Consider the following 115,343-nt stretch of genomic DNA (forward strand, 5'->3'; position numbering starts at 1 on the left):
ACACAGTAGTTAAGCTCGTAAACGCCGAAAGTACTTGGCTGGAAGCGGCCCGGAAGGATAGGAAGTTGCTGATTAATTAAAAGAAAAGGTCATACCCGAATGGGTATGACCTTTTTCTTTTATTGACGAGCTACTCCGTATCTCGTCAGGCTGCTTCCAGCCAACTTACCAGGATGTGACAATAATGGAAAAGCACAATAGTGGCCAGGGATAAATAGCGAACATGCTTTAAAGGAACGGAGTGACGCATAAAGCATTGTGAGTCTTTTAGCTCATGGCGTAAGATTTCGCGTAGCGAAATCCACAGCCACTGAGCAGGAAGTTGCTGACAGACAACACTTCCTAGCCTTCACGAGATACAAAGTATCTCGTTAGGGCTGCTTCCAGCCAACTCAGTAGAAGTAGAGTAGTCTGTTTATAGTAGAATAAGCGGCTCCGGTAAATAGCGAACACGATTTAAAGGACTGTAAGGACGCATAAATCGTAGTGAGTCTTTTAGTTCGGCTCGTAAGATTCTTCGCAGAAGAATCCTCAGAGACCGAACAGGAAAACTTCTATGGACTCAGGGGCTTCGAAGCGACGCGCGAATACCAACAAAAAAAGACACACCCACAGGTGTGTCTTTCTTCATATCCAATTCTAAAACCCAAGTTCCTCATTAATTATAATAACTTCCATGGTGCTCATGTTCCGCATTTTCTTGTAATAGATAGTCAACGCATTGCAAATACGATCTTGGGAAGCGCAGTTATAGCATTTATCTTCCTTAATTACGCATGGTGTTTTTGAATCTTTTTTGTTTTTCTTCGCATTGAGTGGAGCAGCAACGTTTCGTGCCCGATGTATAGCAGAAGCTAAATCAGGGGTTATTTTATTGATGCCCAAGACAAAGAATACTTCGTCTGAACCGAATAGGGAACAGGCCACGCGGTTACCGGTGCCGTCAATGTTCACCAATTCACCGGTCTGGCTTAGGGCATTGACGGATGTTAAAAATACATCATGCTGCATGGTGCGAAGGGCGGTATCACGGAAGTTTTCACCAGGTAAAGGTTGGTTTATGTCGGTAACTTTAGGATTATTTTTCTTAAGAACTTCATACATATTAAGAGCTAAAAGTGTTCTTGAGTCACCTAAAGCTACAGTTTTACCTGTAATACGAGATGACAGGTAATCGACTGCTTCCTGTGAAGTTTCAAAATAATGAACTACGAAGTTATTAAATTCAAGATTTTTCTTGGTTAAAGCAATATCAATAGGCGCCGAACTTGGTTCAGGCGCTGTGCATGCCTTAATAGTTTCAGCTGAATTAGACATGTACGACTCCTTATAAAACTAATCAGAATTTAATACAAAATACTCATTTGAAATAATACATGATATTAGTGATTAGAACTAGTATTATTTAGCGGCTAATTTTACAGCACCGCGGAGCATTACTTCCATACCGATTGGAAGTGCATTAATATCTACGCGGAAGCAGCCGTGGTGGATAGGGTGAACAAAGCCTTTTTCTTCGTTACGCATGCCCAGGAAGAAGAAGCAGCCCGGTACAACGCGTAAGTAGCGGGAGAAGTCTTCTGCGCCCATCAATGGTTCAATCGTAGGCAGTGCATTAGCACCGAATTCCGTTTCAATGATTTCTCGAATTGTTTTGGCAACTTCTGCATTATTGATTGTAGCATCGTAGCCGTAAACGTAGTTTACTTCAGCAGTAGCACGATGGGTAGCGGCAATACTCTTAATAATTTCTTCAATTCGTTTCGCTGCATAGGAACGGGCATGTTCGCTGAAGCTGCGCACGGAGCCACCTAATTCTGCAGTGCCCGGAATTACGTTAACAGCACTGGAACCGGCGTGGAATTGAGTAACGCTGACTACGAGCTGATCTAATGGATCGATTTCGCGAGAAACGATGTGTTGCAGATTAGCAACAACTTCAGCACCGATAGCTACAGGATCCACTGCTAAATGTGGTTGAGATGCATGTCCACCACTACCTTGGATTTTAGCCGTAAAGCGGTCGGATGCAGCCATCATAGCACCGTCGCGAACACCGATTTGACCGGTAGGAATGGTTGGCATAACGTGTTGTCCTAAAATATAATCAACACCTTCTAAAGCGCTACCCTTGATGTATTCAATAGCACCGCCAGGGAATTCTTCTTCGCCAGGTTGGAAGAGTAGGCGATAGGTACCTTGCAACTGATCTTGGTATTTGCTAAGAATCGCAGCCACACCAAGTAACATTACTGTGTGAGCATCATGACCACAACCATGCATGAATCCTTCTTTTTTGGAAGCAAATTCAAAATCTCCTAATTCTTGCATGCGAAGACAGTCAATATCTGCGCGAAGAGCAATCGTATTGCCCGGTTGAGCGCCTTTAATTTCGGCAATTAAACCGGTTGGTGTAATCTGAGAAATTGTATAGCCGCCCATTTCGGTAAGTCGAGCTTTAATAAACTCTGTAGTTTCAAATTCCTGGAACGAAGGTTCAGGATATTGGTGCAAATGTTGGTACCATTCTACAACTTGAGGAAATTCTGTTTGGATAGCATCTTTTATGTTGAACATAGTTGGGCCTCCCTGCGATGTAAAATAAAGAACGACCGATAAAATACGGCAAATACAGAGTATTTCTATACTCTGTACTAAAAATCTCATTTATGCAAATAAAACATTTGCAAATTATGAGAATACAGGTATAATTTAATTATTCATAATTATACTTTCTATAGTCTTATTATATGAAAAATAAAATTTATTGCAAGAAGGAATTTAATAGGGTACATATAAATTAGGTCAATTTTAGACAATTTGTAAGAGAATATAGCTTAGATAGGAGATTTTATCGAAGTATCTTTTATTTATTGGTATATGCAATTATATGTTACAAATTATGATGAAATTTCCTAATAATTTTAAAATTTGCTTTCTCATGAATAAGAAAGTATTTTTTTGTATATATTTTTATTCTATAGAATGATATGATATGAATAAGAACGTTATGTGACAATATTGAGAAAATATCTTTGGTGGAGATAGACATTGTTACATGTAGTAGAGAGTTTTGGAAAGTAAAGGGTATTTAGAAAGGAGAGATTGGTATGACCAGTAAAATGATGGCGGATATGCTGTTTGCCTTAGGCGTCCTAAGTATGTTCCTGCTGCTGGGCACTTTTATTCGTGCGAAAGTTAGGGTATTGCAACAAACATTTATACCGGCCTCGGTCATTGGGGGATTTATTTTATTAATATTCGGCCCGGTAGGTTTAAACTGGATTCCATTGCCTGCTGATTGGATTAAGTTCTATTCACTCATTCCCGGCATTTTAATTGTACCTGTAGTAGCATCGGTACCGTTGGGACTTAAAATTACGTCGAGTGGTAAAACATTAAAGAACGTTATGCCATTAGCTTTAATCGGCAGTGCCATCGGGATGCTTCAATTTACATTAGGTTTCGTTACACAAGTTTTATTTGACGGATCTTACGATTTCTATCCTACATTCGGTTGGGAATTGGGCCTTGGCTATGTAGGCGGTCACGGAACGGCCGGCTTATTGGGGAATATGTTACAGGGCATGAACTTGCCGTTCTGGCATGTAGCCCAAGGTGTAGCGATCACAACAGCTACTTTCGGCTTAGTAGGCGGCATTATTCTCGGTATGATTTTAATTAACATCGCCGCTCGTCGTGGACAAACCAGTATTTTGAAAAAACCTGGTGATATTCCTGAAAGCTTTAAAGTAGGGTACATTAAAGACGTTTCCAAACAACCTTCCATGGGTCGTGAAACAACTATGTCATCGTCTATCGATGCTTACGCATTCCATTGTGCCATCATCTTTGGCGTATGCGCCGTATCTTATTGGTTGTTAGCGGTTATTAAAGGCGCTAAAGTTCCTGTTCTTAAAGATATTTCCATCTGGGCTTACTGCATCATCGTTATGTTTATCGTTTGGTGGGCCATTTTAAAATTAAAAATCGACTACTTAGTTGACGGTAAAGTAAAAAGTAAAATTTCCGGTTCCTTAACAGAGTTTGCCGTAGTAGCTGCTATCGGCAGTATGCCTATTAAAGCGGTAATGACTTACTTCGTGCCAATCTTGTTCATGTGTTTATTAGGCTACGTACTGACAATCGGCTTCTTATGGTTTACATGTAAAGCCTGGTTAAAAGACTACTGGTTCGAACACATGATTGCTACCATGGGTATGTCTACCGGCGTATTCCTAACAGGGATTCTCTTGCTTCGTATCTGTGATCCGGACTTCGAAAGCCCTGTATTGGCGAACTACTCATTGTCATATACTCTGACAAGTGTAGCGTACTTCGCAATCTTGAATGTATTCCTAAGCACATTGCTTTACAGCGGCATACAAAACGCAATCTGGCTCTCCTTGGGTTTGGGTGTTGCAGAAACAATAGCTGCGTTTGTTATTAGCCGTCTATTAATGGGTAAAGTACATAATGCATAAAGAGTAAGATCTAAAAAGTCTAAGATTTCTAAAAGAGTAAAATCTACGAAGCAGTTACCCTATAATGTTTAAAGAATTACAAATTACAAATGTAAAGGCGAAGTATAACTCGCTTCAACAAAAGCCGGCTTCCTATAGGGGAGTCGGCTTTTCCTGTTCATTGATCTTATAAGTGTCTAATGTTACTATGTAAAAAAGAACGTAAAAATTTCTCCATTTGTAAAATAAAGGTTTGACAAATGAAAGTATATTTGTTAATATATTCTAGTATCAAGTCTGACTTGTTTCGATACATAGGGGTATAGCTCAATTGGTAGAGTAGCGGTCTCCAAAACCGTTGGTTGTGGGTTCAAGTCCTACTGCCCCTGCCATTATATAGAACAGCGACCGTTTCGGTCGCTCATTCTATGTAAAATGTGAGTAAAATTGCACTTGCAATGCACTAAAGATTATGGTAATATAATTGAGTGCTTACGATGACTCAGTAGCTCAGCTGGATAGAGCGTTTGACTACGAATCAAAAGGTCGGGAGTTCGAATCTCTCCTGGGTCACCATTTTATCACATACCATTTAACTTAATATCTTAATATGACTCAGTAGCTCAGCTGGATAGAGCGTTTGACTACGAATCAAAAGGTCGGGAGTTCGAATCTCTCCTGGGTCACCAAGCTAAAGCCGCACGATGTGCGGCTTTTATTTTTACCTCCATGAGGACTAATTTTTAAATGGCAACTATATTTCTAAAATGGCTCTAATATAATACATATATATAAGGGTAAAAACTTTGTCATTAAACAAATGTATTTTTAGTATGCACAATTAATAGTTTTTTTTAGAAAACAAAGGTGATATAATAATTTACGTTAAGTTTTTTATAGAAGTCTATTTATAACTCAGGATTAATAAGTAGGTGTATAAAAGACTTGATACTAAATTAAATTGGCTTATTATCTTTGTTATATATTTAATAATAGCTTATAATAGAGAGTATACTGTACGAGGGTATATACAAAGTATATATATTGAATTTATAGTAAATAGCCCTCTTAGTGTTTTAGCTTGTATTATTCGATGTTGTTGGGTGTATGGTGAACTATGAGACAATTTAAAATTAGAATAGAAAGAAGAGGGGTATTATGACTAGGTGGTTTAAAGCGTTTATTCGATCCGCATCGGCAGGCGGTGTGCTGCTCTTATTGGCAGCTGCATTCGGGGTGTTTATGGCAAACTCGCCGGAGGCACAACAATATTTTGATTTCCTGAAAATGCCTTTAGGCCCGTTGTCCGTAGAACTTTGGGTTAATGATGTATTGATGGTAATCTTCTTCTTGGGGGTAGGCCTGGAAGTTAAGCATGAAATGATTGATGGCGAGCTTAACACGAATGCAAAGCGATTCTTACCAAGTATCGGTGCTTTGTTCGGCGTGTTGGGGCCGGCTATTATTTTCACACTGTTTAACTTACATGAACCGACTCATTTGAGAGGATGGGCAATTCCTACAGCAACTGATATTGCCTTCGCCATAGGGATTGTATCATTGATTGGACCTCGCGTTCCAATTGCGTTGAAAGTATTTATGACAACATTGGCGGTTGTAGATGACTTAATAGCAGTTATTATTATTGCCGCTGTATATACAGAAAGTTTGCAGTTTATGTATATGGGGATTGCATTACTCTTTATCATAGTATTGGTTATTATGAATAAGAAAAATGTTATCAATCCATTCCCTTACATAATTCTTGGTATCGGTTTATGGTTCTGTATCTTCCAGTCCGGCTTGCACGCCACATTGGCAGGTGTTATCTTGGCTATGACCATTCCTTACAAAGTAATGCGTAACGGCCATGAAATTACACCGGTTAACAACTGGATCATCGCATTACACAATTGGATTATATTCCTGATTATTCCAATTTTCGGTTTTGTTAATGCGGGCGTTTCCTTTGCACATATCACATTGGCAGACTTTTCGAACCCGATTGTATTGGGCGTAACATTAGGCCTGTTCTTCGGTAAACAAATCGGTATTTTCGGTATCATGTTCCTTTTGGTAAAAATGAAAGTGGTACCTATGCCAACACATGCTTCCTGGGCGCATGTATACGGCATAGCACTTTGTTGTGGTATCGGTTTCACCATGAGCTTATTCGTAAATATGCTTGCATTCCCTGCAGGTCATGAACAGGAAATGGCTAAAGTGGGTATCTTCCTTGGATCCATCATTTCCGGTATTCTCGGTTATATCGTTCTTCGTTACTTTACAGAAGACGTATCAGCGATTGAACACGAGTAATCAGCAAATTAAATGCTTCCTACTGACGATTTTGTCAAGTAGGAAGCATTTTTTTGTGTGGAAAAGTTTTTGTAATGCCGGTTGTGTATTTACAAGAGATTTTTGTTAAAAGTTGTTGCATGCAAAATTCAAGGATGTAGCAGGAATCGCGGTGTATGAGGGAGTTTTGCTGTTTTCTTCCTAAACTTTAACAAAATTTTAAATAACTTTCTATAGATTTTCTTCAGTTTTACACAAGTGGGAAATAGGGTGCATTTTTTTGATAAAAGTGGTGAATCGAGCTGCTAAAAGTAGCGTATTTTTGACAAACATCCCAAAATGCTGTAAAATAATAATGCATTTAGATATGAGGTGGAAATATTGAGAAAGCTTAGAATCCTAACGGTTCTCTTTACACTTCTCATAGCGTGTACTTCAGTAGTATGGGCTGATGTGGGGCGTGGTGATCGTGGCAGTGAAGTTCAATATGTCCAGCGTATGTTGGTAACGCAAGGGTATTTAGTGGACAAGGCTGACGGTGTTTTCGGCAATAATACGGAATATGCAGTGCGTATTTTCCAAAAGCAGAAGAATCTTCCTATTACAGGGAAGGTGGACAGTAAAACACTAAGCGCAATCAAAGAGAATAATAAACACTTTGAAGTATCGCAACCATCACAAGCTGCTTCGCAGCAATCCCGTGATGTGTCGCAACAGTCGCGTAACGTAAGAAGTAAGGTAGAAGTATCCCGCTTCGGCGATCGCGGTCGTACCGTTTCTGATTTGCAGGTTCGTCTTGCAAGCAGCGGTTTTTCTCCAGGTTCAGTTGACGGTATTTTCGGTCAGGGCACAGCGGATGCATTAAAACGTTTCCAACAGGCTAACGGATTGACACCGACAGGAGAAGCAGACCAGAAGACCATGAATTTACTCGCTAAAGAGCGAGGAATCCCTACAGAGTACAAGAAAGCAATCTCCATGAATGCCAGCGCTTACTCGGCAGATGATCCGGGCAATTCGGCGTATACGGCACGAGGTAATTTACTAAAACGAGGCTACGTATCGGTAGACCCGGACGTAATACCGCTTGGGACTGCCGTGTATGTAGAGGGCTACGGCTATGCTGTGGCGGATGATATCGGTGGAGCCATCGTAGGCAACCGTATCGATCTGGCGATGGACTCACATGGTGAGGCTATCAATTATGGTCGACAAACAGTTATGGTATACATTTTAAATTAAATATTAGTTTTAGAGTTATAATAAGAGTATTTTTTATACATTGGTTAACATCTAAAATGCAGCAAAAAACCTTTGGCTTTGTCAGAGGTTTTTTTGTACCTCTTTTGAATGTGAACGTTTAAAAAAAATCCATCGGAACGTTGGCATTTTTACTCTTAAGGTGTGTATTTAATTCACTTTTTGTGGTATTCTAAAAGAGTAGAGGTAATGTTGTCCGTGATGGCAACGCTATTTTTTTGTATGAGGAGGGTTACTTTGGAAAAGGTGCGGCGAGTTGAGCGCATGGTAGCGCTGACTAAACTGTTAGTAGATTCTCCACAGGAACTAATTTCCTTGCGCTATTTTTGTGATTTTTTTAATATTGCTAAATCAACTTTAAGTGAAGATATTACCTGTGTAAAGGATTCACTGCAGCGTTTTTCTTTGGGCACCGTTGAAACTGTGGCCGGTGTGGCCGGCGGTGTTCGTTTTATTCCGTATCGCAAAGGCGAGCGGGCCTTAGCCGTATTAAAAGATGTACAAAGTCGCTTACAAGAAGCGGATCGTGTAATTGCGGGCGGTTTTTTATATATGTCCGACATTTTATATGATTGGCATATTACAAGTCGTCTGGGTGAAATATTTATGACTCGTTTTGCCGAGCGTAACCCTGATTATATTATGACCGTAGAAACAAAAGGGATTCCCTTGGCGGTCATGGTGGCACGAGCTTTTAACAAGCCCCTTGTCATCGCACGGCGCGACAGTAAGGTAACGGAAGGTTCGTCTATCAGCATCAACTATGTAACCGGTTCATCCCGGCGTATTCAGACCATGTCGCTCACCAAACGGGCGATTCCGCCGAAGGCAAGAGTCCTTCTGATTGATGACTTTATGAAAGCGGGCGGAACGGCTCATGGCATGAAGGAGCTTGTTCAGGAAATGGGCGGCGTTGTAGTCGGTACAGGTGTACTGGTGGCAACGGCCTTGCCAAATCCGAAAGTCGTAGATGATTATGAGGCTTTATTACGACTTAACAAGGTAGATGAACAAACGCGAAGTATCGATATAGAGCCTATTTATTTTATGCCTGATGAGGAGACAAAATAGCATGAAACCAATTACATCATTAATATTAGCTGCCGGCAAAGGCACACGTATGAAGTCCAAGTTGCCTAAGGTATTGCACAAAGTAGGCGGCAAACCGATGGTGGAGCGCGTGTTGAACACAGTTAAAGAACTGGGCACAGAGCGCAATGTAGTTATCGTCGGATTCGGCGGAGAAGCTGTGAGAGAGTATTTAGGGGATACAGCTGAATTTGTAACTCAGGCTGAACAGAACGGTACGGGTCATGCAGTTAAGCAGGCTAAACCTTTATTGGGTTCTTATGAAGGAACCATCTTGTTGCTTTGCGGCGACACACCATTAGTTACTAAAGAATCTTTAGAATCTTTGGTACAGGAACATGAAGCAACCGGAGCGGCGGCTACTGTATTGACCGCACATTTAGACAATCCGACAGGATACGGCCGCATTATTCGCGATGAAGCAAGCGGCAAAGTGCTTCGCATTGTAGAACAGAAAGACGGATCTCCTGAAGAGTTGGCTGTTCAGGAAATTAACACCGGTATGTACGCTTTTGACAGCCAAAAACTTTGGCCTTGTTTAGAAGAATTATCTGACGATAATGCGCAAGGCGAATTGTATATTACTGATGTGGTAAGTATTTTAGTAAATAAAGGGGAACGTGTGAGCGCCTCCATGTTGGCTCACATGGAAGAATCCTTGGGCGTTAACTCCCGCGCGCAGTTGGCTGAAGCGGAACGAATTTTACGTGAACGTACTAACAGACATTGGATGGACCAGGGTGTAACCATCATTGATCCGGCGAATACGTACATCGGAACCGATGTAACGATCGGCAGTGATACGGTTATTTATCCGGGCACTATCCTGGAAGGTAAGACTGTAATCGGCGAAGCCTGTGAAATCGGACCGCACACACGTTTTACCAATGTAATTGTAGGCGATGGCAACTATATCCATTTCACCTATGCACATGATTGCGAAGTGAAAAACAACACGGATATTGGACCATACGTACACTTACGTCCGAATACAGTAATCGGTGATCGCGTTCACATCGGCAACTTTGTGGAAGTGAAAAACAGTAATGTTGGGGAAGGTACTAAATTCCCTCATTTATCCTATATTGGCGACAGCGATGTAGGATCCGGTGTAAATATCGGCTGTGGTACAATTACAGTAAACTATGACGGTAAATTGAAACACCGTACAATTATTGAAGACGATGCGTTTGTAGGTTGCAACAGCAACTTGGTGGCTCCGGTAACCATCGGCAAGGGAAGCTATGTAGGCGCCGGATCCACGATTACGAAACCTGTACCGCCTAAATCTTTAGCGGTAGGCCGTGCCCGTCAAATCGTAAAAGAAAATTGGGTAACGGAAGACACATTTAAGAAAAAGAGCAAATAACAGATTCAAAAAAGAACTAATTATAGATTTAACAAAAAGAACCAATTACCGGTTTAAGAAAAAACATGAAATAGAATCAAGTTGCAAATGGGCGAGACGCTCAAGAAAAACATCTGTCTTTTCAGTAAATATAATAAGTAACAGGTTCGAAAAAAGAATAAATAATATGTAAAAAATATTTGACAAAAATTTTGCATAACACATGAGGAATAGTATACAATAGGTATTGATGAAGTTTGCCAAGAGCAACAGTATTAATTGACAAAAGCAAAAGGGGTATCGAGACATGGCATTTGAAGATGGTAAGAAACTTAAAATTTTCACAGGGAATGCAAATCCTGAACTGGCGAAGGAAATCTGTGATTACTTAGGCTTACCTTTAGGCGAAGCGTTTGTAGGTCGCTTTAATAATGGCGAAGTACAGATTATGATTGATGAAAGTGTACGTGGTAAGGATGTATTTATTGTGCAGCCTACCAGTTATCCCGTTAATGACAATCTGGTTGAATTGTTAGTTATGGCCGATGCATTGAAACGTGCGTCCGCCCGTCACATTACAGCAGTGGTTCCTTACTACGGCTATGCCCGTCAGGACCGCAAAACTCGTGGTCGTGAACCTATTACAGCTAAATTAGTGGCAGATTTAATGCAGACTGCCGGTATTACCCGCTTGGTAACTATCGACTTGCATGCCGGACAGATTCAAGGTTTCTTCAACGTACCTGTGGATCATTTATTTGGTGCGTCCATTATCGCCAAATACATCAATGAAAAGAAAATGGAAGATTTAATCGTAGTATCCCCTGACTTGGGCGGTGTTACACGTGCTCGTGATTTGGCTGACCGCATCGGTGCACCAATCGCGATTATTGAAAAGAAACGTCCTCAACCGGGCGTTGCAAAAGTTATGAACTTAATCGGTAATGTAGAAGGCAAAAACTGTATCATCATCGACGATATCGTTGATACAGCAGGATCTCTTGTAGAAGGTGCGAAAGCCCTTAAAGAATTTGGTGCTAAATCCGTTATGGCCTGTGTAACACATGCTGTATTGACTGACCCTGCTTGCGAACGCATTGCTAATTCCAATATTGAAGAATTGATTATTACCAACACAATCAGCTTACCGGAAGAACATAAATTACCTAATATTACATCGCTTTCCGTAGCGCCTTTATTAGGTGAAGCTATCATGCGTATTTTCCATGAAGTGTCGGTAAGTAACTTGTTCGACAAATAATCATTCCTAGTAGGATGAAACATTGAAAATAGTAGTAGGCCTCGGTAATCCGGGGAAAGAATATGAAACAACAAAACATAATATAGGATTTATGGTCATCGATGCCATTGCCGCCAAAGAAGCCCATACACCATGGAAAGAAGATTTTAACGCACTAATTTCCACGATTCAGGTGGATGGCGAGAAGGTGTTGCTCGTAAAGCCGCAAACCTTTATGAACAACAGCGGTGAGTCTGTAGGACCGCTTATGCGTTACTACAAGGTGGCGCCGCAGGATGTGTACTGCATTTATGACGACATGGACTTACCGGTCGGCAAACTGCGTATTCGTCCAAATGGCAGTGCGGGCGGGCATAATGGGATTAAATCCCTCATTGCTCACATAGGCACACATGAGTTCCCTCATTTCCGCTTCGGCATCGGCCGTCCGTTGCCACAGTGGACTGTCATCGATCATGTGCTGGCTCCATTCCCGAAAGAACAGATGGATAAAGTGGAAACCGGCATTAAAGATATGGTGAAAGCAGTTCTTGGCACATTGGAAGTAGGCATTGACCGCGGTATGAATCTGTATAATCCGAAACGCAGACCCAGATAGGGTTTAGTGTAATAAAAAAGTGGTTTCAGCCATGCTGGAACCACTTTAATTTTTGAACTGAACTCAAACTGAAAATAATTAATAAAAAGAGTTGACCAAATCGAAATTAATTGATATAATAACTCTATTATCCGTAATAGATTGTTAGAGTTAATTTTGAGGAGGATGAACTTATAGCCCGAATGTCATAATCTGAACAAGTGTCTCTACAATCGAAAAGGGTATGTGGTAATAACCCAACCACTTTTTGGCAGTAGGTTTGACCCAACCACTGTAGTTTATAAAATTACAAGGAGGTTCGATTATGAACAAGATTAAAAGTTTATCGAACCGCTTATCGGTGCTGGGATATAGTGGTTTCGAGATTTCTCACATTATTAATTATGCCGCTGGCGGCAAACAATTGACAACATTAAGTAACAATCAGTTACGTCATGTTATCAGTCAAATGGAAAAATATGTAACACTAGGCATGCAATATGCAGCTGCATACAGCAAGTAATAGTGCATAACTTTAGGAGACTATACGGAGTATAGTCTCCTTTTTTATATATACTTTTCAGCGGGGAGGCAAGTATGTTCGTAAGAACCAATAATAAACAACGAAAAACACGGACACTTTCAGACAGGCGTCCGCCGGTACAGCGGATGGGCATGTCGGTGAAGTGCATGATTTTCCATGAAGGTGACGTGCTTTTACTACAAAAAAAAGATAGAGAAGGCCTGAGACCTTGGGAATTTCCCGGCGGTGGTTTAGAATTTGGCGAAGACTTACATGATGCGGCCTTGCGGGAAGTGAAGGAAGAAACAGGCCTTGCCGTGGAGCTGTTAGATGTGGCCGGCTTATGGTCCTATCGCCGCAGCAAGTTGCAGTTTTTGACCGGCGTTATTTTTATTGCCAAAGCAACAGATCGCAATGTAGTGCTCTCTAATGAACACACCGACTTTGCGTGGGTAAATCCGGCCGATTTCCATAAATATCTGTTGCAGGATTCCTTGCGCAAAGCATTGGATCGCATTCAGGAATCCAGTAGCCGCGGTCAAGAATTGCGCCATTATTTTGTTGACAATTATCGAGGTCACAAAGAATAGATTATCCTATAAAAGAAAAGATTTCTCCATAATAGATTTGCCTATAAAAGGCCAAAAAAGAGTAGATCGCTTCTATGATAGCTTTTCCTAAAGTATAATAAATATCTGGCATAGGTATGGTAAAATAATAGAGTAATATACTTATGATACAGCGTAATATACAGTTAGGAACAAAGTCTTAATTGAGTATTGCAAGTGAAAAGCGTTATTAGGGATATGTAAGTGAAATACTTAATTAGAAGTAGGTAAAATACACGAATGAGGAGTTAAATAATGGGCACATTGATTATTATTGAAGGCGGCGACGGCAGCGGCAAAGCGACGCAGACGAAGGCTTTAAAAGAGCGATTGGAGCAGGAAGGCTATAAAGTTAAGACTGTAAGTTTTCCCAATTACGACAGTCCGGCAGCCATGCCTGTAAAAATGTATCTGGCCGGTGATTTCGGCAAGAAACCGTCCGATGTAAATCCCTATGTAGCCAGTACATTATATGCGGTGGATCGCTTTGCATCTTATCGCACTGATTGGGAAGAGTTTTACAAGGATGGCGGCATTATATTGGCAGACCGGTATACTACATCCAATATGATTCATCAGATGGTAAAGTATGATGATCCGCAGGAACGCCGCGATTTTCTGGCGTGGCTTGATGATTTTGAGTTCAATAAGTTCGGTCTCCCTCGTCCCGATGCGGTATGTTTGCTGGATATGCCACTGGCTACGAGCGAGGCGCTCATGAAGGGTCGTCAGCATAAAACCGGCGGTGCCACAGGCGATATTCACGAAGGAAATCACGAGTATTTAGTGCGTGTTCACCAGGCCTATGATGAACTGGTGAAAACCTATGACTGGCATCGCATTGACTGCGTAAATGAAGCCGGTCAAATTCGCACAATTGAAGCGATTCACGAAGATGTATATAAGGCAATTGAACCCCTAATCAACGCGGTGGATTAGTTGTATTTTTATAGTATTGCGGTATATAATATTTAGTATGTTATATACTGCTTTTATTTTATATTCTCCGTTCATATGTAGCGTGAGAATTATATATAGAGTGCTTTATTTTTACAGTGTGAATATGTTATATTCCGCTTTTATTTTACAGTAGGAGAGGCGCATGTCGTATTTTGATCAAGTCATAGGACAAGAAGAGATTATCGCTCATGTAAGTGATTTGGTAAGTCGGCAAACATTGCCTCACAGTCTGTTATTTTACGGTGAAGCAGGGCTCGGCAAATTACAGGTAGCCATCGGCTTAGCCTCTTTATTAATAGGACGACCGGTCTTTTCGTTTGACAATGGTAAGTCGTATTTGGAAAAAATACGGCAGGCCCGCGTTATGGAAGGGGAATCGGAAAAGTCCAGTGAAGCACAGGGACTGCCCATTTATATCGACAAGGGAGACGCATTCTGGCTGCGGCCGATGAAGTCTACGTTGCGCGTGGAACAGTGGTATGAGCTGTTGGGGCAGTACTTAACGAAAGTCAGTGATAACAATCGAGTGGTTATTGTAGAAGATTTTCAAACCGCCAACGCGGTCATGGCCAATGCCATGTTGAAAACCATCGAAGAACCGCCTCGTAATACATATTTTATTATCATTACCAATCAGATTGCCAATGTATTGCCCACTATATTGTCGCGCTGCATGACAGTGTCCTTCGGCCCGGTCAGTGATGAAACCATCGTTGCCGGACTGGCTAAAGAAGGCATTACGGGAGATTTACGGATGGCCTTAGGGGCCGGACAGGGAAATCCCGGATTGGTGCGTCAATTTGCGGGACAGGCCAGTTTGCCCATGTTGGCATTAGCCATGGACCTATTGGAACTCTTGCCGGAGCCGTTCTTTTTTACGAAGGGCTCACTGGCAACGGAATCCTTGGATCGGGAGGCTTTAAAAGAGCTTATGGGCTGGATCCGTTTGTTGAGCCGTGATATGATGGCGTTGCGTTTCGGCGCCGGTAATGATGTATTGCAATGCCTGATGTATAAAGACAGGATGTTGCAGATTTTACCTAAGTGGAGTGCCCGCGCCCTGTTAAAGGTTCAGAGCGAAACGCTCAGCGCGGAAGAGGCACTTCGTTCATATATAAAAGGAAGTTTAGTAATGGATGGTGTTTTACTTACACTGAGACAGACCATAAAGGAGGATAACCAGTGACGACCATAGTAGGTATTCGTTTTAAAAAAGCTGGTAAAATATATTATTTTGCCCCCGGCGGCGCCACCTTGGCATTAGGTGACGGCGTTATCGTAGAGACGGCGCGAGGCCTTGAATACGGCGACGTGGTAATTGCACCGCGTCAGGTGGAAGACGAGACAGTGGTACAGCCGCTTAAGAGCGTCATCCGCAAAGCAACACCGAAAGATTATAAACAGGTGGAGAAGAATAAGCAGCGCGAAGAACGTGCTTTCGACATTTGTTTGGAAAAGATTGCCAATCGCAAGTTGCCTATGAAGCTCATCAATGTAGAATATACATTTGATATGAATAAAATCATTTTCTTCTTCACTGCAGACGGTCGAATCGACTTCCGTGATTTGGTAAAAGATTTGGCTACTGTATTCCGCACGCGTATTGAATTGCGCCAGGTCGGTGTCCGCGATGAAGCGAAGATTATTAACAGTATCGGCGCCTGTGGGCGTCCGCTTTGCTGCGCCACATTCTTAGGTGATTTTACGCCTGTGTCTATTCGCATGGCGAAGGATCAGAACTTGAGCTTGAACCCTACGAAGATTTCCGGCGTGTGCGGCCGACTCATGTGCTGCTTGAACTATGAAAACGACTTATACGCTAAGGGCGGCGACTTATATGTGCAGAAGGAAAAACCTGTTCATGTAGTGGTAGAGCCTCCAGGAATCGGCCGTGAGGTCGTTACTGATGAAGGTCTTGGCAAAGTCCTTAAAATTAACCGCAACAAGAAAATGGTAAAAGTACAGCTCGACGAAGGTCGTACCATTGACTTGCCATGGTCCGAAATCGTGTTACCTGATGAGGAATAATATGGACGAGCCGAAGCAGCAGGCGGAGCGCTCGGAGTCGTCCTTTTCAGGAACAAATGTGAGCGAGCTAAATAATGGGTCGGAGCGCTCCGAATATCCTGTTAAGGAAGCTCATATAAGTGAGGCGAAGCAGCATCCTTTGGAGCGTCTGGACGACCTCATTATTGGAGGCATGAAGCTGTGGCAGCGCATCGATCAGTTCCGTTTCTCCATAGATGCCATTATCCTGAGTCATTTCGTGACGATCAAGCAGGGATGGCAGTATGGCGATTTGGGAACCGGCACAGGGGTAATCCCCCTGGTGCTGTCCGGCCTTGGAGCGCAGCATATTACGGGCTTTGAGATTAACCCTGTAACGGCTGACTTGGCAAAGCGTAATGTGGTGCTGAATCAGAAGCAGGAGTCGATTTCAATAGTAGAAGGAGACTACTGCAAGTTGCCTATGGCGGAGTACAATGGCCGTTTTGACGGACTGGCGGTTAACCCGCCTTATTTTGAATCCAACACGGGGGCAGTGCCTGTTTCCGAAGGAATTCAGGTAGCGCTCCATGAGGCCCATACGACCATTGAGGATGTGTGTGCCGCGGCGTCTCAATTATTAAAATTTCGCGGCCGTTTGTGGATGATATATCGGGCGGAGCGCCTGGCTGATGCCCTGCAGGCATTGCGCGCTCGACAGCTGGAGCCGAAGCGGGTTCGCTTTGTGCACTCCATGCCGGGAAAAGCGGCGAAGCTGGTTCTCATAGAAGCAGTAAAGGGTGGCCGCAGCGGCATGAATGTGGAAGCTCCTTTATATATTTACGAAGGACCTGGCCAATACAGCGAGGAGGTACTGACTTGGTATGGAAAATAAAATAGGAACCCTGTATCTGGTGCCTACGCCTATTGGTAATTTGGAAGATATTACATACCGTGCGGTGCGGATTCTGCAGGAAGTGGATGTAATTGCCGCGGAAGATACGCGCCATACAGGAGTGTTGTTAAAACATCTGGATGTGCATACGACCTTGACGTCGTATCACGAGCATAATAAGGCGGTGAAAGGGCCGCAGCTCATCGAAGATTTGCTGGCAGGCAAGGACATTGCCGTTGTAAGTGATGCGGGCATGCCCGCCATTTCCGATCCGGGCGCCGATCTGGTGGAACTGGCTTTGGCGGAACACATTACAGTGGTACCGTTGCCGGGACCGAATGCGGCGCTAACAGCCCTCATTGCTTCCGGATTGAATACGCGGGAGTTTTCTTTTATTGGTTTTTTACCGAAGAAAACGGCCAATCAGAAAGAGCTGCTTCAGCGCATACAGCGCTACGAAGGAACGCTCATTTTTTATGAGGCGCCCCATCGATTGGAAGCGACGTTGAAGACGTTATACACGAACCTGGGGAATCGGCCGTTGGTGTTGGCCCGTGAACTGACCAAGAAGTTTGAAGAGTTTACGCGCACCACATTGGCGGATGCCATAACCGATTATGAGCAGATTACGGAACGTGGTGAATTTGTATTGCTCGTGGGCGGGTATGAGCCGGTGGGCAGTGACGGTAGCAGAGAATCCATCGATGACACCGGACAGACGGAATCGGACACGGTGAAAAGCATTCACAGTGCGGAACTCTTAGACCGCAGTACACTGACTGATGAAGACTATGTCTTGTTTGCCAAAGAGTTGATGGATACAGGTTTAACAAAGAAAGATGCAACCCGTGAAGTTGCCAAAAGACTGGGCATTTCACGGCGATTAGTATATAATGCAGTAGAAGAATACTTCCAGAAGGAGGATGTATAATGACAGATACGCATGCAACATCAAAGAAAACTTATTATATTACGACCCCGATTTACTACCCAAGTGCAAAACTCCATATTGGACATACTTACTGTACATCGGTGGCCGATACGATTGCACGTTTTAAACGCCGTGCCGGCTATGACGTGCGCTTTTTGACAGGTTCCGACGAACATGGTCAAAAGATTCAGCGCGTAGCCGAAGAAATGGGAATTACGCCATTAGAATACACGACAAATATTGTAAACGGCTTTAAAAAACTTTGGGAAATGATGAATATTTCCAATGACGACTTCATCCGTACAACGGAAGAACGTCATGAAAAAGTAGTTCAAGATTTATTCCAGAAAGCCTATGACAAAGGGGATATTTATCTTGGCAAATACACAGGCTGGTACTGTATTCCGGATGAAACATTCTGGACTGAGCAGAAGTTGGGACCTAACCACACTTGCCCTGACTGCGGTCGTCCTGTACAGAAAGTAGAAGAAGACGCTTACTTCTTCAAAATGAACAAATACGCCGATCAATGGCTTAAGTTTATTGAAGAAAACCCTGATTTCATTCAGCCGGAATCCCGCCGCAATGAAATGATTCAATTCGTAAAACAGGGCTTGGAGGATCTTTGCGTATCCCGTACAAGCTTCGACTGGGGCATTCATGTACCATTCGATCCGAAACATGTAGTATACGTATGGTTTGACGCTTTGGTAAACTATATCAGCGCCTTAGGACCTCTCGATGATGACAAGAGCCTATATGAACGTTTCTGGCCGGCCGATCTTCATTTGGTAGGCAAGGAAATCGTTCGTTTCCATACCATTATTTGGCCAATCATGCTCATGAGCCTCGGTTTGCCATTGCCTAAGAAAGTATTCGGTCACGGCTGGCTTATCGTTGACGGTACTAAGATGAGTAAATCTTTGGGCAATGTAATCGATCCGATTCCATTGATTGAAACATACGGTTCCGATGCACTTCGCTACTATTTATTGAGCGAAATTCACTTGGGCAACGACGGCAACTTCACATTGCCTAACTTTGTGCAACGTGTAAATTCCGATTTGTCCAACGACCTGGGAAATCTTCTTAATCGCACCGTAGCGATGATTGAGAAATACCATGGGGGTGTTATCACTAAGACTGCTTCAGAAGGCCCTTACGATACAGATTTGGTGGCTTTAGCGGAACAAACAGTGAAGGATTATGAGTCCTACATGGAATCCTATGAACTGAACAAAGCGTTGAAAGCTGTATGGCAGCTTATTAGCCGTACAAACAAATACATCGATGAAACTATGCCTTGGATTTTGGCTAAGAAACAGAACGAAGGGGACGAAGCCCGTCTTCATGCTGTAATGTATCATTTGGCGGAAGCACTTCGCATCATCGCTATTTTAGTTGATCCTGTAATTCCTACAGGGGCTCCTAAAATCTGGGAGCAATTGGGTCTCACCGGTTTCACAGAAGCTAAATTAGATGATGTAAGAACTTGGGGTGGTTTACCTGACGGCACAAAAGTGGTGAAGGGCGATCCTATCTATCCTCGTTTTGAAATGCCTGAAATGGTAGAAACACCTGTACAGGAGCCTAAGAAAGAAGATAAGGGCAGCCTTCAGACTGCTTCTGATGCCACCGAAGCTGCGGCACAAGCTGATGGCGATGTGGCACAGGAAATTCCTCCAATTAAAGAAAATATTGAATACGATGATTTCGCCCGTCTTGACTTACGTGTGGCGGAAGTCGTATCTTGTGAGAAAGTTAAAAAATCCAAGAAGCTCCTCAAATTTGTGTTGAATGTGGGCGTGGAAGAACGTATCGTAGTGAGCGGCATTTCCCAATACTACGAACCGGAAGATATGATTGGCAAAAAAGTTATCTATTTAGCTAATTTGGCACCTAAGAAAATCATGGGCATTGAATCGAACGGCATGATTTTATCCGCTTCCGACTTTGCAGATCATTTGGAAGTTACTCAGATTAAGTCATTAATTCCTGGAAGTCTGGTGAAATAAGATGCGTTTATTTGATACTCACGCGCATATTAATGACGGTCGTTTCGATAATGACCGCACGCAGATGCTGGTTTTATGTTTTGAAGCGGGCGTAGAATACATTATGTGTCCCGCTGTTGACCGTGAGACAGCTGAGTCGGCTATTGCATTAGCCGCTCAATATGATCAGGTGTACGCCGCAGTAGGCGTGCATCCTCATGAGTCGAAAGACGTAACCGCCGACGATTATGATTATTTCAAGGATCAGGCTCTTCATAATGATAAAGTAAAAGCTATCGGTGAAATCGGACTGGACTATTACTATGACTTTTCCGATAAAGAAACACAGATGAAAGAGTTTATTTATCAGCTTGAACTGGCTCGCGAAGTGAATTTGCCGATTATTATCCATGACCGTGATGCACACGGCGACATTATGGATACGTTAAAAACACATGGCAAAGGGAACTTCGGCATTTTCCACTGTTACTCAGGCAGCTGGGAGATGGCCAAAGAGTGCATTAAAATGGGGTACTATATTTCCTTCGCCGGCCCAGTAGTTTTTCCTAATTCTACGCGGTTGAAAGAAGTGGCGAAAGAGGTTCCGTTAGATCGAATTTTAATCGAAACTGATTCTCCATATTTGACTCCGCCTCCATTCCGAGGCCGTCGAAATGACCCAAGTAAAACACAATTTGTGGCGCAGGAAATTGCACAATTAAAGGGTATGGATGTGGATGAATTCGCAGCCATTGCACTTGAAAACGGTAAGCGTATATTTAATATTAAGTAGAATTTTAAAATTAATATTGTGATTCAATTAACACCGTAACGGTGCAGTTTTACAAACAATTTTACAAATACTTTACAATTAATTACTGAAAATTTACTGTACAAAGCTCTCTTACTTTAATATAAAAGTAAGAGAGCTTTTTCTTGAAATAATAGACTACTTTATGTAAGATTAAAGTATATATTATTGAAGTGGAAAGGATGAAAACATGAAACGTGTTTCATTTATAGATTTAGGTTCAAACTCGGTACGGTTTGTTATTACTGAGATTAAAGATAGCGGCAGCTATCAACTGATTTACCAACAGAAAGAAAGTATTCGCCTTAGCGAAAATATGTGGGAGAACAATATGCTTACGCCGGAAGCAATGGATCGGGCGATTGTAACATTAAAAGCATTTTCCCATATGGCGGAGGCCATGGACAGTGATGAAATCATTGCCGTGGCAACGGCGGCAGTTCGTTTGGCCAATAACGGCAACGAATTTATTGATTTGGTAAAAGCGCAGACCGGCATCGATCTTGTATGTATAGACGGGCTGGAGGAAGCGCGATTAGGGTTTTTAGGGGTAGTTAATACAATCGGTTTAGATGATTTCATCCTCTTCGACCTGGGTGGTGCCAGCGTGGAAGTGACACTTGTAAATAATCGTGCCATTGTGGAATCTGTAAGCTTGCCAATGGGTGCGTTAACGTTGACAGGCGAGCATCAGAAAGGCAAAGAAATTACTGAAAAAGAGCTTAAGGGAATGCTCGATACAATTCAGAAACATTTAAAATCGCAAAAATGGCTTAAAAATCAGAAACTGCCTTTAATCGGTATTGGCGGTACAGCTCGTAACCTGGCAAAAATAGACCAACGATCTCATAATTATCCGGTTACGAAGTTGCACAATTATGAATTATCCTTTGAGCGATTAGAAGCGATTTATGAGTCGGTTTGTTCGAAGAGCTTGGCACAGCGCCGTAAGATTAACGGTCTGTCTCAGGAACGTGCGGACATCATCGTAGCCGGTACGGCCGTTATCCGGGAGCTCATGCTCTACACGGATTCACAGATTATGATTGTCAGCGGCTGCGGTTTGCGCGACGGTTTATTCTACAAGTATTATGGTGAACATTATTTAAACCCAAGCGGTATTATCGACGATATTTTAACTCATTCGGCGGAAAATATTCTGCTCGGTATGAATAAAATAGATTTAATTCACTCTAAATATATTGCTAAATTTAGTAATGTATTATTCGAACAATGGGCTAAAGAGTACGAATGGCCGGAACGCATGAAGGCTTTGTTAAGTGTAACAGCGCTTCTTCATGATATAGGCAAAGTCGTTAACTATTACAGCCATGTTCGACACAGTGCCTATATTATTGCCAACAGTAATTTATATGGATTGTCGCATCGTGAACAGGCCATATGTGCTGTTATTGCTTCCTATTCACATGGAATCAATACGAAATACATGAGAAACTCGCCGTATATTCGCCTCATTACAGAAGAAGATAAGCCGATTATTAATCAGGTGTCCCTTCTTTTGGCTTTGGCGGAAGCCATTGACGAAAGTCATGAGCAGTCTGCCGTATCAGTAAATACAGAGTTTACCGCCGAAGATATTATTGTGAATGTGTGGACTAAAGCCAATCACAATATGTCCATGGCGGATGTGATGATCAGTAAACTAAGCAAACAATGTAAGAAAGATTTTAACAAGAACTTAATCGTAAAGTGGCATGAATCCCTATAAGGAGGGCATTGTATGGTTAAAAGGAATCCGCACTTATTTGGTATTATCCATTTAGGTGCCAGTAGTATGAGTATTACCATTGTTGAGTACAGTTCGATTGATAAGGTTAAAGTTATTGAATATGCCTCAAAGGACGTGCCTTACGGTGAAGAAGTGTTTCACAGTAAACGTCTGTCCTTTAAAACAATTGAAGAAATCTGTCGCTTGCTGAAAGGCTATAAACGACTGATGGAAGAATATGGTGTAACAGAGTACAAAGCGTACGCCACCGCCATAGTCAGAGAGGCGGAAAACCGTCTGAGCATCTTGGATCAGATTTACATCCAAACCGGCTTCGAAGTAGAAGTTGTAGATATGCCTAAGGAAATTTATTACAAATACTTTGGTCTTTACTATCGCATGATGAGACAAGGTCTTACTGATACGGAAGATGCCGCTTTATTCCTGGATATTACATCCGGTGGTGTGGGTGTTACCGTATGGAAAGGCGGGGCCCTGTTGTTCCAGGAAAATGTGCATTTAGGTACATTGCGCGTTATGGAGTCCTTTAATCGTAATCAGCGTTCTTCCTTATCCTTCCCTGATGCGGTAGGTGAGTATCTGCACAGTATGCTCTCGCCGGTACAGGAAGAAGTAAGCCGCTTCAATGTTAAATATATTGTGTTGTCCGGTGATGAAGCCCGTGAAATTGCAGGCCTTATGGGCTTTGTGGCCAATGACAAGGAAACATTGTCATTGCTGCCTCAGCAATTTGAGTCTTTCATTGAAAGCTTCCACGGCATTTCCGCTACGAAGCTGGTAAACCGCTACGGGCTGGAAGAATTCCGCGCCAATATTATTATGCCGACTATGGTATTGTATAAAGAACTTCTCAAAATGGTTCAGCCGCAATGTATGCTCATCAGCGGCTCCAGCTTTGTGGAAGGGGTAATTTTATACTATGGTTCTGAACAGGCACCGAATAACTACTTCTACATGATGCGCGAACAGAATATGCAGTTGGCCCGCGCCATTGCACGCAGCTACGAAGTGGATGAGCGTCACGCACGAGAAGTGGAGCGCTTTTCCCTTCAATTGTGCGACACCTTGGTAGAGCATGGCATTACGGACCGTATGACATTCATGATGCGCATTGCCGCCATTTTGGCAGAAGTAGGTAAATTCGTAAGTCTTAGAAATCACAGTGAACATGCGTACCATATTATTATGGGCACTGATTTGTTCGGCCTGTCCGATCGCGAAAAAGAAGTGGTGGCCAATGTAGTGTTCTACCATTATAAAGGCACTCCTAGCAATGATGATGAAAACTTCCGCAAGTTGAACAGTTATCAGAAAATCTATGTTATGAAACTGGTTGCTATTCTTCGCTTGGCCCGTGCCCTTGATGTAAGTCATAAGGGCAAAATTAGCCGCATAGCTCTGAAACATAAAGAGAAAGAGCTGGTAATTGAGGCTTATACAGATCAAGACATATCGTTGGAACGCTGGACCTTCGAACGTGAAAGAGAATATTTCAGCGAAATTTTCGGTTTAGAAGTTAATCTTAAAGTAGGAGGTAAATAAAGCATGTTTCAAGACCCAACTTATTATTTTAACCGGGAACTTTCTTGGTTAAAGTTTGATCAGCGTGTATTGAAAGAAGCTGTGGATACGACCAATCCGTTATTGGAACGTTTGCGCTTCCTGGCTATTACAAGCTCAAACTTGGACGAATTTTTCATGATTCGTGTAGCCGGACTTCGCCATCAGGAAGAAAACGGAATTATTAAGTATGACGCGGCACACATGGATGCAACAGAGCAGTTGAAAGAAATTAATGAATCCTCCAAACGTCTTGTGCGTGTGCAATATACGTATTTACACCATGTATTGCAACAGTTGGAAAAAGAAAACTTATGCTTTGTTAAGCCGTCCGATTTATCTGACTCCCAGCTCGACTGGCTGCGTCAATATTTTGAACAGGTTGTATATCCGGTAGTAACACCGCTCGCTGTGGACTCGGGCCATCCGTTCCCGTTCTTGGCGAATAAAACAATGAATACAGTAGTACAAATTAAGCGTTCTGAAGCGGCTCTTAAGCGCTCCGAAGAAAACGGAGAAGTGGAAGTTGACGAAGATATGGGCAATAAAATTGCCATTCTTCCTATTCCATCTGTACTTAACCGCATCGTGGAAGTGCCGACTGAAACAGAAAAACGCTATTTCATCTACTTGGAAGATATTATTACATACTACTGCGAAGCGTTCTTCGTAGGGTATGAAATCTTGAAGAGCATGACATTCCGTGTAACTCGCGATGCTGACTTGGAAATTGATGAAGAAGAAGCACAAGACTTGTTATTGGAAATGGAAGAATCTCTTCGCCGTCGTCGCCGCGGTGCGGCTGTTCGCCTTGAAGTAGTAGGCGAAGGGGACGACGAACTGCTTAACTTCATTCTTGTAAGTTTGCAGTTAAAACCGGTGGACGCATTTAAAGTAAATGGTCCGCTCGACTTATGTATGTACTTCGGATTCTGCGATATTCCGGGCTATGACCACTTGCGCTACAGTCCATTCGAACCTTGCGAACCGGCTGATTTGGTAGGTCATGAAGACGAAAGCATTTTCGACATCATTCGTCGTCAGGATATTTTCGTACATCATCCGTTTGAAACATTTAAAACTGTAGAAGATTTCGTAGCACAGGCTGCGAATGATCCTAAAGTGTTGGCTATTAAACAGACACTCTATCGCGTAAGCGGTAACTCGCCGATTATCTCCTCCCTTGTAAAAGCGGCCGATAACGGCAAACAGGTTACAGTACTCATGGAAGTTAAAGCTCGTTTCGATGAAGCCAATAACATCCTCATGGCTCGCCGTTTGGAAAAAGCGGGCTGTCACGTAATCTACGGTTTGAAAGGTCTTAAAACACACTCCAAGATTACCATGGTTGTACGCCGCGAAGATGATGCTATCCGCCGTTATGTTCACTTGGCAACAGGTAACTATAATGGTAAAACAGCACGTCTTTACACTGACTGCGGTATCTTTACCTGCAATGATCAGTACGGCGAAGATGCGTCCGCATTCTTCAACTTAATTTCCGGGTACTCTGATCCACCAATTTGGAATAAATTTATCGTAGCGCCACTCAATTTGCGCGAAAAGATTATTGCTCACATTGACGAAGAAATCGAATGTGCAAAACGCGGTGAAGACGCTTACATCATTGCAAAGATGAACTCCTTATTGGACCAATACGTAGTAGCTAAGCTCTACGAAGCATCCTCTCAAGGCGTTAAGATCGACTTAATCGTTCGCGGTATTTGTACCTTACGCCCGGGCATTCCAGGTGTAAGCGAAACGATTCAGGTTCGCTCCATTGTAGGTCGTTTCTTGGAACATCATCGTCTGTTCTACTTCCGTCATGGCGGTAAAGACGAAGTATTCTTGTCCAGTGCGGACTGGATGCCTCGTAACTTGAACGAACGCGTGGAATTGATGATTCCAATCGAAGAAAAACGTCATAAGGAACGCATCATCAACATTCTGAACCTGTACTTGGCAGATAATCAGAAAGCTCACATTATGAATACAGACGGTACGTACCGTAAGGTTGTATCCCGTGATAACAAGGTATCCGCTCAGTCCGCCTTGATGAAAGAGGCAAAACAGGCCAGCGATAAACCGAAACCTACTGTAATTGAGCGCATGGAGCCGATGTATAAGAACTAATGAAGCTGTAAGGCTGCATATAGGCAATACCATAAAGCGTATTACCTTATATGGCAGTACCGACTAAGCTCATTTCAGTATAAAAGCTTAAAAAATCGGTTTAAAAGCCAATAAAAATAATATAAAATTCAAAATACTCTCTTTGAAAGTCCTGTAATTTGTCGTTACAGGACCGTAAAAGAGGGTATTTTTTATGCCTTTATAATACACGATTCGTTTAAAAATGAACGGCGGAATACTGCGAATATGAAAGAATAATAAAAGGGGGATTATTGAGGGCAAAGTTGTCTCTTTTAAATTTATCAAAAATATTGATGTCAGATTGCAATTAATTTTAAATGAGAGTTGCTATCAAATACTTATTTAAGGGAAACGGAGGAAATTAGAGGTAGTGAAAACGCCCTCATAGCCTTACTTTTTAGAAGCCTTAAAAAATAGGCTAATTATTACCAAAAGGAATAATACAATAAAACGCCGTATTCAGAAAAAATTTTAAAACTTTGAGTTTGCTTCGAAATGTACATATACAGTGGACACAGCGAAAAGGATTAGCAAATCATGAATAAATGAAGAATGCGTTAAATACTATACTCTTGCTATTACACAGACTGTTTGTTTGACGTAATATATCCCTATGTGGTAGAATGGCAAAGCAGGAGGGATTAGATGACAAAATATCTAGGAATTCAGAAGAGTAATATTATGACTCTTGCAAAGCGTCATGTATTTCTAATTCTGATACTCTTAGCAGTCGTGTTTGTCACTGTTTCCGGTTTTGCATGGAACGAGAAAACCGTTACCATTCATGCGGACGGTCAAACGCAGATTGTTAAGACACACCTCAACTCAGCGGAGGGAATTTTACGCGATGCCAAGATTTCGCTCAATCCTAAAGATGCTGTATTATTAAGTACGGCAGCTTTACAGAATGGCACAGAATTAACTGTAGTCAGAGCATTTCCTGTAAAAGTAACTGTTGACGGCAAAGCGCAGACAGTCATGACTGTGCAGACAACAGCCCAAGGCTTAGCTGATGAGTTGGGATATAAGGCACCTAATTATGTACCATTAGAGGATGGTAAGACGCATCTGACTTCAGGTAGCGCGATTACCATTGCTCGTGTAACAAGTCGTTCTGTAAAAAAATATGAACAACCGATTGAAATTCAGGTTATTCGAGAACGCGACGACACTATGAGACAAGGCGACGAAGTAGTTGCTCAACAAGGTAGTGCCGGCGTTGCAGCAGTAGAAGAAGAAATTTTCTATCAAGATGGAAAAGAAATAAAACGACAAATCATCAATCAGAATGCAATTAAACAGATGGTACCGACTATTATTAAGGTAGGAACTCGAGAAGCAGTTGTTGAAACATCTCGAGGCGCTGTGCGTTATCGCGAGGTGCTTACTATGGAAGCGAGCGCGTACATCGCTACCGACGGTGATGGTCGAGGCATCACTGCTACAGGCATGGTAGCAAGACGTGGTGTAGTGGCCGTTGACCCTAATGTGATTCCTTTAGGAACACGCCTTTACATTCCCGGATACGGCATGGCCGTAGCGGCGGATACAGGCGGCGCGATTTTAGGTAACCGCATTGACCTCGTAATGGATTCCTATGGGGAGGCCATGGAGTTTGGTCGACAGTCCATTGAAGTATACGTACTTCAATAGTTACTAACACTATGTATAGGCTGATGAAAGTCTAAGCATAGTTACATGGCATATGAATGTCCGTAAGGGCTTTCATAATACAGTAACTGAGCAGTTAAAAACTTATTAAGATAAAGGAGCGGTAAGCCGATTGTGGTTTACCGCTCCTTTATTATTTGGTAGAATAGTAGAGATGAAAATGAGAAAGGATAAGGCCATGTTAAAAGAAGTATTAGTAGTGGAAGGTAAGTCTGATGTACAGCAGATTGCGAAAGCCATAGAAGCCGACTGCATTATGACGGAAGGTTTTACATTGCGAAAAGCCGTGATTAAGCAGATTCAGTATGCTTATGAGAAACGAGGAATCATCATTTTGACAGATCCCGATACGGCCGGTGAACGCATTAGACGTTTTTTAAGTAAAAAATTCCCAAACGCCCAACATGCCTTTATTCCTCGTGAGGAAGCGACGGCCAATAATGACATCGGTGTGGAACAGGCCTCGAAAGAAGCCATTTTAAAGGCATTGTCGAAGGTTCACACACAGACGATGGAGTCGTCCGAAGAATTTACCATGCAGGATTTAATCAGATATGGATTGACCGGACGGCCTAACAGCGTAGTCCGTCGTAATGCGTTAGGTGCCGCTCTCGGCATAGGCTATGGAAACGGAAAACAGTTTTTGTATCGTTTAAATCATTATGGAATCAGCCGTGAAGACTTTGAATCACAGGCGGAACAATTAGATAAGGAGTAAATCATTGAGTATGTTAGAATCTGTAATCGCCAGTCCTGAGGTTGTACATTATATATGTAAACGATTCGGGATCCACATGAGTAAAAAGTTGGGGCAGAACTTTTTAATTTCCCGTCATGTGGTGGATGATATTATTAAAACGGCCGAATTGCTGCCGGGCGAACCGGTCTTGGAAATCGGCCCGGGCATCGGTACACTTACGCAGGGTCTTGCGCAGAGCAAAGCGGACGTAACGGCCGTAGAATTGGACCGCCGCTTATTGGAAGTATTGGATACGACCTTGGCGGACTATAAGAATGTAAAGATTATTCACGGAGATATTTTAAAAGTAAATATTCCGGAAATTATGAACCACAAACCGTTTAAAGTGGTAGCAAACTTGCCATACTATATTACGACGCCAATCATCATGTCCTTGTTGGAAATGAAATTACCGATTGAGCGCCTCGTTGTGATGGTACAAAAAGAAGTGGCTGAGCGCATGGTGGCACAGCCGGGCACAAAAGCCTATGGGGCGTTGTCTGCAGCGGTTCAGTACTATACGGAGCCATCCATCGCTTTTGACGTATTGCCTAAGTCATTCTTGCCGGCTCCTGAGGTAACCAGCTCCGTTGTATGCTGTAAACTTCGCAAAGAGCCGCCTGTAAAAGTTGACGAGGAAGCGATTTTGTTCCGCGTTATTAAAGCCGCCTTTGCACAACGCCGTAAAACCTTCAGCAATACTATGAAGACGACCGGTCTCAGCAAAGAACAGATCGATGCGATTTTACAGGAAGCGCAGATCGAAGGCAATCGCCGGGGTGAAACGTTTACCTTGGATGAATTCGCCGCCATTGCCAATGCGTGGAGCCGATTATATCGTCAGTCTGCAGACGCGTAAGTAGTGAAAGAAAATAAATATATGGGCAAATTATTTCTGATTGACTTGATTTGCAGTTGATATATAATAAGATTATTATATTAAAAGAAGTACACCAAGGTTGGTTGTTACATATTCAGGTGAAGTTGGTATCTTATGAAACAGCGTAGATTTCTTAAGGGAATTTTAGCCGCATTAGGCGTGTTAGTTGTATGTATTGGGATTTATTTGTTTGGGTGCTGGAGCACGGCCGGTGTTTATTCTGTGCGCGGCGTACCTATATTAAATTATCATCAAGTAAATGATGTGAACCTTTCGCCGTTGACGATGCGCACGTGGGATTTTGAAGCGCAAATGCAGTATTTGGCGGACAACGGATACCATACAATTACGATGGATCAGCTGAATGACTTTTTAGAAAAAGGGACAGCTTTGCCGGATAAGCCGGTGCTTATTACCTTCGATGACGGGTATGAAGATAATTATACAAATGCGTTGCCGATTTTAAAGAAATTCGGCATGAAAGCTACGGTGTTTATGATTGCCGACTCAATCGGACAGCCGCGCTTCATGAATGAAGAACAGCTTCGCGAGATGGAAGCGTCCGGTATTACCATCGAATCGCACACCTATTCGCATAAGGATTTGCGTACCTTGTCTGATGCAGACGTAAAACGTGAATTGACTTTGTCTAAATCAATTTTAGAAACAGCATTGCATCATCCTATTAAGTACATCGCCTTTCCACAGGGATTCAGCGATAAACGCATCGAAGCGTTTACCCGTGAAGCAGGGTATCAGTTGGCCGTAACGGTAGAGGCGGGGAATGCGAAACGCAGTGAGGACCGCTACAACATTCCGCGTGTTGCTATCTTTGAAGGCATGAACTCATATACTAGCTTTACGTGGAGACTTCACTACATCGAACTTATCGACGCCACCTGGGAATTACGAGACTCCTTGCGAGATCATGGATTTACGTATTTAGCCGAACATGTGCCGCTGTTTTAAGGTGAATCTGAGGTCTGACGTTATGAGACCGTTCAGCTTATAAAAGAGACTGTCTATTTTATAAATAGAACGTATTTGGCATCATCAATAAAGAACTGAATACTTTATAAAAATAAAACCTATAAGTAATAAAAAAGAGTTCAATCTCCTGTGAGATTGAACTCTTTTCTTATATGTAAGCTTTACCACTGTGGTCTATGCAAGCCTTAGTTTAGTATCTGTGGTCTATGTAAGCTTTAGTGCCGAATGCTTATATGGGTCTATTCATTATCCAAATGGTCATTTAAAGACGGAGTTTTCAAGAATGTTACGTCAGGGTTGCGTTCTTCGACCCAGCCCATTTGCCATTCGTTGCTGATTAAGATAACGGTGCGGTCGCGGTTGTCTTTTACGACCATGGCGTTGTCGAGACCTTTTAAGGTTTTAATATCCACATTGCCTTTGATCCAGCGGGCCACGCTGTATGGCAGGGAATCGGTTACCGGTTCTACGCCATATTCATTGCGGAGACGATATTGAAGCACTTCAAATTGAAGCATACCTACAGCACCTACAATGAAGGAATCCAGTGAATGCGGCTGTTCGAAGATTTGAACTGCCCCTTCTTGTGCCAACTGTGTCATGCCTTTTTGGAACTGCTTGCGTTTCATCGTATCTTTTGGACTTACGCGGGCAAAGAATTCAGGCGGGAACACAGGGAAGTCACTGAATGTGAGCTTATGGTTCGGTGCGCACAATGTGTCGCCAACGCCCATAGTCCCGGCATCGAATACACCGATAATGTCGCCCGGATAAGCTTCATCAATGATAGTACGTTCTGTAGCCAGGAACTGTTGCGGCTGTGCCAGACGAATCTGCTTGCCGGACTGACGATGCAATACGGACATGCCTTTTTCGAACTTGCCGGAACAAATACGCATGAACACGATGCGGTCATGATGGTTTGGATTCATGTTGGCCTGAATTTTGAATACGAAGGCGGAGAAGTCTTCGCCGGTCGCTTCTACAGTTTCTTCCAAGGCCTGACGAGGAGCAGGGGATGGAGCTAAATCGAGGAATTTTTCCAAGAACGGTTTAACGCCGAAGTTTGTCATGGCGGAACCGAAGAACATTGGTGTCAATTCGCCACTGCGCACTTTTTCGAAATCAAAGGCGTCGCCGGCCACATCGAGAAGCTCAATGTCATCGATTAGAGACTGATGAACTTCTTCACCCAAGAGTTCTCGGAATGCAGGATCATCTACGGACTCCTTAGTGGAAGCCAATTTCTTCTGACCGTGAGTTTCGTCTTTAGCGAACAAGTCTACTGTATGAGTAGCTCGGTCATAAATGCCCTGATACTCGCCGTTAATCCCTACAGGCCAGTTCATAGGCACTGCACGGATACCCAAGGAGTTTTCAATTTCTTCCATCAAGTCGAACGGATTGCGTCCGAAGTGGTCAATTTTGTTGACGAAGGTAAAAATAGGAATACCGCGTTCTTTACAAACAGCGAAGAGTTTCTTTGTCTGCGCTTCCACGCCTTTCGCCACGTCAATCAGCATGACAGCGCTGTCGGCCGCCATAAGTGTACGGTACGTATCTTCAGAGAAGTCCTGATGGCCCGGTGTATCCAAAATGTTTACACGGCAACCGTCATAGTCGAACTGAAGCACGGAACTTGTTACGGAAATACCACGTTGTTTTTCAATTTCCATCCAGTCGGACACGGCGTATTTCTGTGTTTTACGAGATTTTACAGAACCGGCCAAATGAATAGCACCTCCGTATAGGAGGAGTTTTTCTGTTAATGTTGTTTTACCCGCATCCGGGTGAGATATAATGGCAAACGTACGACGACGTTTTACTTCTTCCAGAAAAGTCATGTTGTCACCTCGAAAATAATAAATATCTATCCTTAAAATTATATACTACTGAGCCCTGTTTTGTCATTAAGAGATGTTTGTGTACTGTTCGTATCTTGTTGAGATTTGATGTATTGCGGTTACGTTTACGGCCGATTTATTGTATAATAGATAAGATATGAAGGAGGGCCTATGAGATTATTTATTGCGGAAAAACCGAGTATGGGGCGGGAAATAAGTAAATATTTACCGGAGCAGCAGCGTGTGCAGCGTCGGGACGGCTATATCATACAAGGTGATGATGTGGTAACATGGGCCTTCGGGCATGTGCTGGAACAGGCGGAGCCCGGTGATTACGATCCGAAGTATAAGCGCTGGAACGCGGCGGATTTGCCGATTGTGCCGGAAGAGTGGAAGCTCTTGATTACGAAGAGCAGCGAAAAGCAGTTTCACACGATTAAAGACTTAATCGAAAAGGCCGATGTAATCGTAAACGCCGGTGACCCGGACAGGGAAGGGCAATTGCTCATTGATGAAATATTGCTCTATGTAAATAATGAAAAGCCGGTACAGCGTATTCTGTTGAATGCGTTGGATGAAAAGTCCATTCGTCAGGCTTTGGGTGATTTGCGGGATAATAAGGATTTTTATAACTTGCAGCAATCGGCCTTGGCTAGAGCGCGGGCGGACTGGCTCATCGGTATGAACTTATCCCGAGCTTATACGTTGGCGCAGCGTCGTCGCGGCAATAAAGTAACATTTCCTATTGGCCGTGTAAAGACGCCGACGTTGGCGCTGGTCGTACGGCGTGAGCGTGAGCTGGAAAACTTTGTGCCTGTAGATTACTATACCCTTAAAGTGTTATACGTTCATCCGAACGGAACTTTCTGGGCGACCTGGCAGCCACAGGATGACCAGATCGGTCTTGACCCGGAAGGACGTCTCTTAAAACGCGAAGTGGCGGAAGAATTGGCTAAGCGCTTAATGGATAGCAAGACTGGCATTATTGAAAAGCGGGAAAAGAATAAGAAGAAGGAAGCGCAACGTTTGCCTTTATCCTTATCCGCCTTGCAGGTAGCGGCGGGGAAAGCGTACGGCTATGATCCGCAGCAGGTACTCGATACGGCACAGAAGCTATACGAGAAAAAACTGACTACTTATCCGCGTTCGGACTGCGATTATTTACCACAGAATCAATATGCGGACCGCACGGCGATTATAAAGAACTTGAGTGCGAACAGCGGTAAAATCGGCGAGTGGGCATCGAAGGCGGACTTGAGCATTAAGTCGCGCGCATGGAATGACAAGAAGATTACGGCTCACCATGCCATTATTCCGACGACGGTGCCATGCAATATGGAAACGTTGCCGCAGATGGAACGGAATATTTACTTCTTGATCGCCCAGTCCTATATTGCGCAGTTCTATAAGGAACACGAGTATGAACAGACGAAGCTCACTGTATTGCAGGAAGAGGAGCGTTTTGTGGCTCATGGCCGCGTTGTTATCGAGCCGGGCTGGAAGGTGTTATTCCAAAAGGCGAAGAAAACAGCCGGTAGTGGAGATGACGACAGTAATGACAGTTCGGACGATGACAATATGGACTGGGGCTCTGACGGAGCCGATGAAGCAGGCGGTACTGGTGACGGAAACGGTGATGGTTCCGGCTCTATAGGGGCCTCTAAAAAGCAGAGCACTCGTAAGTCGCAACCAATCGAAGATTCCGGTGAATTACCGGCCGTGAAGAAGGGCGACACAGTTACAGTAGATAATATCGCCATTGACGCGAAGCAGACGAAGCCGCCAAGTCGTTTTACAGCAGCTACGCTCTTACAGGCTATGAAGGAAATTCATAAGTATGTGAAAAACGAAGACTTGAAAAAGCAGTTGAAAGCGGTATCCGGTATCGGTACGGAAGCGACGCGCGCCACCATCATTGATGAGCTGATTAATCGCAAGTTTATGTCTGTTAAGGGGAAGAAAAAAGTTATCCAACCGACAGACTTAGGGTATTTGCTGGTAGATGCGCTGCCGGAAGAAATGCTTTATCCTGATGAAACGGCCGTGTGGGAAGAGCGGCTGGCAGCCATGAGTGAAGGGGAAGGTACGCTGGATAATTTCTTAAGTGATCAGGTGGACTTCTTGCGACGACTCATTCAGAAAGCAAACACCGGAGATATGTGGGGCAATCATGACGGCATCGATACGGACGGATTTAACATAGCCAGTACAGTTCGCGTCGTAAAAGGCCGCACAGGCGCGCAAGGGGGAGATGGTGAAGTCGGATATGCCAATGGACCAAGAAATGCGCCTGTACCTGATGCGGACGCTCCGGATTGTCCAAAGTGCGGCAAAGGAAAACTTATGAAGCGCAAAGGAAAATTTGGCGAATTCTATGGATGCTCCCAATTTCCAACATGCCGTTATACCCGTCCTGTAGGCGGTGATACAGGCTCTATGGGAAATGGCCCGATGGGTGCTACTCAATCTGATGAACAGTTGACGCAATCCATTTCAAAGGCTATGGAATCGGCTAAGACGCAAGATGCGCTTACATACCAATGTCCGCGCTGTGGCGGTCATTTGGTAAACGTCATGTCCGGCAACCGCTCCGTATGGCGTTGCAGCAAATTCCCGCAATGTCGAACAACCGTTGCTGATGTGAACGGAAAACCGAGCATTTATAAATAGGTGTAAAAGTGGCAGACAGTAAATAGACGTAGAGAATAACATCCAATAAATAGACATAGAGAATAGCAGACAGTAAATAGACTGTAGCTCTGTAAGCCATTTATAATAAATAAACATAAAAAGCACATGTTGTATTTTTGATGGAAAGTACAACATGTGCTTTTTATTTATATGTGCTTTTTATGTAATCGTGATTAGTCAGTCAGGAATAACCAAGATTACTTAGAACCGGGAATAATCGAGATTATTTCGAACGGGAACGACGTACGCGTGTGTTCGCGCCTTTGTGTCCGGTTGCTTTGTGGCGTTTTGCCTTGGTTGCCTGATAGTTGGAAGTGATTTTCGGCTTGCTGCGACTTACTTCCTTCTTAGGTGCCTGAGCTTTGCCCTTCGTTTTAACCTGGCCGTCAGCGGTGTATTTTGTTAATGTCGCTTCGATAGCGCGTTCGATGCGGCGAAGCCAGCTTTCTTCAGCCGGTGTGGCAAAGGTAATGGCAATACCGCTTGTGCCGGCACGACCGGTACGGCCGATGCGGTGGATGTAGTAATCCACATCATGTGGCACATCGTAGTTGTATACATGACTGATCCCTTCAATATCGATACCGCGTGCCGCAATGTCGGTGGCAACCAAGATTTGCGTACGGGCACGGGCGAAGTCTTTTAGAATCTGTGTACGGCGGCCCTGTGTCAAGTCACCGTGAAGTTCGCCGATGTTGAAGCCTGCCGCAGTAAGTTCATAGGAGAGGCGGATAGCCCCTTCTTTTTTATTACAGAATACAATCGCCAAGTATGGATTATCTTCTTGTAACTGCTTAATCAGGCGCGGCAGTTTTTGCTCTTCCGATACCATGAGAACGCGTTGTTCGATTGTATCGAGCGTTACGTTTTCCCCTTTAACCGTTACAGACATAGGCTTATGCATGTACGCTTTGGCAAGACTGCGGATGCGGTCCGGCATGGTGGCGGAGAAGAGAAGCAACTGGCGATTCGGGTTCGTGTGTTCAATTAAGGATTCCACATCCGGTAAAAATCCCATGTGTAACATTTGATCCGCTTCGTCTAACACTACGCGGCGCACATTTTCAAGCTGCAAGGATTCGCGATGTACGTGATCTAAGAGACGACCCGGTGTACCTAAGATAACATGGGGTCTGCGACCGAGCTGTTGGAGCTGACCTTCAATGGTGCGGCCGCCGATGAGCGGGAGAATATCAACACCCAAGGTTTCGCCCAATTCTTTGGCCGTATCGGCAATCTGGCGAACCAGTTCACGAGTCGGTGCAATGATAAGAGCCTGTTCCTGGAATACTTCCACGTTGATGCGCTGTAAAATCGGCAATAAGAAGGCTAATGTTTTACCGGTACCGGTTTGTGCTTTGGCAATTAAGTCCACACCTTTGAATGCCGGCGGGATTGCCTGTTCCTGAATTGGCGTAGGCTCCTTAATGCCCTGCTTGGCTAGCAAGTCGATAAGCTCTTCGGAAACGCCCAAAGTTTTAAATGATTTCATATATTAATATCCTTTCCTGTGAGAGTTATTATAGATGTATTTATATTTATCTATATTATTATATCATAGAATACGCCAACATATGGCGTGGGCGGTGTAATAATCGAATAAATGTGTTGAAATTTCTTCGCGCTAACATAAGGCAATGGGTGCGCTAAATAATAAAGTAATTTAATTGTAGTGTTTAATATCAAGTCGGAACAAGGAAGAAAAACGAGTGAACTGGAAGAGAACAGGGCTTTTTATACAGTAAAATCGGCGAAATCACACAAAGTTATATATCGTTTGCGAAATATGCATATTGAAAATTAATTGAAAATGACTATATGTTATGCTTGATTTTGATAAACAGAAGAGCTTTTTCTGCATATGAGAGAAAAGAAATTTAATCTCAAATGAAAATGAAAATATCATTGAAGCCTCTATGGTGGTAATGATAACAAGATTATCAGTAGAGCCTAAGTGATAATGAAAATTCAGGGTTTTCGATGTACTATCAAATAGGCCTAAATGAAAGTGGTTATTGAATTTGTCAGCCCATATGTTATAATCAGACTGTAATTATTTATCATTATCATTACGTGGAAAATAGAGATGGTTTAGGGAGACCGGGAGGCCTATTTTCGACGAAAACCACAAGGAGGTGTAGGAATGGTAAAACAGTTGGCACAACTTAAGCCGGGCGAAGCAGGTGTAATTACCAATTTACGCGGTACCGGGAATATTAAACACCGTCTTATTGACATGGGATTGGTGCCGGGAACGATGGTACGAGTAATGAAATTTGCTCCGCTGGGAGATCCCATAGAAATTAAAGTGAAGAACTTTGATTTAGCTTTGCGTGTCAGTGAAGCAGAAACAATTGACGTAGAAACAAAGCAGGAGGTTTAGAATGAGTGACCAGAACGCCACGACCATTCGCATTGCCTTAGCAGGGAATCCGAACTGTGGTAAGACAACCATTTTTAATAACATTACAGGTTCAAAACAACACGTCGGTAACTATCCGGGTGTAACCGTTGAGAAAAAAGAAGGGGAATGCTCCTTTGACGGCAGCGATTTATTATTTATCGACTTGCCTGGTACATATAGTTTAACAGCACGCTCCTTAGACGAATTGGTAGCACGTAATACGATTATCAATGATGAGCCTGATGTAATTGTTAACGTATTAGATGCTTCTAATTTGGAACGTAACCTTTACTTGGCGGCGCAGCTGTTAGAGTTGGAACGTCCTTTAGTGTTGGCACTCAACATGAGTGACGTAGCCGAAGAAATGGGCATCGACATTGATGTTCGCAAATTGAGCGAATTAACAGGTGCCAGCATTGTTAAGACCGTAGGCCGCAACAATGTAGGGACTCGTGAATTATTACAGGCCGTTGTGGATGTAACCAAAGAAGAAACCGTTACATTGGCCACTGTTGATTACGGCGAAGTATTGGAACCGGCTATTGAAGCATTAGTAGCCGCTATTGAAGAAGCAGGTACTATTACCTATCCGCTTCGCTGGGTAGCCATCAAATTGTTGGAAAACGATCCGGACGTAATTAAGAAAGTAAACGCTTTCGAAAATACACAAAACGTACTTAAGATTGCTGAACGTCTTCGCAACGAATTGAGTGACAAAGTAGATTTAGAAATTATTTTCCAAGAGTATCGTCATCGTTTCGCTGTTCAGACTTTCAATGAATCCTTACGCAGTACGCCAAGAGAAATCGAAACAAAATCCGATCGTTTAGATAAAATCTTGACTCACCGCGTGCTGGGCTTGCCAATCTTCATGCTCATTATGTGGCTCTTATTTAACTTCGTAAACGAGTTGGGCGCATATCCTCAGGGCTGGATTGAAGACGGCTTCACGGCTCTCGGCGAATGGGCCACTACGGTAATTCCGGACGGCCAGTTGCAATCGCTCGTAGTTGACGGCATCATCGCCGGTGTGGGCGCGGTTATGAGTTTCGTACCGCTCATCGTATTCCTCTTCCTGGGCATTGCGTTCCTCGAAGATACCGGTTACATGGCCCGTGCGGCGTTCGTAATGGACCGTATCATGCGCGCCTGCGGCTTGCATGGTAAATCCTTCATTCCGTTGCTCATCGGTTACGGTTGTAGTATTCCGGCCATCATGGGTGCCCGTATTTTGGACAACCGTCGTGACCGTATGATTACGATTTTAGTATCCCAGTTTATGACATGTAGTGCCCGTTTGCCGGTATATACATTGTTCATCGGTGCGTTCTTCCCGGTAGGGCAGCGCGGTACCGTATTATTCGCCATTTACTTTGCCGGTATCGTATTGGCAGTACTTATGGCAAAAGTATTTCGCAAGTTCTTGTTCCCTGGCGAATCCGAACCATTTGTTATGGAATTACCTCCATACCATATGCCTACATTGAAGAGCGTATTGCTTCACATGTGGGAACGCGCCATCTTGTACTTAAAGAAAGCGGGTACATTCATTTTAGCCGCATCTGTAATTATCTGGTTCCTTGCATCCTATCCACAAGAAGTTCCTTATTCTCAGGACTTCGATGCAGCTCGTGAAACTGTAACGCAAACATATGATGCACAGGCAGATGCAATTTTAACACAGGCCGGCTTAGTAACTGACGAACAGAAACAGCCTGTAATGGATATGGTTGATAAAATGACTGCTATCCAGGAAGAACAGGATGCAGCGGCTGCTGAAGAAGAAACTGACGAAGAAGCACCTGCAGAAGATACTAAAGCAGATGCAACAGCTACCGCTGATGCAACGGCAGCTAATCAGCCATTGGAAATTCCAGAATACTTCAAAGATCTTCAAGCCAGCGATGCCAATGTTTTCCCTGTTGCATGGTCCGTATACCAGAACAACTTGGAAAAAGACGAAAAGATTGGCGCATTGGATGAAGAAGAAGCTGCTGAAAAAATCCAAGGTTCCTATGCAGCTATGATCGGTCGTACAATTGAACCAATTATGCGTCCGTTAGGCTTTGACTGGAAGATGAGCGTATCGCTTATTACAGCCTTAGCCGCAAAAGAAGTAATGGTAAGTACATTGGGTACTATTTATGCCGTTACTGCTGACGAAGACAATGAACAACCACTTCAGGAATACTTACGTCAGGATAAATCATTCACTCCGTTAGTAGCGGTTGGCTTAATGATGTTTGTTCTTATTTATCCACCATGCTTTGCAGCCATGGCCGTATTCAAACGCGAGTCCGGCGGCTGGGCTTGGTTAGGCTTCTTCATTCTTTACTCCTGTGCATTGGCATGGGTAGCGGCCTTCCTCGTTTACAATGTGGGTCATTTATTGGGCTTCCAGTAAAAGCAAGGCATAGCAACGCTTTTTAGCAAAAATAAGCTTGTTATTTAAAGTCGGGAGCATGAGATATACATGTGATTTTAATTTATGAGACTTATAATGTGATAAAAGTAAAGAAACAATAAATGAAGTTAGTAAAAATTTTACAAACAAAAACCGTCTAACTAATAGTGATAATAAATTATTCAATTACCTAGTTTTAAATGAGAATTAACGACTGATAATTGAATGAGAATTAAGTGAATGTCTAGTTCTTGTAAATTTTATGTCAAATTCTTATTGATAAAAGGAAAAGGATAGTGTATGATAATGGAGAACCTAATAGTTTATCTCATCGGATTAATTGCTGTATTGTTTGTTGCACGGAAAGCGTATAAAACGATGACCGGTAAAGGTGGTTGCAATTGTGGCTGCTCCGGTAAGGGCGGTAAAAAGACTATAAATTCTGCTGACGGCGGCTGTGGCTGCTGCAGCGGCAATGTATCTTCCGAAAACAGATAATATCTGTTACTGAGATATGGCAGAAGTAGCCAAGGTTCACCAGGGTTGGACCTTGGCTATTTTTATAAATGCATTACGATGTACTATTTTATTCATTCCCGGGAAAGGTGGAGTTATTATGTTTAACATCGACAAAAACAAAGTAAAACACGCTAATTTATTCGCAGCCGGTTTGGCACTTGGCACAGTAGGCCTTAAAGTGTTAACCAGCAAAGACGCTAAGAAAGTGTACGCTAATGTAGTAGCTGCAGGCATCCGTGCTAAAGACAGCATTATGCAGACAGCTGAAAAAGTACAGGCTTCCAGCGGAAGCATTTTAGCTGATGCACAGGAAATCAACGAAAAACGTCGTCAGGATGAAGCATTGTTTGAAGAAGAAGAAAGTGATGAAAAATAATGTTGAAGTTTTCGGTTAGTCAACGATTATCGAAACGACTTCACCTGACAGTAAGCGGCCGACTCTTTGATGACGCCGAAGCTGTATTTTTAGAAGAAACGCTCATGAAGAATCCGGCTATTATCAGTGCCAAGTTCTTCACGCGCTCCCGTGATTTGATTATCAACCATGACGGCGATGAAACGGCTGTGCGCGATGCCGTATTGGCTCTTAGAGAGCTGGATTTTTCAGCGGCGCCTGCATTGACGGAATATTCTCCGCGCTTAGTAAATCGTAAATATCGTGAGTCCATGATCGGACAAACGTTACTATATGTGGGCAAGCGCATTTTCTTGCCTATGCCGATTCGAGTAGCCTGGAACGCAGTCAATGCGGTGAAGTTCGTTAAACAGGCCATTACTATGCTGTGGCACCGCAAGTTGACCGTCGAAGTATTGGACGGTGTGGCCATTACAGTATCCATGTTGCGCGGCGATTTCTCGACAGCCGGCGCTATCATGTATCTGTTGGGAATCGGCGAAACTCTGGAAGAATGGACCCTTCGCAAATCTGTACTGAATTTGGCAGAGAGTATGTCTCTCAATGTGGATAAAGTATGGGTAAAGGTTGACGGTGTGGAAGTAAGTCGCCCTGTAGCCGAAGTGGCGGAAGGTGATCTTGTAGTACTTCGTCAAGGCGAAGTAGTGCCATTGGACGGGATTGTTACGGATGGTGTAGTGCTTATCAACCAAAGCTCCATGACAGGCGAACCGGAACCGGTGCGCCGCGATGAAGGAACCTTTGTGTATGCCGGCACCGTTGTGGAAGAAGGCTCCTGTACTATTCAAGTTAAGGGCAATTCCAAATCATCCCGTTACGAACAGATTGTAACCCTTATTGAAGAGTCGGAACAGATGAAATCCGGTATGGAACAGAAGGCGTTCCATATGGCGGACAAACTGGTGCCTATCAGCTTTGCCGGTACAGCATTGACCTATTTGCTGACCCGCAACACAATGATGGCCTTGTCCTTCCTCATGGTGGATTTCTCCTGTGCCTTGAAGTTGAGTATTCCGTTAGCCGTATTATCCGCTATGGAAGAAGCGTCCAAGCGCGGCATTACGGTTAAGGGCGGTAAGTTCATGGAACAAATCGCCGCTGCGGATATGATTGTATTCGATAAGACCGGTACACTTACAAAAGCGGAACCGGTGTTTGAACAGATTATTACCTTTGAAGGCAATGATCCGGACGATATGCTTATGCTGGCAGCTTGCCTTGAAGAACATTTCCCTCATTCCATGGCCCGTGCCGTTGTGAATGCGGCGGAAGAGCACAACTTGCCACATAAGGAAAAACATTCGTCCAAGTTGGAATACATCGTGGCACACGGCATTGCCTCCAAAGTGGGCAATCGCAAATGCCGCATCGGCAGTGCTCATTTTATCTTTGATGATGAAAAGACAGTTATCCCTCCTGATGAAATGGATAAGTTCAACAGCTTGCCCGATTCGTCATCCCATTTATACTTAGCTATCAGCGGCCGTTTGGCGGCGGTGCTTTGTATTAAAGATCCGGTGCGTGATGAAGCGAAACAGGTAATTGAAGAGCTTCATCAGTTAGGCATTAAGAAAGTGGTTATGATGACCGGCGACAGCAAGCGCAATGCGGAACGGGTAGCCCGAGAAATCGGCATTGACGAAGTGCATGCGGAAGTATTGCCGGGCGATAAAGCCGCTTATATTAAACAGGCGAAGAGCGAAGGCTATACAGTTATGATGATCGGCGACGGCATCAATGATTCGCCGGCCTTATCGGAAGCGCATGTAGGTGTGGCCATGAACGAAGGCGCACCGATTGCGCAGAAGATTGCCAATGTAACTGTATCCTCCGATGACTTGATGAGTATTGTGGATATGCGTAAAATTGCAATGCAGCTCATGGACCGCATTCAATTTAACTACAACTCCATTGTAGGTGTAAATGGTGCCTTGGTAGGTCTTGGTTTATTCCAGGTATTGACGCCAAGCACAACTGCATGGTTCCACAATTTATTCACCTTGGCTATCGGTCTACGCAGCATGACACCATTGTTGCCGGCCAAGTCTGATGCAGATACAATTGTGCCTGCATTAACTGGAGCGGCAGTGCAACCGGTGGCTTAAACGGCTAATTGCTTGGCTCTTGCAAAACTGATTGCTAATATGTGTAATCATGTAATGCTTGGACAAGCAATTGCTTAATTGCAGAAAAGACAATAGCCGGAACGTGCTTAGCTTTTCAAGAGGTCGTGGCGGTCTCCTTCTAGGAGACCGCTTTTTTGTTGAGTTTTAAGCGGACCTATAGTAGAATAAAACTACTGAAATGAAATACTAGGAGGTTAAAACATGAAAGTCCTTGCTGATATCATGCGGCGAACTTTATACATGGGGTTCTTTATCATATTAATACCCTTGGGGGCATATACAATTCATAACGGTTCCAGTGCCACAGTAGCATTGGTAAGTTATTTGTTTTTATCCATTGTGATTCCCCTCTTATATCTGTCTTCCAGCCGGAGCGGATTCGGACCGAAAGAGTTGCGCATCGGCCGCATATTGTATATAGTGAGCTGGGGCTCCATCCAGGTCCTGACTTATAATTCGTTTTTTATGGGTGATTTTTCATTTTTATGGAATTTACCTACCGTAGGTCGCGACGTAGCCTTTATCCTTGCCATGTATGTGCAGGTTGTACTTTCGTTGACTTTAGCATATGTGTTGACTCGTATCCTTAGAAAGGGGCAATGAATTGAATAATTTTGTTAGAATGACTCTCTTGGGAGCGCTTGTAGTAGTTCCTATTTCCATGATTATATTGGCCATGGGCGGTATGTTGGCCGGGATTCCCGCATTTATCGCATTGGCACTCTTTGCACCATTTTGGCTTCGCCGTCAAGATAAATTGCGTCAGTTTGCGGACTATCCGTGGCGCGGCGGATTATATTTCTACAGTCTCATCGGCTGGGTAATCTTCTTCTACATGGGCGAACGCGTAGCGCCGCTTCAACTGGAAGGGCAGACTATGGGCGGGCTCCTCATGATATGGTTGTTCATTTTCTTCTTCGGATACATCGGCGTATCGCTAACGGCGTACATTTTAACGTTGTTCTTCGCTCGTCCTCGTTTTAACCGCTGGATCGATGAAACCTTGGACATTGCAGTATACGCGTTGCCGATTCCAATGCTCTTGGTGGGCGACATCCTGTTCATGAACCTGCAGGGGGTTCAATTGAGCCGTGAGTCTCAGGTTATGATCTTCGATATGATGAATCTTCTCATATTGCTCACCGTAGTTTGGACCATGGGCTCCATTTCCATTTACTTATTCCCACGCAATGAAGTACGCAAAGCGTTCCGCTTACTGCGTATCCTGGTTACCGCCTTTGTATGGCTCGCTATTAACGGTCATATCTTCGGTGGCGGCTGGCTGCCTGACTTTGTAGTGAACCTTGTTGATGTAGTGTTCCCTGCATTCCGCGGCAATCCAATCGTGTACATTACACCGGGCCTCATTGAGTTTGTCATCTTGGGCATTTCTGTCGGTGTAGGTATGTGGGCTGAAAGCTTCTTGATTCGTTTGCAGAATCGCTACAAAACGAAGGAAGAACATGTAAAAGAAGTAGTGGAAAACGCTATGAAGTCTTCTGTTCTTGAAAAAGAAGCACAGGAGAAGGCTGTTAAAGAAGCGCGTGCAGCTAGAAAACAGGCTAAGAAGAACAACAAGGGAAAAGGCCCTAAATAGATGCTGTAAGCGTATACTACTTGACAGCATGTTTGTAATATTTTAATATAATAGATGGTTTATTTGACTATAAGAATCTATATCAAGTGATTAGTAGTTTTATGATACGAACAGTGGTGTTTGGATTAAGTAAGATTGCATTCTGCGATTAGATGCGTCTGTATCAACCGGAGTAACGGCTTAATAGAAGCGGCTCAACTGAACAGAACGATATAGGACAATGGGCCATCTATTTTTTTATTCGACTTATATCCTGACAGGAGTAAGAACGGAGGAGCAGAACATGACAAAAGAACAAATGACGAAACCATCCCCTTATGGTCGTCGCCGTTTTAATGCACGTCAATTAACAGTTATCGGATTGTTGGCGGCAGTGACGATTATCTTGGGCGTATCCGGCTTCGGTCTTATACGTATACCGCCAATTAACTTTACGATTTTACATATTCCTACTTTAATCGGTGCGCTCGTAGAAGGACCGCGCGTGGGTATGTTTATCGGTCTTATTTTCGGCGGTTACAGCTTAGTGCAGAACTTAATGGCGCCGAATATTATGTCATTTGCCTTTATAAACCCGATTGTATCCATCTTACCGCGCATGCTCATCGGACCGATTGCGTACTACATCTTCAAAGCAATTCCGCTGAAGAGTTCCGTAGTTCGTATCATCATTTCCCTGTTTGTGACTACCTTGTTACATACCATAATGGTAATGGGTCTGATTTACCTTATCTATGCGGAACCATACGCTGCGGCAACAGGTAAGCCGATGGATCAAGTGCTCAATATTATTCTAGGCGTTGCTATTTTCCATGGCTCTTTGGAAGCGGCCGGTGCCGTACTTATCGGTACACCAATTGTAGTGGCGTTACGGGCTAAATTAAACAAATAATATTTGTCTTTAAGGCAATTAAGTTACATATTGAAACAGTATAAAATTTTATAATTAACCACTGTAAGTATATAGCCCTGACGTCATGTCAGGGCTTTTTAATATGATGTGAGCATATGTGGACATATGAATACATATAAATATAAATAAGGCTCTGTGTTTAACGAGTAAAAAGTTTACTGCCCATATATATGGTTTGTTGAATTCTTATTTGTTGAATTCTTATAAGAGAAACGTTTTATATTTCTATAAAAGCAAAAGTTTGCAAAATAATAATCGTTTAATAGATGTGTTTATGTTTGAAGAAAGTGAGTGTGTTTTATGAATTTTAAAAAGTTAAAACAAGGTCTTCTTTTCGGCCTGTTAGCAGTAGGTGTATTGGTCTTGGCCGGTTGTGGTACCAACGGTGGTGCCGGAGACAGCAATAAATTGCAGGTTGTGGCCACGGTGTATCCTGCGTATGATGTAGCGAAAGTGGTAGGCGGCGACAAGGTGGACGTGAAAGTGTTGGTACCACCGGGAGCGGAGCCCCATGACTGGGAGCCTACGGCAGGCGATTTGAAGAGTATTGGGAAAGCTAAAGTATTCATTTATAACGGCGCCGGTTTGGAACCAACCGAAAAACTATTGACGCCGGACATTTTAAAAGATGCAAAACCGTTAGAGCTGGCTAAAGTGGTTGACCTTCGCTATGTAGATGAAGTGGAAGAGCACGATCATCACGGTCACAGCACGCCGCAGTCCGGCCATGATGGCAAAGACGGGGATGAACACCACATGGCGGATCCGCATATTTGGCTCAATCTGATGAATGTAGCTAAAGAAGTAGACGCTGTAGTGGCAGCATTCAGCGAAGCAGATCCGGCAAATAAAGAATATTATGAAGCGAACGGCAAAGCCTACAAGGAAAAATTGGAAGCCCTCGATGCGTCCTATAAAGCCTTTGCAGACTCATTGAGCAACAAAAATCTTGTAGTTACTCATGAAGCATTCGGCTACCTGGCAGACCGTTACGGATTCAAGCAATTGGGTATTATGGGTATTTCTCCGGATGCGGAACCGACACCTGAAAAAATGGCACAGATCGTAAGCTTCATTCGAAACAATCAGGTGAAGGCCATTTTCAGCGAAGAATTGGTAAATCAGAAACTGGCTAATGCTATCAGCAAGGAAACAGGCGTTGCCATTTACAAATTAAATCCTGTGGAAGGGTTAACGGAAGAACAGCTTAAAGCAGGGGATACGTACTTAACAATTATGCAACAAAACTTAGACGTATTGAAAAAAGCGCTACAATAAACCGCGCCCTTTTGACTTGCCCAAATCATGCCACATATGATAAAATAACGTTAATCACGTAGGATGGTAAAGGAGGTTGAATTACATGTCTAAACGTATTCGTACTATCAATACTGAATCTTTACAGAAAACAGCTAAAACCGGTGGCTGTGGCGAATGTCAAACATCTTGCCAATCTGCATGCAAAACAAGCTGCACAGTTGGTAACCAGGTTTGCAAACAGAAATAATCCGGACCAAATAAGTCCGACGCTCTGTCGTCGGGCTTTTTTGTTTTTATAACAACATTGCTGAGTTAATGATTCTTTGCAGCGTATTGCTGAACTTATTATGCTTTGTGGCGTATTACTGACCTAATTATAATTATGTTTCGTGGAGTATTACCGAGTTAATTATGCTTCGTAGTCGCTTTAACAATCTGTGTAAGATGGAAAAAGTATACTCAGGTTATATACTTAATTAAATAGGCGTTAAAACCGGCTAAAGATGTCTATGTATAGGACTTTTTTATACGTAGAATAAATATGGTAAATCGTTTTACAGATTTTATATAAAGTTATATAAATCATGCAGGATTAATACTGTCCGTTTTTAATATTTGTGTAGTATAATCTAAATAGAGTTGAAAATATATGGAGGTACCATGTTAGAATTAAAACCAATGATTCATAAATTTAAGCTAAAAGATAAGTACTTTTGTCTTGATGTAAATAGCGGCATCATCCACGTGATTGATGAATTTACCGATAAAGTGTTGGATATTTACGACGGTTCCAACCGCGATGAAGTACACCGCGCATTTGACGGTGTAGAAACCAAGGAAGAAATCGACGAACTTCTCGATGAGTTGGATCAACTCATTAAAGACGAAATGCTCTACGCACCTATGTCGGAAGATTTCAAGTTGGTGGCTGCAGAAAAACCGATTGTTAAAGCGTTGTGCTTAAACATTGCCCACGACTGTAACTTGGCTTGTAAATACTGCTTTGCCAGCCAGGGCGATTACGGCGGAGTGAAACGGGAGCTCATGAGCTTCGACGTGGCGAAACGTGCCGTAGACTTCCTCATTTCCATGAGCGGCCCTCGTCAGCACTTGGAAATCGACTTCTTCGGCGGCGAACCTCTCATGAACTGGGACGTAGTTAAACAGACAATCGAATACGCTGAAAAAGTAGGGGCGGAGCACAATAAAATCTTTAAAATGACGATGACCACCAATGGTGTGCTTTTAACGCAGGAAAAGATTGACTACTTAAACGAACATAAATTGAGCATGGTCTTGTCCATTGACGGCCGTGAAGAAGTGCATAACCACATGCGTCCAAGTGCAGGCGGTACTGATACATATAAAACAGTAGCGAAGAACCTTGTGAACGCGGTAAAACAGCGTAACGGCTTGGAATACTACGCACGTGGTACATATACACATAATAACTTGGACTTTACGAAAGACGTAATTGCCATGTCCGATTTGGGCTTTGAGCACCTTTCCATGGAACCTGTAGTAGGTAAGGAAGGGGATTATGTATTACGTGAAGAAGATTTACCGGCTTTGATGAAAGAATATGAAAAGCTGGCTGATTTATACTTGGAACGCCAAAAAGAAGGTTGGGGCGAGAAGTTCAACTTCTTCCACTTCCGCATGGACTTGTACCGTGGACCTTGTATGGCGAAACGTTTGCGCGGTTGTGGTGCCGGTCATGAATACATGGCTATCGTACCGAACGGCGATATTTATCCATGTCATCAGTTCGTAGGTCGTGACGGTTATGTGCTGGGCAATGTATTCGAAGGCCTTAAAAACTTCGACATTCCTAGAGAATTCCGCAATACACATGTATTCACGAAACCTACCTGTGCAGCTTGCTGGGCTAAATTCTTCTGCTCCGGCGGTTGTCATGCAAACAATGAAACATTTAGCGGCACAATTCACGAACCATATGCATTGGGCTGTGAACTACAGAAGAAACGAATTGAATGCGCTATTATGATTCAGGCTGAATTGGATGAATTACGTGAGCAAGGTGTAGTACCAAAAGAAGATCCTGCATTCCAAGAGCGAAAACAACATAACTGGATGTAATAGAATACGGAATTTTGTAATCCATGTAAACTTGTAGAAAGGATTATGTATGGAGAGACAAGGTATACGTTTTACGGGAATTGTTCAAGGTGTGGGATTCCGGCCCCTCGTGGCGATTATCGCCCGCGAACTGGAACTGACGGGCTGGGTGCTCAATGACAGCGAAGGGGTGTACCTGGAAATCCAGGGCGAACCTGAGCAGCTTGAGCAATTTGTACCACTCCTTGAATCGTGTAAAGGACCTAACTGTCGCATTGATTCGACGGATGTAAAAACAGTTGATCTTGTAGAAGATGAGACGGAGTTTATCATCAAACCTTCCAAGGAAGGGGAAACACCGGCCACCTTTATCGGAGCTGACACAGCACCCTGCGACGCCTGTGTAAAAGAACTTTTAAATCCGGAGAATCGCCGTTACAACTATAGTTTTATTAACTGTACACATTGCGGACCTCGCTATACCATCGTAGAGCGGGTTCCTTATGATAGAAAATATACGTCCATGAAGACGTTCCCTATGTGCGACGATTGCGCGACCGAATATGAGTCGGAAGAAAATCGCCGTTACCATGCGGAACCGAACGCATGTCCGGTTTGCGGCCCTCAATACCGTTTAGTTACATCTGACGGTAAGGCCGTTCCGGAGCTGACCGGTCATGAAGAAGAAAGTGATGCCGTATTTGAAGAAGCCCGCAACTATATTAAGGCAGGTAAAATCCTGGCTATTAAAGGGGTGGGTGGCTATCACTTGGCCTGCGACGCGACCAATGAAGAGGCTGTCATGCAACTTCGCAAGCGCAAACCGCGCCCTCGTAAACCGCTGGCGGTCATGGTTGACTCCTTAGAGACCGCGCAGAAAATCGGCGTGTTTACAGAGGCAACGATTGCGGAGATTACATCACCGGCAAGGCCTATCGTGTTGGTGCCGCAGCGCCGCGAAGCGCCGTTGGCCTGGGATGCGGTAGCGCCGGACAATCACTACATCGGTATCATGCTTCCTTATGCACCGGTACATTATGTATTGCTCCCTGAAGGGGCTGTATGGGTAATGACCAGCGGCAACCGCAGCGGTGAGCCGGTAATTTACCAGGAAGAGCGGGCCTTTGAAGAACTTGAGTCGGTAGTGGATGCATTTTTAATTCACAATCGTCCTATTGTAGCCTCCTTGGAGGACTCTGTCGTACAGTTTATTGATGATACACCTCATTTTATCCGCCGCAGTCGCGGGTATGTGCCAACATCATTTCATGTACAGTTGCCGAATAAAGGCAATTTATCCTTGTTGGCCATGGGGAGCGATTTAAAAAGCTCTTTTGCGTTGAATCGCAAAGAAGATATCATTATGGGGCCTCATATCGGTGATTTGGCCAATGCGGCTATGAATGAGTCTCTTCGACATAATATTGACCGCTTTACCAACTTATTTGGTATTACTCCGGTAGCAGTAGTGGCGGACTATCATCCTAACTATTATTCCTCGCAATATGGTAGGGAATACGCAAATGCGCATAATCTTCCGTATTTAGAGGTGCAGCACCATCATGCACATATAGCTACGGTCATGGCAGAACAGAATGTAGATGAACCTGTCCTCGGCGTTTGCTTTGACGGTACCGGGTACGGTACGGACGGCACAATTTGGGGCGGTGAGTTCCTGCTTTGTCAGGGCGCTAATTTCAAACGATTGGCTCATATGTCATCTGTACCGCTTCCGGGCGGTGAAGCGGCGGTTCGTGAACCGTGGCGACAAGCCCTTTGGTACTTGCGCTATTTATACAATGATTCCATCCCTGAAGTTATGGACTCCTGGATGGCCGGATTGCCACCGCAGTGGCAACTGTTAGATCAGATTATTCGGGAGCATGTAGAGATTTATAAAGGACAAGATGTAGTGGATAACATTCCTATGGAAGGTCCGATTCGCATACAGGCGCCGAAGAAAAAGTTAGATACAAACTCTATTAAAGGGGTATCCATGGTAAAAGCCAGCAGCGGCGGTCGTCTGTTTGATACAGTTGGTTCCTTGCTGGGCCTCGGCTATACCCATTCCTTTGACGGTCAGGTGGCCATGGGATTGGAACAGCTCTCCTATGGTGAACGCGGTAATTTACTGGACTTTACCTTTGATGGAAGACATCTTGATTTTTCACCATTGGTTAATGATATTGTTACAAAATTAGGACAAGGCACTTCTAAAAAGCAGTTGGCCGCTTCGTTCCATCGCACAGTTGCCTACGGCATCAGTGAAGTGATTGACTATATTTGTGAAACCTATGGTATTAAAAAAGTAATTCTAAGTGGCGGTGTGTTCCAAAATCGCCAGTTGGTAGAAAATATTTTACGTATGACTCAAATACCGACAATTATAAGACCGCGCAATGTGTCCGCCAATGACAGCGGATTGGCGCTCGGTCAGTTGTGGCTGGGTCATCAAAAACTGGGAGGTATGTAGTATGTGTTTAGCAGTGCCTGCACAGTTGGTGGCAGTGAACGATTTTATCGGAACTATTGAACTTACCGGTGTAACGCGTGATGTAAATCTTATGCTTGTGCCGGAAGCAAAAGTGGGAGACTATGTACTCGTACACGCAGGTTGTGCCGTACAGGTCGTTGATGAAGAGGAAGCTAAGGCTACCATGGAAGCGTTTAAGGAGCTGGAAGAACTTGAACAAGATTACTTTAGAGGAAAAATCGCGGATCGCTAAAGAACTGCTTGCTGATATTAATGAATTACATACACCGGGAGAAACCGTGCGCCTCATGGAAGTGTGCGGTACTCATACGGTAGCTATTTTTCGTGAGGGACTTCGCCAGGTCTTGCCGGAAGGCATTGAACTGGTAAGCGGTCCTGGCTGTCCTGTGTGCGTGACAGACCAGATTTATATGGATAAAGCCTTGGCCTATGCCGCCATGGATAATGTGATTGTGGCCACCTTCGGCGATATGCTGAAAGTGCCCGGTACAAACAGCAATCTGTGGGAAGCTAAAGGACAGGGTGCTCATATTCATATTATTTACAGCCCGCTGGAAATTATTGAACTGGGCAAAGCCAATCCGGATAAGCAGATCGTATTTTTGGCTATCGGCTTTGAAACGACCATTGCTGTCATTGCAGCCGCTGTAAAAGCAGTGTCTATGAGCGGTGTGAAGAACGTGTTCTTCCTTGTATCTCATAAGTTGGTACCGCCTGCACTTCGCGTGTTGGCGAACCGTGAAGTAGGACGTTTGGATGGATTCATTTTACCGGGCCACGTTAGCGTAATTATTGGTGAAGAACCGTATCGCTTCTTGGCTACGGAATGTCATATGCCATCCTGTATCGCCGGCTTTGACGGCCTAGAAATCCTGGCCGCTGTGCGCAATATTTTAGAACAACGCAAAACAGGAAACTATTACGTAGGTAATCAGTACAAGTCTGTAGTGGCTAAGAAGGGGAATCCGGTAGCGCAAAAGCTTATGGAAGAACTTTACGAAGTGATCGACGATACATGGCGCGGCATCGGCACCATTCCGGGATCCGGGCTTCGCTTGAAAGACAAGTACGCCTTGTTTGATGCGGAACAGGTGATTCCGTTAGACTCTATTGAAAGCGGCGGTGCACCTAAAGGCTGCCAATGCGGCCGCGTGCTTCAAGGACTGATTCGCCCTGATGAATGCGCCTTATTCGGCAATCTCTGCACACCGGACCACGCTGTGGGCGCGTGCATGGTGTCCGTGGAGGGCAGTTGCTCCGCATGGTACAAATACGGCCATGCCAGCGGTGGACAAACCTGGGAAGAGTAAGCTGTGAACGGTTGTTGTTACAATTAAGCTACGAAAAGCTATTAATTTAATCAAGCTAAGAGCAGCTATTAATTTAATTGCGCTAAGAGCAGCTATTAATTTAATTGAGCTTCGGATGATTATTATTCTAAGCTAGTTTTATGTAAGCGGTACATACTTTGAAATAGTACATATCCTGAAAATGAGGAGTCCGTAATGGAAGAAACAATACGTTTAGTACATGGTAATGGGGGTCGTTTCAGTCACGAGTTGATGGAACGATACATTATGCCCCATTTTAAAAATGACACATTGGCTAAGTTACACGACGGTGCGCAATTCGCCGTACCTGCCGGGCGCATGGCCTTTACCACAGATTCGTATGTAGTAACGCCAAAGTTCTTTCCGGGAGGAAATATCGGTAAGCTTGCTGTGTGCGGTACAGTCAACGATTTAGCTATGAACGGTGCTAAACCATTGTATCTGAGCTGCGGCCTTATTTTAGAAGAAGGCTTATCCTTAAATACGCTTAATACCGTATTGGCAACTATGGGGGCTATGGCGAAGGAAGCAGGCGTAACCATCGTAACCGGTGACACGAAGGTCGTGGAGAAAGGGGCCGTTGACGGACTCTACATTAATACGGCCGGCGTGGGCATCATTCCTGAAGGCGTTACTATCGATACGGCGCGTGTTAAGCCCGGCATGAAAATTATTCTGTCCGGATCCTTGGGCGACCATGCTATTGCCGTAATGGGCAGTCGTTACCAACTGGCCTTACCGGAATCCATTAAAACGGACTGTGCGCCACTAAATCATATGGTATCCGCCGTATTGGATGAGGTGGGCGATAAAGTGGCTGTTATGCGCGACCCGACACGTGGCGGTTTGGCGACCACATTGTATGAAATTGCCGAACAGGCGCAAGTAGGTATGCGCGTAGACGAAGTTACCTTACCAATTCACGAAGAAGTAAAATCCGTATGCAGTATCTTAGGCTACGATCCATTGTACTTGGCTAACGAAGGCAAAGCCGTGTTCATCGTAGCTGCGGAAGCTGCTGATAAAGTATTGGAAATCCTTAAAAAATTCGACCAAGGCCGAGAAGCAGCGTGCATCGGTGAAGTCCTTTCTACCAACGTAGGCAAAGTTGGACTTAAGACAGCCGTGGGCGGCGTACGACTCTTGGATCAGCTGGGTGAGGACCAAGTGCCTCGGATTTGTTAATAAAATAGTGTTAAGAAAAAGCTCCTGAATAAGGAGCTTTTTTTTATTAAAAATTTTTGTACTTATTTTTTGCAAGGTCATAGACATATGTTTATGACCTTTATTTTTTAACTCAAAAATATTTAACATTTTGTGTGAATTTTATAAAATCATACGTTTTTGATAGAAAATAGGTTATTTGCCTTGAAAAAATCACTGTAAAAATAAACATGAAATTAGTATGAAGAAAATTTTGTACAATTTAAAGAGTATTCGTATCGTGGAATTAAAAGGAATGAGAAACTCCAAAAAAAACATTAAAAAAAGTGATAACCTGTGAAATAACTATATTTTGAAAGCAGTTAATAAAATGCAAAGTTTAAAAAGTTGATATTGGATTGGAGAAAAATCCTCTTTGAGCATTATAAATGATGATTTTATCATGAAGCCTGCTTGAGAGTGTTTTATTAGGGGATAAAATAAAATTTATTTTAAATGATTACTAAAAATCAAAGTGACGTATAATGATGATTAATTAAATCTATGAATTTATCATGAAGTACAACTACATATTATGAAAGTAGTTGATAAAGTTGACTTAAGTAATTGAAAGGTCTAGTATTAATAATGATGAATGCATGAAGTGTTTATCAAAAAATAAGAAAAAGGTCTAATAAAGTTAAAATCATATCAAGGGAGGACTGATGGATTTCTTGTATATGTTTTTCCATAGTTTTTAAAAGCAAGTATGAGTGGAAGATTAATTTCTTAACGGTGTTATTTAATGGAGTTCAGTTAGTAATTTATACTAAACTACACGAATTTAGTATTGGTAAGGTAAAAAGGAGTCATTAATATGAAAGTATCAAAACAAATGAAACTAGCAACAAAATTGACATTGGCAGCATTAGTAGGTGCTACATCTCTAAGCATGTATACCGCAGATGCATCCGGCTTGACAGGATCCTATGTAGGGATTGGTAAAGCACCTGAGTCTAAAAATGTTGTCGATAAAGGGTCAGAAGTTACGTCTACAGAAACAAAAATCATTGATTATCGTCAAACTTATAATTCGGCTAGCAAAAGTAATATGTCGAGAACGCCAAAAAATAATAATGCTAACGGCGAAGGCGTAGACGGTGTTTCCTCCGGTAATGATATTGATGGTGCCGGTACAGGTAATACAGCTATCGGCTTTGGTACGTATGCAGCTCGTGGCTATAGTACTGCCATTGGTACCTATGCCAGTGCGATTACTAACTCTACAGCCGTAGGTGCCGGTTCTTATGCGGCCAGCAAGAGTGTTTCCTTTGGCCAAAACGCCTATGCCAATACAAATGGGCTTTCCATTGGCCTTGGTGCTCGTTCCTCTCAAGGTCTAGCTATCGGGCAAGGTGCTACGGCAGGATTGTTCTATAAATATTTACAAAATGATGGTGTACAAAATTACAGTGTGATTAATGATAGTATGGCCATAGGCAATAATGCTACGGCAATTGGTGGTATCGCTATTGGGAAGAATGCAAAAACTAACAGCTTATATGGTGTAGCATTAGGCCAAAGTTCTTCTGTTGCATATAGCGGTACAGCATTAGGTACTAATGCTAAGGTTTATGTTTCTCAGGGGGTTGCTTTAGGACCTAATTCCGTATCAAATCGGTACTCTAATACGATTGGCTATGTGCCATTTGCTGATGATGGTGGCAGTTATGTGCCAAAAGATATCTCCGGATTGGCAACAGCTATTGGAGCCAGTGACAGCTTGAAGGCTTTTAATACTAAATATGCTAATCAAATTACTGAATATAATACGCTAAATCAAAATCTTGCTGCGGCTCAAGCAAAGTATGCTGAACAAGATGAAATCTTAAGAACTACAAAAGGCAGTACTGATGCGACCGAACAGGCCAAATATACGCAAGCGTTAACAGACAAAGAAACTTTCTACGCTGAAGCTGTTGCGGCAACTAAAGCATTAAATGAATGGGTTGCTCAAAATCAAGTTTTTGCGACAGATTTAGGAAATCAAAAAACTGAACTCGGTACTATTAAATCCACCGCGGGTGCAGTTAGTGTGGGCTCCACTGAATATGATGGTGATGGTCGAGTAAGCTATGTTCTAACTCGTCAAATTACCAACGTCGCAGCCGGTACTGAAGATACCGATGCAGTCAACGTTGCTCAGTTGAAACGTGTAGCAAATGCTACTATTTCTGATATTACTGTAGGTGCTGACAAAGCAAGAACAGCTGATGGTTTGGCTATCACCAGCGACGCTGATCAGAGCCGTATTGATATCGTAGGTGTTAATACTAATATCACAACTGCAGTTGATGCAGACAATCGTTTGATTCAGGTTGGTTTAAGTAACAATTTGGATTTATCTTCCACAGGCAGTATTACTTTTGGTACCAATGGCACAACATTAAATAACAGTGGCTTAACGATTGCAGCACCTGCAGATGGCTCCACTTCAGCTATCTCTATTCAAGCCGGCAATGTAGATATGGGTGGCAACGTAGTTAAAAATGTCGGCAACGGCAGTGTTGTTGAAGGTTCTACTGATGCTGTTAACGGTGGTCAGTTATATGACGTTCAAAAACAAATTACTGATATTACCGGTGAAAACGGTAGCTTGTCTCAAAAAGCCAATACCAACTTGGATAACCTTACTGAAGCAGGTACAAAGGTAATTACCGATGCTGCTAAAGGTGCTGTTACCGTTAAGAGTGGTGATGACTTCATCAAAGTTGGCTTAAATGATGAACAAAAAGCTAATGGTGTTAACCAATATGATGTATCCTTAGATAAAGATGCGTTACGTGATGCATTAGGCACAGGTACTAATACAGCAGGTGATAAGAATCTCATTACCGGTGATACTTTGAACCAGGCAATTAATTCAGTTGTAACCGGCCAAGCCAGTGACGGTCATATTAAAGATGTAGCTCAGAAATCTGTTAAAGTTGTTGACGGTGTTAACACTACTGTTGCAGAAGGTACAGACGGAGATGCTAAAACATATGCGGTAAATGTTTCCGATGAAGCTATTAAAAACGCTGTTAAACCTGAATTGGATCAGAAAGCAAATATTGATGGCTCTAACTTAAGTACTGAAAATATCAATAACTGGAAAAATACATTAGGTGTTACGAATGTAGACCAAAGTGTTACTGAAGTTACTAACCGTGTAGATTCTTTGGAAACTAATGTATCCAACTTAAATGATAGTGTAAGCAACTTAAACGGCCGCGTAAACAGTTTGAATGATCGTGTAGATAAAGTGGGTGCCGGCGCTGCTGCATTGGCAGGTTTACATCCATTGGAATTCAATCCACAAGATAAATTCTCTGCTGCAGCTTCTTTAGGTAGCTACAAAGGCGATTCCGCTGCCGCTATCGGTGCGTTCTATCGTCCAAACGCTGATACTATGTTCAGCGTAGCCAGCACACTTGGTGATGAAACCATGTTTAACGTAGGTGTATCCTTGAAATTCGGTCAAAAAGGCGATGCTATTTACAGAAACGCTACGGCTGTTGATGTAAGCGGTCTACAAAACGAAGTATCCAACCTTAAAGCTCAAAATAAAGGATTGGCTGATACAGTAGCTCAACAGCAATCTGAATTAGAACAACAACGTGCATTAATTCAGCAGTTGATGGCTAAAGTAGGCATGTAATAATTAGATATTAATAACTAAAAGTTAGTAATTAAATATCAACTCTAACATATTAATATTTAAACGAAAAGCACTTACCAATTTGGTAAGTGCTTTTTTGATTTTGAAGAATGAGTTCGTATTTTAAATTATAGGCGAGTAAAATCACTCTTTGTTGTTTTAGGGTAAAATATTGTCCAAAAATCTATAGTCATTGCTAATAAAGTCATGAATTTGAAAAGAATACTTCATTAATTAGAATTTTTGATTTCAAAATGCTTTATGAAAATACGATTAAATCAATACTCTTTTTGTCATTTATTGAAATAAAAGATAATAGTTATAAAAATATTGCATAATTACAAAAGCGTATGATATTATTTACAAGTAAGATGAAAAAATGATGTAATTCTATAAACTGTACTCATGTATAAAAAATAGTGAATTATATAATTAGCTTCTATAAAATTGTGTACTATTGATTAAATAAAATATAATTTTTCTTGTATAAAAGCATAAAATAATAATGTTTTAGCACTAATTTTCTATAAAATATTCATAAATTTAATCTGATAAAAGTACAAGTATATATTCAAGTTGAATTTAAGAAGTATAAAAATAATAATCTATTAATTAATAAATGAACTGAGTTATTTCTGAAATAAATATGAGGGGTTGTTGTCTTATTTGTTTTGTTCGTTGATTAATATGAGTGCGTCTGCATTACATTACATGTTTTCAGATGTGTTATGAGGTTAAGTGAGAGGATGTAAAAACGATGAAACAAAAAAGACAATTAGCGTTGGCAGTATCTTTGGCGTTATTAGGTGGTACGTCTTTAGTAAATCAGACAGCGGCTGCTGATGTAGCGACGCCTTCAAAAACGAATGAACTTCAGGCCGGCAACTATGTATATGTTACTAATAATATCAATATAGGTACTACTGGTGATGGATCGTCCGGTTCTGTTGATAATGCTAAACAAACTTATACGGTAAAAGTAGGTTATACAGAGGAGAATCCTGCTACAACTGATTCGTTGGCTATAAACGTACCAGATGATGACAATAAAGTTACCGGCGCTATGGCTACCGGTTATGGAGCAACGGCTAGCGGTTTATTGGCCAATGCAAATGGCGTTAAATCCTTCGCCTATGGTAATGCATCATTGGCATTAGGTACAGAAGCTCAAAGTTACAGTTCAAGCTCTATTGCTATCGGTACTGATGCACATGCCGGTAAAACCGCCGGTAGCGATTCCAGTAGTGGAGATGCTGCTATTGCCATTGGTTTGGGTTCTCGTGCTAACGAAAATTTAAGTATTGCCCTCGGCGGTAATGCACAATCCGAATCCATTTCCAGTACCGCTATCGGTGCTTTTGCACGTACCTATGGTATATCTTCGATTGCCTTAGGGGCGGCTGCCGAAGCACATGACATCAGTGATATTGCTATTGGTACCGGAAGTTATGTTGACAGTAGCCAAGGTCTTAAAATGTCTACGGGAAGTATGGCTATTGGTTATTTGGCAAAAACTACAGGTGGCCAGTCTGTAGCAGTGGGGAGTCAATCGTATGCTACAGGGGACTTAGCGGTAGCATTAGGTACCAATACCAGGGCTTCTAATGTTGGGGCTGTCGCAATTGGTGGAGCTGCAATTAGTACGAGTGCATGGGGCACTAACTCAGTTGGTCTTGGTAGTGGTGCTGGTGCTCGTGGCGATTATTCTACCGCTGTTGGCAGCACCGCATTGGGGATTGGTTATCAGAGTGTGGCCACAGGCTTTTCGGCAAAAGCTGTCGGTAACGGTGTAGCCATCGGTAGCAAAGCTCTCGTGGGAAGTACACGCAATAGCAATGCAGCGGCTATTGGCGGTATTGCCTTGGGCAGTGACTCTTTGGCACTTACATCGTATGGCGTTAAGGGGTATGATCCGCTAGCTAATGCACAAGTAGAAAATATGAGTGACGTCCTTTCCGGTGATACGTTAACTGACTATACAGACAATAAAGCAGCAGTCGACGACGCTAGAGCAGACCTTGAAGCGGCTGAAAAAGCTTATAAGAGTAATTATAGTACTTTTACCGATAAGGTTAAGAAAGTAGAAGCGGATACAACATTGTCCGATACCGAAAGAATAGCGGAACTTACTAAGTTATATAATGAAAGAGCCGATCTTGCAAAGAAATATAATGATGCATATACTGACTTGTTTATTGACGAAGATAATGATACGGAAGGTGTTTATACTTATCATGTAGCCGCCGGCACATGGGAAGCGACTGGTAGTGCCTTATCCATCGGTAACAGCGACCTCGGCCTTACCCGTCAAATTACCGGCGTAGCGGCAGGTACAGAGGACACAGATGCAGTTAACGTAGCGCAATTGAAACGTAGTCGTGTAACCCTGGTAGAAGGAAATAATGTTACACTTGAAAATGCCACTACCGACTCTTCAACAGGTATGGTATATAAAGTCAATGCACTTCGTACCGATGTAGCTGTAGATAATACGTTGAAATTGACTAAAGATACAAGTACTACAGCAACTAATGGAGTAACTACTTATACCGTTGGCTTAAGTGAAACTTTAACTAATACTATCAATAATGCAGCCGATAAAGGATTAACTAATATTTCTACAGACGGTAAAAATGTGGTTAAAAACTTAGCCAAAGAAGCTGTGGCTGTAACAGGAGCTAATGATTATGTTACAGTGGATCCGGATACGACATCTGATGTAAATAAAACTACTTACAAAGTAGGTCTTAACTTAGATAATCTTAAAGCCGGTTTAGCGGCCGGAGATAATGGGTTAGCTACAAAGGCTGACGTAACAGGTCTTAGTGAAACTGTACAAAATCAGATTAAGAGTTTAACAGATAATCAGCTGAAAGAGTCAGACGTAAAAGAGATTGCCAAAGACTCCATCCAAGTTGTAAATGGTGTAAATACAACGGTTACAGAAGGTGTTGGTGAGAATGGTGCTAAAACCTTTGCAGTTAATGTATCTGACGATACAATCAAAGGTGTAGTTCAACCGGAGCTTGATAAGAAGTTAAATGCAGACGGTTCTAATTTGAATGATACATTGGTAACTAAGCTAAAAGATCAATTGGGCGTGAACGATGCACAACAAGGTCTTAAAGATGTAAATAGCCGCATTGATGCAACCAACACCTTGGCTACTGAAGCACATGATCGTATTACTGAGACCAATAACCGTGTAGCTGATGTTGATACTAAAGTTAAGACCATTGATGGCAAAGTAACAACTATCGAAGGTAATGTAAGCAACTTAACTACGAATGTAAACAATATTTCCGCTAATGTAAGTACGTTGAATACGAATGTAGACACGCTTACTACCAATGTAAACACGTTGACCACAGATTTAGGAAATCTTACAAACGATGTGAATACACTTTCTGAAAACGTAGGTGCAATCGCAAGTGATGTGTCTTCTATCAACAACCGTGTTGGTAAGCTTGATCAACGTCTCGACAAGGTAGGGGCCTCTGCAGCGGCGTTGGCGGCGTTACATCCGCTTCAATTTGATGAGGAAGATAAGTTCACAGTATCTGCCGGTGTAGGTAATTACAAAGGCGAGCAGGCTATGGCTCTCGGTGCCTTCTTCCAGGCAAACGAAGACACCTTATTCAGTGTTGGTGGTACATTAGGTGACGAAAACATGGTAAACCTTGGCGTATCCTTACGTTTCGGTTCCAAAGGTGAAGGACAGCGTCCAAGCGGTCCGAAAGCCGTTCGTGCTCTTACTAATGAAGTGGAAAGCTTACAGGCTAAAAACGCAACACTTGAAAACACTGTAGCGAGCCAGCAGGATCGCTTAGCACAGCAGGAAGCTGAATTGGCGGCACAGCGTCAACTCATTGAGCAGTTAGTGGCTAAAGTGGGCCTATAATTCGATTTATAGTAAGCATTTTTAACACAAATATAAATAATATATAAACTTATTAGGTTTATGCCTATCTAAGTCTATAATGATAAAACCTTCTATGGTACAATATAGTGTACTGTAGAAGGTTTTTCTATAAGTTAATTAAACGCCAAGTGCGTAAATATAAGTTATATAGGATTATAGATTGTATAGATGTTATCTAGATAAGGATATATTAAACAATGAAAGCAGAAACTAAAGTTCGTGTGGCTGTAGGTATAATTACAGTCATTCTCTTAGCAAGTTTGGAATTTTTGAAGCCCGGCTTTTACAAGGAAATGTTTGAGCTCATCGGCACCGGCGATGTGCACCATATAGCAGCGGTGTTACAAAGTTACGGTCCTTGGGCGATTGTTATCAGCTTCGTGTTGGATGTAATCATTAACATTGCCGGCTTTTTACCGTCCATATTTTTCTCTACTGCCAACGGTCTGATCTTTGGCCTTGTACCGGGGATTATTATTTCCTGGTTAGCGGAAACCGTTGGTGTAATTATCAGCTTCTTGATTATGCGATATTTGCTCCGTGATACGGCGGCGAAGTTAATCGAGAAGAATAAGTTTCTTTTAAAAGTTGACGATTTCAGCAGCAAGAACGGCTTGGCTGTAATGCTTTTCGCCAGAACGATTCCCTATTTCCCGTCCGGGATTATTACCGCATTAGGCGCCATCAGCCGCATCAGCTTGCGTGACTATGCCATTGCCAATTTAATCGGTAAATTCCCGTCTACGGCCTTGGAAGTAGTGGTGGGCCATGATGCGGTAATGCTTCATCAGCATTTGGATCGACTTACTATCGTGGTGGTAGTGGCTACCATTGTATACGGCATTGCCTGGTACGTGTACAAGCAGTATATGAAAAAGCGCGAAGCTAAAAAAGCGGAAACGAATGTAGAAGAATAAACATATAACAGAATAAAAATTTAAAAGAACAGAAATATAAAAGAATAAGAATAGAAATATAAAAGAATATTAATGTAGAAGAATAGAATAGTGTTAAAGTTAAATGACTTATATTAGTATTCATCAAAGTTGCAGCAGTCACTTTGAAAGGCTAATATAAGTCTTTTTATTATATGAATTATTGCAGGAATCATATATAATAGGATTCATATAAGAAATACAGATGTACATATATAGCGGTATAACATATAGACGTATAAACAAATAAACGTATAAACAAAGAAACGTATAAATGAATAGACGTACATATAGAAATATATGTTTAGAAGTATGTGTACAGAAGTATGTGTATAGAAGTAAAAGAAGTGTAGGCGGCAATGGTACCCAATGTAAACAACAATTGGCACTCAATGTTTGGAACAAATGGCATTCAATGTAAGGGACAACTAGCCAAATAATTAATGTATTGGGAATCAATGCCGAAAGTAGAAAGGAAGATGTTTATGAAGTTCACGTATTCGTTACCGGAGAAGGCTATGTTGAAAGGGCCGAATTTTATCCGCGAGGTGTTTGAGCGCGGCGCGTCGATTCCGGGATTTATCAGTTTCGGTATCGGGAATCCCGCATCAGAAGCCATTCCTGTGGAAGCGATTCAAGAGGCTTTTGACCATGTGGTTCACAATAACCCGATTGAAATATTGCAATACGGCCCTATGACGGGGGATGCCCGCTTGCGTGAGCAGACTATAGAGCGTTTAACGACAGTGCGAAATATGCCTAGAGAAGGGCAGCAGTTATTGCTCTCCATCGGTGCGGGCCAGGATTTAGGACTTGTACCGCGTACGCTTTGCAATCCGGGCGACGAAGTTTACATGGATACGTATACCTTTACCAGTGCTATCGGCGCTGTGCGTAATATTGGCGCCGTTCCTGTAGCGGTAGGCGGGGATGAGTTCGGTATGAGCCCTGATGCGCTTCGTGAAGCGATTAAGAAGAGTCATGGCAAAGGTCGTTACATTTATTTGATTCCGAACTTCCAAAATCCAACAGGCCTTACAATGCCGTTAGAACGCCGTAAGGAAATTTACGAAGTGGCCTCTCAATATGGCCTCTTCATTTTCGAAGACGATCCGTATGGTGAAATCCGCTTTACTGAATCAGCTGTGCCGACATTTAAGTCTTTTGATACGGAAGACCGCGTTATCTACGCCGGTTCCTATTCGAAAACGCTATCCGCCGGTTTGCGTGTAGGCTATTTATACGGACCGGAACAGGTGATTGAAGCCATTCAACGTTTGAAAAACAGCTCGGACGGCCAGATGCCGCTCGTAACACAGCGCGTCATTTCCTATTTGTTGGAACACATCGACTACAATGCTCAAATCCGGAACGTATCCCGCATTTACAAAAACAAAGCGGATATTATGCTCGACACTTTCAGAGCGCATGGCAGCAAAGAGGTTTCGTTTATTGAACCTACGGGCGGTATGTTTATATGGATGACCATGCCTGATTTTGTAGATTGCGACGCCTTCTTCGAGCGCTGCATGGAACATAAAGTAGGGATTGTAAAAGGTGCAGCCTTTGCTACGGATGTGAGCCTTGTGTGTCAGTCCTTCCGATTGAGCTTTACATTCCCATCGGTGGAACAGATTAAAGAGGGCATGGAAATTGTAGGACGGCTATCAAAAGAGATAATTGGCAGATAGTGTAATATTTATTAAATTGGCATATTAATCAACAGATGGTTGCGATTATAGACAAAATGCATAGAAAAAACGAACGGAGTATACACTATTTGCATGATAGGCGCTTTTCGTTGAAATATATATGGTAATATGCTACACTGACCATAAGTATGACGGACTTTTTAATAGAATAGTGAGCCATACTTATAAATATATTTAACGTGTTTCTTTACGAGTAATACTTATATAAGTAATACTACTTGAAAGTAGGTGTAATTATGGGTTGTGGCAGTTCAGGTGGCTGCAGTGGTTGCAGTTCCGCATCTTCTTGCGGCGGAGCACAACAGGCGCCTCAAGATTTAACGGCGCAATTAAACGAGTTCAGCAGTGTTAAACACGTAATCGGCGTAGTGAGCGGCAAAGGCGGCGTAGGCAAGTCTTTGGTAACCAGCTTAATGGCGATTACAATGGCTCGTCGTGGTTTTAAAGTAGGTATTTTAGACGGTGATATTACAGGCCCATCCATTCCGAAAGTATTCGGCATTGACGGCAAAGCCGTAGCTGATGAATTGGGGATGCATCCAATTACGTCTGAAGGCGGCGTAGATGTAATGTCTGTAAACTTATTATTGGAAAACGCATCTGACCCTGTGTTATGGCGTGGTCCAATCGTAGGCAACGTAGTTAAACAATTTTATACAGATGTAATTTGGAAGGATATTGACTATTTATTCGTCGATATGCCGCCGGGAACAGGCGACGTGGCCATTACAGTATTCCAGTCGCTTCCACTTGACGGTATCATCGTTGTAACTTCGCCGCAGGACTTGGTATCCATGATCGTTGAAAAGGCTGTGAAAATGGCTGAATTAATGCAGATCCCGGTTATCGGCGTGGTAGAGAACTTCTCCTATTTCCACTGTCCTGATAATGGCAAGGATTATAAGATCTTTGGCGATAGTCATATTGATGAAGTGCTCAAGAAATATAACTTATTGTTGTTAGGACGTCTTCCAATCGATCCTAAAGTGGCAGAACTTTGCGACGCAGGGAAGTTGGAGCAAATTGAAAAGACGAACCTGGAATCGGTTGAGCTGCCTCAATAGTATGTACTTCATACATGAGTAGAATTCACTTAAAAATTCAAAGTTGAATTCAAAAGACTGCTAATCTTTTTGGGTTGAAAAGATTAACAGTCTTTTGTTTTTATAATGAGGGGATATCATTTATTTAAACAAAGTTGTTGAGAAAAGGTGGGCATGGTATGAAGAAGTATATGTCATGGATTATTCCGATTCTGGTCGGCGTAATCATATGGTTTGTGCCAATTCCTGAAGGTTTGAAACCACAAGCTTGGCACTTGTTTGCAATATTTGCAGGCACAATTTTGGGATTTATTTTACAGCCTTTACCAATCGGTGCTGTATCAATTATCAGTATTGTAGTGGCATCCGTAACGCAAACTCTTAAAATCAGTGAAGGCCTTGCAGGCTTCGGTAACTCATCCATCTGGTTAATCGTTGCGGCATTCTTATTCTCTCGTGGATTTATTAAAACCGGATTAGGTAAACGTATTGCTTACACATTAATCAAAGCCGTAGGCAGTAACTCGTTGAAACTTTCCTATGCGCTCGTAATCAGTGACTTGATCTTAGCACCTGCTACGCCATCCAATACGGCGCGTGCAGGCGGGGTTATTTTCCCGATTACCCGTTCCCTTGCGTCCGCATTCGGTTCGGAACCGGGTCCTACATCCCGTAAAATCGGTGCATTCCTGATTCAGTCCATTTATCAGGGCAATACGATTACGTCCGCCATGTTCATGACGTCCATGGCCGGTAATACATTGATTGCGTCCCTCATTGCGCAGTCTTTCAGTGTTACCTTGACTTGGGGAGAATGGGCGATTGCATCCATCGTTCCGGGCCTCGTAGCATTAGCAGTAATGCCGCTCATCCTGTACAAAATCTTCCCTCCTGAACTGAAAGATACTCGCGATGTACAGTCTCAAGTAGCAGGAGAGTTGAAAGAGTTGGGACCAATGAGCTTTGCTGAAAAAGTTATGCTCGGCGTATTCATTCTTTCCCTCGTATTGTGGGCTACCGGTCAAATAACAAAGCTGGATGCAACTACCGTTGCGTTACTCGGTGTAGCCATTCTGCTTGTGACCCGCGTTTTAGTTTGGTCCGATGTGACTGAAGAAAAAGGCGGCTGGGATACATTGATCTGGATGGGCACCATGATTGCCTTGGCAGGCCAGCTTAATAAATTGGGATTCATTAAATGGTTTGCCGGTATTGTTGGCGCTGAAATGGTCGGCGTTAATTGGATTATGGCCTTTGCGCTATTAATTCTGATTTATATGTACTCACATTACATCTTTGCGAGTCTTACCGTACATATTACAGCTATGTACGTAGCTTTCGTAGCCGTAGCGATTGGAGCCGGTACGCCTCCAATGCTCGCTATGCTGGCATTCGCTTTCTTCTCAAACTTATGTATGAGCTTGACTCACTACGCAGCCGGTCCTTCGCCAATCTGCTTCAACGCAGGGTATATGTCTCAAAATACCTGGTGGCGCCTGGGCTTTTTTGCTTTGTGTTTATTAGTGATGGTCAAGGTATAATCTGAATTTAATAAAGGTATAATCTGTGTTTACTAAGTGTGCAGTGTATAGTCTGTCATTAATACATGCGTTCAGTTTGTATTTTTATAATGCACAATTTATGTTTTCCTAGCATATGTGATATAATTAACTATATATTGTCAAATTCAAGAGGTGAATTATGAACACAGTAGCAAAATTATTAGACTACATTGATAAAAGTACATCCCCATATCATACAGTATTGACATCGGCTCAGATTTTAAAAGAAGCCGGTTTCAAAGAATTGAACCTTGGTGACGAGTGGCAACTCACACCGGGGGATTATTATGTTAAGGTGTATGACTCCACATTGATGGCATTTCACATCGGTGCCGACATGCGTGAATCCCTTCACGTGGCATCGGCACATACGGACTTCCCGGCACTTCGCGTAAAACCGAATCCGCTCTTGGAGCGCAAGGGGTATGGCCGTTTAAATGTGGAATCCTATGGCGGCCTTATTTTAAATACTTGGCTTGATCGTCCGTTATCTATGGCCGGTGCAGTTGTATGCCGCACGAAAGACTCTTATGAGCCTACTGTGCATTATATTGACGTACAGCGTCCATTGTTGACGATTCCAAACTTGGCGATTCATATGAACCGCCAGATTAATGACGGGGTGGCATTGAATAAACAAAATCACATGCTCCCATTATTTATGATGTCCGGCCAGTTACCTGGCGACTCCACGCCGCTGGAAGAAGAATGGCTTACATTCCTCAGCGAAGAAGTGCCTTGTAATGCAGACGACATCATTTCTTACGAATTGACGATTTATCCGGTAGAAGGTGGCACCACTTTCGGCCGCAACGATGAATTCATCAGTTCGTCCCGTCTTGATAATTTAACGTCCTGCATGGCTTGCTTGGAAGGTATTAAAGCGGCGAAACAGGTGAATGTACCGGGTCTTCGCATGATTGCCTTATTCGATAATGAAGAAGTGGGCAGCCGTACGAAACAGGGCGGTGCTTCCATGGTGTTACCACAAGTTCTGGAACGCATTTATATGAGCCAGGGCTTTACAAAAGAAATGATGTACGCCGATATGGGCCGCGGATTTATGATTTCATCCGACGTGGCACATGCGTACCATCCAAACTATCCTGAAAAGAATGACATCACCAACATTCCTGTACTTAACAGCGGTGTAGTGTTGAAAATTGCTTCCAGCCAGTCTTATGCAGGCGATGCGAAAGCCATCGGCGTAGTGTCTACGATTTGCGAAGAAGCAAACATTCCTTATCAGGTGTACGTAAATCGTTCCGATATTCCGGGCGGTTCCACCGTAGGTTCCATTTCGTCCGCCATTTTGCCAATGCGCACCATGGACGTAGGCGTACCTTTATTGGCTATGCACTCCGCCCGTGAAACGATGGGAGCTCAGGATCAGGAAGCGTTGGAAAATCTGATGAAGGAGTTTTTAGGCTAAATATATGTTAACTACGTATACATCGTTTCTATCGGACGTTTTAACAACGCCGTTAGGGCAAACTGTATTAGTGGGTGCCCTGTTTCTGGCGGGCATCGGTACATCCCTTGTGCCGGAAACGGTAGCCACTATTTTGCCGCGCTTAGTCGGTCATGTATATAAGCGTATGTACTACGCCATCGGGATGGTAGCATCCGTTATCGGCGTAGGGGTGATAGGGTCCTGGATTCTGGGACCCTATACCATTGGCCGCTGGTCATATATAATTTGGAGCCTGCTCCTCATTATTATGTCCTTGCAGTCATTGGAACTGGTGGCATTTATCCATCCGGTTCCATTTTCAAGCCGCGAAGATCGTCGTTTGGCGCGCAAAGCCACTACGTGGCAGCGTTCGCTGTACATCGTGTGGCGCGGTATTAAGAGCGGCCTCAGTTGGCGCTATGACAGATTGCCTATTTACATCTGGCTCGTAGCTACCATTGCTGTAGCCGGTTGGAAATTGGCGTCTTTTTTGATTATATCCTTTATAGTAGGGTACTTGATTCCGGTCTTTTGGCTGACCGGTCGATTAGAGCGCTTAGGTCGTGTGGTAATACAGCCTAATTATCGCGTTCGGGTGCTGTGGTTTAAACGCATCATGGGCGTAGTTATGATTTTAGAAGCATTGTATTTTTTCGGACTGTTTCAGATGTATTAATGAAACGCAAAATGCTTGCAATATATGTATTGTGTATACATAAAAGAAATAGGTTGTATTCATAATTGAATACTTCTACAATATTAAGTATATCAATATTGAATATTGAGGGAGGAACACTGATGAAAGAAATTAAATCTGTATTGGTTGCGAATCGTGGCGAGATTGCAATTCGCGTATTCCGTGCATGTAATGAAATGGGAATTCGTACAGTAGCTATTTACTCTAAGGAAGATTCTCTATCGCTCCATCGCAATCAGGCGGATGAAGCATATTTAGTCGGCCGCGGTAAAAAACCGGTTGATGCGTATTTAGATATTGAAGACATTATTCGCATTGCACATGAACATGATGTAGATGCCATTCATCCCGGCTACGGCTTTTTAGCTGAAAATGCTAAATTTGCTAAACGCTGTGAAGAAGAAGGCATTATTTTTATTGGCCCGCGTCTTGAACATTTGGAAATGTTCGGGGATAAAGTAAATGCCCGTATTCAGGCTAAACTGGCCGATATTCCAATGATTCCGGGCAGTGACGGACCTTTAAACAGCTTTGAAGAATTGGAAGAATTCGCGAAAACTCACGGCTTCCCATTGATGATTAAAGCCGTAAACGGTGGTGGTGGCCGCGGTATGCGTGCAGTTGACTCCATGGCAGATCTTCGCGAAGCTTACGATCGCGCTAAATCCGAAGCGAAAATGGCATTCGGCGATGATGATGTATATGTAGAAAAACTCATCGTTGAACCTAAACATATTGAAGTACAGATCATCGGTGACGAACACGGCAACGTAGTTCACTTGTACGAACGCGACTGTTCCGTACAACGTCGTCATCAGAAAGTAGTTGAAGTGGCACCTGCTTATGCAGTTCCTGTTGAAACTCGCGAACGCATCTGTGAAGCAGCTGTTAAGCTTATGAAAAACGTCAACTACGTTGGCGCCGGTACTGTTGAGTTCCTCGTAACAGAAGACGGCAATTTCTACTTCATCGAAGTTAACCCTCGTATTCAGGTAGAACATACAATCACAGAATTAATTACAGGTATCGATATTGTACACACACAGATCCGCGTAGCGGAAGGATACGAATTGTTCGACCCTGTAGTAGGCATGCCTCAGCAGAAAGACATTCACTGCACAGGCCTTGCGATTCAGTGCCGTATTACAACAGAAGATCCAAGCAACAACTTTATGCCTGACACCGGTAAGTTGATGGCGTATCGTTCCAGCGGCGGTTTCGGTATCCGTCTCGACGGCGGTAACGCATTCACCGGCTCCGTTATCACACCATACTACGACTCCTTGCTTGTAAAAGCATCCTCCTGGGCATTGACTCCGGAAGAATCCATTCGTAAAATGGTGCGCTGCTTGCGTGAATTCCGTATTCGCGGCGTAAAAACCAACATTCACTTCTTGATCAACGTAATGGAAAACGAAACATTTATCTCCGGTAAATGTAATGTTAACTTCATTGACGAACATCCTGAATTATTCGTATTTAAACAAGTTCGCGACCGCGGTACAAAAATGATGCGTTACATTGCTAACGTAACTGTAAACGGCTATCAGAATTTGGGCGCTCAGGAAATTCCTGATTTTGAACCAATCAAAATGCCTCCAATGCTTGCAGGTGAACCACCGGCAGGTACCAAACAGAAATTTGATGAGTTAGGACCTGAAGGCTTCAGCAAATGGCTCATGGGTGAACAGAAAGTTTACTTCACTGATACAACTTGGCGTGATGCTCACCAGTCCTTATTCGCTACACGTCTTCGTACAGCCGACATGGCTCGTGTAGCCGGCGAAGCGGCTCGCGGTGTGCCTAACTTATTCTCCTTGGAATGTTGGGGCGGCGCTACTTTTGACGTAGCGTATCGTTTCCTTCACGAAGATCCATGGGAACGCTTGCGCATGTTCCGTAAAGAAGTGCCTAACGTACTTCTTCAAATGTTATTGCGCGGTGCCAATGCAGTAGGTTATACAAGTTATCCTGACAATGTTGTTCGTAAATTCATCGAATTGTCCGCTAAAAACGGCGTGGATGTATTCCGCGTATTCGACAGCTTGAACAGCTTGGATAACATGCATGTGGCTATCGACGAAGTTCGAAACCAGAACAAACTGGCAGAAGTGGCACTTTGCTATACCGGTGATATTTTAGATGCAAGCCGCACTAAATATAACTTGGAGTATTATGTAAAAATGGCGAAGGAACTGGAAAATGCCGGTGCCAACATTATCGCTATTAAAGATATGGCCGGTCTTTTGAAACCACAGGCTGCTTACAACTTAGTATCCGCATTAAAAGATGCGGTTCAAGTGCCAATCCACTTACATACTCATGAAGGGGCAGGCAATGCGATCTACACTTACGGCCGTGCTATCGACGCCGGCGTTGACGTAGTCGACGTAGCGTACTCCGCATTTGCAAACGGCACAAGTCAGCCAAGCATGAACAGCTTGTACTATGGTTTAACAGGCCATGAACGTCAGCCTGAACTTGATGCAGATTACATGGAACGCATGAGCGAATACTTTGCGTCCATCCGTCCTTACTACAAAGGCGTGGACAAAGCAAGCTCCTATCCTAATACTGACGTATATCAACACGAAATGCCGGGCGGCCAGTACTCCAACTTGCAACAGCAGGCGAAGAGCGTAGGCCTTGGCGAACGTTGGGACGAAATTAAAAAAGTATACCATCAGGTTAATATGATGTTCGGCGATATCATTAAAGTAACGCCATCCTCTAAAGTAGTTGGGGATATGACACTTTACATGGTACAGAACGACTTAACCGAAGCTGATATTTACGAAAAAGGCGATACATTGGACTTCCCTCAATCTGTAGTGGAATTCTTCCAAGGCTACTTGGGCGAACCATACCAGGGATTCCCTGAAGAACTTCAGAAAATCATCTTGAAAGGCAAGAAACCATTGGCCGGTCGTCCTGGCAAATTCCTCGATGACGTTGATTTCGAAGAAGTTCGTAAACACTTGGTAGAAATGGGCTCTTCTGCAACAGATGAAGATGTAATCGCATACTGCTTGTATCCAAAAGTATTCAGCGACTACGTGGAATTCCTCGGCGATTATGCAGACGTTTCCAGTTTAGATACACCAAACTTCTTCTTCGGCATGAAGCGCGGTACTTCCATTCACGTTAACATTGAAAAAGGTAAAATGCTTATTATTAAACTCATTCACATCAGTGAAGTGGATGAAGACGGTAACCGTACAGTAAGCTTCGAATTCAATGGTCAGCCACGTGACATTAAGATTCGCGACAAACATGTGAAGACTACCGGTGTTGTTCGTCATAAAGCAGACAAATCACAACCTGGTGAAGTGGGCGCAACCTTGTCCGGCTCCGTTGTTAAGATCTTAGTAAACAAAGGCCAGCTCGTAACTAAGGGTGAACCACTCATCGTTACCGAAGCCATGAAAATGGAAACAACTATTACAGCTTCCGTTGACGGCTTAGTTGCTGAAATCTACGTTCGTGAAGGCAGCCGCATCGAAAGTGGCGATTGCCTCATCAAACTCGAAGAAGGCAAAGCAAGCTAATAGGATCTATCTAATTGGCTCTAGGCTTAAATACAAGATAAGCTATATAAAAAGAGGCTCAGTCAATCGACTGAGTCCTTTTTGCGTTTAAATTTGAAGTTTTATGTTTTGTTCTATAGCCCTGTGGTCTACTATATAACCTGTAGTTTGGCCTATAACTCTATGGCTTATCCTATAACTCTGTGGTTTACCCTATAACTTTAAGTCTTATTCTATAACGTTATGTCGAAGCCCATGACACTGTGTTTTTTATATATATTATATGGGGGCTACATTAAATAAGTGAGCTATATTATTAAGGAATAAATTTCAGGGCAGTGAAAATTCTATCCCACGGTTTATGGTAAATGGCATATAAATAGGGGCCCAGGAAACGCTTCATCAGTTCATTGTATTCCGGTTCTTTTACATCGCCGCCACTGGCCAGCATATCATATACCACATTGGATTCGTGAACGGTGTAGTGCATCGGCACATAGCCGTTGCGCTCATAAAAGCGACTGCGAATTATGCGCTCATCGTATTTTTCGGCCGCCGGGTTTAACTCTTCCATATATAAACATAGACGGTGGTGCGGGTACAACTCTCTAACTTTCTTTAAAAACTCACTACCGTAACCTTTGCCTTGATGATGTTCCGGAACGGCCATGAACATAATGCAAATAATATCTTTGTATGGAATTAGGTAAGCGAAGCCGATGAAGTCAGATATGGTGTCATCAAATTCAGTTTTATCAAATTTATGGTCATCAAGTTTAGCGTCATTAAGTTTTGTGTCATTAAGTTCATCGCCATCACGGTTAGAGGGGGCTTGCTTATTGTTGAAGAAGGCAATCATTTGTGCGTAGCCGGTTAATGCCCGATAGGACAACAGAAACCAGGGGAGTTGCTCTAGCGTGGGAAACGATGAACGATAGAGCGCTTTTATGTCATAATAAGTTGAATCTTTAGAAATGATAGGTTTATATGTTAACATGCAGTTCTCCTTGATGAGTTCTCCTTGATGAGGTATGAGTCTGTGTGATTTTACTATTATAACATCAATTATGTAGAAGGTGTTATATCTTTAATTACATAGCAAGAGTCACATCGTTAATTATACGGTAAGTGTTATAGCCGTTTTCAGTGCAGCTTCCGGGATTGTATGATATGATATAGTATGATGTAAACATAAATAGAAATATAAGTATATGAAAAGGAGTTAATCTTATGAAAGAATCTGTGCCTGTCGCAAAGGGCCAAATGTACGATGTGCGTATTAACGGACTTGGAAACAGCGGTGAAGGGGTAGGACGTTACGAAGGTTTTACGGTGTTCGTTCCCTTTGCTTTGCCTGATGAGCTTGTGAAGGTTCAAATCGACCTGGTTAAAAAGAAGTACGCCGTTGGTAACGTTGTTGAAATCTTAGAGCCTTCCAAGCATCGTAAAGAGGCGGAATGTCCTGTATACGGTACCTGTGGGGGATGCCAGCTTCAACATGTTACCTATGAAGAACAACTCAATTTGAAAACGCAAAAAGTGCGGGATATTATGGAGCGCATCGGCAAATGTGATCCGAATGTGGTGTTGCCGGCGTTGGGGCCTAAAACACCTTGGCATTACCGTAATAAAATGCAGATTCCGGTTGGTGGAAAGACGGGTCAGGCGGAATTGGGTTTCTTCGCTATGGGATCTCATTCCATCGTGCCGTCTACAAACTGTAAAATTCAGGATGACGGTAATAATAAAATTGCCGACGTGTGTGAGCGCTTAATAAACGAATCCGGATTAGAGCCATATAACGAAATTACCGGTGAAGGTGAGATTCGTCATATTGTAGGGCGTATCGGGAAGAGCGGCTGGATGGTTATTGTCGTGTCTACTAAGGATATATTAGCTAATGCAGACCATTGGATTGAAACGATTCGTCGTGAAATTCCTGAAGTAACCAGCATTGTGTTAAATCATAATCCGAAAAAAACGAATGTTATCATGGGGCGTGATTGCAAACTCCTTTGGGGCGAGGAAACAATAACCGATATGATCGATGAATTGAACTTCCGTTTATCGCCACATTCTTTCTTCCAGGTAAATCCGGAACAGACTTCAGTTTTATATAAGAAAGCGTTGGAATTTGCCGAACTGACAGGTAATGAAACGGTAATCGATGCGTACTGCGGTACGGGGACCATTTCGCTGTTCTTGGCTAAACAGGCAAAACATGTTATCGGTATTGAAATTGTAGAACCGGCTATTGTAGATGCGAAGGCCAATGCGGAGCGAAACGGTATTACCAATACGCGATTCATTGCGGCTGATGCGGCAGAGGAAATGCCTCGTCTTTTAAAAGAAGGCGTAAAGGCTGACGTAATCGTGTTCGATCCAATCCGTGCAGGCTGTAAAGAAAGCGTTTTAAAAGCGGCAGCGGCTATGAAACCGAAACATATGGTGTACGTTAGCTGCAACCCTGCATCTATGGCAAGAGACATCGTTGTACTTCGTGATTTGGGGTATGAAGTAGAGACCGTGCAGCCTGTGGATATGTTCCCGCAAACAAGTCACGTTGAGGCCGTTTCAAAACTTATGAGATTAGAGTAAATGAGATGGGGAGTATTTTATGGCAATAAACGTATTTGGTGACACAGTAATTCAATGTTGTAATTGTAATAAAACCTATTCTATTGGCATAAGTTCATTTGAAAAAGAGAGCTATGTCTATAAAGAGGGAACAGAGGATGGTATGGGGGCTGAAATTTCTCATGAATTTTATAGTTGTTATGTCTGTGATAAGTGTCAAAATGAAATGGAAGTGTTGATTAGAGCTTTTGAATACCCTGTGGATGTTTTATCTTATTTTGATTCTAAATCGAGTGATTGTGTAATCTTAAAAGAACCAGAAATTTTAATTGATTATTATAATGAATCATTTACCGACTATGATTTAGGTAAAATCTATCAAGATATAGATAAAGTTAATACTATAATAAATCGAGTATTAAGGGATAAAAATGAACTGTATACATTGACTCCAAGAGAGTTTGAAGAATTGGTTGCGGAGATTTTTAGACAGCAAGGCCATATTGTAGAATTAACTCCAAAGACAAGAGATGGGGGGTATGATATGATGGCTACAAAAACTATTGGAGGCATTTCATACGCATCATTAATTGAGTGTAAAAGATATAACCCTGAAAATCCTGTTGGTGTTCACTTGGTGAGGAGTTTAAGGGGGGTTCTAGCAGATAAAAACGTTAATAAAGGTATTTTGGTTATCACGTCAAGATTTACAAAGGATGCTATAAAGTTTGCTGAAAATCAAGCGTATTTAATATCATTGATAGATGGTGAGGCACTATATAATATGATACTAGCACAAAATGCAGTCATGCCTTTCGATCTAATGATTAAGCAGTTTAATTAAAGGTTATAATTTGTGTCTTATATCTATTGGGCGAAAATTAATATTAATGATTACTATTATAAAAAAGCCATGCAGTTTATTCGTAACTGCATGGCTTTTAATAGTATAGCGTGGATAATTTATCTTTATCTTTTTGGAATTTGAGCCTCTGTTACTCCCGGAAGTCCTGCCATTAAAAGCAAGAGTAGTAGGTCTCTTTGTGGGCCCAGCCATGCTTCTGTAGGGTCAAACCATTCAGAGGTAGTGTGGACGCCGCCTTCGTTGCCGCCGCGGCCAAGGCTGAGTGCAGGGATTCCCATAGAAATAGGAATGTTAGCGTCTGTGCTTGTTTCATCGCGTAATTCCGGTTCGATGGATAAGGCTCGGCAAGCAGTTTCAGCTAACTGTACAATTAAGCAGTCATCGGCCTGTGTGCCGGCAGGGCGGGAGCCTACTTGAACAATATCTGCACGCACATTCAGGTCAGACTCATTAGTTGTGTTACGCAGATTTTCAGCTTCAATGGCCTCATGAATAGCATGTTTCGCCTCACTTTCTAAACGTGCCAGTTCAGTGGGGCTGTCGGAGCGAATATCCAATAGAAAACTTGCTTTGGCTGCCACGGTGTTGATAGAAGTACCGCCGGAAATGACACCTACATTAAATGTGGTTTTTGGACTGTCAGGCACTGTAAAATCAGCTATTTTAGCAATGGCTCGGCCCATGGCATGGATGGCGCTGGGGCGACCAAAGTCGGCAAAGCTGTGGCCTCCTGGACCGTGGAATGTTACTTCATAGCGAGTACTTCCTGTGGCGCGATGCACAATACCTCCCAGTGTCGGCGTATCCAAAGAGATAAAAGCCGCAATGTTATTGGGTTGACGGAAAATATGTTTCACACCACGCAGGTCTCCGAGACCTTCTTCGCCGGAATTAGCGCAGAATACAATATCTCCTTCGAAGGTCAGTCCGGAAGCTTTAATAGCGCGGATTATGGTGAGAAGATCGGCGAGGCCGTGCGTATCATCATTGATACCCGGCGCATACCATATACTATTTTCCTCACGTGGTGTGAGTGGTGTATCCATGGGAAATACTGTATCTGTATGTGCGGCAATCATAATTTTAGGGCCGTTACCCACACCGCGCAGTGTACCCATGGCATTATCTTCTTTGTCTATATGCACATTTTCAAGACCCAGAGCTTCGAATTTATCTCTCATAGCTTTCGCTTTTTCCTGTTCCTGATTGGAGAATGCCGGAATTTGTACCAGTTCCAATAGTTCGGTCAGCATGTTTTCGTGATCGTCTTGAAGAAATTTAAGCGCTTTTTGGACACGATCATCCTGCATTAGTTTGTTTATGATTTCTTTCATATAATGAATTCACTCCATTTCCTGTAGGACTGTAGAAGTATTAACGATGTGGAGCCGGTTTTACTTCCGGTGGAATAGGGCACACATATTCCTTCCCTTGCATGCGTTCTTTGAATTCATCACGAATCTCTTTAACCAGTTCCGGTTCTTGCATGAGACGAACAGCGGCCAGAGCCATAGTTTTACCGGATAGGAGCAATCCTTTATGAGCCAGTGGGGACTTACCTTGGGCCACTTGTTGCCATGAGTGATTAGGCGTGTTATTTGCATAGCAAGTGGTGAGAACCTGTACGACCGGAGTATTCCAGCTTACGTCGCCCATATCGGTGCTGGCGGAAATCGGTTTTTCCGTAGGGGTGTATGGATAAATTGTATCCATGATGAGCTTGCCTTCGATGAGTTTGCCAAGTTCACGGGCTTTATCGGGATCGTAAATCATATCCAGGATATCTTGGCTGTAGGTGCGGTCACTACCGACTAAGGAGTCCTTAATTTTCTGCGCATAAGCTAAATCTTCTTCGGTGATAGGTTCCGGTCCGAATTCCATCATGCAATCGTGGGCCAATTTTTCTAAATGGCGGTTAGGAATAATATTGGAGCTGCCGCGGTCAAATACAATTTCCAGTTCTGTTTCTGTCATGAGAGCGGCCCCTTGTGCAATTTTTACAATACGCTTGTAAATATCGTTAGCCTGTGGCAGTTGTGGTGTACGAATCTGATATAGGACAGCTGCTTCGGCCTGAACTACGTTTGGAGAAGAGCCGCCGGTATTAGTAATGGCATAATGAATGCGAGCTTCCTGAATGACATGTTCGCGAAGGAAGTTGGCCCCTACGTTCATGAGCTCCACAGCATCGAGAGCACTGCGCCCTAAATGAGGGCATGCACCGGCATGAGCGCTTTTTCCGTGGAATTTAAAGCAGCACTGCAACGTAGCAAGGAAATTATAACCGGTAATGCTGTTTTCATAGCTTGGATGACAAGTGAGGGATACATCGACATCGTCAAATAAGCCGGCGCGGGCCATATAGGCTTTACCGGAACCGCTTTCTTCGCCGGGACAGCCGTAATAGCGGATAGTGCCTTCGATTTGATGTTCTTTTAAATAATCCTTCACAGCTACAGCCGCAGCCAGTGCAGAGGCGCCGAGAATGTTATGGCCACAGCCATGACCTTTGCCGCCTTCTACTTCCGGAGATTGTTCACTGGCGCCTGCTTTTTGCGAAAGCCCATACAGAGCGTCGTACTCGCCTAAGATGCCGATGATTGGCTTTCCGTGACCATATTCGCCGATAAAAGCAGTCTCCATATCAGCGAGGCCTTTTTTTACGGTAAAACCTTCTTTTTCTAAGGCATCGATTAGGCAATCGGCGGACTGGAATTCTTCAAAACGCGTTTCTGCATAGCCCCAGATTTTATCATTCACATCAAAGAACAATTCTTTTTTATTTTCAACTAATGCTTTAATCTCATCTTTTAGTGCCATGTTGGCTACCTGCCTTTCATAACTAGTCATTAGATTTTAGTAAGGATATATTTAGGGATGAATCTCTTTTTTATCTCGTATTGTTAAGGCCGTTATTGTGCTCAGAATGATAACAAGGATAACGAAACCGAACACTGCATCATAGGAACCTGCAAAGAGGGAAATTAAATAGCCCATTACTACAGGTGCTATAATGCCGGCCAACTGTTGTCCGAATATAATAACGCCGGTTGCCGTGCCCACTTCGTTGGTGGCCATGCGCTGCATAGGCATCATGTAAACGGTAGCCGAGGCGATACTCATGAGAACAGTCACAATCGTTAATAGGGTAAAGCCGGCAAAAATACTATCCACGCGGAGCATGGCATACATGAGGACGGCCCCTAAAAACAGGGACAGGGACAACATCAATTTTTGACTCTTCTGAAACCGTGTTTCCAAAAGATAACTGCTGAAGTTCATAAGTATAAAGGATACGATCCAAGGCACCGTAGACAATGCGCCCATATGGATCATGTCGAGGCCTTTAACTTCCAGCCAGTAAGAAGGGAGCCATGCATTGAGGCCCCAGATGAAAACGCCAAGACCGAACTGAACAAATGCGAGTTTTAAAATGAACGGGTTTCGCATCATGTGCAATAAGCTAACCTGACTTTCCTGCTTGGCGCCTTTTTCAGTTGGTTTCGGATGATAGAATTTTGCTAGAAGCAGTGTAATAATCAGTCCGATAATGCCAAAGAAGAAAAACATGGCGCGCCAGCCGAACCAGGCCGTTGAAAGGGCACAAAAGAATGTACCGAATGCTATACCCATGGATCCGGCCGATACTTGGAACGCTTTGGCACGACCGCGTATTTCCGGTGGAAAGAGTTCTGCAATGGCTACAGACGTAATGGAAGCGAAACCGCCTTGGCTGAAGCCTAATAGGAAACGTACGCCGACTAGCATGAGAAACGTACTTGTCATACCGGTCATGGAGGAAAATACAGCCCAAAGGAAGACGATACTTAAGAGTGATTTACGAGTGCCGAATCGGCTAATAAGATAACTGCCTGAGAGCGTCATAAGCGAATACATAAGAAAGAAGCTACTCATGACGGCGCCCATCTGGCCCGTAGTTAGAGAGAGTTCCTCACGAAGGAAAACGGCCGCAATATTAATGGCCTGTCTATCTACATAGCCGAATCCCCAGGCAACAAAAATTAGAAAAAGCAGAAACCAGCTTTTCTTTAACGAATTAACTTGCAACTTCATACCTCCATCTAGCTTTTATAAAACGAGAAGCATCATTACGATACCGGCTGCGATACATGGAATGGCATTGCGTTTCGTAAGTTCCATTGGATTGACACCGGCCATTTTCGCGCAGATAATACTTACGCCGGCAACCGGTGACATGCAGCGCCCCAGATTACCTGCGGCCTGAACAACGGCCCCCATATCGGCGACTTGCAGTCCGAATGAAGCCGCATGAGGTGTAACGGCACCATTAAAGGCAAGTACAGCGGCATTACCGGAACCGGAAATAGCGGCGAGTATAAACGGACCAAAAGTGGCGGATACTTTGGCAAGAGCAGGCGAGTTAGCCATTGTATCAATGAGTGCAGCAGTAAGACCAAGAACGTTCATGCCTTGAATGAACATAGCCGCTGCGGCAATAAGACAAACAATGTTGGCGAAGCCATCGCCGGCACCTTTAAAGAATGTAGAAGAGAAGTCTTTAATATTAGGCCGTGTTACAAGAAAGCAAAGTAATGTACCGAGCAACATGGCATTTGTAATTGAAATTGTAGGAAGAAGCTTTACAGCCGGGCTGGCTAAAATCAATATTACGATAGGAACGAGAGGCACGATGGCATATAGCGGATTAATCTTTTCTGCTTTTTCAGACGTTTCAGATGTTTCTTCCACAATTGATGCGCTGGCTGTATTTAACTGGATACCTTCCTTGGTAAATTTTGCAATGGCAAACAAAATAAGGCTACTTACAAGAACGCTGATGAATGCTTTTGGTGCAAAGCTTTGAATAATCGTCATTAAATCGCCGTGCGCCAGATCGGCTACTTGTACAAGGAATGGATTGGCCGGACTCACACTGGAACCCCATGTACCAAGTAATACTGTGCTGGCAGCCATAGTAGGTTTGATGCCAAGTTTAATAAGAACAGGAATTAGAATAGCACCAACGGCCGCTGCCAAACCTGATGCACTAATCAGGGAAATGTTGATAAGCCATACTAAAATGACTGTAGCAGGAATAATAATAAACTTAACACGATGTAATAATTTAGTGATTGCTAAAATCAGATGCTGACTGCATCCTGTTTTGTCTAGAACTAGACTGAAGCCCATAGTTATACAGATAATAGGCGTTAAACTCTCGTTGATCAGTGATTTTGAGAAGGCGGCCAGTGATGACATCATATTGCCGCCGATGAATGACATAATAAGACCGGAAAGCATGAGAACAACGCGAGTTTCATAATTCCTGACAATCGCCCAGAAGGTCAGAATTACTAAAATAATGCCGGTAATAATCATAAAAAATCCTCCCTAAATAAATTTTTAATTTACTTACAATTACAGACAAAAAAACATTTAAAGACGACTTCCTTTATTAGTCCTTATGTTATAGAATAAAGATATAGATGTCAATGATAAAAAGTGAGAATAGCAATGCCAATTAGTAATAAATACTCTTTCATTGTTTCTAATCTTTAAGTATGATATATGTAAGGATTAAAAAATTAGACGTTGAGGTAATTGTATGAAAATATTTGGAATTATGAGTAACTCTCGTGAGGTACTAACACAAATTGAAGAAGTGGCTAACACCGTTTTCAATCCGAAAACGACTTCATATAAAGCGTACTGCTATGAAAACACCAGTGAAATTCCACACATAATTCAATCGGAAATGGACGTTGTTGACGGTTGGATTTTCTCCGGTGAAACACCGTTGGAACACGCGAAGCCGTATATGAGCAAGGAAACTCCGGCTGTTTCGTGTAATTTAAACGGCCTTGAGATTTACCGATACTTGCTGCAGTGTTTGGCTCTGTCGAAACATCATGAACTGCGCGTCTCCATTGATTTACCTTTAATTGGCGTTAAGATTTGGAATACCGTCATAGAAGAGTCAGGCATTTCGTTTGATAAGGTGCATTTAGTGTCTTACGACTCGATGCACATTGATGAAAATGATGCTAATGTTGCTACTGAACATAAAGCCTTATGGGATGCAGGCAAAATCGAACGGGTGCTAACGTCTTCAACGAAGATTCGTAAAGAGTTGGAACGGCTTAACATCCCGGTGATTCAAATGCACGGCAGTAATTTTACCATTCACAATGCATTGTTAAAGCTTAAAGAAAAACGCATGCAACGCCGTTTGGTGGAAAATGAAGTGGCGTTGATGCGGATCGAGACAATAGATATAGAAAAGCTCATGGTTACGTCCACCGGGTCATTACAATTTCAGATGCTAATGCTACGGCTCAAGGAAAAAATCTTGGAACTCTGTCAGGAGCTGCAAGGATCTTACATGGTAGAAAAAGAAAATGGCCGTTTTGAAGTATTTGCGACGCGCGGTATTATTGAACGGAATGCGCATAAAATTCGAAATGCTATTGAAGACATTCGGCTGAGCCTTACGATTGATGTTATGGCCGGTATCGGCTTCGGCTATGTGGCCTTTGATGCACAGCGTAATGCATGGCGTGCACTTTCCTATGGAAAGCAACAAGAGCCACGGCAAGCTATGGTAGCCATTGATATGAACAATAATATTAAAGAGAATATGGGGACCGAGCATCCGCTTACATTCACATCCTCTCTGGAAAATCCGGACATTTTGAAACGTCTTGAATCCGTTGGCGTAGGCACACGGAACTATATGCGTATATGGGCTATTGCACAGAAGCTGGGACATGGTTTTACGTCTAATGAATTAGCGCAGCAGATGGGTGTTACCGATCGCAATGCACGCCGCATTATTAAAAATCTGTTGGCGGCTGAATTGGTAATCTGTGTGGGCGAAGAAGCTTTGACTACACGGGGACGCCCTACAAAGAAATACAGTATGAATCCGAAGTTTCAACCGTAATAAATGGATACTGGTAACCGTGAAATATAGATACTAATAACCGTAATATATAGATACTGGTAACTGTAATATTTAGATACTAGAAAGTGAACAATAGCATTGGAAATGGCATTGGAAATGGCATTGGAAATAGTATTGAAAATAGTATTGTTAGGAAATATTAGCGTTATATATAGCGGGCTTTTGTTAGGGAAAGGATGAGGTGTAATGGAACAGAAGGGAAAGTTTGAGCCATATGGTGTAACACAGAGTGCTTATAAACGACTGACAGAACCGGCGGACAGCAATACGGAAGACCATTTTTACTGGTTATCTCAAATTAATAAAGCATCGCTCGTGATTAATAGTTCCGAAGGGCTTTTAGATACAAAGTATGTTAAAGAATTTGCGCAGGGGCTAAAAAAAGTCATTAAAAATGGCAATCAAGGTGGGCCACGTCCTCAAAAAGTTATAGACTTTGAACCGTATTGGATAAAAGAGAGCGGTCCTGAAGTGAGCCGTATCCACGCGGGACGCAGCAGTCAGGATATGTTAACTACTGCGTCTATGGCTGTATTACGTCGTGCCTTATTGGATCTGGATAAGGAGATTCATGCGGTGGAAGAGGAACTGATGAATATGGCCGACCGCTATAAGACCGCTGTCATGCCTGCGTATACGAATGGTGTAGCCGCACAGCCTACTTCTTATGCCCATTATTTATTGGCCTTCGTTGATGCGTTCCGTCGAGATAATGAACGACTCCGCCAATTTTATGATCGTGTCAATCAATGCGCTATGGGGTCAACCGTTTTGAATGGTACCGGATGGCCTCTTAATCGACAGCGCATGTCGGACTATCTCGGCTTTGCACGACCATTTGAGAACTGTTTTGATGCGACGCAAATATTCACTGATGAATGCTCAGCGGAAACTGCCGGCCTTTGCACTGTCATTGCTATACATACAGGTAATTTTGTGGCTGATGTGATGCTACAATACTCCCAACCTCGTCCGTGGATTTTGCTACAAGAGGGTGGCGCCAATACCTACGTATCGTCCGCTATGCCGCAAAAACGAAATCCGGGAATCTTAAATAATTTACGTACGAAAGCATCGACAATTCTGGGGGAAGCAACCGGTGCGGTGTATCGAACACACAATATTGCTACAGGCTTTGCCGATCCGCGTGGTCTCGACTTAACTATGATTGTGTGGGAAACGGAAGACCTGATGAAGATGATGCTACGTGTGTTACAGGCTCTCGTATTTAACGAAGAACGAGCGCTGGAAGAATTGAATCTAGATTGGACAGCATCGCAGGAAATTGCTGACCGATTGATGCGCGAATATAATGTGCCGTTCCGCATCGGTCATCATGTGGCTTCCGATATTGTAGGCTATGCAAGAGCCCATGATATACGACCTCTCGATTTTCCTCATGAAATAGCGGAGCGCATTTATTTAGACAATGTGGCGGCACTTAATTTGTCAGAAGTGCCTGAACATTTTCCTCTTGATGAAGCAGAGTTCCGCGCTACATTAGATCCAAAGGCTATCATAGCGCGTCGTGCCGTCAGCGGAGGTCCGCAACCGGAAGAAGTGCAGCGAATGTATGAAGAAAACCGCAAATCCTTGGAAGCGGATGAACTGTGGCGATTAAATCAGGAAGATGCATTGGCGACGGCTAAAAAAGAACTGGAAGCCAAGTTTACTGCCTTACTTAAATAAGAGGTTAGTTATTTAACGAATAAGTTTGGTATATACGTTAGAAGCTCCGAGTAACTGAATGGTTACTCGGATTTTTTATGCCCTTAACACGATTAATGATGTCATATACCGAGCCAAGGAGATATGCTATACTGTAAGTATATTATTAAGTGTATTATCAAATAGCACGTCATGAGTAGTGAAGGGGATGGGACGATGAAACGGCTATGGAAAACAGTGTTAATGTCTTGTATGGGGATTATGTTTATGCTCGGCGGAATGAGCGTGGCCAGAGCGACGGACGTTTGGGTAGATCATTGGAACTATGAGAACGTTGACGTGTATGTTATGAGCGATACATTATCTTACGGAGATCAAAGTAGTGGTAAATGGTTCTCCGTGTCTACAAAAATGGTACGTAATGGTCAATTAAGTGAAGTTATTACATGGAGATTTTCTCAATTTAGATCAGACATGTGGCGTTATTCCACTAACACAATGAGAGGCAACCATACAACCGTAGTTATTCCGCGGAACGGCATTTTCGAATACGGCATGAATCGCATTGGTTGGTCCTATTATATTAAAGACACATACTATTATTAAAGTTCATGGTATTAAAAGGCTCATAATATTAAAAGTTCATAATATTAAAAGCTCATATTATTATTAAAAAGCATATTATTGTTAAAAATTCATAGTATAAGAAGCTTGTAAATTTAGTTTTTTGAAAATTAAAAACAGGGGTAATCTACCGTTTTGGCAAGATACCCCTGTTATTGGTATAGAATGAAATTATTTGGTAAGAAAGACCCTGATCTAAATAGGAAATTTAGAGAAATAGTAATAATGAGGTGAATCACCATGATGATAGCTCCGATTGATTATATTGATGAACATAAGAATGATACGCTTGAAGAATTAATTGCTGCACGAAGCGAATTGGAGCAAGAAATTGCAGAGTTGGAAAAAGAACTATTGGGGATTGGGGTAGAAGACAGAGCTTGGGACGATTTATCAGACGAAGAGAAAGCGCGTTTGGAAAAAGAATGGGAGGAAGGGTTAATAATAAAAGATCCAGGACCAGAGGTTGAATACCAGTGTAAACTTATGTACTTGGCCGCATTATGCGATTTTATAAGGGAGAAATATAATCGGGAAGTCATTTGGGGTGGTAGCAGAGATTATGATGAAGAAGACGATGAAGGAGAGGAAATCAATGAAGGAGAGTGAAATGATGAAGGAGAGTTTTGAGGTATCCGGAAAGACAATCACGTTATATAAGGCGGAACAGACGAATCAACCACTAGTTGTTATTAATATGTTTGAAAGTGACGGCTCCACATTAATACCTGAGCTTCAAAAAATAGGGACACCTCATATCAACTTGCTTGTTATTAGCAACCTTAACTGGAATTCTGACCTATCTCCGTGGGAAATTCCTTCATTTTTAAAACAAGAACCTCCATTTACCGGTGAAGCGGATACGCATCTACAGTGGCTATTGAATGAAGTTATACCAAAAGCTAAGGAGCGCATTGAAGGTACGCCTGAGAAAACTTATATTGCAGGCTATTCCATGGCCGGCTTATTTGCCTTATATGCGTTATACCAATGTGATGTCTTTGATCGTGCTGCCTGCATGTCCAGCTCATTCTGGTACCCTAAATTTAAAGAATATGCACTTTCTAATAAATTGAAACGTACACCTGAAAAAATGTACTTCTCATTGGGAGACAAAGAAGCAAAGACAAAACATCCTATACTTAAAACCGTACAGGAAAATACAGAAGCCATCGTTGAACATTTTAAACAATCAGGCGTGGACGTAACCTTTGAAATGAATGAGGGAAATCACTTTAAAGATGTGGACTGGCGGATTGTACGGGGGATTGTGGAGATGTGTAAGTAAGTAGTCTACGCAGCGTAGGTAGTTTTCCACACGCTTTTGTTTTAAGATAGCCATAGCAAAAGAAAGAGGTGTAAATGCTATGAACTATATATCAGGAACTATGTTAAAAGAATTACGTGAACAGAAAAAGCTTACGCAAAAGGAATTGGCTGATAAATTACTTATTAGTGACAAAACGATTTCCAAATGGGAGACAGGCAAGGGATTGCCGGATATTACGTTAGTGACGCCACTGGCAGAAGCGTTGGGCATTTCTGTGGCGGAATTATTTGCCGGAGAATATGCGATTAATAGTAATAGATCGGCCAATGTAAAAAAATTGAAATTTTACGTCTGTCCAATCTGTGGCAATATAATTACAAGTCTCGGTGAAGGCGATTATAACTGCTGTGGTGTAAAGTTGCCGGTGTTGTCAGTGGAAGAAAACTCCGAAGAGCATGAAATAAAATGTGAAAAGATGGAGAATGATTGGTATATCCACATGGACCATCCTATGACTAAAGAACACTACATATCCTTTATCGCCTATGTTACTTCAGATCGCTATACACTGGTGAAACTTTATCCAGAGCAAAATGCGGAGTGTAGAATCATGAGAAAAGGCCCTGGATTTGTGTATGCGTACTGTAATCGACATGGATTGTTTAAGGTTAATGTGTAATGAAGTACGTAACAAAATACGTAATGAAATGAGTCTTAGTTAGGTATAAGATTAAGTATAAGATTAAGTATAAGATTAGGTATAAAATTAGGTATAAAATTAGGTATTATCTTCACTAATTTAGTTAAAATGGTGGAGTTAATTTTAAAAAATTAGGGAGGTGTAATGATTGGGCAAAGAAATCAATTATACATGGGATGAGATTTATAAAGAATGGGAATTTATGGCATATAGATTTTCAAACCTTAATGAGAAACTAGTTGTTCATCATATTCAAGTTGAGAAATTAAAAAGACCGGATGAAGAGTTTTATGGGTTAGACTGGATACAGAATGAATATTTTGACAGTAGAACAGAATTGATTAAGAAGAATCCGGACACATTTTTGTTCTTGGGAGACGCTTTAAATAAAGGTACTTTGACTACGTTAACGTATTTAACAGAAACAGACGATCAAGAAACAAGAGCTGCTATTTGGATTTATGCCTTTCTTAGAGATATAGTAAAAGAATATGGAAATTGTTGGAGTGGAGACACAAAAAGAGTGGCCAAGGCAATAGAGGATACAGTACTTTTATATTTACGTGATAAAAATATAGGCTGGTATCACTCCATGAGAAAACTAATGCCTGAAATTTGCTTCAGTCAGCAATTTTTAAAATCTATACAAACAGAAGATAAAGGTGTAATTTTAGAGTTAGTAGCATTAGCTGTGAATTATATTTATATGAATTACAAAGTAGCTTGGTATGACTCAAGGAATCATGAAGTAGGAAACGATGCAGAATAGATTCGTATTAATAGAAATTTAAACATGACAAAAGGACGGTATTTCTACCGTCCTTTACGTTTTCTTCTATACATCAACATTACTCGTTCAAGATATTATTATATATTTAATAAATATTATACTTTGCGACCAGAGCTTTTGAGCAAGGCTTCTTTCAGTTTACCTTCAATTTGAAGCAATTCGCGTTCTGCAGCCTTTCTTCTCTGACGTCCTTCTTGGTGAATACGGATTGTGTCCTCAATAGTGGCAATTAAATCATCATTCACCTTTCGGATTGTGTCCATATCAATAATAGCTCGTTCATTGGCAATTGCTGTTGCACGTGCGTTCTGTTTGAGTAACTCAGAATTTCGTTTGAGTAAATCATTGGTAGTATCGGTAATCGTTTGATGTAACTTTAAGGCTTGTTGCTGTCGGCTAAGACCTAGGAGTACTACCATATGGGTTTTCCACAATGGAATTGAGTTATAGATGGCACGTTGGATTTCCTCCACAAGGTTTTTATTATCGTTTTGTATCGTACGTATTTGGGGTGCAGTATGAAGAGCTATACTTTTCGTTACTTTTAAATCATCGATTTTCTTTTCAAATCGATCTACAGTACTCTTAAAGTCTATAACTGCTTGCTGTGCCATAGGGTTATCGGATTCTCTGGCATCTTTATCTAGGGAAGGAAGCGTTTTTTCATACAATTCCTGAATTTTCTTTTCACCAGCGAGAATATAAAGCTGAAGTTCTTTATAATAGTCTAAGTTTTTGTTAAATAAACCATCAAACATGACAATATCCTTCATAAGAATTGACTTTTGTTTGTCAAGTTCAGCTACAATTTTATCAATTTGCATGGCCCGTGTCATATATAACTCTTTGATTGGCGTGGATTTTTTAAAAAACGAGCCAACTAATGGCAAAGAAGCTAGACTACTTTGCCCAGACTGCTCTTTTTTAAATTCATACACTTGTTGTAAGACATTATTAAGTAGATTACCGGCAATATCCTTAGTGGTACTTTTTTCAGTTGATAAAATACTAGTTGCAAAAGAAGATATATTTTCTTGAGCTGATACTCCATATTGTGAAATCGCATTGGGAGCTAACAAATTAATAGAGTTTTTTAATGACTCAACTTTTATTTTCTCTTCTGGTGTAAGTGATTCAATTTGCTGACTGATGCGGTTTATTTCTTCTGCTTCGTAAGTATCAGACGTATTTTGAGATCCAGTTTTTTGGTTCATCTCTAAAAGATCATTCAAATTAATTTCAGCCATTTTAGTACCCTACCTTTTTGTTTACATTATTATTACCATTTTTTAAAAATAGAAGCCAGTAAACCTCTTTGCTTCTTTTTTAGTGGTGGACATTTTGCGCTTTCAGGATTGAGCCCATCAGCAATCATATTTTCTTTTACAACTTGTATTTCAGCATCCAAATCAAAGAGTTGTGCATTGACTGCCTTAGTAAATTGATCAGTATAGACTTCATCATAGTAGTGTAATGTCTTTTTTATTTCATATTTTGATTGTTGTATTTCATGTTCTTCCAGGCCGGTATTGTCTAATTCATTATATTTTTGTACCAATAAGAGGGCCCTGTCTTGATAGTAATCAATAAAACGACGTGAAACGGTAATACGTTCGGGGTGATTTTGTAAATATATAAGGAAGTTTTTTGACATGTCTTGCAATTTCCGTAGTTGCTTTTTAAACTCCTTGTCATTTACTAATTTTATTTCTCTGTCTAACGCTTTAAAATCTGAAACAGCTTTAGTATAAAGCTCCTCGCTGAATTCATTTAGTAAGCTGGGATTTATAGTGAAAACGTCTTGTTTTTGTGTAGACTTTTTCTTTCGTCTAAACGTTATTTTCAAGGCTAAAATACCTAAGCCGAAAGCAATTAATCCCGTTATGTTTTTAAAACGCACAAAGAATGCATATATAAAGCATAATAGGGCGACTATAAACATAAAAAAGCGCATAATGGATCCTCCTGTAGAATGAAGAATTTATTGCTTTAATAATATCATATTTTCGTTTTTTATGTCTCTATATAATCCAGTTTCAAAGTATAAAAATATACAATCACAACAAAAGGACGGTAGAAATACCGTCCTTTTGTCATAAAGAAAAGCCCTCAAATCGCCGCGTCGTCGAAAACAAAAGCGATAAGATTGCAAGTGAAGGAGTATGCTTCCTTCTATGTAGTTAGTATATCAAATTGAACATGAATTTTGAAGAATGTATTGATGTGAAGACTCTTACAAAGGCTTAGTTCATCGTATTTATCAACTGAACAAGTGCATCTACATCTTCCTTTTTTGTAGCCCAGCATGTAGCGAATCGAATGATGCTATGGGTGTCGTCGTATTTTTCCCAGAAGCTGAATTCTACTTTCTCCTGTAGCGCTTCCATTTTATCGTTTTCAATAACGAAGAAGACTTGGTTTGTAGGGGAGTCGAAGCAAAGTTGAAAGCCTTTTGCAGAGAGCGCTTCACGAATGGCATTGGCATAGGTAATGGCGTCTTTGCCGATGTGGAGATATAGATCGTCTTTAAAGAGTTCGTTGAACTGAATACCCAAGATTCTGCCTTTAGCTAATAATGCACCATGTTGCTTGATAATGGTAAAGAATTGTGGAATCAAGTCCGGGTTAGGGAGCACAACGGCTTCGCCAAAGAGGGCACCACACTTCGTGCCGCCAATGTAGAAGGCATCGCACAGTTCAGTCAAGTCAGGTAAGGTGATTTCATTTTCGTCACAACCTAAGGCGTAAGCAAGGCGTGCTCCGTCGACATAGAGAGGGATCTTATGAGCACGACATACATTTGAAATAGCAGTCAATTCTTCTTTCGAGTAGAGTGTGCCATATTCCGTAGGATGTGAAATGTAAACCATGCCGGGCGCAACCATGTGTTCGTGATTGTCGTCATTGTAATAGTCGTTTACGAATGTATCGATTTGTTGTGCCGTAATTTTACCTAGTGTTGCCGGTAAGGCTAATACTTTATGTCCGCCAAATTCGATGGCGCCGGCTTCGTGTACTGCGATGTGACCGGTTTCAGCAGCGATAACACCTTCATAGGATCTAAGAAGCGCGTCGATGACTGTGGCATTTGTTTGAGTGCCACCTACTAAAAACTCAACACGGGCATTTGGACTTTTGCAGGCTTTGCGAATGGCCTCTTTCGCTGATTCGGAGTATTCATCAAAGCCGTAGCCGGCGGTTTGACAAAAGTTTGTCTCAACTAATGTATTTATGATGTTTGGGTGAGCCCCTTCCATATAGTCACAGGCAAAAAATAATTTTTTCTCGTTCATCTTTTTTCTCCTTTATAAATGTATTAAGTATCAGCAAGTAAACTGAGCATATATCCGGATTGATCTGTCTATTTGAAATTGCTGTATCGTTGTTTATATAGTATTATGTTTTTATAAATGAGTAAAGAGAATGATAGTCATGAAAACGATGATGAGTTGTCATGTTTAGGCTGGATTAATAAAAAATACTAGAAAGTAATAAGAAATAACAGAAAGTAATAAGAAATAACAGAAAGTAATAAGAAATAACAGAAAGTAATAAGAAATAACAGAAAGTAATAAGAAATAATATAAAGTCATAAGAAATACTAGAAAGTAACAAGAAATAATAGAACTTAATAATAAATAATAGGAATTCATAAGAAGTAATAAGAAGTCATAAGAAACAATAAGTAGTCATAAGATCTAATACATATGAATAGGGGGGAACTATATGGATTTGAAGCGATGTGAAGCGTTTTTATCGGTTGTCAGTTGCGGCAGTTTCACCGCAGCGGCCGAGGTTTTAAATTATACGCAGTCCGGTGTTACACGCATGATGTATCAGTTGGAGCAGGATTTAGGATTTGCCCTGTTTATTCGGCAGAAACGCGGTGTTGCGTTAACGGAAAACGGACGCATTATGTATCCTCATATAAAAGAGATCGTTGATGTAAATCGTCGGGCGCGAGAAGTGAGCGACAATATTCGCGGTGTTATCAAGGGGGCTATAACAGTAGGCTGTTATTACAGCGTTTCGTCTATTTTAATGCCGGAGATTTTAAAGAAGTTCAAAGAAGCCTTTCCGCTGATCAAGGTAAAAATGATTGAAGGCGGTAATACGGAAATGGCCAAATGGCTCAATGAAAATGCCGTTGACTTATGTTTTTGCGGAGAGCCCGGTAAGGATATCGTATGTGACTGGATTCCTCTATATAAGGATCCTATGGTTGTATGGTTGCCACCGGATCATCCAAAGTCGAACGAACATACATTTAAGATTAAAGATTTAGAGCAGGAAGCGTTTATTCACACGTCGCCCAATCATGATACGGACCAGGATCGGCTCATAGAAGAGGAAGGGCTCCATTTGAATATTCAGTACTCTACGCAGGATGGTTTCACCACGTATAACATGGTGGAAGCCGGACTGGGCGTGAGCTTCAATCAGAAACTAATTTCTAAGAAATGGAACGGTCAGGTTGTGGAGGTTCCACTGGAGCCGGCTCAATATGTTAATTTAGGGCTTGCTGTTCCATCCGTAAAAGATGCTTCACCAGCTACGCGGCGTTTTATCGATTACATTCAAAAAGAAGTTGCTCATGAAGCTAATAGTGAGATATGAAGCAGGTGCCAAAAATATTTTTTTATAATAAATGGTAAGTATAAACGTTAAAAATTAGCGCTAAAAGTTAACGCTAAAAATTAATATTAAAAATTAACGTTAAAAATAATCGCTTAAACCATCGATAGCTAAAGCGGTATAAATAAATTTTATAGACATTTTAAGCAGTTGATTTTTACACGGAGTGCATAATAGGCTATAATATAAACTAATAGATTTATTTGTTTATCAAGTACAAAGATATATAACACAAAGCGTTTATAGATTTGAGGGATGTACTGTGGCGGTAAATGAAGAAGTTACGTTAATGGTGGGCGCGCGAATTAAAGAGATTCGCAAGTTACAACAGCAAACACTGCAACAATTGGCGCAAGAGTCAGGCTTGTCTGTGGCATACTTGAGTAATTTGGAGCGAAATATTATCAGTCCTACGTTGGAGCAGCTGCAAAAGGTTTGCTACGCGCTGGATGTGAATATGATTGATGTCATTCATGAGGCTTCGGAGAGTTTCAATCCTCTGGTGAAGTATAGAGAGCGCCGAGTTTTTTTCGGCGAGTACAAGCGCGTTAAGTACGAAATGCTGTCTGAAGGGGATAATGATTTAGAAGGGGTCTGCGTGACGGTCATGGAAGGAATTGACTATGAACGGACCTCACCGGGGCATGATCACGACGAACTGGCAATTGTAACAGAGGGCTCTTTGTGCATTGAAATGCTGAATCAACGATTTATAGTAAACGCGGGAGACAGTATTTATATTAAAAAGAATGTGCTCCATATGTTTAAAAATATAAATAAAGGAAAGTGTGTAAGCTATTGGTTTTACAAGATCAAATAGATTTATAGTGCTTTTTATAAATGGCTGGTAATTCTAATTAATAAACAATTCATAGGGGAGATAATAAACGGTCTAATAATACGACTTAATAGGGAGATAATAAACGGTCTAATAGTACGACCGATTTTAAATATGACATGAATTTTATGCATTTCTTTTTAATTTAAGTGTAAATGGTATATAATAGTCAGTAACTATTGTAATGAAGGAGATGCTATGTAATGGAATTTTTAGAGTTAGCAACGTGGCTGGCTATCGGTAAGATTATTGTGGTTGATATTTTACTTGCCGGCGACAATGCGGTGGTCATCGGGATGGCCGTAAGTAAACTTAAGCCTGAACTACAGAAAAAGGCGATTTTATGGGGCACATTCGGTGCTATTGCACTGCGCTTTATATTTGCCACAATTTTAATGGAGGCCTTGGCATTAATTCCGGCTCTTCATTTGATTGGCGGTCTGGTGTTGCTTTGGATTTCCATTCAGCTTTTAAAAGGCGATGAAGAAGACGCAGATATTGAAAGTAAAGATTCTCTTCGTGGCGCTATTATAACGATTATTATGGCCGATGCCATGATGAGTATCGACAATGTATTGGGCGTAGTCGCTGCAGCCGGCGGACATTTGGAGTTCGTTATCGTCGGCATGTTGGTAACTGTACCACTTCTTATATTCGGTTCTGCCATGTTTGCTAAAATTATTGACAGATATCCGATTATTCTTTGGCTCGGCGGCGGTCTTTTAGGCTGGGTAGCCGGTGAAATGATCGTGGAAGATAATTTGTTGACACCTCACATTGCAGGCTTTGAATTGACGATTAAGATCGTATGTATCCTCTTTGTATTTGCTGTTGCATTGGGGATTAAACAATACCGTAAAAATAAACGCAGCAAACAATAAGTATAAGATAAGCGTAACAAGCAATAAGTACAAATAAGCACCGAAAGTTGTAAGTAAAGATTAACGTAGTAAGTTGAGAGTAAAGACAAGTACTGTAAGCTGTCAGTAAGAGATAGGGAAGCCCAGTGGTGAGTTTAAGAAATTTTAATCCCCGCCCATCTTGTAATAATTGACATTTCAACTTATAATATACATAGGAAGGTTGTTTTTACAGCCTTCAACGATATGTGAATGTTTAAAACTAATGTTTTAATAAGAAAAGAAGGTATGACTATGAGCAATTCTAATGCCGTATTGGAAGCTATAAAGAGTCGTCGTAGTATTCGTAAGTTTAAGCCGGATGCAGTTTCGAAAGAGTTAATCGATCAGATTATTGAAGCCGGTTTGTACGCGCCTTCGGGCATGGGCAAACAGCCGGTTATTTTCGTGACCATTACCAATAAGGAAATTATTGGCAAGTTGTCCGCAGTGAATGCTGAAATAATGGGAACCGATACTGATCCGTTTTACGGTGCACCTGTAGCCATCGTTGTTTTGGCAAATACTGAACGTCCTACTCATGTACAGGACGGCAGTTTGGCTATGGAAAATCTGATGTTGTCCGCGCATTCATTGGGACTTGGCTCATGCTGGATTAATCGTGCGAAAGAAACATTTGAACGAGATGAATGGAAGCAGTTCTTAAAGGATCAATCCATTGAAGGCTCTTACGAAGGAATTGCCATTTGTGTGGTAGGTTATGCTGATGTGGCTCCCACAGCGGCGGCACGTTTGGATAACCGAGTTTTCTATGTGGATTAAGTATTCGCCCATTGAATTCACCTTGTACATATTAAAACAGGTAGTACAGAGTAGAACCTGAGGAGGTGACATTCATTGCAGATTTCAAGTCGTTTTACGATTGCTATACACATTTTCGTGGCCATTGCTATTTCTGAAGAAGAGCATAAGGTGACGAGCAAGTTTTTAGCATCCAGTATTAACGTAAATCCTGTAATCATTCGCAACATTGTTTTAATGTTAAAAGCGAAGGGGCTTATTTACTCCCGTCAGGGGAGTTCGGGCATTAAGATTGCCAAGTGCCCTACAGAAATTACATTGCTGGATATTTTCAATGCTGTAGAATCGCTGGATAATGGGCAGTTATTTAACTTCCACGAAAATCCGGAACCAAATTGTCCGATCGGTCGTCATATTCACGACGTGCTGGATGAACGGTTGGTTGAAATTCAACAGGCTTTGGAAGATAAATTACGCAGTATAACAATTGCATCTATTATTGAAGATGAAAAGAAATTAATCGAAAATGAATAATACGAGCTGCTCTTGTGTGCACGTACCTTAATAGACATTGAGGTGTTGTTCGCAAGAGCAGTTTTGTATTTACGGGATTTATATCTACCGGAATTTATATTTACCGGAATTTATATTTACTGAAGTTTATATTTACCCGATTTTGTAGTAACAGAGTTTATATTGGGGGAATTTGTGCTCACGGTGAATCCTTAATTGCATGAAATCGGACAGGCTTAGTTGATAGTTATTTTCTTAATTTCGTGTTAAAATATATAAGAAACCCTTTTTTAAGTAAGGGCTGATTGAAGAATTATTGAAGTAATAAAAATAGTTAGGAGTTTTGCTTTTATGTTTTCTTATGGAAAAAGACAGTGGTTATTAGGCAAGCGGATTTATGGCCATTCCAACTGGCGCCAGAAACGCAGAATCACACTGTTTGTCGGCCGCTCTTATAAAAATCGTAAGCAGGTCGAAGGCTTGAAAAACTTTTTTCATACGTATGAATATTTACCGAATTTGCTTAAACGGCACGAAGGTATTCACGAAGTTATTAACCGCGTGTTTTTATATAAGAACTCTACGGCTGCGCAGCGTTTACAGGCATTGAAAGACCATTTCAATTTGTTGCCACAGTATTTTACGGCTGATGCAATTAAGCATATGTATGACGATAACAGAGCTTCGGCAATTACTGTACTTGAAGATGAGGAATTAGATTTACACGGTGAAGTTTGGTTCGATACAGGGCAACGTAAGGAAGGCTTTTTAAGCTTGTTTTTCCGCATCGGAGATACCGGTCTGTATCACATTAACTTCCGTTTAGGCTATGGCTTTAATGGTGAGCCATGTATTTGGGTTGGCACGATTCAGGGCTACAAAGACGGCCTTGATGCAGCGAAGAAGATTACGAAGAAAATGCACGGATACCGTCCTAAAAACTTCGTGTTCTTTATGATGCGCGAATTGGTAAAACAGATGGGCATTACATCCATGTATGCCGTATCGGACGAAGGCTTTTACACAAACAGCCATTTAATTCGCCTCAATCGCTCCAAGAAGGTTAAATTCGATCCGTTCTGGGAAGAGTTAGGCGGTACCGTATGTCCGGAAGACGCTCGATTCTTCCGAATTCCGCTCGAAGAAGAGCGCAAGACCTATGATGAAATGAAGACGCATAAGCGCAATATGTATCGCAAGCGTTACGAAATGTTGGATGCCTATATTGAAGCGATTGCTGAAGGCGCCAAGAACTATTTGAAAAAATAATCGTACTAAAGGAATTGAGGTGTTCTCATGAGATGTCCTTATTGTAAACATACAGAAAATAAGGTGACCGATTCGCGGGCCACTGATGATGGCAACAGCATTCGACGCCGCCGGGAGTGTTTATCCTGCGGTCGTCGTTTTACTACCTACGAAGTGATTGAAGATGTGCCAATCATGGTTATTAAATCACGGGGCAATTATGAGATGTTTGACCGTGGAAAATTATTGAACGGTTTGCTTCGGTCCTGTAATAAGCGAAACATTCCAAGGGAAGTATTGGAAAATGTAGTAAAAAATGTAGAAGATGCCATCCGCAACCGCGCCAAACAGGAGATTAAGTCCTCTGAAATCGGCGATTTAGTGTTGGCCGAGTTAAAAGATATTGACGAAGTGGCCTATGTTCGCTTCGCCTCTGTATACCGCAATTTTGATGATGTACAGGCCTTCGTAGCCGTACTGGAAGATTTGCGGAAGAATGATAAACATGAGGTAGAAAAATGATAGATCTTCATTGTGATACGATTATGCAGCTCATCGATCATCCAGATAGCGGTGACCTTTGGGAAAATCCCTGGAAAATTGATATTCAGCGCCTGAAAAAGGGTGGCTATACGATGCAGGATTTTGCTTTATTCGTTGAGTTGGATCAAGAAAAGGATCCCTATGCGCGTTATGAAGCAATGCGTCAACTTTTCATGAGAGAAATGGAAAAGTACAGTGACCATATTAAAATGGTTCGCACCTATGCCGACTATGAAACGAATAAGGCGAATAGTATTTTGAGTGCGTTGTTATCCGTTGAAGAAGGCGGCGTTTTCGGTGGCGATTTGAATAAATTGCGGAAAGCCTATGAAGACGGTGTGCGCCTCATTACTATCAGCTGGAACTTTCCGAACGGTCTGTCTTTTCCGCAAGGAGAAGCCCATGAAGGCAAGGGCTTAACTGAAACAGGCATTGAGTTCGTGGAACTTATGGAAGAGCTGGGCATGGTTGTGGACTGTTCCCACCTTAACGATACCGGTACATTCCAGTTGGGCGAAATTTTGAAGAAGCCGTTCATTGCGTCTCATTCCAATGCACGGACCTTAACAAATCATCGTCGCAATCTGACTGATGAAGAAATTAAACTCATTGCCAATAAAGGTGGCATCATCGGTCTTAACTTTGCCAACACATTTTTAAGCGAAGACAAGGTAAGCAGTATTGAAAATATTGTGCGCCATGGTCTTTATATTTATGATAAAGGCGGTGCCGATGTAGTCGCATTGGGCACTGACTTTGACGGCATTAATCCGAAAACGGAAATTGAGGATGCAGCCGATATGCCACGCCTCTATGACGCATTCCAAAAGGCGGGCCTCAGTGAAGGGGATTTGGAAAAACTGTTCCGTACCAATGCAGAACGAGTGTTCCGAGACATACTGAACTAATATAGAACGGGTATCCCAAGACATTCTGAGCTAATACAGAACGGGTATTCCGAGATATTCTGAGCTAACACAGAACGGGTATCCCGTTATATTCTGAACTAATGCAGAGCAGATAATTTTATACATTTGGCTGTAATGCAGGTTCTATATACTAACTAATTAAAACAATCAGGAGTAACTATCTTATGAGTTCACAAACTACGATTAATCCTTTGATTGCAGCACGCTTTCAAGATCATTTGGATGTGTTTGCCAAGACCATGGAAAAGATGGACATCATTCAGGAAATTGCTGAACGGTGTCAGATTGCCCTGGCTAATGGCAATAAAGTCCTATTTTGCGGTAATGGCGGTTCTGCAGCAGATGCACAGCATTTAGCGGCGGAATTGATCGGCCGTTTTCAGAAAGAACGTGTATCTTTACCATCTATCGCATTGACTACAGATACGTCGATTTTAACGGCTGTAGCCAATGATTATGGCTATGATGAAGTATTTGCCCGCCAGGTAGCCGGTTTAGGCCGTGTAGGAGACGTTTTAATCGGCATTTCCACATCCGGCAATAGCGCCAATGTGGTGAAAGCGGTGGAAGTGGCCAGAACAATGGGGCTTCATACAATCGCATTCACCGGCGAAGGTGGCGGTAAAATGCGCGAACTCTGCGATATTACAATGGCGGTGCCATCCAAGGTGACGGCGCGCATTCAGGAAATGCACATTTTAATCGGTCACGTACTTTGCGAACTTATCGAAGAAGGGTATTAATATTTAATTATGATCAGTAAAACTATTAACGATTATTTACTCCAAAAGTTGCCGGAGCTTCGCATCGCTGTTATTGGCGATATTATGGTGGACCGCTATGTGTTTGGCGAAGTAGGCCGTATTTCTCCGGAAGCACCGGTGCCGGTAAACCGTGTTGAAAAAGTTAAAGAAGTGCTGGGTGGTGCCGCTAACGTGGCTGCCAATTTGGCCGGCCTTGACTGTCATGTATTTCTTGGCGGTGTAGCCGGTGATGACGCTCATGGGGAAATGTTGAGCAAAATGCTGGAGGCCGACAAGATTAATCAGGACGGCGTTCGCTTTGACAAATCCCGTCAAACGACGACTAAAATGCGTATTATCGGCGGCCGTCAACAAATGATGCGCCTCGACTTCGAAGAGCCGAAAGCAATTGGTGAGGACGATGAAGTATTCTTCCTTAACTGGCTTGATACGATCAATAAAGAAGGCTTAGACGGTATTGTTATCTCCGACTACGGCAAAGGTGTATGCACACCGACTTTATTGAAGAAAGTATTGGATTTTGCGCAGGCTAACCATATTAAAACCATTGTGGATCCGAAAGGTTCCGACTGGAGTAAATATGCAGGTGCCACATTTATTACACCGAATGTTAAAGAATTGGGCGAATGTGTGGGTCGCGAATTGCCTAATACGGATGAAGCGATTGTAGAAGCAGCGGAAGAAACATTGGCACGTATTCCATTCGAATACGTGGTAGCTACCCGCTCTGCCAAAGGCATTACGGTGGTAAGCAAAACCGGCAAGGTTTGGCATAATCCGGCTACACAGCAGGAAGTCTTCGATGTGAGTGGTGCCGGTGATACAGTAGTAGCAATGATTTTAACAACGATGGCGGCGGGCCTGACTGTGCGTGCAGCCCTTCATGTGGCCAATGCGGCGGCCGGTATTGTTGTGTCTAAAATCGGTACATATCCGATTCATCGTGAAGAGTTACTGGAATTGTGGCAAACAATCCGCACACGCCGTGCGAACACAGCTGAGCCGGATGTGACCACCTATACAGCGGCCGACATGGCACAGAAAGTGCGTCAGTGGCAGAACGAAGGGGCTACCGTGGTGTTTACTAACGGATGCTTCGACATCTTGCACAGCGGCCATATTTCTTACTTGCGTGACGCTGCAAAATTGGGAGACCACTTAATTGTTGGGTTAAATTCCGATGCGTCTACGAAGCGTTTAAAAGGTGCGGCACGACCAATTAATAATGAAGAGTCCCGCGCTGATTTGATGCGCTCCTTAGGCTTTGTTGACGGTGTAGTGATTTTCGAAGAAGATACACCGAGCGAATTGCTCAGCCAATTGCGCCCAAACATTTTAGTTAAGGGCGGCGATTACAAGGTGGAAGACGTAATCGGTGGCGAGTTTGTAGATAAAGTTGTCATTCTTCCTTTTAAAAAGGGATATTCCACAACAGGTATTATTGAGAAGATTAAAGCCTTAGTACAGGAGGGGTTAATATGATTATCGTTACTGGCGGTGCCGGTTTTATTGGAAGTAATATTGTTAAGCAGTTAAATAACCGCGGTCGTAATGATATTTTAATCGTTGATGATTTAACAGACGGCAATAAGATTAAAAACTTGCAGATGTTGGATTACTACGATTACATCGATTGCGAAGACTTTGACGTTGCTGTAGCGGAAAATGTATTTGATGTAGGTCCTATCGAAGTTGTATTCCATGAAGGTGCTTGCGCAGATACTATGAACTACGACGGCCGCTACATGATGAAGAATAACTTCGAAGGTACGAAAAACTTATTCCATTACTGCCAGGAACGCCGCGTGCCATTTATCTACGCGTCCTCTGCATCCACCTATGGACATGGCAATAAAGGTTTTAGAGAAGATCCGGCTTGCGAAGAAGCATTGAATCCATATGCATACTCCAAACTGTTCTTTGACCGTTATTTACGTCGCTTTGAAAAACATTTGCAGTCACAGGTAGTAGGTCTTCGTTATTTCAACGTATTCGGGCCGAACGAAAACCACAAGGGCAACATGGCATCCTTAGTGCGCCAAATGTTCTACAAACTTCGTGAAACCGGCGAAATTACCTTGTTTGAAGGTACTGACGGTTATGGCGACGGTGAACAGGAGCGCGACTTTATTTATGTAAACGACGTGGTAAATGTTAACTTCTTCTTCTGGGAACACACTGAAATCAGCGGTATTTTCAATTGCGGTACAGGCGAAGCAAAGAGCTTTAACCGCTTCATGAAGGCTGTTATTGCTTACAACGGCTCCGGTAACTTGCGCTACATTCCGTTCCCTGAAGTGTTAAAAGGTAAATACCAGAGCTTTACAGAAGCGGATACTACAAAGCTTCTCAGCGTAGGCTATGACAAAGGTTTTACTAATTTAGAAGATGCAGTGGCTGAATACTGTGAGTTATTAGACAACAACGACGGCTACGTACGTTAATTATTGTTTCTATTTGATGAGGATGGTACCAGGTGAAAAAGGTTATATTTTTAGACCGCGACGGGGTCATAAATGTAGACGTAAATTATTTATATCGCATTGAAGATTTAACCTTTATGCCCGGTGCGGCAGAGGCGCTGGCCCTGGCTGTAAAATCCGGTTACGAGCTCATTGTGGTAACGAATCAGAGCGGTGTGGCACGGGGCTATTACACGGAAGACGATGTGAAGAAACTCCATGCGTACATGGGTGATGCCTTGGCTGCCAAGGGCGCTCCTATTTTACAGTTTTATTATTGCCCTCATCATGAAAAAGGCACTGTTCCGGCTTACACAAAGGCTTGTGATTGCCGCAAGCCGAAGCCGGGCATGATTTTAAAAGCAATGGAAGAGTATGCCGTAGACCGATCGGCCAGCTTCCTTATCGGCGACAAACCGTCTGATGTGGAGGCGGCTCATAACGCCGGTATTGACGGCTATTTATTTGAAGGTGATGATTTGCTTCCGTTCATGCAATCCATATTGAAAGAGCGCGAGGGGAAACAGAATCAGTCAGCAACACAGTCTGATATAAAAACAGAAACACAAACAGAAGCGCAAATAGAAAAACAAGCAGAAACACAAACAAAAGAGAACATACAATTAGAAAAGTAATCGGGAGGTACATTACGTGAAGGACTATAAGAATATATTAATCATTAAAATGAGTTCTTTAGGCGATGTAATTCATGCCTTGCCGACCTTGTACGCCATTCGTAAGAATTGGCCAAACGCGAAGATTACCTGGGCCGTGCATGAGCAATTCAGTGCGGTGCTTCCCAAATCTCCGTGGATTGATGAAGTTATTTATATTGACAAGAAAAAGTTAAAATCGTTGTCCTATCTGATCCAATTGCGCCGCAATTTACATTACCGTCACTTTGACATGTGCTTGGATTTACAATGTTTGGCTAAAAGTGCATTGGTGGCATTTTTAAGCGGTGCCCCTGAAAAGTACGGCTATTGGGAATTGCGCGAAGGAAGTCGCTTAGTAAATAAAGCGCTGGTAGGACCGAATCAATATGGACATGTAATTGAACGTTATCTCGATACGGTTCGCGCCTTAGGCGGCCGTGTGGACAGCGTTGAATTTCCTATAAAACGCTCCGAACAGGCTGCGTCTCAGGTGGCACAGAAGTTGGCCGAACAGGGATTACCTGAAGGTCAGCCGTACATTGTGGTGGCACCGGGTGCGCGCTGGTCAGTTAAAGAATGGCCTATGGACAAATATGGTTCCTTGTGCCGTCGGTTAAGTGAAGAAGGATATTACGTAGTGCTCATCGGCGCTCCGTCAGACAGTGAAAAGGGGCAGGCTATCAAAGAAGATGCACCGGACAATAAGGTCATCAACATGATTGGCGCAACCAATTTGCTGGAACTGATAGAACTGATTGGCCACAGCCAATTGTACATCAGTGCCGATACAGGGCCATTGCACATTGCAAATGCTCTGAAAGTGCCTCTCATAGCATTGTTTGGACCGACATCTCCGGATCGTACCGGTCCCTATGGCGGTGAGCATGTGCACATTATTAAATCGCCTACTTCACGGGCTACTGTGCAGGAGCCTTTGATTGACGATCCTTTATGTATGGATCAAATCACAGTGGACGTTGTGTGGAATGAAATGCAACGTATAGTAAATAAGGAGTAATCCTATGGATTTTGATCATAAACATATTGTGGTAACCTTTCTGATGCATTTGGGAGATGTTATTTTAACAACTCCTTTTTTACATGTATTGCGAAAGGCCGCACCACATAGTCACATTACCTATGTAATGGACGAAAAATTAAAAGAAGTAATGCAATATAATCCGAATATCGACACGATTATTACGGTGGATAAAAAGGGACGGGACAACAGCATCGGCGCACTTCGCCGTATTGGCAAGTCCATTTCGAAAACCGTAGGTCCCGTGGATATTGTGATTAATTTGCATCCCAACGAACGCACCAGTTTTTTGGCATCTCAAATCGGCGGTACCTTTACTACGGGGATGAGTCATTTTCTTTTTAGACCGTTTATGTCAAAATATACTCGCTTGGATCGTACAGGCCGTCATGCGGCGGATATGTACATCAATGTGTTGGAGCAGCTTGGTGTGACCGACACGTCCAATAAAGGGCTTGAAATTTATACATGCCCTGAATGGGATAAAACTGTATATGACTTTTATCATGCGCACGGCGTGTCCGATGTAGATATTGTCATCGGCTTCAATGTGGGCAGTGCGGTGCCGGAAAAACGATGGCCTAAAGAACGCTTTGCGGAAGTGGCCGACTTTTTCTGTCACAAAGGATATAAAGTCGTATTTTTTGGCGGCCCGATGGATAAGGAAATGGTTGATGACGTGGTAAAACACATGGAGTGCGAACCGATTGTGGCGACAGGTCAGTTCAGTTTAGGTGAGCTGGCGGCGGCCATCAGTCATTGTAACTTGTTCATTACTAATGACTCCGGCCCTATGCATGTGGCTGTAAGTCAGCATGTTCCGCTGGTTGCATTATATGGACCTTCCAACCCTAAGTTTTACGGACCATATACGAAGAATTGTATCGTGCTGGAATCCATGGAAAATTACGAAGTGGGCAAGAGCATGAAGAAGATTATTAAAGAAGGTAATTATAAAGGCGTTAGTGTCATTACAAAAGAGCAAGTTATCGAAGCGGCAAAAACACTTCTGTCAGAAAGATGCAATGAGGCATTATGATGGACTATGTAATTTTTGATTTAGAGTGGAACCAGCCCTTTGCCAATGATATTAGCTTTATGAAACGTACAGGCTTGCCTATGTCCGGTGAAATCATTCAGATCGGCGCCATTAAGCTGGACGAAGAGATGGAACTGGTAGATACCTTTAATATTTTGGTAAAACCGCAATACTTAACGAAGATGCACAAGCATGTAGAGGAATTGACGCATATCACAACGGATGATTTATCGGCAGGAGGTTTACATTTCCCTGATGCATACAGACAGTTTGACCGATGGTGCGGCTCCGATGCGATTCTCTTGACGTGGGGGTCCGACGATATCGTCATGCTTCGTGAAAACTTGAAGCTTCACGGAATTCATGCGAAGTTAACTCATCCGTGGTACGATGCACAGCTTATTTACGCATACTTGATGCATAATAATCTGCAGCAGGTGGCGTTAACGCGCGCCATGGAGGAGTTGGGCTTGTCCCGCGATGAGCTTACGGCTCACAATGCATTGCATGATTCAATCTTTACCGGCCGTGTCTGCAAGGCCATACCGCTTCGTAAAGGCATGGAAGAGTATGAGTCGATTATTGAAAATGTCTATGCGCCGGCTTATTTCCCGGATGACCTGAGTTTCTTTATTTATGAGAATTTCATCGATAAAAAGCAGGTATTCCATGACCGCCGTGTCAATAGAGCCTATTGTCCTCTTTGCCAGGAGCGGATGAAATTACAGCGCATTCAACGTTTGTCCGGCGATAAGTTTTTAGCCTTAGGCAAATGTAAGATACACGGCGACTTTGCCGTTCATTGGCGCATTGGGAAGCATATGAAAAAGGGCGGTTTACTGCGCTTCTATGTAACGAAAAGTGTTACTATGGCGCCACCTAAACTTCACCGTCTCTATGAAGAGCGTACCGAATTGAATCGCAAGAAAGAAGAAGCGTACTTGAAGCGATTGGGCAAACGACAACGAGCGGCGGAAGTGGCGGCTGCGGCAGAAGCGGCGAAAAAAGCATTACAAGAAGATAAAAAATAAAGGATGGTGTACTATGGAACGCAAATATGCATGGCATGAATATAGCGATGCCGATTTACAGGCAATTGAAACTTTGAGCAAGGAATATATGAACTTCCTTGATACAGGTAAAACTGAACGCGAATGTATTGATGAAACAATTCGTCAGGCTGAGCTTCGCGGTTATAAAAACTTGCAGGACGTATTGAAATCCGGCAATCCAATTAAAGCGGGCGATAAAGTATATGCAGTACATATGAAGAAAATTATTGCTCTCTTTAACATCGGCAATGAAGATTTGGAGCAGGGCCTCAATATTTTAGGGGCTCACATCGACTCGCCACGTCTTGATGTTAAACAGAATCCATTTTACGAAAGTGAAAATTTGGCTTTCTTCGACACTCACTATTACGGCGGTATTAAGAAGTACCAATGGGTTGCTATGCCATTGGCTTTACACGGCGTAGTTGTTAAGAAAGACGGTACCGTAGTGCCTATTTCCATCGGTGAAAAAGATACTGATCCTGTATTCTGTGTAACTGATTTGTTACCTCATTTAGGTCAGGAACAAATGGAAAAGAAAGCGGCTAAAGTGATTGAAGGTGAAAACCTTGACCTTCTCATCGGCAGCCGTCCTGTAAAAGGGGAATTGAAAGAAGGCGTAACTCAATTCTTGCAACAGATTTTCGAAAAAGAATACAATTTCTCGGAAGAAGATTTATTGTCCGCTGAACTTGAAATCGTACCTGCCGGCAAAGCCCGCGAAATGGGTTTTGACCGCAGCATGATTATTGCATACGGCCAGGATGACCGCGTATGTGCATACACTTCCTTGGCGGCTATGCTCGAAGTGGACAATGTAGAACGTACAACTTGTACGCTCTTAGTCGATAAAGAAGAAATCGGTTCTGTAGGTGCTACAGGCATGCAGTCCCGCTGGTTCGAAAACATCGTAGCCGAATTATTGGAAAGTGCAGGCCATACATCCCCATTGGCGGTACGTCGCACCTTGGAACGTAGCCGCATGTTGTCCTCTGACGTAAGTGCAGGTTATGATCCTTTATATGCCTCCGCTTTCGAAAAGAAAAACGCTGCCTTCCTTGGTAAAGGCGTTGTATTCAACAAGTTTACCGGCGCTCGCGGTAAATCCGGCTCCAACGATGCTAATGCTGAGTACATGGGCTTCATCCGCCGTGTGATGGACGACAATAAGGTAGCGTTCCAGACAGCTGAATTAGGCCGTGTTGACTTGGGCGGTGGCGGAACTATCGCTTACATTATGGCTCTTTATGGTATGAACGTAATCGACTGCGGCGTTGCCGTATTGAGCATGCATGCCCCTTGGGAAGTAACAAGCAAAGCGGACATTTACGAAGCGAAGAAATGTTACGAAGCGTTCTTAAAAACTAAAGGCGAAGACTTAGTGTAATTATTATGAATTCGAAGACACCAAAAACTGTAAAGGTCGATATTTACGATATTGACGAAGCACAGGTAAAAGACTATATGGCTGACCGGGAGCTTTGCGCCCGGGAGGCCACAATTGTAATGGAGCGTTACTGTAAGGCCGTTAAGAGGGAAACGATTGATGCTGAATTGGGCGAAGCCATTGTCGGTTATTATAAAACCGGTGAAGTGCTCATGTCGGTACAACTGGATCCTTTTGAAACGCCGGTGATGAAGATGGCCTTTGAACGGGGCAATTTAGAATCCTACATTTTGGCGGCGAACGGATTTACAGAAGAAAATGCGGAAGTACTGCGAAAGGAGCGGTTGGACTGATGTTATTTATTGAATATCCTACGTGTTCTACATGTAAGCGTGCGAAGAAGTATTTAACCGAGCACAACATCGCGTTTGAAGAACGCAATATTAAGGAAGAAAATCCGACTGCTGAAGAACTCGGTGCCTGGCTGCCGAAGAGCGGTAAAGAAGTAAAGGCGTTTTTCAATACATCCGGCCAAGTATACCGCAGTGAAAATATCAAAGATAAATTACCGACGTTAAGTGAGTCGGAAAAATTGGCTCTATTGGCCACAAACGGTATGCTCGTAAAGCGTCCGATTCTGATTCTGCCTGATACCGTATTGGTAGGCTTTAAAGAAGCGGAGTGGGACGAAGCGTTACGACGTAACGGATTTTTGAAGTAATTAACTATTGAAATGTCTTTAAAAACAAGATATAATAGTTTAAACTATCCCGTGTAGATGGATAATTGTAGAATGGTAGAAGGGAGCTTTTCAGTATGTGGAAAAAGCGTGTAGTAGCTGCAGTGGCAGCAATGATGGTAGTTGGCCTGTTGGCCGGTTGTGGCAGTGATTCCGGAACTTCCGGATCCGGCAAGACGTATAAGGTAGGGGTTGTTCAATTGGTTGAGCATCCGGCCTTAGATGCAGCCAATAAGGGCTTTGTAGACGGCTTGGCGTCCAAAGGATTTAAGGACAATGTAAAGATTGATCAGCAGAATGCACAAGGTGATCAGTCCAATTTGAACAGTATTGCACAACGTTTCGTATCGGAACAGGATGACTTGGTGTTGGCGATTGCAACACCGGCGGCACAGGCTATGGCCAATGCCACTCGTGACATTCCGATTTTAGGTACAGCCATTACGGACTATGTATCTGCAAAATTAGTTCAGAGCAATGAAAAACCGGGTGGCAATGTAAGTGGTACCACCGATATGAACCCGGTAGAAAAACAAGTTGATTTAATTGCAACAATTTTACCTAATGCTAAAAAAGTAGGTATTTTATACAGTACGAACGAAATTAACTCACAGCTTCAGGCTGAACGCATGAAAGCACATGCAAAAGAAAAAGGTATTGAAGTTGTGGAAGCGACCGTTTCTAATGTAAACGATGTACAGCAGGCGGCGCAAAATCTCGTATCCCAAGGGGTACAGGCTATTTATGTACCGACTGACAACATTGTAGCCTCCTCGATGCCAAATCTGGTTAAAATTACCGACGCGGCAAAGATTCCTGTTTTCCCTGGTGAAGACAATCTTATTAAAGCAGGCGGTTTAGCTACTTACTCGGTAGACTACTACCAGTTAGGCTTCCAAGCCGGTGTGATGGGGGCAAAGATCCTCTCCGGTGAAGCTAAAGTAGGAGATATGCCGATTGAAAGTCAGACAAACTTCAAGCTCGTTGTAAACGAAGAAGTAGCTAAAAACTTGGGAATTACAATTCCTGAATCTGTATTGAAAGAGGCAAATAAATAAACATTAAGAAAAGGGCTTCGGTCCTTTTCTTTTTATAGTCTATTTATTTCGGAGGTAATCATCTTGATGAATGGTTACCTATAGTTGGAGGAAGTTATGGAAAATTTGATTATTTCCACCTTGGGTCAAGGCCTTTTGTGGTCATTACTGGCCATCGGTGTTTTTATCACATTCCGCGTGCTGGATATTGCGGATTTGACGGTTGAAGGCAGTTTCCCTTTGGGAGCGGCCATTTCCGTTACCTTAATCGTAGCGGGTGTTAATCCGTTAGTATCTATTCTTGTAGCCGCCATCGGCGGTGCCGTAGCAGGGATTGTAACCGGTTTGGTACATACAAAGTTAAAGATTCCGGCTCTCTTGGCAGGGATTTTAACGATGATTGCCTTATATTCGATTAACTTACATGTTATGGGCAAAGCCAATGTGTCTTTGCTCCGCATGGATACAGTATATACCTACTTGGAAGTGCTCAATATGCGCAGCACTTGGGCCTTAACGATTGTGGGGCTTATAGGGGCTTTCTTGGCCTGTTTATTCCTGTTCTGGTTCTTCGGTACTGAAATCGGCGCCGCCATTCGTGCGACCGGTATTAATCAGCAAATGATTCGCGCTCAGGGCGTTAACACAGATACGATGATTCTTATCGGTCTTGCTTTATCCAATGCCTTCGTAGCCACTGCAGGTGCCTTCGTGGCGCAAGGTAACGGCTATGCAGACGTAGGCATGGGCGTAGGTACCATCGTAATCGGCCTGGCCTCCGTAATTATCGGGGAAGTGCTCTTCGGTACCAGTTCCTTCGTGCGCAATTTACTGGCCGTAGTACTCGGCTCCGTAGTATACCGCATCGTAATTGCAGTGGTGCTTTACTTAGGTATGCCGCCAAACGATTTAAAATTATTCACAGCCATTCTCGTAGCCATTGCTTTGGCATTGCCTACATTGAAAGCTAAATGGCAGAGTCGTTAAGGAGGGCCGGTTATGTTAGAAGTTAAAGGTTTAGTAAAAACATTTTTCAAAGGTACGGTCAATGAAAAAACAGCCCTTCATGGCGTAGATCTTCGTTTGGAATCCGGCGATTTTGCAACCGTTATCGGCGGCAACGGTGCCGGTAAAAGTACCTTGTTGAACTCCATTGCCGGTGTCTTCCCGGTTGATGCAGGTACAATTAAGATTAACGATACAGACATTACAAAAATGCCTGAATACAAACGTGCCGCTTTTATCGGCCGCGTATTCCAGGACCCGATGCTCGGTACAGCAGGGAATATGCAGATTGAAGAGAACTTGCTTCTCGCATTGCGCCGCGGCAAGAAAATGGGCCTCAAATGGGCCTTCGTACCGGAAGAGCGTGAACTGTTCAGAGAACGTCTTTCTCTATTAGGCCTTGGCCTTGAGGACCGTTTATCAGCACGTATGGGCTTATTGAGCGGCGGTCAGCGTCAGTCCATTACATTGTTGATGGCTACCATGCTGAGACCTGAATTGTTACTGTTGGACGAACATACAGCGGCCCTTGACCCTAAGACGGCAGCCAATGTGTTGAGCTTAACCGATAAATTGGTTCAGGAATATAATCTGACCACCTTGATGATTACCCACAACATGCGTGATGCCCTTCGTTACGGCAACCGCTTGATTATGATGAACAACGGACGCATTATTTTCGACGTTCGTGGAGAAGAGAAGGCAAAACTTACTGTAAAAGACTTGCTGGAACGCTTCGAAGTGGCGGGCGATACAGTGAGTGACCGCATGGCATTAGGTTAATTAGTATTAGGCCATATGGCTTTATACCGGTTGACTTTATTCCGGTTGACTTTAGATCGGGTGACTTAAGACCGGGTGGTTAGGCCAATCAAAGAAATTTAGAATTCCGCTTTACAAGGAATGCCTGATATAGTATACTTTTATAGGTGCTTACGCACGTGACGCAAGCGAAGTATTCGAATCTCCAACGTTTACTTTGGCTTGACGAGTTTTTTTTTACATAGGAGGACATACATATGTTGACTACAGAAGCTAAATTAGCTATCATCAAAGAATTTGCTACTCATGAAGGTGACACTGGATCTCCAGAAGTTCAAATCGCGATTTTGACTAATCGTATCATCTACTTAACTGAGCATTTAAAAGAACATAAAAAGGATCATCATTCCCGTCGTGGTCTTTTAAAATTAGTTGGTCAACGTCGTAACATGCTTGACTACTTACGTCGTAAAGACATTGAACGTTACCGTGCAATTCTTGAAAAATTAAACTTACGTAAATAATTTAACACGTAATATGAAAAAGCGGCCTAGGCCGCTTTTTTCTTATAAAGCCTTACTTTATATGAGAATATAGATAAAAGACTTTCATTTTCTATGGGAATCTATTACAATAAGAGAGATGTAAAAAAATAGAGACATAGTGATTCAGAGGAGGAATCGGAATGGAACAATTCCAAATGGACCTGGCCGGTCGTACATTAACAATTGAAACAGGAGAGCTTGCGAAACAGGCGAGTGGCTCTGCCTTAGTTCGTTATGGTGATACAGTAGTGTTGGTGACTGCTACTGCATCCAAGGAAGCCAAAGATATTGACTTTTTCCCGCTCACTGTTGATTACGAAGAAAAAATGTACTCCGTAGGTCGCATTCCGGGCGGATTCATTAAACGTGAAGCTAAGCCACCGGAATCTGCTGTTCTTCACAGCCGTTTAATCGATCGTCCGATTCGTCCGTTATTTGATAAAGGTTGCCGTAATGAAGTGCATGTAGTAGCAACTGTACTTTCCGTAGATCAGGACAACGCACCTGAAATCTGCGGCATGATCGGTGCTTCCGCAGCGTTGGCATTGTCCGATATTCCTTGGGCAGGCCCAATCGCAGGCGTTCGTATCGGCCGTGTAAATGGTGAATTCGTAATTAACCCGACAGTGGCTCAGTTGGCTGAAACTGACTTGAGCGTCGTTGTAGCCGGCACTAAAGACGCTATCCTCATGGTAGAAGGCGGCGCTCAGGAAGTGGCTGAAGAAGTATTGTTGGAAGCTATTATGCGCGCTCACGAAGAAATCAAAACTATCGTAGCTTTCCAGGAAGATATGGTAGCTAAAGCGGGCAAAGAAAAACGCGAATTCCCTGTACATGAAATCGATCATGAAGTATCTGCTGCCGTACATGCGTACGCACATGATGCATTGGATAAAGCTGTTCGCTGTGCTGACAAACAACAGCGCGATGCACAACAGGCAGCTGTATTTGAAGAAGTTTTAGAACATTTCGAAGAAATCTATCCTGAAAACTTGGATGATGTAAGCCTTACATTAGAAAAAATGGTGAAAGAAATTGTTCGCCATATGATTACGGTAGAAAAGATTCGTCCTGATGGCCGTCAACTTGATGAAGTTCGCCCTATCTCCGTACGCGTAGGTATTTTACCTCGTACACATGGTTCCGGTCTTTTCACACGTGGTCAAACTCAAGTATTAAACATTTGTACCTTGGCGCCGCTTTCTGAAAAACAGACAATCGACGGCATCGGTATTGAAACTGAAAAACGTTACATTCACCACTACAATTTCCCATCCTACTCCGTAGGGGAAACTCGTTCTTCCCGTGGTCCGGGACGTCGTGAAATCGGTCATGGTGCATTGGCTGAACGCGCTTTATTGGCAGTTCTTCCTACTGAAGAAGAATTCCCATACGCTATGCGTCTTGTATCCGAAGTATTGGAATCCAACGGTTCCAGCTCCATGGCCAGCGTTTGCGGCAGTACCTTGTCCTTAATGGATGCAGGCGTGCCTATTAAAGCCCCTGTAGCAGGTATTGCAATGGGTCTAGTAACTCAGGGCGAACACTACACAATCTTAACAGATATTCAAGGTATGGAAGATGCGTTGGGCGATATGGACTTCAAAGTAGCCGGTACTGCAAAAGGCGTTACCGCTATTCAGATGGATATTAAAATCTCCGGTTTGTCCCGTGCGATTTTAGAAGAAGCATTGGCTCAAGCTCACAAAGGCCGTATGCACATCATGAGCAAAATGCTTGAAGTTATCGATGCCCCTCGTGGCAACATGTCCCCATGGGCACCACGCATTATTACTATGAAGATTGACCCTGATAAAATCCGTGACGTTATCGGTACAGGCGGTAAAGTTATTCGCGGCATCATCGAAGAAACAGGTGCTAAGATTGACATCGAAGATGACGGTACTGTTTCTATCGCGGCTGTGGAAGAATCCGCTGCTAACCGCGCTATCGAAATTATTACCAACTTGACGAAAGAAGTAGAAGTGGGCGAAGTTTACATGGGTCGTGTAACACGCTTGATGAACTTCGGCGCTTTCGTAGAAGTATTGCCTGGTAAAGAAGGCTTGGTACACATTTCCAAGCTCGCTAAAGAACGCGTTGAAAATGTAGAAGACGTGGTTAATGTAGGCGATGAAATTATGGTAAAAGTTATTGAGATCGACAAACAAGGTCGCATTAACTTATCCCGTAAGGACTGCTTAAAATAATCAATTCATTACAGAGGAGTCGCTAAATGGACATTCGCGGATTTGAAGTTGTATCGAAATATGAAGATTGCGATATAACTTTGCCAAAAAGAAAGACAACTGAAAGTGCCGGATATGATATTGAATGTGCAGAAGATACTACTATCGAGCCGGGTGAGATCAAATTAGTTCCAACCGGATTGAAAGCATTCATGAATTATGATGAATATTTGGCGATTCACATTCGTTCGAGCATGGCGGTTAAACGCCAATTAATGCTGGCCAATAGTACTGGTATTATTGACAGCGACTATTACAACAATGAAGAAAATGAAGGTCACATTTTAATTGCCCTTTATAATATGGGCAAAGAGGCCGTTCACATTGAAAAAGGTGAGCGTGTGGCGCAAGGCATTTTCTCTAAATATTTAATTGCCAGTGATGATGATGCTACCGGAATTCGTGTAGGCGGCATCGGCAGCACCGGTTCTAAGTAAAAGAAAGCGCCCCTTGCCTGGACTGATTAGGTAAGGGGCGTTTGTGTTCAATAGGAGGCCATCATGAGTTTACATGAAGAAATAACTAAAACATCGGAAATGAAGTTTGACGGGAAGTTGATTAAGGTCACTTATGATACAGCCATGGTAAATGGCCGCGAAGCGTGGCGCGAAGTAGTGCATCATCCGGGTGCCAGCGCCATTATTGTAATCGACGACCAGAATCGTATCATTATGGAACGTCAATATCGTTACGCTTTACAGCAGGGCTTATTGGAAATTCCGGCCGGTAAATTGGACGCCGGTGAAGATCCGCTCACTTGTGCAAAACGCGAATTGGAAGAAGAAACAGGTTTTAAAGCTAAGACCTGGAAATCTTTAGGCGCTGTTGCTACCAGTCCCGGATTCTGTAACGAAGTGATTCACATTTTCCTCGCCAAAGATTTGGAAAAAGGTCATACTAACTGGGATCCTGATGAATACGTGGAATTAGAATTCTTTACATTACCTGAACTCTTGGAAGCTATCGGTAAGGAAAATATTAAAGACAGCAAAACATTGGCTGCCATTACTTTAGCTTTGCCATATTTAAAATAATCGGTAGTTAACAATTCTGCTGTGAAAGGATTGTGCATTATGTTTAAACGAATTATTGTATTGGTTATGGACAGTGTGGGCATCGGCGGCGCGCCCGATGCAGCCGCATTTAATGATGACGGAGCCGATACGGTAGGTCATATTGAATCCGTAGGCGAAGCACTTCGCTGTCCTAATTTATTGAACCTGGGATTAGGACGCATTGCGAATTTAACAAAGAGTGAGCCTACAGAACCTGTAACCGGGATGTTTGGCCGCCTCTTAGAAATCAGTCGCGGCAAAGATACGACCAGCGGTCACTGGGAATTAATGGGCCATCCGGTGGATGTGCCGTTTCCTACATTCTACGATGGCTTTCCAAAGGAACTGATGGACCGTTTTACGGCTGAAACCGGTTACGGTTACATTGGTAATGAAGTGGCGTCAGGTACGGAAATCATTGAACGGCTGGGGGCTGAACATTTGCGTACAGGCAAGCCGATTATATACACATCTGCCGATTCCGTATTTCAAATAGCCGCTCATGAAGATGTAATTCCCTTAGAAGATTTATACCGCATGTGTGAAATTACCCGTAATAAAGTGTGCATTGGCGAGTACTATGTGGGCCGTATTATTGCACGTCCCTTTGTAGGTGAATTGGGTCATTTCAAACGCACCGCCAATCGTCACGACTATAGCCGTATGCCGGAAAAAACATTGTATTGGGAGCTCCTTCAAAAGAAGGGCTTGCAGACAATCGGTGTAGGTAAAATCGGAGATATTTACGCAAAAGTTGGTATCAGTGAATCCTATCCGACCAAGTCGAATTCACATGGTATGAACGAGGCGGCCCGACTCTTGGGTGGAGATTTCAAAGAAGGCCTTATGATGGTTAATCTTGTGGAATTTGACAGCTTATATGGACATCGTCGCGATGTGGCCGGTTATAAGCGGGCTCTGGAAGACTTCGACTATCAGCTGGGCGGCTTCTTAAATCTATTACAACCTGAAGACTTGCTGTTGATTACAGCAGACCATGGCAATGACCCTACGTGGAGAGGTACCGATCACACTCGTGAAACAGTACCTTTAATAGGATATTGGAAAGGGTTAGACAAGGCTGTGGAATTGGGCGACCGCAACACCTTTGCTGATGTGGGACAGACCATATTGGAATATTTTGGCCTTAAAGGTGAAGTGGGTACCAGCTTTATGAATGTTATTAGAGACAATAAATAAAAACAGCCTCCCTGGCTGTTTAGCGT

The 115,343-nt window shown here is 42.7% G+C and carries 94 protein-coding genes, 3 tRNA genes and 1 pseudogene; 86 read left to right on the forward strand and 12 right to left on the reverse strand.

What is annotated here, in order from left to right; genetic code table 11:
- Window positions 1-639: 639 nt before the first annotated feature.
- On the reverse strand, window positions 640-1,317 hold the full coding sequence (locus KHZ77_RS00005; protein ID WP_295194410.1) for a lactate utilization protein: 678 nt from the start codon (window positions 1,315-1,317) through the stop codon (window positions 640-642).
- 84 nt (window positions 1,318-1,401) lie between these two features.
- On the reverse strand, window positions 1,402-2,577 hold the full coding sequence (locus KHZ77_RS00010) for a M20 family metallopeptidase (RefSeq protein ID WP_295194413.1): 1,176 nt from the start codon (window positions 2,575-2,577) through the stop codon (window positions 1,402-1,404).
- A gap of 533 nt (window positions 2,578-3,110) precedes the next feature.
- Here KHZ77_RS00010 and KHZ77_RS00015 point away from each other — a divergent pair.
- The 26 genes from KHZ77_RS00015 to KHZ77_RS00140 all read left to right on the forward strand — a co-directional run bounded on the left by KHZ77_RS00015 (window position 3,111) and on the right by KHZ77_RS00140 (window position 30,727).
- Window positions 3,111-4,484, forward strand: a complete 1,374-nt coding sequence (locus KHZ77_RS00015; RefSeq protein ID WP_295194416.1) for a sodium/glutamate symporter — start codon at window positions 3,111-3,113, stop codon at window positions 4,482-4,484.
- A gap of 295 nt (window positions 4,485-4,779) precedes the next feature.
- Window positions 4,780-4,855, forward strand: a tRNA-Trp gene (locus KHZ77_RS00020).
- A 107-nt stretch (window positions 4,856-4,962) separates the two neighbouring features.
- Window positions 4,963-5,039, forward strand: a tRNA-Arg gene (locus KHZ77_RS00025).
- 36 nt (window positions 5,040-5,075) lie between these two features.
- Window positions 5,076-5,152: transfer RNA gene (locus KHZ77_RS00030), tRNA-Arg, on the forward strand.
- Window positions 5,153-5,621: 469 nt separating this feature from the next.
- Entirely contained in the window at window positions 5,622-6,782 is a 1,161-nt protein-coding gene (nhaA, locus tag KHZ77_RS00035) for a Na+/H+ antiporter NhaA (protein ID WP_295194418.1), read from the forward strand.
- Window positions 6,783-7,142: 360 nt separating this feature from the next.
- Window positions 7,143-8,003 carry a peptidoglycan-binding protein gene (locus KHZ77_RS00040; RefSeq protein WP_295194420.1) on the forward strand — a complete coding sequence of 287 codons (861 nt, stop codon included), beginning with the start codon at window positions 7,143-7,145 and terminating at the stop codon, window positions 8,001-8,003.
- A 255-nt stretch (window positions 8,004-8,258) separates the two neighbouring features.
- Complete coding sequence (gene purR, locus KHZ77_RS00045; protein ID WP_295194422.1) at window positions 8,259-9,092, forward strand: pur operon repressor; 834 nt, start codon at window positions 8,259-8,261, stop codon at window positions 9,090-9,092.
- A 1-nt stretch (window position 9,093) separates the two neighbouring features.
- The gene (gene glmU / locus KHZ77_RS00050) at window positions 9,094-10,479 is read left to right on the forward strand and encodes a bifunctional UDP-N-acetylglucosamine diphosphorylase/glucosamine-1-phosphate N-acetyltransferase GlmU (RefSeq protein ID WP_295194424.1); all 1,386 of its coding nucleotides are present in this window, start codon (window positions 9,094-9,096) and stop codon (window positions 10,477-10,479) included.
- Window positions 10,480-10,765: 286 nt separating this feature from the next.
- Window positions 10,766-11,719: a ribose-phosphate pyrophosphokinase gene (locus KHZ77_RS00055; RefSeq protein ID WP_295194426.1), complete on the forward strand. Its 954-nt coding sequence runs from the start codon at window positions 10,766-10,768 to the stop codon at window positions 11,717-11,719.
- A 22-nt stretch (window positions 11,720-11,741) separates the two neighbouring features.
- Window positions 11,742-12,317 (forward strand): aminoacyl-tRNA hydrolase, encoded by a 576-nt coding sequence (gene pth / locus KHZ77_RS00060; protein WP_295194428.1) that lies wholly within the window; start codon window positions 11,742-11,744, stop codon window positions 12,315-12,317.
- Window positions 12,318-12,621: 304 nt separating this feature from the next.
- Window positions 12,622-12,819, forward strand: a complete 198-nt coding sequence (locus tag KHZ77_RS00065; RefSeq protein WP_295194430.1) for a hypothetical protein — start codon at window positions 12,622-12,624, stop codon at window positions 12,817-12,819.
- A 74-nt stretch (window positions 12,820-12,893) separates the two neighbouring features.
- The gene (locus KHZ77_RS00070; protein ID WP_295194431.1) at window positions 12,894-13,409 is read left to right on the forward strand and encodes an NUDIX hydrolase; all 516 of its coding nucleotides are present in this window, start codon (window positions 12,894-12,896) and stop codon (window positions 13,407-13,409) included.
- 273 nt (window positions 13,410-13,682) lie between these two features.
- Window positions 13,683-14,366, forward strand: coding sequence for a thymidylate kinase (locus KHZ77_RS00075; RefSeq protein ID WP_295194433.1), 684 nt, complete (start codon window positions 13,683-13,685; stop codon window positions 14,364-14,366).
- Between the two features lie 163 nt (window positions 14,367-14,529).
- On the forward strand, window positions 14,530-15,573 hold the full coding sequence (locus KHZ77_RS00080) for a DNA polymerase III subunit delta' (protein ID WP_295194434.1): 1,044 nt from the start codon (window positions 14,530-14,532) through the stop codon (window positions 15,571-15,573).
- A complete protein-coding gene (locus tag KHZ77_RS00085; protein WP_295194435.1) occupies window positions 15,570-16,415 on the forward strand; it encodes a stage 0 sporulation family protein in 846 nt (281 codons plus the stop codon). The genes KHZ77_RS00080 and KHZ77_RS00085 overlap by 4 nt, the downstream gene beginning before the upstream one ends.
- A gap of 1 nt (window position 16,416) precedes the next feature.
- Window positions 16,417-17,268: a methyltransferase gene (locus KHZ77_RS00090; RefSeq protein WP_295194436.1), complete on the forward strand. Its 852-nt coding sequence runs from the start codon at window positions 16,417-16,419 to the stop codon at window positions 17,266-17,268.
- Window positions 17,258-18,199, forward strand: a complete 942-nt coding sequence (gene rsmI / locus KHZ77_RS00095; protein ID WP_295194438.1) for a 16S rRNA (cytidine(1402)-2'-O)-methyltransferase — start codon at window positions 17,258-17,260, stop codon at window positions 18,197-18,199. The genes KHZ77_RS00090 and rsmI overlap by 11 nt, the downstream gene beginning before the upstream one ends.
- Complete coding sequence (metG, locus tag KHZ77_RS00100) at window positions 18,199-20,214, forward strand: methionine--tRNA ligase (RefSeq protein ID WP_295194441.1); 2,016 nt, start codon at window positions 18,199-18,201, stop codon at window positions 20,212-20,214. Before rsmI ends, metG begins: the two co-directional genes overlap by 1 nt.
- Before the next feature lies 1 nt (window position 20,215).
- Window positions 20,216-20,986 carry a TatD family hydrolase gene (locus tag KHZ77_RS00105; RefSeq protein ID WP_295194442.1) on the forward strand — a complete coding sequence of 257 codons (771 nt, stop codon included), beginning with the start codon at window positions 20,216-20,218 and terminating at the stop codon, window positions 20,984-20,986.
- Between the two features lie 208 nt (window positions 20,987-21,194).
- Complete coding sequence (locus KHZ77_RS00110; RefSeq protein ID WP_295194444.1) at window positions 21,195-22,733, forward strand: Ppx/GppA phosphatase family protein; 1,539 nt, start codon at window positions 21,195-21,197, stop codon at window positions 22,731-22,733.
- Between the two features lie 12 nt (window positions 22,734-22,745).
- Window positions 22,746-24,296 (forward strand): phosphatase, encoded by a 1,551-nt coding sequence (locus tag KHZ77_RS00115; protein WP_295194446.1) that lies wholly within the window; start codon window positions 22,746-22,748, stop codon window positions 24,294-24,296.
- Window positions 24,297-24,299: 3 nt separating this feature from the next.
- Window positions 24,300-26,447: an RNA degradosome polyphosphate kinase gene (locus tag KHZ77_RS00120; RefSeq protein WP_295194448.1), complete on the forward strand. Its 2,148-nt coding sequence runs from the start codon at window positions 24,300-24,302 to the stop codon at window positions 26,445-26,447.
- A 666-nt stretch (window positions 26,448-27,113) separates the two neighbouring features.
- Complete coding sequence (locus KHZ77_RS00125) at window positions 27,114-28,121, forward strand: 3D domain-containing protein (protein WP_295194450.1); 1,008 nt, start codon at window positions 27,114-27,116, stop codon at window positions 28,119-28,121.
- Between the two features lie 196 nt (window positions 28,122-28,317).
- A complete protein-coding gene (gene rnmV / locus KHZ77_RS00130) occupies window positions 28,318-28,857 on the forward strand; it encodes a ribonuclease M5 (RefSeq protein ID WP_295195097.1) in 540 nt (179 codons plus the stop codon).
- Between the two features lie 10 nt (window positions 28,858-28,867).
- Window positions 28,868-29,737, forward strand: a complete 870-nt coding sequence (rsmA, locus tag KHZ77_RS00135) for a 16S rRNA (adenine(1518)-N(6)/adenine(1519)-N(6))-dimethyltransferase RsmA (RefSeq protein ID WP_295194453.1) — start codon at window positions 28,868-28,870, stop codon at window positions 29,735-29,737.
- A 135-nt stretch (window positions 29,738-29,872) separates the two neighbouring features.
- Window positions 29,873-30,727, forward strand: a complete 855-nt coding sequence (locus KHZ77_RS00140) for a polysaccharide deacetylase family protein (protein WP_295194455.1) — start codon at window positions 29,873-29,875, stop codon at window positions 30,725-30,727.
- Between the two features lie 260 nt (window positions 30,728-30,987).
- Here the strand turns inward: KHZ77_RS00140 and KHZ77_RS00145 are convergent, their stop codons facing one another.
- The gene (locus KHZ77_RS00145) at window positions 30,988-32,592 is read right to left on the reverse strand and encodes a peptide chain release factor 3 (RefSeq protein ID WP_295194457.1); all 1,605 of its coding nucleotides are present in this window, start codon (window positions 32,590-32,592) and stop codon (window positions 30,988-30,990) included.
- 171 nt (window positions 32,593-32,763) lie between these two features.
- Here KHZ77_RS00145 and KHZ77_RS00150 point away from each other — a divergent pair, with 171 nt between their 5' ends.
- Window positions 32,764-35,262: a DNA topoisomerase 3 gene (locus tag KHZ77_RS00150; RefSeq protein ID WP_295194459.1), complete on the forward strand. Its 2,499-nt coding sequence runs from the start codon at window positions 32,764-32,766 to the stop codon at window positions 35,260-35,262.
- A gap of 244 nt (window positions 35,263-35,506) precedes the next feature.
- On the opposite strand, the gene KHZ77_RS00155 is transcribed toward KHZ77_RS00150, so the two are convergent.
- On the reverse strand, window positions 35,507-36,775 hold the full coding sequence (locus KHZ77_RS00155) for a DEAD/DEAH box helicase (RefSeq protein WP_295194460.1): 1,269 nt from the start codon (window positions 36,773-36,775) through the stop codon (window positions 35,507-35,509).
- 651 nt (window positions 36,776-37,426) lie between these two features.
- Between KHZ77_RS00155 and KHZ77_RS00160 the strand changes: the two genes are divergently transcribed.
- The 24 genes from KHZ77_RS00160 to KHZ77_RS00275 all read left to right on the forward strand — a co-directional run bounded on the left by KHZ77_RS00160 (window position 37,427) and on the right by KHZ77_RS00275 (window position 72,540).
- Entirely contained in the window at window positions 37,427-37,666 is a 240-nt protein-coding gene (locus KHZ77_RS00160; RefSeq protein ID WP_295194461.1) for a FeoA family protein, read from the forward strand.
- A gap of 1 nt (window position 37,667) precedes the next feature.
- Window positions 37,668-40,091: a ferrous iron transport protein B gene (gene feoB / locus KHZ77_RS00165; RefSeq protein ID WP_295194463.1), complete on the forward strand. Its 2,424-nt coding sequence runs from the start codon at window positions 37,668-37,670 to the stop codon at window positions 40,089-40,091.
- Between the two features lie 306 nt (window positions 40,092-40,397).
- A complete protein-coding gene (locus KHZ77_RS00170; protein ID WP_295194464.1) occupies window positions 40,398-40,589 on the forward strand; it encodes a FeoB-associated Cys-rich membrane protein in 192 nt (63 codons plus the stop codon).
- A 118-nt stretch (window positions 40,590-40,707) separates the two neighbouring features.
- A complete protein-coding gene (locus KHZ77_RS00175; protein WP_295194465.1) occupies window positions 40,708-40,986 on the forward strand; it encodes a DUF6110 family protein in 279 nt (92 codons plus the stop codon).
- Entirely contained in the window at window positions 40,986-43,130 is a 2,145-nt protein-coding gene (locus KHZ77_RS00180) for a heavy metal translocating P-type ATPase (RefSeq protein ID WP_295194466.1), read from the forward strand. Before KHZ77_RS00175 ends, KHZ77_RS00180 begins: the two co-directional genes overlap by 1 nt.
- Before the next feature lie 222 nt (window positions 43,131-43,352).
- Entirely contained in the window at window positions 43,353-43,754 is a 402-nt protein-coding gene (locus KHZ77_RS00185) for a hypothetical protein (RefSeq protein ID WP_295194468.1), read from the forward strand.
- A gap of 19 nt (window positions 43,755-43,773) precedes the next feature.
- Window positions 43,774-44,748: a hypothetical protein gene (locus tag KHZ77_RS00190; RefSeq protein WP_295194471.1), complete on the forward strand. Its 975-nt coding sequence runs from the start codon at window positions 43,774-43,776 to the stop codon at window positions 44,746-44,748.
- A gap of 283 nt (window positions 44,749-45,031) precedes the next feature.
- Window positions 45,032-45,640, forward strand: a complete 609-nt coding sequence (locus KHZ77_RS00195; protein ID WP_295194473.1) for an ECF transporter S component — start codon at window positions 45,032-45,034, stop codon at window positions 45,638-45,640.
- A 321-nt stretch (window positions 45,641-45,961) separates the two neighbouring features.
- The gene (locus KHZ77_RS00200) at window positions 45,962-46,939 is read left to right on the forward strand and encodes a zinc ABC transporter substrate-binding protein (protein ID WP_295194475.1); all 978 of its coding nucleotides are present in this window, start codon (window positions 45,962-45,964) and stop codon (window positions 46,937-46,939) included.
- A gap of 85 nt (window positions 46,940-47,024) precedes the next feature.
- Window positions 47,025-47,168 (forward strand): six-cysteine ranthipeptide SCIFF, encoded by a 144-nt coding sequence (gene scfA / locus KHZ77_RS00205; protein ID WP_009353042.1) that lies wholly within the window; start codon window positions 47,025-47,027, stop codon window positions 47,166-47,168.
- A 413-nt stretch (window positions 47,169-47,581) separates the two neighbouring features.
- Window positions 47,582-49,021 (forward strand): thioether cross-link-forming SCIFF peptide maturase, encoded by a 1,440-nt coding sequence (gene scfB / locus KHZ77_RS00210; protein WP_295194478.1) that lies wholly within the window; start codon window positions 47,582-47,584, stop codon window positions 49,019-49,021.
- A gap of 49 nt (window positions 49,022-49,070) precedes the next feature.
- On the forward strand, window positions 49,071-51,473 hold the full coding sequence (gene hypF / locus KHZ77_RS00215) for a carbamoyltransferase HypF (protein ID WP_295194480.1): 2,403 nt from the start codon (window positions 49,071-49,073) through the stop codon (window positions 51,471-51,473).
- Window position 51,474: 1 nt separating this feature from the next.
- A complete protein-coding gene (locus KHZ77_RS00220; protein ID WP_295194482.1) occupies window positions 51,475-51,726 on the forward strand; it encodes a HypC/HybG/HupF family hydrogenase formation chaperone in 252 nt (83 codons plus the stop codon).
- Window positions 51,686-52,804 (forward strand): hydrogenase formation protein HypD, encoded by a 1,119-nt coding sequence (gene hypD / locus KHZ77_RS00225; RefSeq protein WP_295194484.1) that lies wholly within the window; start codon window positions 51,686-51,688, stop codon window positions 52,802-52,804. Before KHZ77_RS00220 ends, hypD begins: the two co-directional genes overlap by 41 nt.
- Before the next feature lie 195 nt (window positions 52,805-52,999).
- On the forward strand, window positions 53,000-54,010 hold the full coding sequence (hypE, locus tag KHZ77_RS00230; protein ID WP_295194485.1) for a hydrogenase expression/formation protein HypE: 1,011 nt from the start codon (window positions 53,000-53,002) through the stop codon (window positions 54,008-54,010).
- A gap of 835 nt (window positions 54,011-54,845) precedes the next feature.
- Window positions 54,846-57,668, forward strand: coding sequence for a YadA-like family protein (locus KHZ77_RS00235; RefSeq protein ID WP_295194487.1), 2,823 nt, complete (start codon window positions 54,846-54,848; stop codon window positions 57,666-57,668).
- Window positions 57,669-58,425: 757 nt separating this feature from the next.
- On the forward strand, window positions 58,426-61,569 hold the full coding sequence (locus tag KHZ77_RS00240; protein WP_295194489.1) for a YadA-like family protein: 3,144 nt from the start codon (window positions 58,426-58,428) through the stop codon (window positions 61,567-61,569).
- Between the two features lie 218 nt (window positions 61,570-61,787).
- Window positions 61,788-62,507 (forward strand): TVP38/TMEM64 family protein, encoded by a 720-nt coding sequence (locus tag KHZ77_RS00245; protein WP_295194491.1) that lies wholly within the window; start codon window positions 61,788-61,790, stop codon window positions 62,505-62,507.
- A 503-nt stretch (window positions 62,508-63,010) separates the two neighbouring features.
- Window positions 63,011-64,216, forward strand: coding sequence for a PLP-dependent aminotransferase family protein (locus tag KHZ77_RS00250; protein ID WP_295194492.1), 1,206 nt, complete (start codon window positions 63,011-63,013; stop codon window positions 64,214-64,216).
- A gap of 257 nt (window positions 64,217-64,473) precedes the next feature.
- The gene (locus KHZ77_RS00255) at window positions 64,474-65,301 is read left to right on the forward strand and encodes an Mrp/NBP35 family ATP-binding protein (protein WP_295194494.1); all 828 of its coding nucleotides are present in this window, start codon (window positions 64,474-64,476) and stop codon (window positions 65,299-65,301) included.
- Between the two features lie 158 nt (window positions 65,302-65,459).
- Window positions 65,460-66,821, forward strand: a complete 1,362-nt coding sequence (locus KHZ77_RS00260; protein ID WP_295194497.1) for an anion permease — start codon at window positions 65,460-65,462, stop codon at window positions 66,819-66,821.
- 160 nt (window positions 66,822-66,981) lie between these two features.
- Entirely contained in the window at window positions 66,982-68,274 is a 1,293-nt protein-coding gene (locus KHZ77_RS00265) for a M18 family aminopeptidase (RefSeq protein WP_295194500.1), read from the forward strand.
- Between the two features lie 4 nt (window positions 68,275-68,278).
- Entirely contained in the window at window positions 68,279-68,971 is a 693-nt protein-coding gene (locus tag KHZ77_RS00270; protein ID WP_295194502.1) for a hypothetical protein, read from the forward strand.
- 122 nt (window positions 68,972-69,093) lie between these two features.
- Window positions 69,094-72,540 (forward strand): pyruvate carboxylase, encoded by a 3,447-nt coding sequence (locus tag KHZ77_RS00275; protein WP_295194503.1) that lies wholly within the window; start codon window positions 69,094-69,096, stop codon window positions 72,538-72,540.
- Between the two features lie 295 nt (window positions 72,541-72,835).
- On the opposite strand, the gene KHZ77_RS00280 is transcribed toward KHZ77_RS00275, so the two are convergent.
- The gene (locus KHZ77_RS00280; protein WP_295194505.1) at window positions 72,836-73,411 is read right to left on the reverse strand and encodes a GNAT family N-acetyltransferase; all 576 of its coding nucleotides are present in this window, start codon (window positions 73,409-73,411) and stop codon (window positions 72,836-72,838) included.
- A gap of 338 nt (window positions 73,412-73,749) precedes the next feature.
- Between KHZ77_RS00280 and rlmD the strand changes: the two genes are divergently transcribed.
- Together rlmD and KHZ77_RS00290 are read left to right on the forward strand one after the other, a co-directional pair.
- Window positions 73,750-75,117 (forward strand): 23S rRNA (uracil(1939)-C(5))-methyltransferase RlmD, encoded by a 1,368-nt coding sequence (gene rlmD, locus KHZ77_RS00285; RefSeq protein WP_295194507.1) that lies wholly within the window; start codon window positions 73,750-73,752, stop codon window positions 75,115-75,117.
- A 19-nt stretch (window positions 75,118-75,136) separates the two neighbouring features.
- Complete coding sequence (locus KHZ77_RS00290; RefSeq protein WP_295194509.1) at window positions 75,137-75,940, forward strand: restriction endonuclease; 804 nt, start codon at window positions 75,137-75,139, stop codon at window positions 75,938-75,940.
- Between the two features lie 125 nt (window positions 75,941-76,065).
- Here KHZ77_RS00290 and KHZ77_RS00295 read toward each other — a convergent pair whose 3' ends face one another.
- The 4 genes from KHZ77_RS00295 to dcuC are packed head-to-tail and all read right to left on the reverse strand — an operon-like array spanning window position 76,066 to window position 81,322.
- Complete coding sequence (locus tag KHZ77_RS00295; RefSeq protein WP_295194511.1) at window positions 76,066-77,295, reverse strand: M20/M25/M40 family metallo-hydrolase; 1,230 nt, start codon at window positions 77,293-77,295, stop codon at window positions 76,066-76,068.
- Between the two features lie 40 nt (window positions 77,296-77,335).
- Window positions 77,336-78,781, reverse strand: a complete 1,446-nt coding sequence (locus tag KHZ77_RS00300) for a M20 family metallopeptidase (RefSeq protein WP_295194512.1) — start codon at window positions 78,779-78,781, stop codon at window positions 77,336-77,338.
- Window positions 78,782-78,832: 51 nt separating this feature from the next.
- Window positions 78,833-80,035, reverse strand: a complete 1,203-nt coding sequence (locus KHZ77_RS00305; RefSeq protein ID WP_295194514.1) for an MFS transporter — start codon at window positions 80,033-80,035, stop codon at window positions 78,833-78,835.
- Between the two features lie 15 nt (window positions 80,036-80,050).
- Complete coding sequence (gene dcuC, locus KHZ77_RS00310) at window positions 80,051-81,322, reverse strand: C4-dicarboxylate transporter DcuC (protein ID WP_295194516.1); 1,272 nt, start codon at window positions 81,320-81,322, stop codon at window positions 80,051-80,053.
- Window positions 81,323-81,548: 226 nt separating this feature from the next.
- On the opposite strand from dcuC, the gene KHZ77_RS00315 reads away from it, so the two are divergent.
- The 7 genes from KHZ77_RS00315 to KHZ77_RS00345 all read left to right on the forward strand — a co-directional run bounded on the left by KHZ77_RS00315 (window position 81,549) and on the right by KHZ77_RS00345 (window position 87,938).
- Entirely contained in the window at window positions 81,549-82,886 is a 1,338-nt protein-coding gene (locus KHZ77_RS00315) for a hypothetical protein (protein WP_295194519.1), read from the forward strand.
- 207 nt (window positions 82,887-83,093) lie between these two features.
- Window positions 83,094-84,596 (forward strand): lyase family protein, encoded by a 1,503-nt coding sequence (locus tag KHZ77_RS00320; protein WP_295194521.1) that lies wholly within the window; start codon window positions 83,094-83,096, stop codon window positions 84,594-84,596.
- A 195-nt stretch (window positions 84,597-84,791) separates the two neighbouring features.
- Complete coding sequence (locus KHZ77_RS00325; protein ID WP_295194524.1) at window positions 84,792-85,181, forward strand: hypothetical protein; 390 nt, start codon at window positions 84,792-84,794, stop codon at window positions 85,179-85,181.
- Window positions 85,182-85,439: 258 nt separating this feature from the next.
- On the forward strand, window positions 85,440-85,808 hold the full coding sequence (locus KHZ77_RS00330; protein WP_295194525.1) for a hypothetical protein: 369 nt from the start codon (window positions 85,440-85,442) through the stop codon (window positions 85,806-85,808).
- 1 nt (window position 85,809) lies between these two features.
- Window positions 85,810-86,487: an alpha/beta hydrolase-fold protein gene (locus KHZ77_RS00335; RefSeq protein ID WP_295194527.1), complete on the forward strand. Its 678-nt coding sequence runs from the start codon at window positions 85,810-85,812 to the stop codon at window positions 86,485-86,487.
- 79 nt (window positions 86,488-86,566) lie between these two features.
- On the forward strand, window positions 86,567-87,148 hold the full coding sequence (locus KHZ77_RS00340; protein WP_295194529.1) for a helix-turn-helix domain-containing protein: 582 nt from the start codon (window positions 86,567-86,569) through the stop codon (window positions 87,146-87,148).
- A 169-nt stretch (window positions 87,149-87,317) separates the two neighbouring features.
- On the forward strand, window positions 87,318-87,938 hold the full coding sequence (locus KHZ77_RS00345) for a hypothetical protein (RefSeq protein WP_295194531.1): 621 nt from the start codon (window positions 87,318-87,320) through the stop codon (window positions 87,936-87,938).
- Window positions 87,939-88,054: 116 nt separating this feature from the next.
- Here KHZ77_RS00345 and KHZ77_RS00350 read toward each other — a convergent pair whose 3' ends face one another.
- The 3 genes from KHZ77_RS00350 to KHZ77_RS00360 all read right to left on the reverse strand — a co-directional run bounded on the left by KHZ77_RS00350 (window position 88,055) and on the right by KHZ77_RS00360 (window position 91,252).
- Window positions 88,055-89,206, reverse strand: coding sequence for a toxic anion resistance protein (locus KHZ77_RS00350; RefSeq protein WP_295194533.1), 1,152 nt, complete (start codon window positions 89,204-89,206; stop codon window positions 88,055-88,057).
- A gap of 32 nt (window positions 89,207-89,238) precedes the next feature.
- The gene (locus KHZ77_RS00355; protein ID WP_295194535.1) at window positions 89,239-89,913 is read right to left on the reverse strand and encodes a 5-bromo-4-chloroindolyl phosphate hydrolysis family protein; all 675 of its coding nucleotides are present in this window, start codon (window positions 89,911-89,913) and stop codon (window positions 89,239-89,241) included.
- 289 nt (window positions 89,914-90,202) lie between these two features.
- Entirely contained in the window at window positions 90,203-91,252 is a 1,050-nt protein-coding gene (locus KHZ77_RS00360) for a beta-eliminating lyase-related protein (RefSeq protein WP_295194537.1), read from the reverse strand.
- Between the two features lie 433 nt (window positions 91,253-91,685).
- Here KHZ77_RS00360 and KHZ77_RS00365 point away from each other — a divergent pair, with 433 nt between their 5' ends.
- The 26 genes and pseudogenes from KHZ77_RS00365 (at window position 91,686) to KHZ77_RS00490 (ending at window position 115,317) form a co-directional block, all read left to right on the forward strand.
- A complete protein-coding gene (locus KHZ77_RS00365; protein ID WP_295194538.1) occupies window positions 91,686-92,576 on the forward strand; it encodes a LysR family transcriptional regulator in 891 nt (296 codons plus the stop codon).
- Window positions 92,577-92,856: 280 nt separating this feature from the next.
- The gene (locus KHZ77_RS00370) at window positions 92,857-93,414 is read left to right on the forward strand and encodes a helix-turn-helix domain-containing protein (protein WP_295194540.1); all 558 of its coding nucleotides are present in this window, start codon (window positions 92,857-92,859) and stop codon (window positions 93,412-93,414) included.
- Window positions 93,415-93,635: 221 nt separating this feature from the next.
- Window positions 93,636-94,313 (forward strand): TerC family protein, encoded by a 678-nt coding sequence (locus KHZ77_RS00375; protein WP_295194542.1) that lies wholly within the window; start codon window positions 93,636-93,638, stop codon window positions 94,311-94,313.
- Window positions 94,314-94,586: 273 nt separating this feature from the next.
- Window positions 94,587-95,114: a nitroreductase gene (locus tag KHZ77_RS00380; RefSeq protein WP_295194544.1), complete on the forward strand. Its 528-nt coding sequence runs from the start codon at window positions 94,587-94,589 to the stop codon at window positions 95,112-95,114.
- A 75-nt stretch (window positions 95,115-95,189) separates the two neighbouring features.
- Window positions 95,190-95,627 (forward strand): Rrf2 family transcriptional regulator, encoded by a 438-nt coding sequence (locus KHZ77_RS00385; protein WP_295194546.1) that lies wholly within the window; start codon window positions 95,190-95,192, stop codon window positions 95,625-95,627.
- Window positions 95,628-95,957: 330 nt separating this feature from the next.
- A complete protein-coding gene (locus KHZ77_RS00390; protein ID WP_295194548.1) occupies window positions 95,958-96,875 on the forward strand; it encodes a DUF535 family protein in 918 nt (305 codons plus the stop codon).
- A 27-nt stretch (window positions 96,876-96,902) separates the two neighbouring features.
- A complete protein-coding gene (gene nrdR, locus KHZ77_RS00395) occupies window positions 96,903-97,376 on the forward strand; it encodes a transcriptional regulator NrdR (RefSeq protein WP_295194550.1) in 474 nt (157 codons plus the stop codon).
- The gene (locus tag KHZ77_RS00400) at window positions 97,373-98,305 is read left to right on the forward strand and encodes a dipeptidase (RefSeq protein WP_295194553.1); all 933 of its coding nucleotides are present in this window, start codon (window positions 97,373-97,375) and stop codon (window positions 98,303-98,305) included. Before nrdR ends, KHZ77_RS00400 begins: the two co-directional genes overlap by 4 nt.
- 185 nt (window positions 98,306-98,490) lie before the next feature.
- Window positions 98,491-99,069: a D-sedoheptulose 7-phosphate isomerase gene (gmhA, locus tag KHZ77_RS00405; RefSeq protein ID WP_295194555.1), complete on the forward strand. Its 579-nt coding sequence runs from the start codon at window positions 98,491-98,493 to the stop codon at window positions 99,067-99,069.
- Between the two features lie 9 nt (window positions 99,070-99,078).
- The gene (gene rfaE1 / locus KHZ77_RS00410) at window positions 99,079-100,572 is read left to right on the forward strand and encodes a D-glycero-beta-D-manno-heptose-7-phosphate kinase (RefSeq protein WP_295194557.1); all 1,494 of its coding nucleotides are present in this window, start codon (window positions 99,079-99,081) and stop codon (window positions 100,570-100,572) included.
- Entirely contained in the window at window positions 100,569-101,534 is a 966-nt protein-coding gene (gene rfaD / locus KHZ77_RS00415; RefSeq protein ID WP_295194559.1) for an ADP-glyceromanno-heptose 6-epimerase, read from the forward strand. The genes rfaE1 and rfaD overlap by 4 nt, the downstream gene beginning before the upstream one ends.
- Before the next feature lie 32 nt (window positions 101,535-101,566).
- Window positions 101,567-102,061 (forward strand): annotated as a pseudogene (locus KHZ77_RS00420) (HAD family hydrolase); the annotation flags it as partial.
- Window positions 102,062-102,203: 142 nt separating this feature from the next.
- Complete coding sequence (gene waaF / locus KHZ77_RS00425; protein WP_295194562.1) at window positions 102,204-103,226, forward strand: lipopolysaccharide heptosyltransferase II; 1,023 nt, start codon at window positions 102,204-102,206, stop codon at window positions 103,224-103,226.
- Between the two features lie 4 nt (window positions 103,227-103,230).
- Window positions 103,231-104,286 carry a glycosyltransferase family 9 protein gene (locus KHZ77_RS00430; RefSeq protein ID WP_295194564.1) on the forward strand — a complete coding sequence of 352 codons (1,056 nt, stop codon included), beginning with the start codon at window positions 103,231-103,233 and terminating at the stop codon, window positions 104,284-104,286.
- Window positions 104,283-105,317, forward strand: a complete 1,035-nt coding sequence (locus KHZ77_RS00435; RefSeq protein WP_295194565.1) for a 3'-5' exonuclease — start codon at window positions 104,283-104,285, stop codon at window positions 105,315-105,317. The genes KHZ77_RS00430 and KHZ77_RS00435 overlap by 4 nt, the downstream gene beginning before the upstream one ends.
- A 13-nt stretch (window positions 105,318-105,330) precedes the next feature.
- Complete coding sequence (locus tag KHZ77_RS00440; protein WP_295194567.1) at window positions 105,331-106,725, forward strand: aminopeptidase; 1,395 nt, start codon at window positions 105,331-105,333, stop codon at window positions 106,723-106,725.
- Window positions 106,726-106,730: 5 nt separating this feature from the next.
- Window positions 106,731-107,078: a hypothetical protein gene (locus KHZ77_RS00445; RefSeq protein WP_295194568.1), complete on the forward strand. Its 348-nt coding sequence runs from the start codon at window positions 106,731-106,733 to the stop codon at window positions 107,076-107,078.
- The gene (locus KHZ77_RS00450) at window positions 107,078-107,446 is read left to right on the forward strand and encodes an arsenate reductase family protein (protein WP_295194569.1); all 369 of its coding nucleotides are present in this window, start codon (window positions 107,078-107,080) and stop codon (window positions 107,444-107,446) included. Before KHZ77_RS00445 ends, KHZ77_RS00450 begins: the two co-directional genes overlap by 1 nt.
- A gap of 95 nt (window positions 107,447-107,541) precedes the next feature.
- Window positions 107,542-108,522 (forward strand): ABC transporter substrate-binding protein, encoded by a 981-nt coding sequence (locus KHZ77_RS00455; protein ID WP_295194570.1) that lies wholly within the window; start codon window positions 107,542-107,544, stop codon window positions 108,520-108,522.
- 96 nt (window positions 108,523-108,618) lie between these two features.
- Window positions 108,619-109,488: an ABC transporter permease gene (locus KHZ77_RS00460; RefSeq protein ID WP_295194571.1), complete on the forward strand. Its 870-nt coding sequence runs from the start codon at window positions 108,619-108,621 to the stop codon at window positions 109,486-109,488.
- Between the two features lie 12 nt (window positions 109,489-109,500).
- Window positions 109,501-110,289, forward strand: coding sequence for an ABC transporter ATP-binding protein (locus KHZ77_RS00465; RefSeq protein ID WP_295194573.1), 789 nt, complete (start codon window positions 109,501-109,503; stop codon window positions 110,287-110,289).
- A 236-nt stretch (window positions 110,290-110,525) separates the two neighbouring features.
- Window positions 110,526-110,792, forward strand: a complete 267-nt coding sequence (rpsO, locus tag KHZ77_RS00470; protein ID WP_295194574.1) for a 30S ribosomal protein S15 — start codon at window positions 110,526-110,528, stop codon at window positions 110,790-110,792.
- Window positions 110,793-110,953: 161 nt separating this feature from the next.
- Entirely contained in the window at window positions 110,954-113,023 is a 2,070-nt protein-coding gene (locus KHZ77_RS00475) for a polyribonucleotide nucleotidyltransferase (protein WP_295194577.1), read from the forward strand.
- A 26-nt stretch (window positions 113,024-113,049) separates the two neighbouring features.
- A complete protein-coding gene (gene dut / locus KHZ77_RS00480; RefSeq protein WP_295194579.1) occupies window positions 113,050-113,499 on the forward strand; it encodes a dUTP diphosphatase in 450 nt (149 codons plus the stop codon).
- Window positions 113,500-113,562: 63 nt separating this feature from the next.
- Entirely contained in the window at window positions 113,563-114,096 is a 534-nt protein-coding gene (locus KHZ77_RS00485; RefSeq protein WP_295194581.1) for an NUDIX hydrolase, read from the forward strand.
- A gap of 39 nt (window positions 114,097-114,135) precedes the next feature.
- A complete protein-coding gene (locus KHZ77_RS00490) occupies window positions 114,136-115,317 on the forward strand; it encodes a phosphopentomutase (protein ID WP_295194583.1) in 1,182 nt (393 codons plus the stop codon).
- Window positions 115,318-115,343 lie beyond the last annotated feature (26 nt).

It is taken from the genome of Veillonella sp. (assembly GCF_018364065.1).
Taxonomy (GTDB): Bacteria; Bacillota; Negativicutes; order Veillonellales; family Veillonellaceae; genus Veillonella_A.

Bases quoted from the DNA above. Each gene is read 5' to 3' on its own strand.
- KHZ77_RS00005 (WP_295194410.1), bottom strand. From the start codon at position 1,317: ATGTCTAATTCAGCTGAAACTATTAAGGCATGCACAGCGCCTGAACCA.
- KHZ77_RS00010 (WP_295194413.1), bottom strand. From the start codon at position 2,577: ATGTTCAACATAAAAGATGCTATCCAAACAGAATTTCCTCAAGTTGTA.
- KHZ77_RS00015 (WP_295194416.1), top strand. From the start codon at position 3,111: ATGACCAGTAAAATGATGGCGGATATGCTGTTTGCCTTAGGCGTCCTA.
- nhaA (WP_295194418.1), top strand. From the start codon at position 5,622: ATGACTAGGTGGTTTAAAGCGTTTATTCGATCCGCATCGGCAGGCGGT.
- glmU (WP_295194424.1), top strand. From the start codon at position 9,094: ATGAAACCAATTACATCATTAATATTAGCTGCCGGCAAAGGCACACGT.
- KHZ77_RS00055 (WP_295194426.1), top strand. From the start codon at position 10,766: ATGGCATTTGAAGATGGTAAGAAACTTAAAATTTTCACAGGGAATGCA.
- KHZ77_RS00065 (WP_295194430.1), top strand. From the start codon at position 12,622: ATGAACAAGATTAAAAGTTTATCGAACCGCTTATCGGTGCTGGGATAT.
- KHZ77_RS00070 (WP_295194431.1), top strand. From the start codon at position 12,894: ATGTTCGTAAGAACCAATAATAAACAACGAAAAACACGGACACTTTCA.
- KHZ77_RS00075 (WP_295194433.1), top strand. From the start codon at position 13,683: ATGGGCACATTGATTATTATTGAAGGCGGCGACGGCAGCGGCAAAGCG.
- KHZ77_RS00080 (WP_295194434.1), top strand. From the start codon at position 14,530: ATGTCGTATTTTGATCAAGTCATAGGACAAGAAGAGATTATCGCTCAT.
- KHZ77_RS00090 (WP_295194436.1), top strand. From the start codon at position 16,417: ATGGACGAGCCGAAGCAGCAGGCGGAGCGCTCGGAGTCGTCCTTTTCA.
- rsmI (WP_295194438.1), top strand. From the start codon at position 17,258: ATGGAAAATAAAATAGGAACCCTGTATCTGGTGCCTACGCCTATTGGT.
- metG (WP_295194441.1), top strand. From the start codon at position 18,199: ATGACAGATACGCATGCAACATCAAAGAAAACTTATTATATTACGACC.
- KHZ77_RS00105 (WP_295194442.1), top strand. From the start codon at position 20,216: ATGCGTTTATTTGATACTCACGCGCATATTAATGACGGTCGTTTCGAT.
- KHZ77_RS00110 (WP_295194444.1), top strand. From the start codon at position 21,195: ATGAAACGTGTTTCATTTATAGATTTAGGTTCAAACTCGGTACGGTTT.
- KHZ77_RS00115 (WP_295194446.1), top strand. From the start codon at position 22,746: ATGGTTAAAAGGAATCCGCACTTATTTGGTATTATCCATTTAGGTGCC.
- KHZ77_RS00120 (WP_295194448.1), top strand. From the start codon at position 24,300: ATGTTTCAAGACCCAACTTATTATTTTAACCGGGAACTTTCTTGGTTA.
- KHZ77_RS00125 (WP_295194450.1), top strand. From the start codon at position 27,114: ATGACAAAATATCTAGGAATTCAGAAGAGTAATATTATGACTCTTGCA.
- rnmV (WP_295195097.1), top strand. From the start codon at position 28,318: ATGTTAAAAGAAGTATTAGTAGTGGAAGGTAAGTCTGATGTACAGCAG.
- rsmA (WP_295194453.1), top strand. From the start codon at position 28,868: ATGTTAGAATCTGTAATCGCCAGTCCTGAGGTTGTACATTATATATGT.
- KHZ77_RS00140 (WP_295194455.1), top strand. From the start codon at position 29,873: ATGAAACAGCGTAGATTTCTTAAGGGAATTTTAGCCGCATTAGGCGTG.
- KHZ77_RS00145 (WP_295194457.1), bottom strand. From the start codon at position 32,592: ATGACTTTTCTGGAAGAAGTAAAACGTCGTCGTACGTTTGCCATTATA.
- KHZ77_RS00150 (WP_295194459.1), top strand. From the start codon at position 32,764: ATGAGATTATTTATTGCGGAAAAACCGAGTATGGGGCGGGAAATAAGT.
- KHZ77_RS00155 (WP_295194460.1), bottom strand. From the start codon at position 36,775: ATGAAATCATTTAAAACTTTGGGCGTTTCCGAAGAGCTTATCGACTTG.
- KHZ77_RS00160 (WP_295194461.1), top strand. From the start codon at position 37,427: ATGGTAAAACAGTTGGCACAACTTAAGCCGGGCGAAGCAGGTGTAATT.
- feoB (WP_295194463.1), top strand. From the start codon at position 37,668: ATGAGTGACCAGAACGCCACGACCATTCGCATTGCCTTAGCAGGGAAT.
- KHZ77_RS00170 (WP_295194464.1), top strand. From the start codon at position 40,398: ATGGAGAACCTAATAGTTTATCTCATCGGATTAATTGCTGTATTGTTT.
- KHZ77_RS00175 (WP_295194465.1), top strand. From the start codon at position 40,708: ATGTTTAACATCGACAAAAACAAAGTAAAACACGCTAATTTATTCGCA.
- KHZ77_RS00180 (WP_295194466.1), top strand. From the start codon at position 40,986: ATGTTGAAGTTTTCGGTTAGTCAACGATTATCGAAACGACTTCACCTG.
- KHZ77_RS00185 (WP_295194468.1), top strand. From the start codon at position 43,353: ATGAAAGTCCTTGCTGATATCATGCGGCGAACTTTATACATGGGGTTC.
- KHZ77_RS00190 (WP_295194471.1), top strand. From the start codon at position 43,774: ATGACTCTCTTGGGAGCGCTTGTAGTAGTTCCTATTTCCATGATTATA.
- KHZ77_RS00195 (WP_295194473.1), top strand. From the start codon at position 45,032: ATGACAAAAGAACAAATGACGAAACCATCCCCTTATGGTCGTCGCCGT.
- KHZ77_RS00200 (WP_295194475.1), top strand. From the start codon at position 45,962: ATGAATTTTAAAAAGTTAAAACAAGGTCTTCTTTTCGGCCTGTTAGCA.
- scfA (WP_009353042.1), top strand. From the start codon at position 47,025: ATGTCTAAACGTATTCGTACTATCAATACTGAATCTTTACAGAAAACA.
- scfB (WP_295194478.1), top strand. From the start codon at position 47,582: ATGTTAGAATTAAAACCAATGATTCATAAATTTAAGCTAAAAGATAAG.
- hypF (WP_295194480.1), top strand. From the start codon at position 49,071: ATGGAGAGACAAGGTATACGTTTTACGGGAATTGTTCAAGGTGTGGGA.
- KHZ77_RS00220 (WP_295194482.1), top strand. From the start codon at position 51,475: ATGTGTTTAGCAGTGCCTGCACAGTTGGTGGCAGTGAACGATTTTATC.
- hypE (WP_295194485.1), top strand. From the start codon at position 53,000: ATGGAAGAAACAATACGTTTAGTACATGGTAATGGGGGTCGTTTCAGT.
- KHZ77_RS00235 (WP_295194487.1), top strand. From the start codon at position 54,846: ATGAAAGTATCAAAACAAATGAAACTAGCAACAAAATTGACATTGGCA.
- KHZ77_RS00240 (WP_295194489.1), top strand. From the start codon at position 58,426: ATGAAACAAAAAAGACAATTAGCGTTGGCAGTATCTTTGGCGTTATTA.
- KHZ77_RS00245 (WP_295194491.1), top strand. From the start codon at position 61,788: ATGAAAGCAGAAACTAAAGTTCGTGTGGCTGTAGGTATAATTACAGTC.
- KHZ77_RS00250 (WP_295194492.1), top strand. From the start codon at position 63,011: ATGAAGTTCACGTATTCGTTACCGGAGAAGGCTATGTTGAAAGGGCCG.
- KHZ77_RS00255 (WP_295194494.1), top strand. From the start codon at position 64,474: ATGGGTTGTGGCAGTTCAGGTGGCTGCAGTGGTTGCAGTTCCGCATCT.
- KHZ77_RS00260 (WP_295194497.1), top strand. From the start codon at position 65,460: ATGAAGAAGTATATGTCATGGATTATTCCGATTCTGGTCGGCGTAATC.
- KHZ77_RS00265 (WP_295194500.1), top strand. From the start codon at position 66,982: ATGAACACAGTAGCAAAATTATTAGACTACATTGATAAAAGTACATCC.
- KHZ77_RS00270 (WP_295194502.1), top strand. From the start codon at position 68,279: ATGTTAACTACGTATACATCGTTTCTATCGGACGTTTTAACAACGCCG.
- KHZ77_RS00275 (WP_295194503.1), top strand. From the start codon at position 69,094: ATGAAAGAAATTAAATCTGTATTGGTTGCGAATCGTGGCGAGATTGCA.
- rlmD (WP_295194507.1), top strand. From the start codon at position 73,750: ATGAAAGAATCTGTGCCTGTCGCAAAGGGCCAAATGTACGATGTGCGT.
- KHZ77_RS00290 (WP_295194509.1), top strand. From the start codon at position 75,137: ATGGCAATAAACGTATTTGGTGACACAGTAATTCAATGTTGTAATTGT.
- KHZ77_RS00295 (WP_295194511.1), bottom strand. From the start codon at position 77,295: ATGAAAGAAATCATAAACAAACTAATGCAGGATGATCGTGTCCAAAAA.
- KHZ77_RS00300 (WP_295194512.1), bottom strand. From the start codon at position 78,781: ATGGCACTAAAAGATGAGATTAAAGCATTAGTTGAAAATAAAAAAGAA.
- KHZ77_RS00305 (WP_295194514.1), bottom strand. From the start codon at position 80,035: ATGAAGTTGCAAGTTAATTCGTTAAAGAAAAGCTGGTTTCTGCTTTTT.
- dcuC (WP_295194516.1), bottom strand. From the start codon at position 81,322: ATGATTATTACCGGCATTATTTTAGTAATTCTGACCTTCTGGGCGATT.
- KHZ77_RS00315 (WP_295194519.1), top strand. From the start codon at position 81,549: ATGAAAATATTTGGAATTATGAGTAACTCTCGTGAGGTACTAACACAA.
- KHZ77_RS00320 (WP_295194521.1), top strand. From the start codon at position 83,094: ATGGAACAGAAGGGAAAGTTTGAGCCATATGGTGTAACACAGAGTGCT.
- KHZ77_RS00325 (WP_295194524.1), top strand. From the start codon at position 84,792: ATGAAACGGCTATGGAAAACAGTGTTAATGTCTTGTATGGGGATTATG.
- KHZ77_RS00330 (WP_295194525.1), top strand. From the start codon at position 85,440: ATGATGATAGCTCCGATTGATTATATTGATGAACATAAGAATGATACG.
- KHZ77_RS00335 (WP_295194527.1), top strand. From the start codon at position 85,810: ATGATGAAGGAGAGTTTTGAGGTATCCGGAAAGACAATCACGTTATAT.
- KHZ77_RS00340 (WP_295194529.1), top strand. From the start codon at position 86,567: ATGAACTATATATCAGGAACTATGTTAAAAGAATTACGTGAACAGAAA.
- KHZ77_RS00350 (WP_295194533.1), bottom strand. From the start codon at position 89,206: ATGGCTGAAATTAATTTGAATGATCTTTTAGAGATGAACCAAAAAACT.
- KHZ77_RS00355 (WP_295194535.1), bottom strand. From the start codon at position 89,913: ATGCGCTTTTTTATGTTTATAGTCGCCCTATTATGCTTTATATATGCA.
- KHZ77_RS00360 (WP_295194537.1), bottom strand. From the start codon at position 91,252: ATGAACGAGAAAAAATTATTTTTTGCCTGTGACTATATGGAAGGGGCT.
- KHZ77_RS00365 (WP_295194538.1), top strand. From the start codon at position 91,686: ATGGATTTGAAGCGATGTGAAGCGTTTTTATCGGTTGTCAGTTGCGGC.
- KHZ77_RS00375 (WP_295194542.1), top strand. From the start codon at position 93,636: ATGGAATTTTTAGAGTTAGCAACGTGGCTGGCTATCGGTAAGATTATT.
- KHZ77_RS00380 (WP_295194544.1), top strand. From the start codon at position 94,587: ATGAGCAATTCTAATGCCGTATTGGAAGCTATAAAGAGTCGTCGTAGT.
- KHZ77_RS00390 (WP_295194548.1), top strand. From the start codon at position 95,958: ATGTTTTCTTATGGAAAAAGACAGTGGTTATTAGGCAAGCGGATTTAT.
- nrdR (WP_295194550.1), top strand. From the start codon at position 96,903: ATGAGATGTCCTTATTGTAAACATACAGAAAATAAGGTGACCGATTCG.
- KHZ77_RS00400 (WP_295194553.1), top strand. From the start codon at position 97,373: ATGATAGATCTTCATTGTGATACGATTATGCAGCTCATCGATCATCCA.
- gmhA (WP_295194555.1), top strand. From the start codon at position 98,491: ATGAGTTCACAAACTACGATTAATCCTTTGATTGCAGCACGCTTTCAA.
- rfaE1 (WP_295194557.1), top strand. From the start codon at position 99,079: ATGATCAGTAAAACTATTAACGATTATTTACTCCAAAAGTTGCCGGAG.
- rfaD (WP_295194559.1), top strand. From the start codon at position 100,569: ATGATTATCGTTACTGGCGGTGCCGGTTTTATTGGAAGTAATATTGTT.
- KHZ77_RS00430 (WP_295194564.1), top strand. From the start codon at position 103,231: ATGGATTTTGATCATAAACATATTGTGGTAACCTTTCTGATGCATTTG.
- KHZ77_RS00435 (WP_295194565.1), top strand. From the start codon at position 104,283: ATGATGGACTATGTAATTTTTGATTTAGAGTGGAACCAGCCCTTTGCC.
- KHZ77_RS00440 (WP_295194567.1), top strand. From the start codon at position 105,331: ATGGAACGCAAATATGCATGGCATGAATATAGCGATGCCGATTTACAG.
- KHZ77_RS00445 (WP_295194568.1), top strand. From the start codon at position 106,731: ATGAATTCGAAGACACCAAAAACTGTAAAGGTCGATATTTACGATATT.
- KHZ77_RS00450 (WP_295194569.1), top strand. From the start codon at position 107,078: ATGTTATTTATTGAATATCCTACGTGTTCTACATGTAAGCGTGCGAAG.
- KHZ77_RS00455 (WP_295194570.1), top strand. From the start codon at position 107,542: ATGTGGAAAAAGCGTGTAGTAGCTGCAGTGGCAGCAATGATGGTAGTT.
- KHZ77_RS00460 (WP_295194571.1), top strand. From the start codon at position 108,619: ATGGAAAATTTGATTATTTCCACCTTGGGTCAAGGCCTTTTGTGGTCA.
- KHZ77_RS00465 (WP_295194573.1), top strand. From the start codon at position 109,501: ATGTTAGAAGTTAAAGGTTTAGTAAAAACATTTTTCAAAGGTACGGTC.
- rpsO (WP_295194574.1), top strand. From the start codon at position 110,526: ATGTTGACTACAGAAGCTAAATTAGCTATCATCAAAGAATTTGCTACT.
- KHZ77_RS00475 (WP_295194577.1), top strand. From the start codon at position 110,954: ATGGAACAATTCCAAATGGACCTGGCCGGTCGTACATTAACAATTGAA.
- dut (WP_295194579.1), top strand. From the start codon at position 113,050: ATGGACATTCGCGGATTTGAAGTTGTATCGAAATATGAAGATTGCGAT.
- KHZ77_RS00485 (WP_295194581.1), top strand. From the start codon at position 113,563: ATGAGTTTACATGAAGAAATAACTAAAACATCGGAAATGAAGTTTGAC.
- KHZ77_RS00490 (WP_295194583.1), top strand. From the start codon at position 114,136: ATGTTTAAACGAATTATTGTATTGGTTATGGACAGTGTGGGCATCGGC.